Annotated in this window: 104 protein-coding genes, 4 tRNA genes, 1 other RNA gene and 2 pseudogenes (1 of these 111 running past the window's edge); 61 read left to right on the top strand and 50 right to left on the bottom strand. The window is 44.4% G+C overall.

Annotation, left to right across the window (positions count from 1 at the left end; genetic code table 11):
* From S1OALGB6SA_RS06145 to S1OALGB6SA_RS06095, 11 genes are all read left to right on the top strand, one after another.
* A protein-coding gene (locus S1OALGB6SA_RS06145) for a hypothetical protein (protein WP_124032868.1) crosses the window boundary here: on the top strand, positions 1–344 show its 3' portion. 52 nt of this gene lie to the left of the window's left edge; only the last 344 of its 396 coding nucleotides appear in the window; the start codon falls outside the window, past its left edge; its stop codon occupies positions 342–344.
* A gap of 253 nt (positions 345–597) precedes the next feature.
* Complete coding sequence (locus tag S1OALGB6SA_RS06140) at positions 598–1,503, top strand: ABC transporter substrate-binding protein (protein WP_037560681.1); 906 nt, start codon at positions 598–600, stop codon at positions 1,501–1,503.
* Positions 1,500–2,507, top strand: coding sequence for a FecCD family ABC transporter permease (locus S1OALGB6SA_RS06135; RefSeq protein WP_052079707.1), 1,008 nt, complete (start codon positions 1,500–1,502; stop codon positions 2,505–2,507). Before S1OALGB6SA_RS06140 ends, S1OALGB6SA_RS06135 begins: the two co-directional genes overlap by 4 nt.
* The gene (locus S1OALGB6SA_RS06130) at positions 2,500–3,306 is read left to right on the top strand and encodes an ABC transporter ATP-binding protein (protein ID WP_052079709.1); all 807 of its coding nucleotides are present in this window, start codon (positions 2,500–2,502) and stop codon (positions 3,304–3,306) included. Before S1OALGB6SA_RS06135 ends, S1OALGB6SA_RS06130 begins: the two co-directional genes overlap by 8 nt.
* 189 nt (positions 3,307–3,495) lie before the next feature.
* Positions 3,496–3,969 (top strand): GyrI-like domain-containing protein, encoded by a 474-nt coding sequence (locus tag S1OALGB6SA_RS06125; protein WP_037560682.1) that lies wholly within the window; start codon positions 3,496–3,498, stop codon positions 3,967–3,969.
* Between the two features lie 251 nt (positions 3,970–4,220).
* Complete coding sequence (locus S1OALGB6SA_RS06120) at positions 4,221–5,465, top strand: ABC transporter substrate-binding protein (protein WP_124032867.1); 1,245 nt, start codon at positions 4,221–4,223, stop codon at positions 5,463–5,465.
* A 90-nt stretch (positions 5,466–5,555) separates the two neighbouring features.
* Entirely contained in the window at positions 5,556–6,467 is a 912-nt protein-coding gene (locus tag S1OALGB6SA_RS06115) for a carbohydrate ABC transporter permease (RefSeq protein WP_306766988.1), read from the top strand.
* Positions 6,464–7,321: a carbohydrate ABC transporter permease gene (locus S1OALGB6SA_RS06110; RefSeq protein ID WP_037561852.1), complete on the top strand. Its 858-nt coding sequence runs from the start codon at positions 6,464–6,466 to the stop codon at positions 7,319–7,321. The genes S1OALGB6SA_RS06115 and S1OALGB6SA_RS06110 overlap by 4 nt, the downstream gene beginning before the upstream one ends.
* Before the next feature lie 317 nt (positions 7,322–7,638).
* Positions 7,639–8,892, top strand: coding sequence for a mannose-6-phosphate isomerase, class I (manA, locus tag S1OALGB6SA_RS06105; protein WP_037561853.1), 1,254 nt, complete (start codon positions 7,639–7,641; stop codon positions 8,890–8,892).
* Positions 8,876–9,319 carry a DUF188 domain-containing protein gene (locus S1OALGB6SA_RS06100; RefSeq protein WP_037561854.1) on the top strand — a complete coding sequence of 148 codons (444 nt, stop codon included), beginning with the start codon at positions 8,876–8,878 and terminating at the stop codon, positions 9,317–9,319. The genes manA and S1OALGB6SA_RS06100 overlap by 17 nt, the downstream gene beginning before the upstream one ends.
* A gap of 288 nt (positions 9,320–9,607) precedes the next feature.
* Positions 9,608–11,563, top strand: coding sequence for a hypothetical protein (locus tag S1OALGB6SA_RS06095; protein ID WP_037561855.1), 1,956 nt, complete (start codon positions 9,608–9,610; stop codon positions 11,561–11,563).
* 366 nt (positions 11,564–11,929) lie between these two features.
* Here the strand turns inward: S1OALGB6SA_RS06095 and S1OALGB6SA_RS06090 are convergent, their stop codons facing one another.
* From S1OALGB6SA_RS06090 to ilvB, 3 genes are all read right to left on the bottom strand, one after another.
* Positions 11,930–12,940 carry a hypothetical protein gene (locus S1OALGB6SA_RS06090; RefSeq protein ID WP_037561856.1) on the bottom strand — a complete coding sequence of 337 codons (1,011 nt, stop codon included), beginning with the start codon at positions 12,938–12,940 and terminating at the stop codon, positions 11,930–11,932.
* A gap of 132 nt (positions 12,941–13,072) precedes the next feature.
* On the bottom strand, positions 13,073–13,573 hold the full coding sequence (ilvN, locus tag S1OALGB6SA_RS06085; RefSeq protein WP_037561857.1) for an acetolactate synthase small subunit: 501 nt from the start codon (positions 13,571–13,573) through the stop codon (positions 13,073–13,075).
* Complete coding sequence (ilvB, locus tag S1OALGB6SA_RS06080; protein ID WP_037561858.1) at positions 13,573–15,276, bottom strand: biosynthetic-type acetolactate synthase large subunit; 1,704 nt, start codon at positions 15,274–15,276, stop codon at positions 13,573–13,575. Before ilvB ends, ilvN begins: the two co-directional genes overlap by 1 nt.
* A gap of 218 nt (positions 15,277–15,494) precedes the next feature.
* Between ilvB and S1OALGB6SA_RS06075 the strand changes: the two genes are divergently transcribed.
* A complete protein-coding gene (locus tag S1OALGB6SA_RS06075) occupies positions 15,495–16,565 on the top strand; it encodes a 3-deoxy-7-phosphoheptulonate synthase (protein ID WP_037563532.1) in 1,071 nt (356 codons plus the stop codon).
* Positions 16,566–17,302: 737 nt separating this feature from the next.
* On the opposite strand, the gene hisI is transcribed toward S1OALGB6SA_RS06075, so the two are convergent.
* Positions 17,303–17,701, bottom strand: coding sequence for a phosphoribosyl-AMP cyclohydrolase (gene hisI, locus S1OALGB6SA_RS06070; RefSeq protein WP_052080199.1), 399 nt, complete (start codon positions 17,699–17,701; stop codon positions 17,303–17,305).
* A complete protein-coding gene (locus S1OALGB6SA_RS06065) occupies positions 17,688–18,191 on the bottom strand; it encodes a hypothetical protein (RefSeq protein ID WP_037563530.1) in 504 nt (167 codons plus the stop codon). Before S1OALGB6SA_RS06065 ends, hisI begins: the two co-directional genes overlap by 14 nt.
* A gap of 129 nt (positions 18,192–18,320) precedes the next feature.
* Here S1OALGB6SA_RS06065 and rpsF point away from each other — a divergent pair, with 129 nt between their 5' ends.
* From rpsF to dnaB, 5 genes are all read left to right on the top strand, one after another.
* Positions 18,321–18,614, top strand: coding sequence for a 30S ribosomal protein S6 (gene rpsF / locus S1OALGB6SA_RS06060; RefSeq protein ID WP_037563528.1), 294 nt, complete (start codon positions 18,321–18,323; stop codon positions 18,612–18,614).
* 6 nt (positions 18,615–18,620) lie between these two features.
* Entirely contained in the window at positions 18,621–19,070 is a 450-nt protein-coding gene (locus S1OALGB6SA_RS06055; protein ID WP_037563526.1) for a single-stranded DNA-binding protein, read from the top strand.
* 72 nt (positions 19,071–19,142) lie between these two features.
* Complete coding sequence (gene rpsR, locus S1OALGB6SA_RS06050; RefSeq protein WP_037563524.1) at positions 19,143–19,448, top strand: 30S ribosomal protein S18; 306 nt, start codon at positions 19,143–19,145, stop codon at positions 19,446–19,448.
* Between the two features lie 11 nt (positions 19,449–19,459).
* Positions 19,460–20,041 (top strand): 50S ribosomal protein L9, encoded by a 582-nt coding sequence (gene rplI, locus S1OALGB6SA_RS06045; RefSeq protein WP_037563522.1) that lies wholly within the window; start codon positions 19,460–19,462, stop codon positions 20,039–20,041.
* A 9-nt stretch (positions 20,042–20,050) separates the two neighbouring features.
* Entirely contained in the window at positions 20,051–21,397 is a 1,347-nt protein-coding gene (gene dnaB, locus S1OALGB6SA_RS06040) for a replicative DNA helicase (RefSeq protein ID WP_306766987.1), read from the top strand.
* Positions 21,398–21,416: 19 nt separating this feature from the next.
* Here dnaB and S1OALGB6SA_RS06035 read toward each other — a convergent pair whose 3' ends face one another.
* The 7 genes and pseudogenes from S1OALGB6SA_RS06035 to rpsB form a co-directional block, all read right to left on the bottom strand.
* Positions 21,417–23,483: a WD40 repeat domain-containing protein gene (locus S1OALGB6SA_RS06035; RefSeq protein ID WP_124032866.1), complete on the bottom strand. Its 2,067-nt coding sequence runs from the start codon at positions 23,481–23,483 to the stop codon at positions 21,417–21,419.
* Between the two features lie 6 nt (positions 23,484–23,489).
* Complete coding sequence (gene rseP / locus S1OALGB6SA_RS06030; RefSeq protein ID WP_037563518.1) at positions 23,490–24,836, bottom strand: RIP metalloprotease RseP; 1,347 nt, start codon at positions 24,834–24,836, stop codon at positions 23,490–23,492.
* The gene (locus S1OALGB6SA_RS06025; protein WP_124032865.1) at positions 24,837–25,670 is read right to left on the bottom strand and encodes a phosphatidate cytidylyltransferase; all 834 of its coding nucleotides are present in this window, start codon (positions 25,668–25,670) and stop codon (positions 24,837–24,839) included. It lies immediately after the preceding gene.
* The gene (uppS, locus tag S1OALGB6SA_RS06020; protein ID WP_037563514.1) at positions 25,667–26,374 is read right to left on the bottom strand and encodes a polyprenyl diphosphate synthase; all 708 of its coding nucleotides are present in this window, start codon (positions 26,372–26,374) and stop codon (positions 25,667–25,669) included. Before uppS ends, S1OALGB6SA_RS06025 begins: the two co-directional genes overlap by 4 nt.
* Positions 26,374–26,916 carry a ribosome recycling factor gene (frr, locus tag S1OALGB6SA_RS06015; protein ID WP_037563512.1) on the bottom strand — a complete coding sequence of 181 codons (543 nt, stop codon included), beginning with the start codon at positions 26,914–26,916 and terminating at the stop codon, positions 26,374–26,376. The genes uppS and frr overlap by 1 nt, the downstream gene beginning before the upstream one ends.
* Positions 26,917–26,943: 27 nt before the next feature.
* A pseudogene (gene tsf / locus S1OALGB6SA_RS11060) lies at positions 26,944–27,762 on the bottom strand (translation elongation factor Ts); the annotation flags it as partial.
* Positions 27,763–28,293: 531 nt separating this feature from the next.
* Positions 28,294–29,052: pseudogene (gene rpsB, locus S1OALGB6SA_RS10635) on the bottom strand (30S ribosomal protein S2); the annotation flags it as partial.
* Positions 29,053–29,534: 482 nt separating this feature from the next.
* Here rpsB and S1OALGB6SA_RS06005 point away from each other — a divergent pair.
* From S1OALGB6SA_RS06005 to S1OALGB6SA_RS05995, 3 genes are read left to right on the top strand one after another with little or no spacing between them, the layout of a single operon-like run.
* The gene (locus tag S1OALGB6SA_RS06005; RefSeq protein ID WP_124032863.1) at positions 29,535–29,993 is read left to right on the top strand and encodes a DUF2062 domain-containing protein; all 459 of its coding nucleotides are present in this window, start codon (positions 29,535–29,537) and stop codon (positions 29,991–29,993) included.
* Positions 29,990–30,199: a hypothetical protein gene (locus S1OALGB6SA_RS06000; RefSeq protein ID WP_124032862.1), complete on the top strand. Its 210-nt coding sequence runs from the start codon at positions 29,990–29,992 to the stop codon at positions 30,197–30,199. Before S1OALGB6SA_RS06005 ends, S1OALGB6SA_RS06000 begins: the two co-directional genes overlap by 4 nt.
* The gene (locus tag S1OALGB6SA_RS05995; RefSeq protein ID WP_124032861.1) at positions 30,196–31,935 is read left to right on the top strand and encodes a hypothetical protein; all 1,740 of its coding nucleotides are present in this window, start codon (positions 30,196–30,198) and stop codon (positions 31,933–31,935) included. Before S1OALGB6SA_RS06000 ends, S1OALGB6SA_RS05995 begins: the two co-directional genes overlap by 4 nt.
* Here S1OALGB6SA_RS05995 and dinB read toward each other — a convergent pair.
* On the bottom strand, positions 31,932–33,041 hold the full coding sequence (gene dinB / locus S1OALGB6SA_RS05990; RefSeq protein WP_230204451.1) for a DNA polymerase IV: 1,110 nt from the start codon (positions 33,039–33,041) through the stop codon (positions 31,932–31,934). The two genes, S1OALGB6SA_RS05995 and dinB, sit on opposite strands and share 4 nt — an antisense overlap.
* A gap of 199 nt (positions 33,042–33,240) precedes the next feature.
* Here dinB and sppA point away from each other — a divergent pair, with 199 nt between their 5' ends.
* A complete protein-coding gene (gene sppA / locus S1OALGB6SA_RS05985) occupies positions 33,241–34,968 on the top strand; it encodes a signal peptide peptidase SppA (protein ID WP_124032860.1) in 1,728 nt (575 codons plus the stop codon).
* A 29-nt stretch (positions 34,969–34,997) separates the two neighbouring features.
* On the opposite strand, the gene S1OALGB6SA_RS05980 is transcribed toward sppA, so the two are convergent.
* Positions 34,998–35,071, bottom strand: a tRNA-Arg gene (locus tag S1OALGB6SA_RS05980).
* A gap of 31 nt (positions 35,072–35,102) precedes the next feature.
* Positions 35,103–35,561: an RpiB/LacA/LacB family sugar-phosphate isomerase gene (locus tag S1OALGB6SA_RS05975; RefSeq protein WP_124032859.1), complete on the bottom strand. Its 459-nt coding sequence runs from the start codon at positions 35,559–35,561 to the stop codon at positions 35,103–35,105.
* A gap of 115 nt (positions 35,562–35,676) precedes the next feature.
* Between S1OALGB6SA_RS05975 and S1OALGB6SA_RS05970 the strand changes: the two genes are divergently transcribed.
* Positions 35,677–36,381: a Bax inhibitor-1/YccA family protein gene (locus S1OALGB6SA_RS05970; RefSeq protein WP_124032858.1), complete on the top strand. Its 705-nt coding sequence runs from the start codon at positions 35,677–35,679 to the stop codon at positions 36,379–36,381.
* A gap of 9 nt (positions 36,382–36,390) precedes the next feature.
* On the opposite strand, the gene S1OALGB6SA_RS05965 is transcribed toward S1OALGB6SA_RS05970, so the two are convergent.
* Positions 36,391–38,874 (bottom strand): ankyrin repeat domain-containing protein, encoded by a 2,484-nt coding sequence (locus tag S1OALGB6SA_RS05965; RefSeq protein WP_124032857.1) that lies wholly within the window; start codon positions 38,872–38,874, stop codon positions 36,391–36,393.
* Between the two features lie 332 nt (positions 38,875–39,206).
* On the opposite strand from S1OALGB6SA_RS05965, the gene S1OALGB6SA_RS05960 reads away from it, so the two are divergent.
* The 10 genes from S1OALGB6SA_RS05960 (at position 39,207) to leuD (ending at position 49,712) form a co-directional block, all read left to right on the top strand.
* A complete protein-coding gene (locus tag S1OALGB6SA_RS05960; RefSeq protein ID WP_124032856.1) occupies positions 39,207–40,418 on the top strand; it encodes a phosphopentomutase in 1,212 nt (403 codons plus the stop codon).
* 85 nt (positions 40,419–40,503) lie between these two features.
* Positions 40,504–41,595: a BMP family lipoprotein gene (locus tag S1OALGB6SA_RS05955; RefSeq protein ID WP_124032855.1), complete on the top strand. Its 1,092-nt coding sequence runs from the start codon at positions 40,504–40,506 to the stop codon at positions 41,593–41,595.
* 100 nt (positions 41,596–41,695) lie between these two features.
* Positions 41,696–43,219, top strand: coding sequence for an ABC transporter ATP-binding protein (locus tag S1OALGB6SA_RS05950; protein WP_503465875.1), 1,524 nt, complete (start codon positions 41,696–41,698; stop codon positions 43,217–43,219).
* Positions 43,216–44,325, top strand: a complete 1,110-nt coding sequence (locus S1OALGB6SA_RS05945; protein WP_124032854.1) for an ABC transporter permease — start codon at positions 43,216–43,218, stop codon at positions 44,323–44,325. The genes S1OALGB6SA_RS05950 and S1OALGB6SA_RS05945 overlap by 4 nt, the downstream gene beginning before the upstream one ends.
* Positions 44,326–45,273 (top strand): ABC transporter permease, encoded by a 948-nt coding sequence (locus S1OALGB6SA_RS05940; protein WP_124032853.1) that lies wholly within the window; start codon positions 44,326–44,328, stop codon positions 45,271–45,273. It begins immediately after the preceding gene.
* Positions 45,274–45,331: 58 nt separating this feature from the next.
* On the top strand, positions 45,332–45,733 hold the full coding sequence (locus S1OALGB6SA_RS05935) for a hypothetical protein (RefSeq protein ID WP_124032852.1): 402 nt from the start codon (positions 45,332–45,334) through the stop codon (positions 45,731–45,733).
* A complete protein-coding gene (locus S1OALGB6SA_RS05930; protein ID WP_230204450.1) occupies positions 45,733–46,470 on the top strand; it encodes a queuosine precursor transporter in 738 nt (245 codons plus the stop codon). Before S1OALGB6SA_RS05935 ends, S1OALGB6SA_RS05930 begins: the two co-directional genes overlap by 1 nt.
* A gap of 18 nt (positions 46,471–46,488) precedes the next feature.
* On the top strand, positions 46,489–47,247 hold the full coding sequence (locus tag S1OALGB6SA_RS05925; RefSeq protein WP_124032851.1) for a YesL family protein: 759 nt from the start codon (positions 46,489–46,491) through the stop codon (positions 47,245–47,247).
* 465 nt (positions 47,248–47,712) lie between these two features.
* Positions 47,713–49,113, top strand: coding sequence for a 3-isopropylmalate dehydratase large subunit (gene leuC / locus S1OALGB6SA_RS05920; protein ID WP_037560658.1), 1,401 nt, complete (start codon positions 47,713–47,715; stop codon positions 49,111–49,113).
* Between the two features lie 2 nt (positions 49,114–49,115).
* Complete coding sequence (gene leuD / locus S1OALGB6SA_RS05915; RefSeq protein WP_052079703.1) at positions 49,116–49,712, top strand: 3-isopropylmalate dehydratase small subunit; 597 nt, start codon at positions 49,116–49,118, stop codon at positions 49,710–49,712.
* An 11-nt stretch (positions 49,713–49,723) separates the two neighbouring features.
* Here the strand turns inward: leuD and amrS are convergent, their stop codons facing one another.
* The 4 genes from amrS to S1OALGB6SA_RS05895 are packed head-to-tail and all read right to left on the bottom strand — an operon-like array spanning position 49,724 to position 53,973.
* Complete coding sequence (amrS, locus tag S1OALGB6SA_RS05910) at positions 49,724–50,704, bottom strand: AmmeMemoRadiSam system radical SAM enzyme (protein WP_052079700.1); 981 nt, start codon at positions 50,702–50,704, stop codon at positions 49,724–49,726.
* Between the two features lies 1 nt (position 50,705).
* Positions 50,706–51,866 (bottom strand): methionine adenosyltransferase, encoded by a 1,161-nt coding sequence (gene metK, locus S1OALGB6SA_RS05905; protein ID WP_037560656.1) that lies wholly within the window; start codon positions 51,864–51,866, stop codon positions 50,706–50,708.
* 51 nt (positions 51,867–51,917) lie between these two features.
* Positions 51,918–52,631 carry a response regulator gene (locus S1OALGB6SA_RS05900; RefSeq protein ID WP_037560655.1) on the bottom strand — a complete coding sequence of 238 codons (714 nt, stop codon included), beginning with the start codon at positions 52,629–52,631 and terminating at the stop codon, positions 51,918–51,920.
* A gap of 7 nt (positions 52,632–52,638) precedes the next feature.
* Complete coding sequence (locus S1OALGB6SA_RS05895; RefSeq protein ID WP_124032850.1) at positions 52,639–53,973, bottom strand: hypothetical protein; 1,335 nt, start codon at positions 53,971–53,973, stop codon at positions 52,639–52,641.
* Positions 53,974–54,227: 254 nt separating this feature from the next.
* On the opposite strand from S1OALGB6SA_RS05895, the gene mfd reads away from it, so the two are divergent.
* The 3 genes from mfd to S1OALGB6SA_RS05880 are packed head-to-tail and all read left to right on the top strand — an operon-like array spanning position 54,228 to position 59,493.
* Positions 54,228–57,437: a transcription-repair coupling factor gene (gene mfd / locus S1OALGB6SA_RS05890; RefSeq protein ID WP_230204449.1), complete on the top strand. Its 3,210-nt coding sequence runs from the start codon at positions 54,228–54,230 to the stop codon at positions 57,435–57,437.
* A 26-nt stretch (positions 57,438–57,463) separates the two neighbouring features.
* Complete coding sequence (trmB, locus tag S1OALGB6SA_RS05885; RefSeq protein ID WP_052079698.1) at positions 57,464–58,144, top strand: tRNA (guanosine(46)-N7)-methyltransferase TrmB; 681 nt, start codon at positions 57,464–57,466, stop codon at positions 58,142–58,144.
* Positions 58,141–59,493, top strand: a complete 1,353-nt coding sequence (locus S1OALGB6SA_RS05880; RefSeq protein WP_124032849.1) for a citrate/2-methylcitrate synthase — start codon at positions 58,141–58,143, stop codon at positions 59,491–59,493. The genes trmB and S1OALGB6SA_RS05880 overlap by 4 nt, the downstream gene beginning before the upstream one ends.
* Before the next feature lie 29 nt (positions 59,494–59,522).
* Here the strand turns inward: S1OALGB6SA_RS05880 and fusA (S1OALGB6SA_RS05875) are convergent, their stop codons facing one another.
* Positions 59,523–61,547, bottom strand: coding sequence for an elongation factor G (gene fusA, locus S1OALGB6SA_RS05875; RefSeq protein ID WP_230204447.1), 2,025 nt, complete (start codon positions 61,545–61,547; stop codon positions 59,523–59,525).
* 94 nt (positions 61,548–61,641) lie between these two features.
* Entirely contained in the window at positions 61,642–63,681 is a 2,040-nt protein-coding gene (gene fusA / locus S1OALGB6SA_RS05870; protein ID WP_037560650.1) for an elongation factor G, read from the bottom strand.
* A gap of 113 nt (positions 63,682–63,794) precedes the next feature.
* On the opposite strand from fusA (S1OALGB6SA_RS05870), the gene S1OALGB6SA_RS05865 reads away from it, so the two are divergent.
* The 19 genes from S1OALGB6SA_RS05865 (at position 63,795) to rodA (ending at position 81,432) form a co-directional block, all read left to right on the top strand.
* Complete coding sequence (locus tag S1OALGB6SA_RS05865; RefSeq protein WP_230204446.1) at positions 63,795–64,316, top strand: 8-oxo-dGTP diphosphatase; 522 nt, start codon at positions 63,795–63,797, stop codon at positions 64,314–64,316.
* A gap of 52 nt (positions 64,317–64,368) precedes the next feature.
* Positions 64,369–64,713, top strand: coding sequence for a histidine triad nucleotide-binding protein (locus S1OALGB6SA_RS05860; protein ID WP_124032848.1), 345 nt, complete (start codon positions 64,369–64,371; stop codon positions 64,711–64,713).
* A gap of 30 nt (positions 64,714–64,743) precedes the next feature.
* The gene (locus S1OALGB6SA_RS05855) at positions 64,744–65,484 is read left to right on the top strand and encodes a CAP domain-containing protein (RefSeq protein WP_124032847.1); all 741 of its coding nucleotides are present in this window, start codon (positions 64,744–64,746) and stop codon (positions 65,482–65,484) included.
* A 33-nt stretch (positions 65,485–65,517) separates the two neighbouring features.
* Positions 65,518–65,898, top strand: a complete 381-nt coding sequence (locus S1OALGB6SA_RS05850) for a chorismate mutase (RefSeq protein ID WP_124032846.1) — start codon at positions 65,518–65,520, stop codon at positions 65,896–65,898.
* Positions 65,895–67,391 carry a glycogen/starch synthase gene (locus S1OALGB6SA_RS05845; protein WP_037561595.1) on the top strand — a complete coding sequence of 499 codons (1,497 nt, stop codon included), beginning with the start codon at positions 65,895–65,897 and terminating at the stop codon, positions 67,389–67,391. Before S1OALGB6SA_RS05850 ends, S1OALGB6SA_RS05845 begins: the two co-directional genes overlap by 4 nt.
* A 77-nt stretch (positions 67,392–67,468) precedes the next feature.
* Positions 67,469–67,542 (top strand) — tRNA-Thr (locus S1OALGB6SA_RS05840).
* A gap of 11 nt (positions 67,543–67,553) precedes the next feature.
* Positions 67,554–67,634, top strand: a tRNA-Tyr gene (locus S1OALGB6SA_RS05835).
* 120 nt (positions 67,635–67,754) lie between these two features.
* A complete protein-coding gene (locus tag S1OALGB6SA_RS05830; RefSeq protein ID WP_037561593.1) occupies positions 67,755–68,708 on the top strand; it encodes an MBL fold metallo-hydrolase in 954 nt (317 codons plus the stop codon).
* Positions 68,709–68,758: 50 nt separating this feature from the next.
* On the top strand, positions 68,759–69,877 hold the full coding sequence (mltG, locus tag S1OALGB6SA_RS05825; RefSeq protein ID WP_052079954.1) for an endolytic transglycosylase MltG: 1,119 nt from the start codon (positions 68,759–68,761) through the stop codon (positions 69,875–69,877).
* Position 69,878: 1 nt separating this feature from the next.
* Positions 69,879–71,648, top strand: a complete 1,770-nt coding sequence (gene dnaG / locus S1OALGB6SA_RS05820) for a DNA primase (RefSeq protein ID WP_124032845.1) — start codon at positions 69,879–69,881, stop codon at positions 71,646–71,648.
* Positions 71,641–73,500 (top strand): RNA polymerase sigma factor RpoD, encoded by a 1,860-nt coding sequence (rpoD, locus tag S1OALGB6SA_RS05815; protein ID WP_124032844.1) that lies wholly within the window; start codon positions 71,641–71,643, stop codon positions 73,498–73,500. Before dnaG ends, rpoD begins: the two co-directional genes overlap by 8 nt.
* 11 nt (positions 73,501–73,511) lie before the next feature.
* Positions 73,512–74,309 carry a zinc ribbon domain-containing protein gene (locus tag S1OALGB6SA_RS05810; protein ID WP_037561590.1) on the top strand — a complete coding sequence of 266 codons (798 nt, stop codon included), beginning with the start codon at positions 73,512–73,514 and terminating at the stop codon, positions 74,307–74,309.
* Between the two features lie 166 nt (positions 74,310–74,475).
* Positions 74,476–74,824, top strand: an RNA gene (gene rnpB / locus S1OALGB6SA_RS05805) — RNase P RNA component class A.
* Positions 74,825–74,827: 3 nt separating this feature from the next.
* The gene (locus S1OALGB6SA_RS05800; RefSeq protein ID WP_124032843.1) at positions 74,828–75,754 is read left to right on the top strand and encodes a tetratricopeptide repeat protein; all 927 of its coding nucleotides are present in this window, start codon (positions 74,828–74,830) and stop codon (positions 75,752–75,754) included.
* A gap of 20 nt (positions 75,755–75,774) precedes the next feature.
* Complete coding sequence (locus tag S1OALGB6SA_RS05795) at positions 75,775–76,824, top strand: rod shape-determining protein (protein WP_037561586.1); 1,050 nt, start codon at positions 75,775–75,777, stop codon at positions 76,822–76,824.
* Positions 76,825–76,830: 6 nt separating this feature from the next.
* Positions 76,831–77,673, top strand: coding sequence for a rod shape-determining protein MreC (gene mreC / locus S1OALGB6SA_RS05790; protein ID WP_052079952.1), 843 nt, complete (start codon positions 76,831–76,833; stop codon positions 77,671–77,673).
* Positions 77,670–78,182, top strand: coding sequence for a rod shape-determining protein MreD (gene mreD / locus S1OALGB6SA_RS05785; RefSeq protein WP_037561584.1), 513 nt, complete (start codon positions 77,670–77,672; stop codon positions 78,180–78,182). The genes mreC and mreD overlap by 4 nt, the downstream gene beginning before the upstream one ends.
* Positions 78,179–80,104 carry a penicillin-binding protein 2 gene (gene mrdA, locus S1OALGB6SA_RS05780; RefSeq protein ID WP_077067543.1) on the top strand — a complete coding sequence of 642 codons (1,926 nt, stop codon included), beginning with the start codon at positions 78,179–78,181 and terminating at the stop codon, positions 80,102–80,104. Before mreD ends, mrdA begins: the two co-directional genes overlap by 4 nt.
* Before the next feature lie 17 nt (positions 80,105–80,121).
* Positions 80,122–81,432: a rod shape-determining protein RodA gene (gene rodA, locus S1OALGB6SA_RS05775; RefSeq protein ID WP_037561598.1), complete on the top strand. Its 1,311-nt coding sequence runs from the start codon at positions 80,122–80,124 to the stop codon at positions 81,430–81,432.
* Positions 81,433–81,500: 68 nt separating this feature from the next.
* Here rodA and S1OALGB6SA_RS05770 read toward each other — a convergent pair whose 3' ends face one another.
* The 14 genes from S1OALGB6SA_RS05770 to rpe all read right to left on the bottom strand — a co-directional run bounded on the left by S1OALGB6SA_RS05770 (position 81,501) and on the right by rpe (position 95,086).
* On the bottom strand, positions 81,501–81,782 hold the full coding sequence (locus tag S1OALGB6SA_RS05770) for a hypothetical protein (protein ID WP_037561582.1): 282 nt from the start codon (positions 81,780–81,782) through the stop codon (positions 81,501–81,503).
* A 30-nt stretch (positions 81,783–81,812) separates the two neighbouring features.
* The gene (locus S1OALGB6SA_RS05765; protein ID WP_124032842.1) at positions 81,813–82,661 is read right to left on the bottom strand and encodes a hypothetical protein; all 849 of its coding nucleotides are present in this window, start codon (positions 82,659–82,661) and stop codon (positions 81,813–81,815) included.
* Positions 82,662–82,792: 131 nt separating this feature from the next.
* Complete coding sequence (locus tag S1OALGB6SA_RS05760; protein WP_124032841.1) at positions 82,793–85,159, bottom strand: adenylate/guanylate cyclase domain-containing protein; 2,367 nt, start codon at positions 85,157–85,159, stop codon at positions 82,793–82,795.
* 52 nt (positions 85,160–85,211) lie between these two features.
* Entirely contained in the window at positions 85,212–85,886 is a 675-nt protein-coding gene (locus S1OALGB6SA_RS05755; RefSeq protein ID WP_124032840.1) for a tetratricopeptide repeat protein, read from the bottom strand.
* Between the two features lie 16 nt (positions 85,887–85,902).
* Positions 85,903–86,931, bottom strand: coding sequence for a sigma-54 interaction domain-containing protein (locus tag S1OALGB6SA_RS05750; RefSeq protein ID WP_124032839.1), 1,029 nt, complete (start codon positions 86,929–86,931; stop codon positions 85,903–85,905).
* A gap of 76 nt (positions 86,932–87,007) precedes the next feature.
* A complete protein-coding gene (locus tag S1OALGB6SA_RS05745; RefSeq protein WP_230204445.1) occupies positions 87,008–88,708 on the bottom strand; it encodes a S1 RNA-binding domain-containing protein in 1,701 nt (566 codons plus the stop codon).
* Between the two features lie 2 nt (positions 88,709–88,710).
* Positions 88,711–89,373, bottom strand: coding sequence for a (d)CMP kinase (gene cmk, locus S1OALGB6SA_RS10630; protein ID WP_230204444.1), 663 nt, complete (start codon positions 89,371–89,373; stop codon positions 88,711–88,713).
* Complete coding sequence (locus tag S1OALGB6SA_RS05740; RefSeq protein WP_037562887.1) at positions 89,370–90,125, bottom strand: pseudouridine synthase; 756 nt, start codon at positions 90,123–90,125, stop codon at positions 89,370–89,372. The genes cmk and S1OALGB6SA_RS05740 overlap by 4 nt, the downstream gene beginning before the upstream one ends.
* Positions 90,112–90,651 carry an SMC-Scp complex subunit ScpB gene (gene scpB, locus S1OALGB6SA_RS05735; RefSeq protein WP_037562885.1) on the bottom strand — a complete coding sequence of 180 codons (540 nt, stop codon included), beginning with the start codon at positions 90,649–90,651 and terminating at the stop codon, positions 90,112–90,114. The genes S1OALGB6SA_RS05740 and scpB overlap by 14 nt, the downstream gene beginning before the upstream one ends.
* 32 nt (positions 90,652–90,683) lie before the next feature.
* Positions 90,684–91,427, bottom strand: coding sequence for a segregation and condensation protein A (locus S1OALGB6SA_RS05730; RefSeq protein WP_052080121.1), 744 nt, complete (start codon positions 91,425–91,427; stop codon positions 90,684–90,686).
* A complete protein-coding gene (gene folK / locus S1OALGB6SA_RS05725; RefSeq protein ID WP_230204443.1) occupies positions 91,424–91,897 on the bottom strand; it encodes a 2-amino-4-hydroxy-6-hydroxymethyldihydropteridine diphosphokinase in 474 nt (157 codons plus the stop codon). The genes S1OALGB6SA_RS05730 and folK overlap by 4 nt, the downstream gene beginning before the upstream one ends.
* A gap of 17 nt (positions 91,898–91,914) precedes the next feature.
* Positions 91,915–93,027 carry a recombinase RecA gene (gene recA, locus S1OALGB6SA_RS05720; protein ID WP_052080120.1) on the bottom strand — a complete coding sequence of 371 codons (1,113 nt, stop codon included), beginning with the start codon at positions 93,025–93,027 and terminating at the stop codon, positions 91,915–91,917.
* Between the two features lie 139 nt (positions 93,028–93,166).
* On the bottom strand, positions 93,167–94,240 hold the full coding sequence (locus tag S1OALGB6SA_RS05715) for a tetratricopeptide repeat protein (RefSeq protein ID WP_037562883.1): 1,074 nt from the start codon (positions 94,238–94,240) through the stop codon (positions 93,167–93,169).
* 186 nt (positions 94,241–94,426) lie between these two features.
* Positions 94,427–95,086, bottom strand: coding sequence for a ribulose-phosphate 3-epimerase (gene rpe / locus S1OALGB6SA_RS05710; protein ID WP_371686041.1), 660 nt, complete (start codon positions 95,084–95,086; stop codon positions 94,427–94,429).
* 103 nt (positions 95,087–95,189) lie between these two features.
* Here rpe and S1OALGB6SA_RS05705 point away from each other — a divergent pair, with 103 nt between their 5' ends.
* The 4 genes from S1OALGB6SA_RS05705 to S1OALGB6SA_RS05690 all read left to right on the top strand — a co-directional run bounded on the left by S1OALGB6SA_RS05705 (position 95,190) and on the right by S1OALGB6SA_RS05690 (position 100,560).
* Positions 95,190–96,146, top strand: coding sequence for a tetratricopeptide repeat protein (locus S1OALGB6SA_RS05705; protein ID WP_052080119.1), 957 nt, complete (start codon positions 95,190–95,192; stop codon positions 96,144–96,146).
* Positions 96,147–96,176: 30 nt separating this feature from the next.
* Positions 96,177–98,894: a transcription elongation factor GreA gene (greA, locus tag S1OALGB6SA_RS05700; RefSeq protein WP_124032838.1), complete on the top strand. Its 2,718-nt coding sequence runs from the start codon at positions 96,177–96,179 to the stop codon at positions 98,892–98,894.
* A 222-nt stretch (positions 98,895–99,116) separates the two neighbouring features.
* Positions 99,117–100,046, top strand: coding sequence for a M28 family peptidase (locus S1OALGB6SA_RS05695; protein ID WP_124032837.1), 930 nt, complete (start codon positions 99,117–99,119; stop codon positions 100,044–100,046).
* Between the two features lie 34 nt (positions 100,047–100,080).
* Positions 100,081–100,560 (top strand): COG2426 family protein, encoded by a 480-nt coding sequence (locus tag S1OALGB6SA_RS05690; RefSeq protein ID WP_124032836.1) that lies wholly within the window; start codon positions 100,081–100,083, stop codon positions 100,558–100,560.
* A gap of 32 nt (positions 100,561–100,592) precedes the next feature.
* Here the strand turns inward: S1OALGB6SA_RS05690 and S1OALGB6SA_RS05685 are convergent, their stop codons facing one another.
* The 5 genes from S1OALGB6SA_RS05685 to hflX form a co-directional block, all read right to left on the bottom strand.
* Positions 100,593–101,066, bottom strand: coding sequence for a bis(5'-nucleosyl)-tetraphosphatase (locus tag S1OALGB6SA_RS05685; RefSeq protein ID WP_124032835.1), 474 nt, complete (start codon positions 101,064–101,066; stop codon positions 100,593–100,595).
* Positions 101,066–101,983: a homoserine O-acetyltransferase MetA gene (metA, locus tag S1OALGB6SA_RS05680; protein WP_124032834.1), complete on the bottom strand. Its 918-nt coding sequence runs from the start codon at positions 101,981–101,983 to the stop codon at positions 101,066–101,068. The genes S1OALGB6SA_RS05685 and metA overlap by 1 nt, the downstream gene beginning before the upstream one ends.
* 74 nt (positions 101,984–102,057) lie before the next feature.
* Positions 102,058–102,693 (bottom strand): MBL fold metallo-hydrolase, encoded by a 636-nt coding sequence (locus S1OALGB6SA_RS05675; protein WP_124032833.1) that lies wholly within the window; start codon positions 102,691–102,693, stop codon positions 102,058–102,060.
* 44 nt (positions 102,694–102,737) lie between these two features.
* Positions 102,738–103,982 (bottom strand): M23 family metallopeptidase, encoded by a 1,245-nt coding sequence (locus tag S1OALGB6SA_RS05670; protein WP_124032832.1) that lies wholly within the window; start codon positions 103,980–103,982, stop codon positions 102,738–102,740.
* Positions 103,979–105,283: a GTPase HflX gene (hflX, locus tag S1OALGB6SA_RS05665; protein WP_124032831.1), complete on the bottom strand. Its 1,305-nt coding sequence runs from the start codon at positions 105,281–105,283 to the stop codon at positions 103,979–103,981. The genes S1OALGB6SA_RS05670 and hflX overlap by 4 nt, the downstream gene beginning before the upstream one ends.
* Positions 105,284–105,577: 294 nt before the next feature.
* Here hflX and S1OALGB6SA_RS05660 point away from each other — a divergent pair, with 294 nt between their 5' ends.
* A complete protein-coding gene (locus S1OALGB6SA_RS05660; RefSeq protein WP_124032830.1) occupies positions 105,578–105,934 on the top strand; it encodes a hypothetical protein in 357 nt (118 codons plus the stop codon).
* Positions 105,935–106,117: 183 nt separating this feature from the next.
* Here S1OALGB6SA_RS05660 and msrB read toward each other — a convergent pair whose 3' ends face one another.
* Together msrB and S1OALGB6SA_RS05650 are read right to left on the bottom strand one after the other, a co-directional pair.
* Positions 106,118–107,158 (bottom strand): peptide-methionine (R)-S-oxide reductase MsrB, encoded by a 1,041-nt coding sequence (gene msrB / locus S1OALGB6SA_RS05655; protein WP_230204442.1) that lies wholly within the window; start codon positions 107,156–107,158, stop codon positions 106,118–106,120.
* A 79-nt stretch (positions 107,159–107,237) separates the two neighbouring features.
* A tRNA-Leu gene (locus tag S1OALGB6SA_RS05650) sits at positions 107,238–107,321 on the bottom strand.
* Positions 107,322–107,425: 104 nt separating this feature from the next.
* Here S1OALGB6SA_RS05650 and fbaA point away from each other — a divergent pair.
* Both fbaA and S1OALGB6SA_RS05640 read left to right on the top strand, forming a co-directional pair.
* Positions 107,426–108,502 carry a class II fructose-bisphosphate aldolase gene (fbaA, locus tag S1OALGB6SA_RS05645; protein WP_124032829.1) on the top strand — a complete coding sequence of 359 codons (1,077 nt, stop codon included), beginning with the start codon at positions 107,426–107,428 and terminating at the stop codon, positions 108,500–108,502.
* 169 nt (positions 108,503–108,671) lie between these two features.
* A complete protein-coding gene (locus tag S1OALGB6SA_RS05640; RefSeq protein ID WP_124032828.1) occupies positions 108,672–109,550 on the top strand; it encodes a TatD family hydrolase in 879 nt (292 codons plus the stop codon).
* Here the strand turns inward: S1OALGB6SA_RS05640 and S1OALGB6SA_RS05635 are convergent, their stop codons facing one another.
* From S1OALGB6SA_RS05635 to S1OALGB6SA_RS10900, 7 genes are all read right to left on the bottom strand, one after another.
* The gene (locus S1OALGB6SA_RS05635; RefSeq protein WP_124032827.1) at positions 109,551–110,717 is read right to left on the bottom strand and encodes an ATP-binding protein; all 1,167 of its coding nucleotides are present in this window, start codon (positions 110,715–110,717) and stop codon (positions 109,551–109,553) included. It abuts the gene before it with no gap.
* Between the two features lie 90 nt (positions 110,718–110,807).
* A complete protein-coding gene (locus S1OALGB6SA_RS05630; protein WP_124032826.1) occupies positions 110,808–111,500 on the bottom strand; it encodes a flagellar filament outer layer protein FlaA in 693 nt (230 codons plus the stop codon).
* A gap of 2 nt (positions 111,501–111,502) precedes the next feature.
* Positions 111,503–112,282 (bottom strand): flagellar filament outer layer protein FlaA, encoded by a 780-nt coding sequence (locus tag S1OALGB6SA_RS05625; RefSeq protein WP_124032825.1) that lies wholly within the window; start codon positions 112,280–112,282, stop codon positions 111,503–111,505.
* Positions 112,283–112,391: 109 nt separating this feature from the next.
* Entirely contained in the window at positions 112,392–113,216 is an 825-nt protein-coding gene (locus tag S1OALGB6SA_RS05620) for a hypothetical protein (RefSeq protein ID WP_124032824.1), read from the bottom strand.
* A gap of 53 nt (positions 113,217–113,269) precedes the next feature.
* On the bottom strand, positions 113,270–113,845 hold the full coding sequence (locus S1OALGB6SA_RS05615) for a hypothetical protein (RefSeq protein WP_124032823.1): 576 nt from the start codon (positions 113,843–113,845) through the stop codon (positions 113,270–113,272).
* 122 nt (positions 113,846–113,967) lie between these two features.
* Entirely contained in the window at positions 113,968–114,792 is an 825-nt protein-coding gene (gene rsmA, locus S1OALGB6SA_RS05610) for a 16S rRNA (adenine(1518)-N(6)/adenine(1519)-N(6))-dimethyltransferase RsmA (RefSeq protein WP_306766989.1), read from the bottom strand.
* Entirely contained in the window at positions 114,725–115,306 is a 582-nt protein-coding gene (locus tag S1OALGB6SA_RS10900; protein ID WP_371686043.1) for a ComEC/Rec2 family competence protein, read from the bottom strand. Before S1OALGB6SA_RS10900 ends, rsmA begins: the two co-directional genes overlap by 68 nt.
* Between the last annotated feature and the right edge of the window lie 37 nt (positions 115,307–115,343).

Raw genomic sequence — 115,343 nt, 5'->3', positions numbered from 1 at the left:
TATCTGGCTCTGTTGTTGCGGTTTTTAACGATTCAACTCTCCTGGTTTGTTTTGTCTCCGGCTCTTTAATCGGCGAAGCTGAATTCCTCGCGCAGACTCCATCCTTATTTACCTACCGTACTCGCAGACCTGTCCAGGCACTGAAGATTCTCGCAAATCTGTGTTCTCAAACTTTGAGCCAGACGAAGAATTTGGAAACTCGTATGCAGTTGCATCTTAGAATAGGGCGATTCTCTATTCGGGAGGATTTCCTGACTATGTGTTTCCATGCCCCAGGTTTGATGATCTTGCTGCGAGTATTTAAGGTGAGGGAAGATGGAATAAGGGTGAATTGCATTGTGTAAAATCTGGTACAGTTGTTGAATCAGGAAACGCGACTGAGCGGATAATCACCGACGTGGGTCAATTGAATTCTCCTTTGATTTTGCCCTTTATTATGAGAGGATTCAGGAAGTTTTGCGAATCTGCGAAAGCGATGTCTGCAACTTCATTTTGCCGGATAAGCTGGTTATGAGATATTCTGATTCCAGTGTGGTTCTTGACTAAATTGATTTTTTGAACGAGTTTTGCCATGCGATTACGGACAGGAGACGATTGGTGAACGGTTTTTTTGATGCACGCAACGTACGGGGTGTCACGATTTCTGTTTTTTTACTTGTACAGTTCCTATTTGTCAATTTTGTGGGGAGGGGAACTGAGATTTCCATCGTTGATTATTATGGCGTATCGGTTGTTTTGGACGGCCCTGCTGAATCTGTAGTCTCACTTTCGCCAGGTATCACTGAAACAGTGTTTGCGATTGGCTATGGGGGGCGGCTGGTTGGAAGGAGCGCGTACTGCGATTATCCGCCCGAGGTTGCCAATATAACGGTTGTGGGGAATATGATTGAACCTAACATCGAGCTCATAGTCGCCCTGTCTCCTGATATTGTGATTGCCTCTACTCATTTTACTCGCGAGGCTTTCGAAAAACTGATGGAAGTGGGGCTTAAGGTGGCCGTGCTTAAGGGACAGGAAACTTTCGAGGGTGTCTATAATGGGGTAATTCGTCCGGTTGCGATTTTGCTTGGCGATATGGAGGCAGGGGAGAAGTTGATTTTCTCTATGCAAGCCACCGTCGCCGATGCCATGAAGAAGGTTGTGCGATTCGCTGTGAAGCCGACCGTGTATTATGTGGCAGGATTTGGAGAGGGTGGAGACTGGACTGCCGGTGGCGATACGTTTATTGGCGAGATGATTGAAATGGCTGGTGGAGAAAACATCGCTGCCGATGTTAGCGGCTGGTCTTTCAATCTCGAATCCTTGGTTGAGCGAGATCCGGACATAGTGCTTATTCCACCTTGGGCTGAGGAGGTTTTTCCCATCACACCGTTGTATTCGGATTTGCGTGCGGTACGCAATGGCAATGCCATTGTGATGGATGATAGTTCCATATCCCGACAAGGTCCTAGAATTGCAGAGGCCTTTGCCCGCCTTGTCGATACGATTGGCGCATTTCATTGAAGAACAATAGGTTCATATTATTTGGCATACCGGCTTTGGTGTTAGCCCTTTTCGGCGCGGTTAGCTATGGTTCGATTCGAATTCCACTCGCGGATGTAATGGAAATACTGCTGCGGGGCGACGGAGGTAGCAGCTGGGATTTGATAATATGGAAGATAAGGCTTCCACGGGTTCTCTGTGCGGCTTTGGTTGGCGGCATTCTTGCCATTGGAGGCGTTACCTGTCAAGGATTGTTCCGCAATCCTCTTTCGGAACCATATCTCTTGGGCATTAGTTCCGGAGCGGCGCTTGGTGCGGCTATCGCGATTTTGTTATCGCCCCTTTCAGGAAGATTTGGCCTTGGCATCCTGGGTATTTTTGCATTTAGCGGAGCGATGCTTGTAACCATGATGGTTTTCCTTGCGGCGGGGCGGGGGGCCTTTCGGTTTCCATCAACCTTGTTGCTCTCGGGGATAGCCATTGCCCTGGTTTGCCAAGCGATAATCTGGCTGCTGATGGCCCTCAATCACAATCAAATAGAGAAAATTGTTTTTTGGACCCTGGGAAGCTTGTCCTCAGCCAGATGGGAAAAGGTTCTCTGGCTCTCAGTGACAACGATTCCATCAGCTATTGTGCTTGTCGGGATGGGCAGAATGATTGACGTGCTGTCTACCGGTTATGAGAGCGCACACGGAATGGGAGTAAAACCTCAAAGATCGGCCTCCATTGTTCTGGCTATCACATCTTTTGGAACCTCTGCGGCTGTTGCCGTTTCCGGGAATATCGGATTTGTGGGCTTGATGATTCCGCATATTGCCAGATTTCTAGGGGGGCCATCTCACCGGAATCTCATTATCAATTCCTGGATAGGGGGCGCGATACTATTGGTTTTAGCTGATTTTGCGGCGAGGATGCTGAATCCGCCGAGTGAAATACCCCTCGGAATTGTAACTGCACTGCTAGGGGCTCCATTCCTTTTGTTTTTAGTAAGAGGTAAGCGAGGTGAAGGGCGTCTGGATGGTTAAATCACCTCTCACCTTAAAAAATCTAACCTGGAAACCGAGATTCGGACAATTTCGGCTTGGGCCGATTTCATTAGAAATCCCAGATGGGAAATTCATAGCGCTGTTAGGACCCAACGGGGTAGGTAAAAGCTCTTTGTTAAGGTTGTTATCGGGAATCTTGAGACCCAGCAGTGGCAAAATTGATCTCTTCGGTAAGGATTATGGCATGTGGAAATCCAGAGAGAGGGGGAAGCTGGTGGCATTTCTTTCACAAGAATCGGAAAATCCCTTCGGATTTCAACTGGTTAAATATATCGGTTTGGGTAGATTTCCGCATCTTGGTTCTTTCAGGAGAATGGCTGTGGAAGATAGAAAAATCGTGGATTCTGAGATAGACGCCTGGGGGCTCGGCGAATTTCGAATGAGGTCCATAAGCAATCTCAGCGGCGGTGAATTCCAACGTGCTCGTTTGGCCAGGGCCCTCGCACAGCAGCCGAAAATCCTGCTATTCGATGAACCAGCCAATCATCTCGATCTTCAAAGCAGAGTGAGGATTCTCAGCCGACTTAAAGAAGAAGCGAAGAAAGGGAAATGCATCCTCGCGGCTATTCACGATGTCAACGATGCCATGCTTTATGCCGATGAAGTCTGGCTGCTGGACAATGGCAGAATACTGGATAGCGGTTCACCTTCGAGGGTTCTGCAATCCTCGCGACTTGCGGATATCTACGACATCGAGTTAACGCGATTTTTCAGCGCGGATGGCAGAATGATGCTCGGCATGCCCCCCGCGTCTGATTTGGCTCAGCACTATATGTGATATCGATGCTTATCGTACGTTTTGGAACATTGATATGCTGTGCGTGCTGCTCTTTTGTCGATTACTGCTTTGCTCAATAGTGATTAGCGATCAATCTGGACACTCGGCCCTTGCCACTTTGACAAGGTTGACATAGTGCCGCTTATCTGACAATACTGTCCAAAATACAAGTGAAAGGTGGTAAAAATCATGAATTATGAAATCAGTAAAACGACATTTGCACAGAAGAACTACCTCATTGTGCGAAATGAAGTTAAAATGGAAAACATCGCGGACAAAAACCTCTGGGAGAAAGCATATGAGAAAACTTATGGATATGCTAAGGAACATAATATCAAGATAGCAGGACCAGCCACGGGCGTTTATTACTCTTGGGACGCGGAAACGAATACCGCTGGCTTAGGCATCGGCTTTCCGATTGAAGGAAATCCAAAACCGAAAGACCCAGAACTCAGCGTCTACCAAGTAGAAAAGTCAAAGGCTGTGACAACAATACTTCGAGGCCCTTATGAGCATCTTAAGGAAGCGCACGAACAATTGATGAATTACATGATAGCGCACAAGCTTAACTCCACTCTCAACATTGAGGAATATACCGTTAGTTACTTTGAAAAGCCGGATCCCAAGGATTGGGAAACAAATATTTTCTATTTATACGATTAAACTCACAAATGCCAATCCGTTAGGTTTATTGAGAAAAGAAACTCCGCGCTGATAGCTTACATTTGGAACTGGCAACTGTGGACGAGGCTGTGATGCAACCCGGGGCTTAAATTTTTGGATAGCTGGACTTGACATTATTGAGGTGAATCTGCCAAGCTAAAAGAGGAAAGGTGTACTATTCTGGATATCTATCCGCCGATTTGCGCGTATCCCCTAAGGGATATTGATTTTGGATGTTTTTGGAGTGTTTTATGAGAAGAATCTCGTTAATCATGGTCGGTTTGCTTGCGATGGCGGCGTTATTCGCCAATGGTTGCAAGTTATGGGAAAAAGATGTAATAGTCCTTGCTCAAGGGAAGCCTGAAATTGATGGTCAGCTCAAAGCCTATGCTGCCGCCTGGGCCGAAGAGAACGGTGTAGAAGTAGTTATCAAATCCTGCGGTGGTGGAAATTGCGATCTTGGGCAGCAACTCAAGGCCGATTACGCCGCGGGGGAAATGCCGGATATATTTGCTATTAACGGTTTGGAAGATTATCTGGAGTGGCAAGCCATAGCTGCGGATCTCAGTGATGAAGCCTGGGTGGATAAAACCGATGTGGCCTTTGTCCACAACGGTAAAACCTTCGGCTTTCCCGTGTCGATCGAAGGCTGGGGGCTGGCTTATAATGCCGATATACTCGCCGAAGCGGGAGTGGATCCGAAAAGCCTGGTGAATCTTTCCGGCTACCGCGAAGCGTTCGCTAAGATTGATTCCATGAAGGAACAGCTTGGTCTGGATTCGGTTGTATCGATGGCTGCCGGCACCGAAATGTTTTGGGTTACAACTCACCACAATTTAAATTCCCTGCTCTCAAACGGGCTGCAGTACGGAGATACTTCGGTTGTTGATCAGCTGCTGGCAGGGCAGGTGGATTCCAAACGCTTATCTGAATATGTGGACTGGGTTGAGCTTCTATTTCAATATGCCGATAAAGCCATTCTCACCACGGGTAACTATGATGCCCAGGTTGGGGCTTTCGCCACTGGTAAGGCCGCCTTCCTTCATCAAGGAAACTGGACCGATCCCAACATGGCTGACGCAAATGCAACCTTTGAAATGGCCTTCGCTCCTCATGGCTCCATGGAAGCCGTTACCGACGGTATATTCGTATCCGCCCCGTCGTTTTACCTCGTAAATGTTGAATCTGCAAACGCCGAGCTTGCGAAAAAATTCCTTGTCGATTTAGCTACAACCTCCGCTGGCGCTAATTATATAGTTAAAGAAGCGAAAATGATACCAGCCTTTACTAACATAACCCTCAACCCCGATGGACAGCTTTCAAGTTCGGTTCAGGATTGGATGTCCCAGGGCAAGGTATATTCCTGGAATCAGTATCTTTTCAGCGCAGAATTTCGGGATAAGACTCTGGCCCCGATTTATAATCAATTTGCCAACGATCAAATTGACAAAGCCAGATTTATCCAATTGTTGACTGAAGCCTTCCAGAACCGATAGTTTGCGTATTGCAATTGCAATTGCAATGAGGACAAGGAGGGTAGATCCACCCTCCTTGTCTACTCTGAAAAAGATGAGGAACAGATTTTGTTGAAAAAAAGGAGTCAATTCGTTTTCTGGCTCTTTCTTATTCCGATTTTATTCGCCTTTTTGATGGTGGTTATCATTCCTTTTTTCTTGGGGATTTTTTATTCACTGACTAATTGGAGTTCGTCCGCTCGCTTGGGGGCAACGTTGGATTTTGTCGGGCTTACGAATTTCATCGAAAGCTTAAAGGATCCTTCTTTCATCTATTCTTTTTTGCTTACCTGCGTCTATACCACCTTAAATATTCTCGCGATAAATGCTGTATCATTCGGCCTCGCACTGCTTGTTACTTCAGCAATCAAGGGGCGCAATATATATCGTGTCGGGTTCTTTCTTCCAAACCTGATTGGTGGATTGATATTAGGTTATATTTGGCAGTTCATATTTAATAACGCAATACCAACCTTGGGCGAGGTGCTGAAACTACCGTTTTTATCCAATCCCAAAAACTTAATCCTCGCCAGTCGAAATGCCTCGGTGGTAGCCTTGGTTATAGTTGGTACGTGGCAGTATGCTGGCTACATAATGATGATTTACGTAGCGGCTTTGGAAAGTGTGCCGGTGGAATTGCTGGAAGCAGCTCGGATTGATGGCGCCAGCGGCCTTCAGCGCCTGCGCAATATCACTATTCCGATGGTTGCCCAAGCCTTCACCATTACCGTATTTCTTACCCTGGTGAATTCTTTTAAGCAGTTCGATGTCAATGTTTCGCTAACCGCCGGTGGGCCATCGACGATTTTCATGGGCAAACCTATGAATGGGACTGAACTTCTGGCCTTAGACATATATAATACGGCTTTCGTATCCAATAATCTCGCCCAAGGTCAGGCAAGGGCCTTCTTGTTCTTCGTGGTACTCGTATTGATTTCAGTGGTTCAGGTGCGGGCGGGCAAGAAACGTGAAGTGGAATTATGAAACAAAGCAAAAAACGCGTAATTTTTCTGGAAGCTCTCGGAGTTCTGTTTTTCATCTTATTCATGTTGCCCCTGCTGCTTGTTCTTATCAATTCTGCCAAAGATGCTTTCGATGTTACACAGTATCCACTGCGACTACCCGAGGACTGGGGACAACTCGGTAGGAATGTTGCAAATATTTGGGCCAATCCAAATGTCCAATATTCGCGGTCGTTTTTCTCTTCGGTATTAATCACGGTTCTGTCTCTCTTATTCATTATGTTTTTATCCTCTCAGGCTGCATGGGTTCTTGTGCGCACCAAGTCGCGGCTCTCTATCTTTATCTTCACCCTTTTTGTTGCGACAATGGTTATTCCATTTCAAATAGTTATGTTTCCGTTACTCTCCTGGTTCCGCACGGTAACGGATTTCACTGGGATTAGACTGCTGCGAACTTACGGCGGTATGATTCTAGCCTATCTTGGTTTTGGTAGCTCTCTTTCAATCTTCATGTATCATGGTTTTATCAAGAGCATTCCTTACGAACTCGAAGAAGCGGCTAGCATTGATGGATGCGGACGTATTCGGACATTTTATACCATTATTCACCCGATTCTCAAGCCCATCCACGCCACTGTATTGGTTCTTAACAGCATATGGATTTGGAACGATTATCTCTTACCTCTGCTTATTCTGGGCAAAAGTGGTCGTGTAATGACGATTCCGCTTGCTGTATCCAATTTCGCGGGAGCCTATGTTAAGCAGTGGGATCTCATACTAACCGCCATATTGATGTCTATGGTTCCTGTTATTATTTTCTTTTTGCTTGCTCAACGGAGCATCATCAAGGGCATGGTTCAAGGCTCAATTAAATAGCCAGCGAGTGTTGTGAGAGTTCGGGCAGGTTCTGGAAAACTTCAGAAGCCTGTAAATTAAGGATTGCACGGCAGAATACCGCATCTGCATCAATTGCAATAACATTCGAATCATCGTTGTAAGCTCTTCTCATGCGACGAAAGTCGTTTTCTATCTGAGCTTCGCTTTTCGGGAATCGAGAGATTTATCTAATCCATGTGTATGATGCATAGCAGGCACAAACGCAACTTTGCTTTGTATAAACTTACTTCCTGCATCTTGCAGAATAATCACAGTGTTGTGGAATCTCCATTAATTACCGGATATGATGGTTTGTAATGCAATCCTTCTTCTTGATGGTGAATCCAATTCGTGATTATTCTTGGGGTGATAATTACTACATACCGGATTTTTTGGGAATAGCGAATCCGGATGCCAGGCCCTTTGCCGAAATGTGGATGGGTGCGCATCCACTTGCTTCTTCCAAGTTGAAGATGAATGATGGTGGTGAATTGGAGTTAATCGAAACCATTGTACGCAATCCGGTGTTGATGCTGGGACCCGATAAAGCAAAGCAATATGGTTCACTTCCCTTTCTGTTTAAACTTCTTGCGGCACGAAAATCGCTTTCAATTCAAGCGCATCCATCAAAGGAAGCAGCGGAGACTGGGTTTCTAAGGGAAAATGAGAAGAAGATTCCCATCGGAGCGATTAATCGCAATTACCGTGATGATAATCATAAGCCGGAAATAATCATGGCTATTACACCCTTTAGCGCAATGATTGGTTTTCGGAGGTTTGCTGAGGTACGAGAGTCTTTTTCGATTCTGAAAACTGACAGTTTGAATTTAGGAAAAGGAATAGATGAGACTGAGATGCTCAAATCATTCTTTGTGAGTCTGCTTACTGCTGATAACGATACCAAAACTCTCCTGCTTGCTTCGGTCGTTGACGCGCTAAATAGATCTGAATGCGGTTGGGATTCTTTGCAGAAATATTGGATTTCCAGGTTGAGCGAGGAATTCCCTGGTGATATCGGTGTGTTGGCGCCGCTCTTTCTGAATGTTGTTGAAATTCAACCAGGGGAGGCATTGTTTCAACCGGTTCAGACGCTACATGCATATCTTGAGGGCTTTGGCTTGGAGCTTATGGCGAATTCGGACAATGTCCTGCGTGGAGGTTTGACTGGCAAACATGTTGATGTTGTGGAACTGGTAAGAGTGCTTGATTTTTCTAGTTCGACACCGCGGGTGCTTAAGGTGGGAAAGTCGGATTTGCGTGGCTTTTGCCGTTATCCAGTGCAGGTGGCGGAATTTTCATTGAGCTTGGCAAATCTGGGTTTGATGAATGCTGAGAAGCCAGATGATCTGCAGAGTATGGGAAACATCGTGAACGAGATTCGAATTGCGTCCGGCGAGGGACCACTGATTGTTCTTGCTATGGAAGGAAGAATTGTACTTGGAGATGGTACTGATGATTTGGTTCTGAATAGAGGTTCTAGTGCCTTTGTGCCCTGGACGGCCGAGGATGTTTTGATTAGGGGAAAGGGAAAATGCGCTATTGCCGAGGTTGGTCATGATGATTTGGGTTGATGGAGATTCGTGCGCTCGTGGAGCAATGGATGTCCTACTAAACTGTGCGCAGCAAAGAGGGCTTGATGTTCATGTTGTGGCCGATAGGCCAATACCAGCCGCTCAGGTTAGCTGGGTTTCCATGAGTGTTGTCAGTGGAGGGAAAGATGCGGCTGACGATTTCATTTCTTCTCGAGCTTGTTCAGGTGATATTGCGATTACAAGAGATTTCACTCTGGGCATCAGGTTGATTGGCAGTGGCGTAACTGTGATGAACGACTCGGGCAATATCTGGAAACTTCGGGACTTGAAGGCTCGGGAAGAGGAAGCTGAATTGATGCTGGCGATTAGACGGGGAGGAATCGCCCGAAAATCGCCGATGCATTATAGCTCGGAGGCAAGTTCGAAATTTGAGTCTTCGTTGCTGAGACTAATCGACGGCATGTAATTCTTTTTAATCCATCTATTGACTGCTCTGCGACTGCTCTGATTGCTATGTGTTCTGCGCAAAAATGCTTTTTACCCATCCAAATCTGCTCTTTGCGAAAGAGGCCGGCGAGGAGGAGTTAAGGATTTGTATTCTCGCTCTCATAGGTGGAACTGGTGCTTTGGCATTTTGCTTGACCAGGGAATGTCTTAGCCAACATACTTACTGATATATTGACCACATGAGAAAACCTTACCAAGCTATTTGAGGTGAGTCGCAACTGGAAATATATTTTGGAGGCTTGATTTTTTGAGCGCTAAGGCAAGGAGTTTTTACCGCAAACTGGCCTTTCTATGGGAGGATGAAACGATAGCTGGAGATGGACCCTCGAATGCCGCTCTGGATTTCCTTTCTACTTTGGCAAGCGGAGGAAACGATGATGATTTGGTTCCTCCGTTTCGAGGAGCATTGGAGCGTATTTACGCGGAATATGATGCTGCCGCAGATTTGGGTAGATTCCAGGCATTTGAGGAACTTGAAAGGCTTATAGATGCGAGGGGGACAGAATCCGATCTTGCGGATGCGATTTGGAAGGCATTTTTCCCTGAAGCCCTGTATTTGGATAAGGACCCTCATCAGCAGATTTCTCTTCTTAGACAAAATCGCCGGGTAAAGATTGTAAGACTTGCCGAGAGACCAATCGGGAATCCTGCGCGTGAGATTGTTTTCACTTCCAATGTTCTTCTTTCGCCACCTTTGGGCGATGCGGAGGAGGAATCGGGGAATATTGCGGAGGTGATTGAAGGGGCTAGGAAGGCGTCGAATGAGCCGCAGCTTTATTGGTATGATCATCCGATTCCCATTGGAATTCCGATAGCCAGCGATGAATTCGTTTATGGTCTTTGTGGACTTGCGGATGCGCTGAAATATGAGAAACTGCGGGGCAGTGTGTCTCCCGAGGATAGACTTACGGTGTTTCTTTCGGTTTCGGTGACTCATGAGGGTTTGCATGAGTGGGCACATCGATGGCTTCGAGCACGCTTAGCCGAGCTTAAGCCGGGAAGGCTAAACGGTTTAGATGTGTATGCTTTTACCGAGTCGGATACTAGGAGGATTGTCGATACTCTTGCGCCATGGCTGGGGAATACCGATGTTTTGGAATCGTTGCAGAAGTGTTTTGGGGTTGATGGTGAATATGGGCGGCACTATTCATTTTTGAAAGCCTTTCCCGCTCTTTGGTCCGTTTTGATGAATAAGGATTTTAAGGCGACTTTCAAATTGGATCTGGATCAGGTGGCTCCTCAGAATGAGCTGTGTGCAGAGACAGGTAAAAGTTTTTTTGAGCATTTTCGTACGCGACTTTGGGGAGCACACGGCGTGGACGGGAATGAACGCGAGGTTGATTTTGGCCTGATTGCTGGAGCCGTGGTGAATGAAAAGGATATCGTGAATGGGATTTTTACACCGGACATAATGTGGCCGGACAATATTCCCAGGGGGGAAGATCTGATTTTTTTCAAGCAGAGACCAATGGCCGTGTCTACCAGGGCGGAGTTGATGACTTGTTATGGTACTAAGGATGCCCCGGATGGCGTAACTGAGGCGATTCAGCGTATACATGCCACTGGCGGCACCGTGGGGATTCGCTTTGACGCTCTGCGACGTTATCGTCCCTTTACACCCACTTTTGTGGGACGCGCGGAGGATCAGGCTTATATCTTATCGGTTCTGGATTCCGATGGCAAAAAAAGGGCGTTGCGTTATGTTCATGCTTCGGGTTTGATTATGAGGCATGATAAGGAAGCGTTTGCAAACGAGGCCATAAAAGCGGCGAAGGCTGGCACCTATGTTGGTGATTTGTTACGTCTTTTCGTATTTAGTAGTTATGCTTCATTCTTGCCCGGAGGCCAAAAGGGGATAAAAAAAATTATCGACCCGTTTACTGGTTGTTTTATCACTCCTATGCCAACCACGCTGGCCCTGCTTAAGCTGGCACTTAATTTGTTGACTGTGGATGGTGGTAGTACGGAATTTCGCGAGAAGGTGTTGAAACTTGCGGGAAGCCGGCTTTCCAGATGGATTTCGAACTTTGATGGCGAGGCAGAGGGATTGGAAAGACTGTGGCATAGGGAACGGCGAGCCTGGGATGGCTTTTACGAGGCCCTAAACAAAATTGAGAAAGCTCTGCCTGCCGATCAGATTCGATTTGAGCGAAGCAGAAGAGCTTTCAGGAAACTGTGTTCGGATTGCAGAATTTCCACTTGAGTATTTTGAGTAAGCGACGGTGAGAATTCAGTGACTCATGGAACTGAAATTCATGACAGCCCGAACTTTTTGGCACAGATTGGAAGACACGATTCTTATACTGACTTCTCCTGGAGCCACTATGAGAAACGGTATTGCCCGGTGAGGCAGTAGCCGGTGTCTCCCGGATTTATTCGACATCCCAGTGCGAAATCTCAAATACACCAGGTAGCACTTTTCACGAATTCTTTATGGCAGATTCTCGGCTGCATTGGCACCGGAGCCAAAACAGGCACCCAGCGCACGGTTCAAATGGTATTCAAAAGCCCGATAGATGGCAAAATTGGAAGGATGAACCCGGCTTAGATATCGAGATTGGCGTTCGGACTAATCGCCTGGCCTTCCCACAACCAACCAATTGCCGTCCTTATCTGCCTCGATTAGAAATACCAGATAATCTATTTCAGGGCGCAATTCTTCATCCTTCTTGTTTAAGTGACCCATGAACAAATACGATTTTTCACCCGGAATCCATGGTCTTTCCTCATCGAACCACTCGGGGAAAAGCTGGTTAATTGTATTGATATCGTACAATTTGTAGTCGTACATTCTTTTGTAGTCTTCCAGGGTACCAACTTCCTCGATTTTCTTAGGAGGGTTCTGTTTATATTTTGCCACAGCCTTTCCATTATCCAATATTCGAATCGGGTTTGCTTGAGCGTTGAAATATCTTGCGAAATCTCCAGTGATACAGGCCTCAACGAAACTGAGGGCAAATTTTTCCGCAGCAAAGGGACTGAATCTAGGATTTTTCGCGTTTGAGTCGGCCGGAGCGGCCGGGCTTTCTCTAGGTAGCGGCGTCGCATAGGAAAGTAGAACTTCCGGCATCATTTTTTCACTTGGCGTCGTTTCCCAGGCTTCCAGAATAACCGAATAAATTTTTGCAGACATAGGTATGCGGGGGGGGGCAATCAACCTGGCCTCGATGTAGCCGCGTCCGTCCATTCCGATATTCTGACTGGAAAACTCGAACCAGTTGCTATAGGCATTTACTTCCCTATCTGCTCCCTCCGACCATGGATGAGTAAAGGTTGGACCAATTCTCGTTCCCCTTAGCCGAATCTGCATTGTTGATGGTCCGTTGGCGTGCCTGTGTTCATAATTAGTACGAAGGCGCCATCTAGTTTCCTGCAGGCCCGAATACTGTTCTATCCCACTCGAATCCCAATCTATTGCGGCGAGGGGTATCCATCCCTTTTCACTGCTTATTTCGATAGGAGTGTTAGACTTCGTTCCGAAAAGGTCAATCTTTTTAATCAAGCGGTCGTCATCGTTTGAAAAAAGTGTCAGATTCAAACCCAGAAAAATAGACAAAAATACCAGAGTCAAACGATACATTCTTATACCTCAAATATACTTATCGGCTATCACAAGACATATATGAGTGGCAGACAGTACAACAACGAAGCTTGTTTTCACACATGTTTTTCGAACTAACGATTATGGATTGTGGCGCAACACTCCACGAAACTATGCAGTCGATTCTCGCCCTCTACTCATCAGAACCTTCCCTGTTCTAACAAGCTCCATGATTTCGAACGGCTTCATCATAGTGTGAAAAGCTTCAATCTTGGTCGATTTTCCAGTTATTTGCAGAGTAACAGTGTCATCGCCCATGTCCACCGTTTGCCCACGAAAAGTATCTGCCATTTGCAATATCTCGGTTCTGGTTCTGGGAGTGCACTTTATCTTGAAGAGCGCAAGTTCCCGTTGCACGACATCTTCGCCAGCGTGATCGACGGCACGAATAACGTCAACTAAGCGATTGAGCTGCGCCATCATCAGGCTGAGAGTTCGCTCGTCACCGGTTGCCTCAATATTCATTCTTGAGAAAGCTGGTGTTTGAGCTTTGGAAACCACCAGACTATCAATATTGAAACCTCGTCGAGCGAACACCAGCGCCACCCTAGTCAGTACACCTGGCTTATTGCTAACCAATAGACTTATTGTATGTTTAATCGCTTTTTTCATCACGATACCACTCGAGGTCTTTTCGGAGGTTCAATTATCATTTCTTCCAGCGTTGCTCCGGCGGGGACCATGGGGAAAACATTGTCGTGCTGCTCAACCACGGCTTCAATGAGACAGGGTCCATCGTTCCAATCTATTGCAGCCTTCAAAGTTTTGCGAACGTCCGAACTGCGTTTTACTCTGAATCCCTTGATATTGTATGCTGAAGCCAGCTTGATAAAATCGGGATTGCCCACCAAGTCCACGCCTGTAAATCTGTTATCATAGAATAAGTGCTGCCACTGGCGAACCATCCCCAAATATCTATTATTCATCAAAATGATTTTGATAGGAAGCTTGTTGATTGTTGCTGTCGCCAATTCGCAGAATGTCATCTGAAATGAACCATCTCCCACTATGGCGTATATCGTCGCATCTGGCCTAGCCAGCTGAGCCCCAATTGCGGAGGGGAGTCCAAAACCCATTGTCCCGGCTCCTCCGGAGCTTATCCAGTTCTTGCCTTTATCCGTTTTTACAAACTGTGCCGCCCACATCTGATGCTGTCCCACGTCCGTGCATACAACCGCCTCCGGTCCTGCCAGCTTTGACAGTTCCTCAATGATGTGCTGTGCCCGTAATTTGCCCTCCTTTCGATATTTGAGAGGGAAACTGCGTTTCCAGCTCCTTATTCTATTGTTCCAGGACTTCAACTCACCAGGTTTGAGGTAGGCAATCAGTTCCTCCAAAGCCATCCTGGCATCTCCGATAACTGCGCAATCAACCGGAATAATCTTTCCGATTTCAACTGGATCGATATCAAAATGAATTTTCCTTGCATTCGTGCAGAATTTCTCAGGTATTCCGGTTATCCTGTCGTCCCACCGAGCTCCGATGCTTACAATCAAATCACTCTCGCATAAAGCCTTATTTGCATACGCGGTTCCATGCATCCCCGGCAATCCCAAACACAGCTCATGAGTATCCGGGAAACCACCCTTACCCAATAGGGTGGTAGTAACCGGAATACGCATTTTCTCCACAACTTCCATAAGCGCCTTAGACGCATCCGAGAGAATAACTCCGTGTCCAGACAAAATTACTGGCCTATGCGCCGCATTGATAAGATTCGCGGCTAATTCTAATTCACCAATATTGATTTCCGGGGCTGCCTGATAACCCGGCAAATCTTGCTCACACTCGATATCCACATTGACCATCGCGGCAGAAACATCTTTCGGGATATCTACTAGAACCGGCCCCGGACGCCCCGTTGTGGCTATGTGAAGCGCTTCTCTAATTATGCGAGAAATATCTTGAGGGTCTGAAACCCGATAAGAATGCTTGACAACCGGAAATGACATACCCATAACATCCGCTTCCTGAAACGCATCAAGTCCAATATTTGGTGTAATAGATTGGCCGGTGATAATTAGCATGGGAATTGAGTCCATCATGGCGGTCAAAATACCCGTTAGAGTATTAGTTGCTCCCGGCCCGGAAGTTACACATACTACACTAGGTTTACCACTAGTTCGAGCAAATCCATCGGCCATATGAGTGGCACCTTGCTCATGCCGTGTTAAAATCAGTTGAAGGGGATGATGCGTTAATGCATCATAAATAGGGATGGAATTCCCCCCAGGTATACCGAAAACATGGCTTACGCCACTTTGATGGAGTACATCTAGCATTAATTCGGCGGCTGTTTTCATTTTTCTAATCATGAATGCCACAATACTCAGGTATTGCAGTTTGATTCAAGTCATCAGGCGACAAATAAATCTGAAATCATCTGAATTTTAGTTAGTATAACCGATGCTTTCAGTGGAAATTTTCAAGAAGTGATAAAAACAGGTGAAATGATTAACTCACATTCTAAATCTATACTTAATCTTAACAAATATAACCATCAGTAGTATATTACTTCTCATAGAGTTTCTCCATGACCCGCGAAATATACAATGTAAACATCGAGTCACAGACAGCTTTGCTTAGTCCTCACTGTCTCAAATCGGCATTTCCCCTCGAAGACGGTGTTGCAAAGTCGATTGTAAATTTTCGAGATGAAATCTCAAGAATTATAAACCACCAAGATGAACGTTTGCTAATAATCGTAGGTCCCTGCTCGATACATGATGTGGAAGCTGCAATTGATTACTCAAAACGATTGAAGGAACTTGCTGATGAACACAGCGATACGCTGTTAATTGTAATGAGGGTATACTTTGAGAAACCTCGCACCAGTCTTGGATGGCGTGGACTTGTCGTCGATCCGAACCTGGACGGATTATATAACATCTCAAAGGGCCTGCGGACCGCTCGGCAACTTCTTATCAAATTGGGTGAAATTGGTTTGCCAGCTGGGACAGAAGTTTTAGATCCGATTATTCCTCAATATATTGCAGATCTTGTTTCCTGGGCGGCTATTGGAGCTAGAACCACAGAATCTCAAATACACAGGGAGATATCCAGTGGTTTATCCATGCCTGTTGGCTTCAAAAACGGTACAGACGGAAATCTCTCAATCGCAGTTAACGCGATTAAATCGGCGAGGCACAGTCACAGCTTTATAGGGATAAATCAGGAAGGGCAGACTTGCATATTTAAAACACGAGGAAACCGTAACGTTCATATCATATTGCGCGGAGGTTCAAGTGGTCCGAACTATTATGAAGAAGACATAGAAGAAGCTGAAAACCTGCTGGCTGATATTGGGGTGAGACCCTCAATACTGATAGACTGCTCTCATGCGAATTCAAGTAAAAAGTATGTCAGGCAGGCCCGTGTCTTCCATGCCGCCCTGGATTTGCTTTCTCGCGGTCGCAGGTCGGTGCGTGGAATTATGCTGGAAAGCAATATAAACCCGGGTAGGCAGGAAATATCGAAAGATATCGCAAGACTGAAATACGGCTTCTCTATAACTGATTCGTGCATTGGATGGAAAGAGACAGTTGAATTGATTGTTGAAGCTTCCAATGAATTTTCGAGAATCAAGGATACGGTTGAGAAATAATCCATCGTGAATGTGTATTAGCCTCGCAGCATGACAAGTTGACATATGTGCGGTCTCTTGCCGATAGATTTATGCTTTTCATAGCCAAGGTGGACAGTCGCCTTGTCGCTGGCCTCACCTACATCAACACCCAGCCGGCCTGTCAAGCAGGCAAAGGCAACTAATTTGCCTTGTCAGTTTATTCGAACCATATTTGAACGACGTGTCCTGCCATCCCTTCTTACCCTGTTTCTCATTATTGACGCTGCTTGAGTGCCACTCCGAATGTGTCTTCTGCTCAGGCATGGCGATATAACCTGCCTCGCGGATGATGTCGTTTTGAAAAGCTTGAACAAACCTTCGCGCCCATCCAGCCAGTCGTTTTCGAAAAACCCGGTGGGAGTTCAGTACACCCAAACCACAGGAAGTTCGGAAAACCAGTCGTTGATCAGAAACTCAAGCTCAGTTATTGGATAAGCTTATTTTGACCGATAGTGGACTCTTTGTCCCCTGTTCAAATGAATTTGTCTTATAAAACAGAGGTGGCATCATTCAAAATCAATGGCCATCGCATAGTCGCCGATAGCTTTAATAGTCGCAAACGCACATCGAGTCGAAAAATCAGGCTACACCTCACATACACTGGGGCATCATGAGAAGGTCTTGAGGTTTTAGAGACTCGCAATTCTAACCGCGTTAGCACAGCTGGCGAACTAGAGTTCTCCACTTCGTAAGCTTTCGGGATTTGTTTCCAGAGCCTAATCGTAGACATCTTCCGGATCGAATAAGGGTTCTGACACAATTTCCACTGAATGTCGTGTAATTCTTTGATAAAAACAGCTACGGCGACCTGTATGACAGGCTGCATCTCCAAGTTGTTCAACTTTGAGCAACACCGTATCCAAATCGCAGTCAAGAAGAATTTCCTTTACCAACTGCGTTCTGTCGGAAAGTTCACCTTTTTCCCAAAGTTTTTGATGCGTTCGCGACCAATAAACTGCCTTTCTCCTTTCAAGAGTTGCATTCCAGGCTGCCAGATTCATCCAGCCAAGCATCAACACATCCCCAGAGCTGTAATCCTGGGTGATAACCGGTATTAATCCACCAAGTTTTTTAAAATTGGGTATGAGAGCTGGTTGAGAATCAGAGCTTGACATCTGATATAGTATACTTGCCGGTTTCATCCAACGAATCTGAGGGATTTTCTATAGGACTCATCAGATAATGCAATTCGCTTCGCGATATGGCATCGCCCTCGACTTTCCCTGCTTCAGTCCCACCAATGAAGTCTTTTATATCCTGAAGGTCCTTCAAATTGTTTTCCAGAATTAGACTGAAATTAGCGCGCGTATGCTCAAAAGTTTTTCTAAACCTCCCATTGGTAGAATGCAGTTCATTTAAGAAATGTACATATGCTTCCTTGAGTTTCATTATAGAGTGATAATACACATTTCTACGGATGAGAAGAGAATTCTTCTTCAATGAATCGTATATTTTTTCAATCGAGGAATTGATGAAAAGGATATCTTCCAAAATTTTATTTGCGAAGTATTCGATATCCACATTAAGTCTAATCGCATCATGCAAAGTCCGAATTAAGGATCGTAGGAAAAGAATATTGTCATCGTAATGGGTTTTTTCAGGCAATTTAGACTAACTCCCAATTATGCTTATCGGTACTTCACAGCACTTGCTTGACGCTTGTTACTTTACGAAGTAGGGTACTTTGTCTCCTTTTCTGATTATAAGGTTGAGACTGAGATTGGAGGACATTTAATGAAAATTTACGAGTTGGTCTGCGCCTTCACTGTGAAGGAGGGACAAAATGCATCGAGTATTGAGGGCGTTCAGAGTATCCTCAAAAATTTTCAAGCCGAAATACAGTCGGAAGAAGATTTAGGTGTCCGGGAACTTGCTTACGAGATAGGTAAGGAAACCAGAGGGTGCTATCGATTGTTCAATATTGAACTCGAGCGGAATAAATTGCCCAAATTGGAAGATGCTCTGAAACTTCAAAAAGGTCTACTGCGTCATCTTTTTGTGTTGAAGGCGAAAGAATCGATTAGATGAGGTACAATGGCTTCAGATATTAACAAAGTTATACTTCTTGGGCGCTTAACCAGAGATGCCGAACTATCCTACACTCAAAGCGGTTATTCCTTATTGAAGTTTTCGATAGCAGTAAATAGAAATCGCAAGCAAGACGATCGATGGATAGAGGAAGCCAGCTTTTTTGATGTCACTGTTTTCGGACGCCAGGGTGAAGCGATAGCAAACTATATGACTAAAGGAAAACAGGTGGGCGTCGAAGGACAGCTTCGTCAAGATCGTTGGGAATCTCAGGATGGCACTCGACGATCAAAAATTGTCATAGACGCAAACTATGTGCAGTTGCTTGGCAGTCGCGGAGGAGATACGGGTGGAAGCTGGACGAGCGGCTTAGATAGCGCACCACAATCAGACTCTCAACCTGGCATTCAAAAGGGGCCTCCTCCAACCAGCTTTGAAGATGACATTCCATTCTAACGACAGGGAGAGAGAACGATTACGCAATTGCGGGTCGACCGTTTATCGTTCATAATAACAGGAGACAAGAAGATGGCTGATTACTCAGAAAACAACATAGACTTGGGTGACGATCAAACATATTCGGAATTGCGGGATAGGGCTCCTGCTACGGGACGCTCTCAACGAGATTTTGCTCGCCGAAAAGTTTGTAAGATATGTACGGGCAAGACTAGCGCGAGCTACAAAGATTCCGAAGCTCTTCGGCGTTTTACAACCGAGCGTGGAAAAATTCTTGCTAGAAGAATAACCGGAACCTGCGCCAAGCATCAGAGGTTTGTAGCGCGTGAAATAAAACGTGCGCGCATCTTAGCCTTGTTGCCATTCGCAAGCAAGTAAGGGAGATCTGGATGAAGATAATTCTTTATAGGGATGTCCCTAATTTAGGTGAAGAAGGTGATGTAAAAGACGTGGCACCCGGATATGCTCGCAACTTTCTAATTCCGAAAAAGATTGCAGTGCCGTATGGCAAGGCAACGAAAATGGAATTACTGCAAAAACGACGGGCGATTAATCGCCGCAAAGCCGAGAGAGCAACCGATGCTGCCAGTTTGAAAACCAGAATTGAGGCGATGGAGATGGAAATCATGGCTGCTGCTGGCGAGCAGGGCAGACTCTTTGGATCGGTTACCTCTACTGCAGTTGTGGATTATCTTCTCTCCCACGGCATAAATATAGAGCGGAAGAAGATTGAACTCCCGGATGGGGGAATAAGAAATATTGGAATTCACAACGTGAAAATCAAGATTTATGGTGAACAGCTGGCCGAATTGAGAGTTAACGTGGCGCCAGCCGGTGCAAAACAACCAAAAAAGGGTTCATCGGGAAGTGAAGCAGAGGCTTCGCTGGATGCCAAGACTGTTGAGCATTCTGAGGTTAAGGTGGAGGATGCAGAAGAGAGCAAACCGAACGAGGCTAACGAAGAGAATTAGGCGGTATTGGTGGAAGGCGCCTTAAAGGATTCTGTTCCTCCCTATAACGAAGAGGCGGAAATGGCAACCTTGGGTGCCTTGCTTTTGAACTTCTCAGTAGATTTATTGGAGGAGGTTCAGCAATTTGTCCGCGCGGAAGATTTTTTCAAAGGGGCACACCGTTTAATATTCAAAGCCATCACAGTTCTCAAGGACAAGGGGGAGGGTGTAGATCTTCTGACACTGACTGCCGAGTTGCGCGCCTCTGGAAATATAGATAAAACAGGGGGCCTGGGTTATGTGGCCTCCCTAACCGAGAGAGTCCCCTCGACAGCAAATGTCGCCTATTATGCGAAACTTGTTCAAAATGCCAGCGTACGACGATCTCTTCTCAACATCGCTTATCAACTAATCTCCGATGCACATAACGAATCCCTGGAATCCCGCCTAATCATCGAAGAAGCAGAGAAATCCATTTTCAATTTAAATGACAATCAGAGTAGGGGGGAGTTGAAATCCGCTCAAGAAGTAATTGGAAAAACTGTCTCAACTATTGAGGATAGATTTCGAACCAAGGGAAACTATATTGGCATACCCTCCGGATTTGATATGCTTGACAGACTTACCTGCGGATTTCAGAAATCTGAAATGATAATAATTGGCTCACGGCCTTCAATAGGCAAAACCGCTTTTGCATTATCGATGGCCACAAATATCTCCATTAGAAACAAAATTCCCTGTGGTTTCTTTACTCTTGAGATGTCTGCCATCTCATTGATGTTGAGAATTGTATCGGCTGAAAGCAGGATCAATTCCAATAGCTTGCGTACAGGCCTTCTCAAATCTACAGACTTCAATAAGATTGTTACCGATACTGCCGGGCGTATTTACGATGCACCGCTCATCTTCCAAGATACACCCAACATCCCACTTCTGGATTTACGCTCTCTAGCTCGCAAGATGGTGAGCAAGTACAGTGTTCAAATAATCTTCATAGATTATATCGGCCTAGTCTCCCCGGAAAACACCAAACAGGAAAGGCACGAACAGATATCACAAATTAGCAGATCTTTGAAGGCGCTGGCAAGAGAGCTTGATGTCCCAATCGTGGTTCTCTCTCAAGTAGGAAGACAATCCGAAGGGAAAACTCCATCATTGGCCGATCTTAGAGAATCGGGAGCTCTTGAACAAGATGCGGATGTGGTGCTTTTCCTTCACAGAGAACGAAGCTTCGATGAGGATGAAGTTGATCGAGAAAGCAAATCTATCATTAAAACCGATTTAATAGTTGCGAAGCAGCGAAACGGCCCCACAGACATGGTGCGATTGGCATTCATTCCGCACTATGCCCGCTTCGAGAATCTGCAAGATTATTAAGCAAGCTCTTGAAGTGGAATCAACTCCCCAGTATTTCACAGACCAATCGAGGGTCTACTACGTTCCCATCTTCGAGGATTACAAACTTATCTATAGCTCTGGCAGAGGCCCAAATCGTATTTGCAGAGATGCCCACCCAAGATCCATCATCGAAGAAATGGACACTTAGAATCGGCATGCCTCCGATACTATCCCAAATCAACAAAGCACCATCTGAATCCAAACCATAGAGGTTTCCACCATGGGCTTGTAGAAATGCAATTGATTTCGCATGCTCGTATGCAATAGTTTTATTTCCTAGAATCTGCAAGACCTTGCCACCCAGATTTGTATAAACACTTTTACCGCCTGGGTGTGGCAAAACGATGGCATTCAAAACCTCACCAGAGACTTGCAATAGAACTTTAGAACGCTCAATTCGTTTTGGATCGTGACGAAGCAAGCTGGTTTCGACCTCACCCGAAGGGGTTTTCCTCATCCCGACTGTGTAAATACTTGCGGGCCCCGCTTCAATGCGATAGACCATGAATCGTTTATCTGGCACGGGAATCGCTTCTTTCGAATACATATCAATCATCTCGAGTGGAGTGTTGACACTACCTTTGGACGAACGTCCGAGAAGAATAAACTCGCCTTGCACTGAATATGCCGCATCTAGGTTATCAAAAGAAGAATACTCAAATAACAGTGTACCATTTTTTGGATTCAAGATATTTACAACACCTTTTCTGTCGACAGTTAGAATTCTGTTTTCATCAACAGGTGAGCATTTTAGAATCTTATTGGTGGTTGGGAAAAAGAACTCGGTGTCTGATATCAAAGGATAGAGGAGTCTTATACCATTGCCATTGTCGGAAAAATCCTTGTCCCAAAGCAAGAAAGCACCGTTCGAAAGAATGTGGATTCCCGTGTGTTCCGCGCTGGATTTCGAAAAATACACTTTCTGGGTGACATTGGTCAAAGCATTGATGTCCTCCCCGGAATCGCTGGAAAAAAACGACGAGGTAAAACTCAGTATTTTCCCACCGCCGGCGACATTGATGGAGTCATCATAAAAGGCAAACGAATCAGGCTGCCATAATCGATCGTCTATTAGCGTTGAAAACCCTTCGGCGCTTTCTACAACTATGTATCCGTCCCTGGATATCATGTAAGTAGTCCCGCTAACCCGAAGAACCTTCGCAGGTTGAAGTGAATCATCCAACTCCAAGAGATTCGGATGAATTCCTTCGGTACTTCGGGGAATAAACTCATTGTCCCGAACTTCATACCTATGCAGCATTGATCCCTTGGTGGTTGAAGCAATGGCATCGATTTCGCCTGTCGATTCATCAATTGCAACATCACTCAACCCGGATATAACTAAGCGAGCTAGCACATAACCGGTTTGGCGATTAAGAAGAATCAAAGCATTGTTTTGATAAGCGAAAAGAATTGATTTGGATTCGTTTTGCAACACGGACAAGCCACGAAGTTTGGAAACAGTTTTCACGGAGTGTTTCAATTCCGAGGTGTCGATGTCCCAGTAACGAATGAAGCCGGAATTTGTATATGTCATCAAAACAGTTTCAGTCGAACCAATATATCCGCTGTTATACAATGAGGGGAGGTTTTGCAGTTTTAGCAGCCGACGACCCGTAATGCCATCAATCATTATTATGCTGGGCGATCCAAGAGTTCCAAGTACCAGGTAAGTTCCAAGTGTCGACCAGGTGGCAAAAAGCAGCTCCCTGTCAAATTTGTGCTCGTAAACCATCTTCTCGCTTCCCCAATCCCATACTGAAAGAGTGGAAAAGCCATCTTCAGAATATATGATTGCAGCTTGCTCATTTGATTGATTGATATCGAGATCGGAAATTCGTCCCCGCGTTACATGGAAACGATGAAGCACGATTCTATCTTTGGGTTTGGTTACAATTAAGAATCCGTCTTCACCCACGGAAACCAATACTTCTGATTTCTTGTGCCATTTAATTGCCACTGGGATGTCGCTGTGTCCTCGTTGCAACACAAGAGTGTACTTGGCTGAAACAATATGCTGCGGGACAACAACAAGGAGGAAAAGAATTGCCAGCCTACAGTTCATACTCTGTCAACGGTTGTTTAGCTGAATGATATCATTGACAATGGCTGCCATAGCGATAAAAAGCACAATTATTGTACCTATGACTTGGTATCTATATATCGTTTTGGGACCGATAGGTTTATGCTGCAGTAGTTCGAATATGAATAGAATAATCTGACCGCCATCTAGAACAGGAATCGGAAGCAAATTGAGAAATGCCAAAGATATTGAAATTATCGCAAGAAGTTCGAAAGTCCAGAGCATGCCTGGACCAAACCCGCCTCGAAATCCTTCGGCGACAATCGCGCCAGTATCTGAAATAAGCCTTATTGGACCAGAAACCACATTTTGTGGTTTAGTTCCGAGAAAAAGCATTCTTATGGCTCGGAGAGTGGAGCTCAGATTCAGGAAGGTTTCTCTAAATCCACTCACCGTCGCCTGGAAAAAATTCACTGATTCGCTCCGGCTGGAACTGAGCTGAAACGACAATTCAGCGCTAAGATCCTTTGCCGATAGGGAATTAAACGTAACTTCTCTCCCCTTCCTCAAGACAGTGAGATGGACAGCTTCGGTATCTTCCAGCACCTTATATAAGGCGACGCTGTGGGGAATTTCAATATCGTTTGCACGGATGATTCTGTCACCTTCTTGAAGTCCAATAGAGCTGTTACTTGCCGATGTCGAAGCAATAATAGGATCCACCCAGGCTAAAACGCCAATCATGGCAAACCCGGTTTCTTCGTCCAACGTGGGAACAATGTCGATGGGTATAGTCCGCCCTTTTCGTTCCACGGTAAGTTCTATTTGTTCATCTGGTTTGAAGGCAAGTAGCGGTCTTAACTCATGAAAGGCCTTGATCGGCTTCTGGTTTATGAGAACTATCAAATCCTCACTTTGCAAACCAGAATGATCGGCCGGCCAAATTGAGCCATCGTCCGACCACTCCGAAAGCAGTATAATCCGCGGTTCTACATACTCTTCATTGTATCCAGCCCACGAAATAGTTGTAAAAATGAGAATGGCGAAAATTAAATTCGCCAGCGGTCCAGATACGCTGACAAGTATTCGACTCAGGGGCGAACTACTATAGAATTCTCCTTCAGCCTTTGGTATTTCCTTGAGTTTCTCATCCAGCGCCTTACGAAAAGATTTTTCCCCGTAAAATCGACAATACCCACCAAGAGGTATCATTGATAATCTATAATCCGTGTTTCCTCTCTTAAATCCAAATAGGCGACGTCCAAATCCTATCGAGAACACCTCGACTCTGATTGCACTTAGTCTGGCTGTCAGATAATGTCCTCCCTCGTGAACAAGCACAACTGCGGAAAGCCCTATTATGCCGAGAAAGACTTCGAAAATGCTGTCAAACATCTAAGTAGTAACCTGAAAAAAGATAACGAATAACGGCGCTGTAAACAAAACCGAATCAATGGAATCCAGCATACCGCCTCGGCCCATAATGATTTTTCCCGAGTCCTTCACACCCGTAGCCCGTTTAATAGTGGATTCCACTAAATCGCCCGCCGTAACACAAAAACCGGCAGCGAGTCCAAACAAGATAAGCTGCCATTTTGGTTGGGGAAAAACCTCGGGTAAAACATAGGCAGCAGTCAGAATAACTAAAACCGAGGAAAGAATCCCACCAGAAAATCCTTCAACAGTCTTATTCGGGCTCACTCGGAAAACATTTCGATGCTTTCCAATCGTTACTCCAAAAAACCAGGCTAAAGAATCATTTAAAAATATGACTAAAATGAATACCAGGAGGATGAGATTGGAATTTTCAAGCCATGTAAGCCGGCCAACCCACCAGAGAAACCAGCCAGGATACAAAACCATTAGCAGTCTGGTGCCCATTCTCGTAATGCCGACGCTGAACTCCGTCTTGCTAATTGATACAGAATCAGAGAGAGCCCATACTATTCCTACTAAGAGTGCAAGCGTTGACGATATCGGAGGTATCCATTCCATATTTATGAGCCAGGCCAGAATGGGCCATAGTCCGGGAATCAAAACAGCCCACAAAGGGAGCTTTTTGGCAATTCTAGATAGCATCGTGCGCATTTCAAAACCACATACAATTCCCGTGATCACGGTTAGAATTATCGTTCCAATCTGTCCATAGTGAGGAATAAAAAACACAATGGCGGATAATAGTGGAATTCCGATAAAAAACAATAAAAGGCGTTTCGTCAGATTGTTCATTGCACTGTTCCACCGAATCTCCGTTGTCTTTCCTGATAGCTTAGTATCGCTTCATCCAAATCCTCGGCGGTCCAATCAGGCCAGTAAGTATCTGAAAAATATAATTCCGCATATGCGGCCTGCCAAATCAGGAAGTTGCTTAAACGAATTTCCCCTCCAGTTCTAATCAATAAGTCTAATTCAGGAAGCTCAGGATGATCCAGATTGGAATTGATACTCTCCTCACTCAAAGTGCCGGCGTCACCACCGTTTGATATAAATTCTTTGACTGATCTGACAATTTCATCTCGCCCACCGTAGTTTATCAGCAGATTCACTATCATGCCGTCAAATAATTCTGTATCTGATTCAACAAGCAAAATTTCTTCGCGTACAATTAAAGGAAGTTTTTCTAAATCCCCAGAATGAATAACTCGAATATTTCGTTCCCGGTAGAAATCGTATTGTTTCCTCAAGTGTTTCTTGATCAATTCCAACAAAAAATTAACTTCTTCCTCGGCTCTCCGCCAGTTTTCGGTGGAAAATGTGAAAAGCGATAGATAAGATATTCCCAAATCTGAAGTATGAGCCACAATTTTCTTAGCAGTTTCAAGTCCTTCTTTATGCCCGTTCGTCCTAGGGAGACCTTGTTTTTGCGCCCATCTTCCGTTTCCATCCATGATGATTCCAACATGTTTTGGAAGTAGTTGCTTATCGGAAGGCATTAGATTTCCATAATCTCCTCTTTCTTTGCCTCCACAATTGCCGCTATTTTCTCTACAAATGAATCGGTCAGTTTCTGAACTGTATTCGTGCCCTTCTTCTGTTCGTCGTCGGTGAAATTACCGGATTTAATCTGCTCGTTTATATCTCGGCGAATATTTCTAATTGAAACTCGGGCATTTTCCGCCAGTGCGTTCACTTTCTTCACTAATTCCTTGCGCCGCTCCTCATTGAGAGGAGGGATACTGATTCGGATTAACTTCCCATCGTTTCCAGGATTAAGTCCGAGTTCAGAAGCGAGAATGGCCTTTTCAATATCTCCAATCGAATTCCTATCAAAGGGTTGAATAACTATAAGCCGTGCCTCCGGTATCGAGATATTCGCCAGCTGTTTGAGAGGAGTTGGCGTGCCGTAGTAGTCAACGCGCAATCTATCAAAGAGGGCGGCTGAAGCCCTCCCCGAACGAAGGAAGTTCAATTCTTCCTCTAGCGAAGTTATGCTCTTTTTCATTTTCTCTTCGGCTTTTGTTCTTAAATCGTCCATAACTATCTCCTTCGTGTTATCGAAAGTCTACTCCTGGCCAACTCCGATGTAAGCATAGTCGCTTATCACAATTGTACCACCGCAGGATTCAGCAGTTTCATCTACAACTTTTTTGACGGTTTTCTTCTCTTCTTTGACAAAACCCTGATCCTCGAAGCAGATCTGCGCAAGGTGTTTTTTTAGCTTTCCCGCGACGATTCCCTTTATGATTTTTTCCGGTTTATCAGCCATATTCCTTGCCTGAGCGGCAAACACTTCTTCCTGCTCTTTGAGATAAGAAGGGGGCACGGTGGCGTGATTGAGATAGAGCGGATTGAATGCAGTGACATGCATGGCAAGGTTGAAGGACAACTCTCTTACCTCATCTCTCGATGCGGTTGCCTGAGAATCACAGCTGAGTTTCACCAAAGTTCCTATCTGCCCTTCGTTATGGGAATAATTCGCAACTAGTTCGTTTTCGGTGAAATCCCACAGCACTATTCTGCCAAGAAGCATGTTTTCTTTCAGAATCGCGATAGCCTCTTTTACCATTATTTCCAATTCTTGTTTTTTTTCTATCGATTTTGATTGCAGGATGGCTTTCGAAATCTTCTCTCCGGTGTCACGAAACACACTGTTTTTTGCCACAAAATCCGTTTCACAGGTTAGCTCAACCATGACGGCCTTCCCATCCGCAATGAGGGTGAACACTCTTCCATTGTTTGTTGAACGACCTGCTCGCTTATCGGCATTAGCAAGTCCCTGCTCCTTCAGTATTCTCTCCGCTTTCACAATATTGCCATTCGCCTTGAGTAGCGCATTTTTGCAATCAAGCATTCCGGCGCCGGTTTTGGCGCGAAGCTTTTTGACTTCCTGGTATATGCTGCTCATATCTCCTTCATTCTTATCGCCAGTCTTATCTTTTGTCGATTGTTCCACAATTCCTTCTGCCTCAAGTGTTCCCACCGGCGTTGTTTCAGCGGATTCATCGGCTGCAGAATTTTTTTTGTTCAGCAATTCATCAGTCTGTTCCACGGAGGAAACTTCACTTTCCGCATTTATTGATTCTTTAACTGTGACTTCGGTAACGATTGTTTTTGCCTTTTCGGCATCGGTTTCTTCCCCGGAAACCTCAGGCATATTGGTGGATTTGGTGTCAGTGATTTCGTTTCCCGGGGCTTGCGATTTTTCACTAATTTTCTCTATAGGAACTTTGTTTTCGAAGTCCTCTTCAGAGATGAAGTCTCTGAGGGCTGTTTTGGTGTTGGAATCGTCTATTGGAACAGAGTCAGCTAACTCTGTTCCATCTTTATTTGAGACTTCCAGCGGCGGAGAAGGCCTGCTGAGTCTGTAGTCATCGTGTTCGTCGATATCTTCATCGTATTGATCGATAAGCTCAAGGGTTGATTGCTCGTCAATGAGTGCACTTCCAGCAAGCTCATCGTCCTGTAAATTCTCGATTACTTTGAGGCCCTGTTCGTTATCGGCTTCAATTACCGCATTTGCGATAACCTGCGTAAACAAATTGATAGCGCGAATGGCATCATCGTTTCCAGGTATGGGATAATCAATTCCCTCGGGGTTGGAATTGGTATCCACAACGGCAATAATTGGGATTCCCATTCTACGAGCCTCTGCAACCGCTATCGCTTCCTTTTGTGTATCAATCACAAACATCACCCCCGGGAGACTGGACATGTTCTCAATACCCCCTAGGTTTTTTTCGAGTCTACCTTGTTCTTTGAGCAATAACGCCACTTCTTTTTTTGTGAGTTGCTCGAAGGTACCGTCCACCTCCATTTTTTCCATTTTCTTCAAGCGCAGCAGGGATTTTCTTATTGTGGAAAAATTAGTGAGCATCCCGCCAAGCCAACGGTTGTTGACAAAGAACATCTCACAGCGCTCGGCTTCGCGCTTAATCGAGGCCTGGGCCTGTTTCTTCGTTCCAACAAACAGCACGGATTTACCCTCCAATACCTTATGGCGAACGGTGTCATACGCTTCCTTGATGGCGATAATCGTTTTCTGAAGATCGATGATATGAATTCCGTTTCGTTCTGTGAAGATGTATTTCTTCATCCGGGGGTCCCAACGTCGTGTCTGGTGACCAAAATGCACACCTGCTTCCAGCAGATTTTTCATGGTTACAACTGCCATGAAGCCTCCTCATTAAATGTCTGCTACACCCGGAAGTGACTCTGCTGAAGCAATACAGTCCGCCTTCCAGGCCTTGAATCGACACTGCAAGGAAAGATTATGATAGCGAAGACACCTTCCCGTTCATCATGATGTCGTTTCGATATCGAAGTATTGCTGTCATTACACGTCACACCGGAACCTGCCCAATATGGACGGTCGAACTAGGGTGTCACAAAGGAGGCTTAATGGCAAGCCCATGGGCGCAGAACCCATCTCCACTAAAGGAAATGAACTTTGGGTTTACTTCCCGCCTTGAATATAATTCTCCGGTCCGGTTCCCGTTCGTCGGTGCAGACCGGGTTCTTCGACTTTGGTTCCCTAAAAAAACGCTGGAAAAAATGGAACTGATATGCATATAATGCACCTGTATGTTTTTGACTATCGCCCGATTTTTCAAAACTATTTCGGCATACAGAAAGTCTTGGATTATCGCTTTCTCAATGGCTTCCGGCTTAACTTTGGTATTGATTCCCGGTGCGACTTTGCTTTGGTTTTTGTTCTTCATACCGCTTATGCTTGTTAGGATAAATCAAGCAGCCTTGATTGGTACCATGATTTTAGGCCGAACGTTTGTTGGTTTGGTAGATCCTTATACAGAGCGCCTGGGCTATCACCTTCTGACAAGGGATTTTTTGTACGAACCGATGGGACGCTTCCTGAGTATTCCCGTTGTTGGCTGGTTTCGTTTGGACGATTCCTTTGTGTTCGGTGGTCTTTTCATGGGAATTGCTGGATGGCCACTGTTTTTCTTGATCTGCTTGCTCCTTGTAATTTTTTATAGAAAGTTTGTTGCCGCGAAGGTGAAGGCGGTTTTTCGATTTTTAGGTTCAAAGATACCTCTATTTGGCAAACTTGATACAACGCTTGCTGAAACCAAGACTGTTGATGAGTATCTGTGAGCAAGAGGATGCAAATTCCATTGTGCTTTCGCAGACTGCTAAATAGGCGCAGATATAGAACAGCGTTTAAGATACTTCTCGACAGGGTTGAACTTAGCTTGCTGAAATCCGTTTTTTCTCCCGGCGAGGAATACCATTATCAAAACTCTTTTGTGGATCGAAAAACCGCCGAGTTTGCCGCGACGTTCATGAAGAAATCCTTATGACTAAGAGTGAACCCAATGTGTTTCGGATTGCTTTTGTCGCCGTTATAATTGGTCTGCTTATTCTCTTCAATACATTGTTTCTAGATAAACTCGCGGCGCGGCAACTTGAGAAACTTCTGGAAACGCTTAGCAAAACTGATGTTACGGTTGAGGGGCTCGATATTGCGCCCCTTGCGGCGCGAATTAGCCTGGATCGTTTGGGATTTGCTTCCAAATCGGATCCGATGCTGGACCGCTGGCAAGTACAAAATATTGTGAGTGATGTGAGTTGGCACGCATTGTCCTTCAGGCGCTTCGTACTCAAGGAATTGCGGGGCACGGGCGCGATTGATGTTGCAAGGAAAACTCCCGCTGTTTATCCAACTGCTGAAACCAGGATTGAACTAAGTGATACTGGCAAATTTTCGGGAACGAACTGGATGCCGAGCGATGCAATCCCCAATGAAGCTGTAAATTTAGTTAAGTCGCTTAGAGAATCCTATGAGACTGAGTATGATGGTTGGGTTTTGAGGATAGATAAGGATATTGCCTCGGCAAAGAGCCTGAGTGAGCGCGTGTATGCACTTGTCACCGAACCCTTACCTGAGTCTGTAGATGGGTGGATCGCGAGAGTTGAGGAGGGGAACGACATAGCCGTGGAAATAAACTCAACTATAACATTGCTCGAAACTTATAAACGCGATTTGGATGCCGCGATAAGGGATGTCACGGGCGCATTCGAGCGCGCCAAGGCAGCCATAGAGCGTGATTTAAACTTGATTGAGAAGACTTTTAGATTGGATGCAGAGATACTCAATCTTTGGCTGCATTCGGCCATCGACGAGTTGTTTGGTCCCAGGCTTGGTGGTGCCTATCGCCAAGTTGCTTCCTCTCTTACTGATTTCCTTGAAGTACGCCGAGGACAGGATAAAACCAGGAAGAAGGGGCGAATGAAACGAGGCCGCATTGTTCAATTCCCTGTGCGTCTGCCACCTAGATTTAGTATGGAAACCTTGGAAATCGCCGGAGAGGGTATTCATATTGTGGGCGCAAACATTGGGATCGACCACGACCTGGCGGGAATGCCTTCGCAGCTTCTGATGGAAATAGACGAACTTGAGAGATTGGATGCGCTTACGGTGGATATCACTGTCGACGATAGAATTGGGGCGGACAATCTGATGTCGGGTAGAGTTGATTTTGATGGTTGGGACTGGTTTATAAACTATGAGAATAGAAACGGCAGGAAGAATGGCATTGGGGGGTTGATTGGAGCAAGTATGGATGTATCTGCTTCACGGACTCCGGAGGTTAATCTGAAAATAGCGGGACTTGCCCGCTTAACTGATTGGAAGGAATTTGAAGGCGAGGGATTTTTTTCTTTTGTTCAAGAATCTTCGCCGCCCTTAGGTTTTCAATTCGAGGCACAGTTTGGCGAAAGTAACTTCGAATTCGCGGTTTCCGTGGTTGAAGAGTATCTTCAGGATTGGGTTGTTCTGCTTTCCGATACGCTTCTTTTAGAGAGTAAGGAGAATGCTCGGCGGCTGTTGTTGGATGAAGTGAACATTGATTTAGAAAGTTTGGATGCCTTGTTAATCGATTGGAATGATCAGGAAGAACTTCTGGATGTGACGCTTGAGCAACTGGCTGCACAGAACGTAATTTTAAATGAGAGTATTTCCGAGTGGACGGAACGGGCAACTGGGGGAATTCTTTCACCTCTTGAGTTGTTCGAAGGGTTAAGGCCCCTGTTCTAAAAGTTCAGATTCAATTGCTTGGTTTTTTCGCTCCTGCCTGTGAGAAGGGATATGCTTATTCCGATTAGACGCAGAGGGCGTCTCTTTATCTGAAAATCACTTAGGAGCTTTGTGCTTATGTGTATGAAATCCCTGAGGTTCTCTATCGGGCTCGGGAAGCTGTGGCTCTTGCTTGCGGATTTAAAATCGTAGTATTTCACTTTTACAATTACTCGTCGTCCAATAAGTTCGAGTTTTTCCAGCCTTTCCCAAACTTTGGCGCATAATTCTTTGAGAATGCTTGAGAGTTGTTTTTGATCGCCTATATCTTCTTCGAAAGTCCGTTCCCTTCCAAGAGACTTGCGTATATGCGTTACTTCGACGTCTCGCTCATCGATTCCACGACAACAATTATAGTACCAATAACCTGCGTTCCCAAAAAATTCTATCAACTTCCATAGGGAGAAGGCGCGTAGTTGCGCTCCGGTGTGAATACCCAGTCGCGCCATCTTGGCGTTGGTTACCTTGCCAATCCCCCATAACTTGGAGATTGGAAGCTGAGCTAGAAAAGAATCTTTCGTTTGTGGTGTGATTACAGTTAGACCATCGGGTTTATTCCAATCGGAGGCTATTTTTGCCAGAGATTTGTTAAAAGAGACCCCGGCGGAGGCTGTCAGTTGGGTTCTTTTGAGTATTTCTTGTCGAATCCACTGTGCAATACAGGTTGCCGAGGGTTCATGGAATTTGTTTTGACTGACATCGAGGTATGCTTCATCAAGTGAGAGGGGTTCGATTATATCGGTAACTTCTCGAAATATGGAGTGCACTTGCTTTGATATTTTCCAATATTCACTGTAGTTTGGATTGGTAATGAATATTGCGTGGGGGGCGCGCCTCAGGGCTTCCGATGAACTCATTGCCGAATGAATGCCATATGCTCGTGCTTCATAAGAACATGTTGCGACGATACCTCGACGACCAGGTCCTCCTCCCACAATAACCGGTTTCCCTTTGAGTCTGGGATTATTGCGTTGTTCTATCGCGGCATAGAAGGCGTCCATATCAATGTGGATTATTTTTCTTACCGAATTCTGTGCCATTACATATATATATAATGTATATTTCATGATTTGTGGGAAGCAGACTGATGAGGGCCTTGCTTCTCCCCTTTTTAACTTTCATGTATCATACGAGGGTGCATTTTCAAAGTTCTGCATAAGCTTGTTTCTTAAATGGACGTCAAAGCCTTGGAATCCCCAAGTTGGGATTGAGTTTCAAAGAAGTTTGAAAAGGTATTACGAGCAACCATGGTAGTTGGATTTGTGAGTGTTCGAAACTGGGGGTAAAATAATGAGTTTCAATAATGCTGTGAGAAAATTTGGCCGCGCGATGGACGTGTTTAGAAGGGTGGTTATATCTTTGCTCTTCTGGCTAATCGTTGTTCTGCTGATCGTGGGCTTTGTGGGTGAAAGGCCGCCGCGGATTGATAAGGGCAGTCTACTGGTTGTTAGACCTGTCGGAAGGCTTGTTTATGCCTACACTTCTCCAATTAGTTATAGGGGAATACCTATCGATGCCGCTGCTGATGAGATTCTGCTCGATGATTTGGTTTCCGCGATTGAGATGGGAGTGGTGGATTCACGCATTGTCGGACTTTGGGTGGATTTAAATGAGTTGTCGACTGCTGGGTATGCAGCTGTAGCTGAGCTTTCCAATGCTATTGCGGAATTTCGTGAGAGTGGGAAACCCGTGTTAGCCAGTGCTGATTATTTTGATAATGGCAGATATCGTATCGCTTCGGCAGCGGATTATATTATTGTGGACCGCCTTGGTGAGGTTCGCCCGGTGGGTTATGGTTATTGGCAAGCCTATTGGGGTGAAGCATTGAAAAATTTTGGGGTAGATGTTCGACTTTTTCGGTCTGAAGAGACAAAGTCGGCGGCGGAAAGGCTGATTTTGGATGAAATGTCGGAGGCCGTGCGCAGGAATGAAGGACTTCTATTTGGCGACTTATGGGACCTGTGGCTCAATGATGTAGCAAAGAACCGAGAAATGGAACTGAGTAAACTCGCAGAATGGATAGAAAATTACGATGAATACCTTGCAGAGTCAAACGGAGATGGAGCTGATGCCGCTTTGCGTGCGGGTTTGGTAGATGCGATTGAGAGGGGAGGGATGTTGGCCGCCCGCTTGGAGGCAGTTCTGGGGAACCCTAAGCAGATTGATGCGGTTGATTATGTATTGCGAAATTACAGACGACGACGGCATTTGCCAGTTATCGCGATTATCCCTGTTGTTGGTCCTCTGGTATATGGGGAAGGGGGAGCTGGTATTGCTGGAAGCAACGATGTGATTGATGCTATCGATAGAGCTCGGAATACTCCTAAGGTGAAGGCGCTTGTATTGCGGATTGACAGCACCGGCGGTGATGTATGGGCCGGGGAATCGATTAGGCGGGCTGTGGAGGAAACCCGCGAAAAGTGGAATTTACCTGTTGTTGCGTCTTTGGGCGACAGTGCCGCATCTGGAGCCTACTGGATAGCAATTGAATCTGACTTGATTGTCACCAGACCTGAAACTATTACTGGCTCCATAGGTGTGTTCAGTATTGCTTTAAGCTTTGAAGAAGCTTTGTCTAAGTGGCTGGGTGTGAAAATGGACGGACTCGGCACGACTCGTTGGTCGGGGAGCAATCATCCCGGCAGAAGTTTGGATGAGAGATACGCTTCGCTTATTTCGCTATCGGTTTCGGATATTGATGAGTTCTTTCGCCAAATCGTTGCAGAGAAACGTGGGCTTTCTGAGAAACAGGTGGATGAACTTGCGGGGGGGGTTTGGTCTGGCAAGCGGGCATTGGATTATCGTCTTGTGGATGAGAGCGGGGGAAGTAGTGATGCAAGAGTGGCGGCGGCGGAGTTGGCTGGACTTACCAGTTGGAATGTGATGTACTTCGAAAGGGAACTGGATTATCGGGAAGAACTGTTTGGAAGATTCCTGTGGGGTTCCAGGGCTAGACGGGCTGCTACAACAAAACGAGGGGTTTCACTTTTTTAGACACTAGCTGCGTTTTTTGGAGTCTTTCTTGATCGCTAGGGGATTCGAACCTCTGACCTTTGCCTCCGGAGGGCAACGCTCTATCCAGCTGAGCTAAGCGACCTTTAGGATAGAAAGGTATCCGCGCAGGTTTTTTAAGTCAATGAGAAAGGGATGGATTCTGCGGTCGTTATTTTGTCAATTCGACGCTGGTGTCGCTCTGTTCCCAGATATCTGGCGCTCAGAAAGGCATCTAGTATATCTTCAGGGGGTTCTTGATAGTCGATTCGCCCACCGAATGCGATGAACTGGCAGTTGTTGTGTTCGATGGCCATAGCCGCGGCGTAGGAGTTTTGCGGGAGGGCGCAGCGTATCCCCCTAACTTTGTTGGCGGTGATTGATACACCTATGCCTGTGCCGCAACAAAGTATTCCGTAATCATATCCGCCTTTAAGGAAGAGATTGGTGGCCTCGATCGCCTTGTCGGGATAATCGGCTTTGGTGTCGGTGCCGACTCCAAGGTCAACAACGGTATCACCCCGTTTATCGAGCCAGATTTGCAATTTTTTTTTGATGGATACTGCCGCATGGTCGTTTGCAATTATTATTTTCATAGGGGATTGATTCCTTCTTCCGCTATCATATTTTTTTTTATGAGTAAGCGCTAGATTGAATTGCATATGTACTTGTATTGTTGCTCTGTATGTTGTCTAGATAAGGAGAATCAAAATGATTGATTCAAGTTTGCCTGCCGCCGGAGTGCGTTTACGGCACCGGACGATTTTGCGGAATGTCTACATGTGGATGACTCTCGGACTTTCCTTTACGGCGATTGTAGCTTGGTGGATTTCTAGTTCTCCCGGTTTTATGGAGTTGCTCTATGGCAGGGGAATAGCACCTGTTTTATTGCTGTCTTTGGGAATCGTGATATTGGTATTTTCGCTCAGCAGAAATATTATGAAGATGAGTGTGAGGGGGGCAATCGGTGCCTTTCTCCTTTATTCGGTATTGAATGGTTTGTTCTGCTCGTTTGTCTTCATAGTATATACACGGTATGCAGTTTTTCAGGCCTTTGCGGTTTCCGCGAGCATGTTTGCGATTATGAGTCTTTGGGCACTTACTACCAAGCGAGATCTTTCGGGTTGGGGTCATTATCTTTTCATGGGTTTGATTGGTTTGATTATCGCTGGTGCTGTTGGGATGTTTATTGGTGGAGAAGCTTATCAATTTCTGTATTCTGCAGTAGGGGTTGTTCTGTTCACGGCTCTGACTGCTTATGATACTCAGATGATTAAGCGAATGAGTGATGATGCAAGCATGGGCGTGGATGAATCGAATTTTACACGACTTTCGATACTTGGCGCCTTGAAGCTATATCTTGATTTCATCAATATGTTTCTCTTTCTGCTTCGTCTGCTTGGACGACGAAAGTAGGGAAGACACTCACATTGACAAGAGAGGGATTATTGTTTTTCTGCCCATTTCCCGAGCGAGATCCAAGGGGCTTGCACCTGCCGCATTCCTCGCTTCCTTGTCGGCACCGCTACTTATGAGCAGATGGATTATGCTATCGCTTGCGTCAGATAGAATGGCTCGATGTAGGAGGGTATTTCCCATATTGTCCTGATTATCGAGAAGTTCCCGATCCATCAATCCTGATAAGAGTTCCATCCCACCTATCATGAGTAAATCGAATGGGGTTTGGCCTGCTGAATCCAAGGCGAACATATCTCCTCCCGCTTCAATGAGCACTCTGGAAGATTCGATGCTCTGGGCCGCGAGTGCTGCATGAAGCGCAGTGCGACCGAATCTGTCCCGAGTTAATAGATTTGCACCATTTTCCAACAATATTGAGCAGGCTCGCCGCTTGTTGAATTTGGCGGCAAGAAACAAAGCAGTTTGCCCTTTGCTATCCCGTGAGTCAATCGCTATTTGGGAGCCTACTTGGGAACTAAGCAGCCAACTTAGAATTTCGTTATTCCCGGCAGAGGCTGCCATATGCAGAACTGTCTGTCCTTCAGCGTCTTTTAGGTCGATATCGCCTCCTTTTTCCACGCATAACTTAAGTATATTGAGAGTTCCCCAGATTACAGCGTGGTGAATCGGCGATCTATCAATATTGTCGGTCGCATTTGGGTTTGCACCGGCGTTGAGCAGGATTACGGCAATTTGTGAGGATCCTGCATGTGCAGCCTCATGAAGCATCGTATTTCCCTGCAAATTTTGATGGGTTGTATCCTCGTCGGTGTCTAAGATAGCTTGAACGACATCGGGATATTGCCATCGTATTGCGTGGAAAATGGGTGTGTTTCCTTCCCTGTCTATGGGTTTCTGTATTCTGATAAGAAACTGACTCGCGAACTCCGGACCGTGGTTGAAAGCATGAATCAAGGGTGATTCTCCGTCGTTGTTTTCAATGAATACGTTTGAACCGTAGTTCACCAAGGTAACGGCAAGCGGGATGTTTTTGTCCACCAGGGCATAGTGTAGAGCCGTATTGCCATTGTAATCCCGTAGATTGGGGTTTACCTTGGTGTTCAACACTACTGCCAGTATTTCACTGGGTACCCGCATTGCTGCCGCCATATGCAGTACACCCCGTCCTACGTTGTCCACTTCTTCAACCACTGTATCAGCGAAGAACCATGAAGAGAATTCGACTCCATAGCTTAAGGCACGTTGTGCCGGAGTTAGAGCTTTGCTATTGCGGGCAAAAATATCTGCTCCGTTTTCAATAAATAGTTCTGAGAGTTCTCTGTCACGAGCTTCCACGGCTAGGAGCAGGGGTGTACTGCCCTCTTTATTCCTAAGGCCAATGAGCGCTCCTCGATTCAGCAAAAGACGGGCGATTGCTATTTCGGAATGAAGCATAGAGACTAAATGCAATGGGGTGTTGCCATCGGCATCTCTAATATCAGGATTCGCTCCGGCATTTAACAGCATGTAGCTTAGGGCATACCTGTCGTCGGTTAATTGTGCATCGTGCAGAGGCGCGTTACCGCTGTAGTTTATTTCATCAACGTCAACGCCTGCATCTATTAGCAGTTTTGCAACGGTTCCATAGCCATTGCGTATTGCTATATGCAGAGCGGTATCGCCCGGCAAATTTTTGGTTTCGATTTCTGCGCCGTTCCTGATTAAATACTGAATCATTGCGATGTGATTGTGTTCCGCGGCGTGATGCATAGCCGCAGCACCTTCTTCGCTTCTAATATTCAGGTTGTTTGTGCTGACGGGTTCAAGAATATATAGCCAGTCTTCATTCTGAGGCGGGAGAGAACCTGCTTTGATAATTGCTGTTGCGGATAAAATCTGTTCGTAGGACACCTTCGGAGTCAGCGCGGAATCCAAGGCCGAAAATCCCTGATTATCTCTTAATGTCGTATCGGCGCCTTTATCGAGAAGAATCTCAAGATAATCATACAATCCTAATCTTGCGGTAGTATGAAGCAATGGCTGTCCGTCGATGGCTGGATTATTGACATTTTTTTCGTTGACCAGGTGTCGCAGTAAATCTATTGGTTTGAGAAGACTGACTGAGGCGGGTGAATTACCCTCTTTGTCGACAATCGAGAAATCGGCTCCCGCATCGCTTAGCAACTGAATCGTATCTAAATTGTCATTATTCACTGCAATTAATAGAGGTGTGCGTCCCTGGTTGTCCTGTATATTTTTTTCTGCACCCTGGGAAATGAGCAGTGAAACGATATCGAGAGCCTCGGTCTCCACGGCGATATGAAGCGCGGTACGGCCCTTGTCATCAGTTGTATCCAGATTCATACCAGTCTTCAGCATTTTGTTAATTTTCTCTGACTTTCCCGAAGCAACCATCTTGAGTAGATGTTCGCCATCTTCTTTTTTCCCACCTGCGATTAATGCAGTGGTGATAAAAGCTACCAGAAATACAGACAAACTGATTTTCTTCATTAATAACCAGCTCCTTTCTTCCAAATCGTCTAAAGTGCCCTTTGTTCTTAAGGCGGGTTAGTTGGCGTTATCAAAATGAGCACGAAGCACGCCAATTTCGATAGCTCCTACTTTAACTATTTTATCACAATCAGCACAGTATCACAGGGCTATGTGGAATATGGTTGATAGTTTTAACGAACTACAGGCAGAAGCGAAATGAAAATTGTTTTTACTTGCTTTAAGTGTGTTGGGAAATAAGTAATAATGGACTTTTATCTTGTTCAAAATTCTTGTTGGCAATAGTCTTAAATGAAGTTGAATACCTAATACGATGTGCTGGAGGTGTGGTGATGAGGGGTTTTCTGATCGTGATTGACAGTTTTGGTATTGGTTCTTTGCCGGACGCGGATTTGTATGGGGATGTGGGAGCAAACACTGCTGTTGGTATTGGTCGTGCTGTGGGCGGGGTGCAATGGCCCAATCTACAGGCAATGGGTTTGGGCAATATCGCCAGCCTGACTGAGACAGATATCCCTGGATGCTTACCTGAGAGCGAAACGACCGCTGTTTTTACTTCTCTGCGCGAGAAATCACCCGGGAAAGACACTACCACTGGACACTGGGAAATTGCCGGCATGGTTTTGGAGAAGGCGTTTCCCGTATTTCCGGCGGATTACCCTTCGTTCCCGGATGAACTGATTGACGCCTTTATTGCCGAGACAGAGGTAGCAGGGATATTGGGAAATATCGCGGCCTCGGGGACGGAGATTATCAACAAATTGGGGGGTAGACATATTGAGACACGGAAACCGATTTGTTATACGTCTGCGGATTCAGTCTTTCAAATTGCCACTCATGTTGATGTGTTTTCGGTTAAGGAGCTCTATGTTTTGTGCGAGTGCGCGAGGAAACTATGCGATAGCTACAATGTTGGCAGGGTTATCGCGCGGCCGTTTGAGGGAAGTGTAGGAAATTTTAGAAGAACAAGTGATCGGCATGACTGGTCGATTGATCTTCCCGGGAAGTCTCTGCTGGATTACCTGAGAGATCGGGGTGTACAGACAGTTGCCATAGGCAAGATTGATTCGATTTTTAACGGGCAGGGCATTGATGTTTCCTATCATGACAAGGGCAATGATGCCTGTATAGCGAGAATGCTCGAAGTTGCCACAAGCTCAAGTGAGCAGGATATGTTCGTATTTGTGAATCTTGTTGATACTGATATGATTTATGGACATCGGAGAGATCCACAGGGTTATCATGATGCTGTTGCGCGAATTGATTCTGTTATACCAGAGCTTGAGGCGCACCTCGAGAAGGGTGATTTCTTGTTAGTTACGGCCGATCACGGGTGTGATCCGACTTTTAAGGGAACTGACCATACCAGGGAGTATGTCCCGGCGCTGCTTAGAAGAGTTGGATGGGAATCTAGAATGGCGACTCTCAATGGGTTGAGTGTTCGCGATAGCTTTGCCGATCTATCTGCTACCACGCAAACTCTTTTTGGTTTAAACCCCCTGGGAAATGGTGTGTCTTTTCCTCAAAACTTCTTGAATCAATAGCTTTTGAATATGTTGCACAATCGGTTTCTCTTCCATTATAGTGTACAAATCTATTATTTAATATAAAAGGATAAAGGAGAATCTTATGAAAAGGGTTGTGTTGTTTGTAATAGGGGTAATCTTGATTGCCGGCGTTTTAACGTCTTGTACAAAAAAAAGTGTGACAAAAACTGAAGGAACTACGGATCTAATGCTTGTGGGTATGGTTACTGATGCCGGTACCATTGATGACAAGTCGTTTAATCAGGGAACCTGGGAAGGGATAAAAAAGGCAGCTTCCGAGGGACTGGTGTCCGAGAAATACTTGAAACCTGTCGGTACTACCGAGGCAGATTACATCAAGGAAATCAGTAATCTCTACGATGCCGGGTATAGATTCATTGTAACTCCTGGGTTTAAATTTGAGACGTCAATTTATAAGTCGCAGGAGAGATATCCCGATGCCAAATTTGTTTTGATTGATGGTTCTCCTCATTCTGGAGGCGAAGGCAGAAATGTGGTTGTTGGGCCGAACACGGTTTCAATCTTTTTTGCCGAAGATGAGTCTGGCTTCCTAGCTGGAGTTGCCACAGCACTTCAGTTAGGCGAAGGATTGGCCGGATTTATTGGTGGAATGGCAATTCCGCCTGTTCAAATGTTCAACTGGGGATTTCAGCGGGGACTTGTCTATGCCAACGATAACTTCGGTACTAATGTAACTATCGAACGGGATAATGTGGTTTATCAGGGTTCGTTCGACGACGTTGCCGCTGGACAGCAGCTGGCCGCGGGCATGTTTGACAAGGGCGTCGATGTTATTTTTTGTGCGGCAGGTGGGGTTGGCGTTGGTGCCATCAACGAAGCCAAAGCCAGAGCTGCGAGCGGAGAAGAAGTATGGATAGTAGGTGTTGATGTCGATCAGTATTCCGCTGGGAAATACGAGGGAGATAAATCTGTTATTCTGACATCGGCTATGAAGAATATAGATGTTGCTTCCTACGATATGATTGAAGCAGAACTAAATGGCGAATTCCCAGGTGGTCAGACACTCAAATTGAATGCGACAAATGGGGGAATTGGCATCCCGGTTGACAACCCGAACTTAGACGCGGATGTTGAGGCCAGGGTCGCGGAGGTGTTTGGGCAACTTGCCGATGGAACAATAATTGTTTCAGCTGAACAGGCCGAAATCAAATAGCTAAAATAACAGGGGGCGGGGAATCGTCTCCCTGTTAACTTGCGGGGCGGAGGGTGATGAGGATTGCCCTTCTTCCGCTGCCGCAGTGGAGTGGTTATAAGTGGAAAGTACACCCGTTATTGAAATGAAGGAAATTCGAAAAGAATTTCCTGGCATTGTGGCCAACGACAATATTTCAATCAGTCTCCAAAAGGGTGAGGTTCTGGCATTGCTTGGCGAGAACGGCGCTGGCAAATCCACTTTGATGAGTATTCTTTTTGGATTGTATAAGCCGGATAGAGGGAGAATAATCGTTGACGGGAGAGAGGTTAGTATAAACAGCCCCACTCAAGCTAACTCGCTGGGTATCGGAATGGTTCACCAACATTTCAAACTCGTGCATAACTTCACAATTACGGAAAATATAGTTCTGGGAATTGAGCCTCGCCGCGGACTCGGCATGAATTTAACCTTTTCGTCCAAGAAGATAAAGCAACTAAGTGAGCACTATGGTTTGAATGTGGACCCTGACGCGAAGATTGAAGATGTCTCGGTGGGTATGCAGCAAAGGGTGGAAATTCTCAAGATGCTTTATCGTAATACGAATGTTCTCATTTTCGATGAGCCCTCGGCTGTTCTCACTCCTCAGGAAATTCAGGATTTGATGCGGATAATGGAGAGTCTTATTGATGAGGGAAAATCCATCATCCTTATTACGCATAAACTCAAAGAGATTAAGGCTGTTGCCGATCGTTGCACTGTAATCCGAAGAGGAAGGTTAATTGGAACTGTCAATGTAGATGAGACTTCCACCGGAGAGATGGCAAAAATGATGGTGGGCCGGAAGGTTTTATTTACTGTAGACAAGAAAAAAAATGACCCCGGAGAAATGGTTTTAGAAATTCAGAATCTGAATGTCATGAATAAACGGGGTGTTATGGGAGTAAAGAATTTTTCACTTAGGGTTTGTAGAGGTGAAATTCTCGGTCTTGCGGGTGTGGATGGCAACGGCCAAACAGAGCTTGTTGAAGCCCTTACCGGACTTGCCCGTGTAGAGTCGGGGAAAATACTTATCAATGGAAAAGATGTCACCAATACCAGTGTTCGTGAACGTATAGATAGAGGGGGGGCTCATATTCCGGAAGACAGACAGAAACGAGGTCTGGTTTTAGACTATTCTCTGGAAAACAATTTCATTCTGGAAAATCATGGAGAATTGCGCTTTAACCGATATGGCTTCTTAAGACGTTCGGCCATCAGGGCGAATTCTGAGAGAATTATCAAGGATTTTGATGTCAGGGCAGGGCAGGGAAGTCTGACTCCCGCACGCTCACTCTCGGGTGGAAATCAACAGAAGGCGATAGTGGGCAGAGAAATCAGCCACAATCCGGATTTGTTGATTTCTGTTCAACCAACAAGAGGACTGGATGTTGGTTCAATTGAGTACATACACAGGAGATTGGTTGAACAACGAGACTCTGGCAAGGCTGTTTTACTTGTTTCGCTTGAATTAGATGAAATCTTTGGACTTTCTGATAGAATAGCTGTCATTAGCCACGGCGAACTGGTTGGATTAGTACAGGTGGATGATGTGGATGAGAATGAGGTGGGATTGATGATGGCCGGTATAAAGAGGACTGAATGAAACGCTTACCCCCCCGCGCTATTCTGCCCAACATCCCGCGTGGTCTTGTAATATCTCTAATTGCCATATTTCTGGGTTTAATTGCCGGCGCGTTTTTCATGCTAATTACCGGCAGTAATCCATTAGCAGGTTATTCGTACTTGTTCCGCGGCGGTTGGATGAATATAGAGCGCATAGGAAACACTTTGGCTACAGCTACTCCCTTGATTTTTACGGGATTGTCAGTCGCTTTTGCATTTAGCACCGGGTTATTCAATATTGGAGCATCGGGACAACTGCTTGCTGGGGGACTGTGTGCAACTGCTGTTGGCTTAACCGTTGTACTCCCTAAACCACTCCTTTTGCTTCTTATGCTTGTTGCGGCTATTCTGGGGGGAGCCATTTGGGGGTTTATTCCCGGGTTGTTGAAAGCTTTATTCAATGTTCACGAGGTTGTTGCAACTATTATGATGAACTGGCTGGCTTATTGGGTTGTCTACTACACTGTCCCGGCTTATTTCAAGGGTGATTTTATGGAAACGGAGTCTCGGAGAATCCCGGAGATTGCTTCGCTTCGAGTTCCGTGGTTATCGGAGTTTTTTGACAGGTCTTTCATAAATCTCGGGATTTTTATTGCGATAGTTGTGGCTATTATTATTTGGGTTGTTTTGAAAAAAACAGTTCTTGGTTATGAACTCAAGGCTGCTGGATACAACCGACACGCCGCGGAATATGGGGGGATGAAGGTAAACCGCAACATAGTTTTGTCCATGACGATAGCGGGCGTTCTGGCGGGCATCGGAGGTATGACTGTTTATACGGGGTATTCCGTGAACATGCAAATTGGGATATTGCCGACGCAGGGTTTTGATGGGATTGCGGTGGCTTTGTTAGGCAGCAACTCGCCAATTGGCGTGTTATTTTCGGCACTGTTTTTAGGACTGCTTCATTCCGGCAAAGGTTATATGAATGCAATGACTAAGATACCGCCTCAAATCGGCGACACAATAATAGCCATCATTCTTTATTTTGCTGCAACGAGTGTTTTGTTTAACCGTCTCATTGACCGGATTAAAAGAAAGATTTCTGTCAACGGTGTTGCAAAATCGCAGATGGAGGGAAGCTGAATGTGGGATTTTTTGACTTTTATATCTCCATATGCCATTTCCTTTACTATTCCACTGCTCATCACTTCTTTGGGTGGCCTTATTTGTGAACGTTCTGGCGTTGTAAATATCGGACTTGAGGGACTTATGGTGATTGGGTCTTTTGCCAGTGCCCTTACGATCGTGAAGTTGTTCCCAATAATTGGCACATCAGCGATTTATATCGGTTTGGTTGTGGCCATAGTTGCTGGAATGATATTTTCACTTCTACACGCTTTTGCAAGCATCAACTTAAATGCGAATCAGGTGATAAGCGGCACTGCAATAAACATGATAGCAGGATCTTTGACTTTGTATTTTGCTAGATATATTACAGGAAGCGGAAATATTCAGATAATTAGCGGCCTACGACGATTCGACGTTCCATTTCTGCACAAAATACCGATTATTGGCAAACTCTTTTTTACACAAACCTACTCTACTACGTGGCTGGTGGTGCTGCTCTTACTCTGCAGTGCGTATCTAATCTATAAAACTCCTTTTGGACTGCGTATCCGGGCCTGCGGTGAACATCCACATGCGGCTGATGCGGCTGGTATCAATGTGAAACTGATTAGGTATATAGGAGTTCTGTTTTCGGGCGCGTTTGCCGGCCTTGGCGGCGCTATAATTCTGGTAACGTACTCAGGTGAATTCACTGGTTCTGTAGCGGGACTAGGATTCCTGGCCTTGGCGGCATTGATATTTGGCCAGTGGAAGCCATTAGGGATTCTCGGTGCAACGTTCTTTTTTGGTTTTGCGAGCACTCTGGCAAACGTATCTCAAATAGTTCCTGCTCTTGCAAGAATTCCCGGATTGCTGTTAAAAGCATTCCCTTACGTGTTAACTCTTATTGCTCTTGTATTCTTTTCCAAAACCACACAGGCACCCAGGGCCGCTGGAGAGCCCTTCGATCCGGGGAAAAGTTAACTAATTTGCGATGTCCAAGCTCTTCTTGATCCATCGATATCATTATCGACAGTGTTGCTTGACTAATCGAGCTATAGCCAAAGCCAAGAGAATCTTGCTTGCAGCATTGTTAAGTACTTATCCCATAGGTTGCGAGACAGAAAAACCACGCCATTCATCCAATACCGACAATGAGAACCTGGAGAATTTCCTACCTCGACCCAAATTTGCGGATCCCATACCTGGACTGCTAAATAGAGTTCTACTTCAGTGGTTAGAAATTGAAGATGCCGACGGTTATGAAATTCAAATGTCAGCGACAAAGTCTTTCAACACAATTACAAAAATGTGGACGGTGAAGGGTACTAATCTTGAGATTTCGATTCCTCAAAACGGAACAATGTGGTTGCGAATTCGCGCATTCAATACAGATGTGACTAGTGCTTGGAGTACTGTGTTGAAAATCAAAGAAACTTCATAATGCATAGTTCTCTGGTTGGTGAGTGGTTTTCCAATGCAAGCATGGGGAATGAGGCCTTATGGGCTATCATGTTAGTGTTGAATTTCGCCTTGATACTTTTGATTTATCGATTATTTGGCAGGGTTGGATTGCTTTGCTGGTTACCCATAGCCATTATAATCGCTAATTTACAAGTGATGAAAATTGTGGTCCTTTTCGGACTCACTACTTCCCTTGGCAATATCACCTATTCGACAAGCTTTCTGGCAACCGACATACTTTCCGAAAACCATGGATCGAAGTATGCGAAGCAAGCAGTGATTTTTGGTTTTTTTGCGCTCCTATCACTCACTTTGTTCATGGGGCTCGCACTGCTTTTTAAGCCTTCGCCAGTTGATTATGCACAGAACAGCATGAAAACGCTGTATGCAATTTTTCCGCGCATTGCGCTCGCAAGTTTTGTAGCCTATGGAGTTAGCCAAGTTAACGATATTTGGATCTATACCAAATTTAAGAGAATACAACCTGCTAGAAGTTGGATTTGGTTGAGAAACAATGTGTCCACGATGTTTAGTCAGGCCATCGACTCATTTCTTTTTGTTACAATTGCGTTTGCCGGGCGTATACCCTCCAGGGAATTCTGGGAAATCGCAATAAGCACCTATTTTATCAAATGGATGATTGCTGCAGCTGATACACCTCTGGTTTATCTCAGCGCTCTGTGGCACAAAAGAAACTGTCTCAGGGGGGGGACATAGGGTATGTTTTTTTTCCTGATGAAAAAGGCATTTTTTGATGGATGGGACAATTTAGAAACCATCTTCATTACGAATTTCATTTTTTTCATTGTGAGCATTGCCTTGGTATGGTCTACGTTCATTTTTTTGGAGTCCTCACCACCCATGTTTTTTGTTCTGTTACCTATGGCATCAATATTCGTGATTATGCTGCTGGGTGTTGTTTCGGCTTTGATGTCCGCTCTGGCCAGTTATCGCAGGGTTTTTTGGACTGATGTCCCAAGATTGTTTAAGGAAACATGGAAACAATGCCTAGTTTTCGGAATTGCAATGGTAAGCTTCATTATAATCTCGCTTTTGGGAATAATATACTACGCAAAGCTAAAGAGTTTATTAGGACTTATCGCTTCGATGATAACTTTCTGGATTGTAATTGGGGCATATTTGACAAGCATTTGGTATTTTCCTGCTCGAAATTATCTCCAGGGCAATTTTAGAAAATTGCTAAAGAAGTGCGTACTCCTTGTGATTGACAATTTCTTACTTAGTTTGTATCTCGGGTTTGTGATGATTCCTCTGTCCTTGATCGCTTGGCCCATTACAGCCTTCGTCGTGTTTGGGCCATCAGGCATACATCTCTACCTCAACTGCACTTTGCGTTTGCTCCTGTATAAGTACGATTGGCTGAAAAAGAACCCGGATGCGAAAAAAGTGCCATGGCATGAAATCCTTGTTGATGAGAAAAAACGAATCGGTAAGCGCACCATAGAGGGTATGATTTTCCCTTGGAAAGAATAGATCTTTCCACAGTATGCCCAACGCCACAATTTCGGCTCAAAATTTGGAACTTCGGGGATATATCTTCCACACCTGATTGACTGAAATAGCGTAAGTATCTTGTGTTTCGATTTTATTTGATAGTAGGCGTTCAACAAATTTTTCGAGCATCAGGTGAACAGATTCCGATAGGGAACCGATGTGCGTTGTCTCTCGATTAATTAGAACTTGCCGCTATGTTGGAATGAGAGCATCTGCATGTTTTCAGGAATTCGAAAGCAACATGGCCCAATCGAAGTAAAAAAAATCAAACCATATATGTCAAAATCAAAGATTCCGCCCGGACCGAACTTTCCTATAATTCTATAGGCTGAAATCGGGTGAACTCGTTTTTCAACCTACACAGTAAGCATTCTTATTTTTATCAGCACAGGATAGATCATACTCTTTGGAGATTGTTATAATGGTGATAAACTTGAGGTTTCGATGTCTGGGAAGAGCTTATTTGAAAAGGTTTGGTTGAGGCATAAGGTTAGAACCCTTCCTTCTGGTCAGGACCAATTATTCATTGGATTGCACCTTATTCATGAGGTTACCTCGCCACAAGCTTTTGCGATGCTCCAGGCAAGTGGGCAAACCGTTCCATTTTCGAAAAACACCTTTGCGACTATCGATCATATAATTCCTACCGATACAATCAGTCGGCCGTATTCTGATCCGCTTGCGGAAAAAATGCTTAAGACCCTGGAGGATAATACTAAGAGATATGGCATTACTTATTTCGGACCTGAATCCGGAAAGCAGGGTGTGGTTCATGTTGTAGGTCCTGAGAAAGGTCTTACCCAGCCTGGTATGACTATCGCGTGTGGAGATTCTCATACCGCTACCCATGGAGCTTTTGGAGCAATCGCGTTTGGAGTGGGAACAAGCCAGGTTAGGGATATTCTGGCCACCCAGACAATGGCCATCGAGAAACTGAAAGTGCGAAGAATAGTTGTAAATGGTCGAAAAGCCATTGGTGTAAGCGCCAAGGATATAATCCTTACAATCATCAGGCTTCTTGGTATTACAAGTGGTTTAGGCTATGCCTATGAATATGCTGGCGAAGCGATTACTGAATTGAGTATGGAAGAACGCATGACTCTTTGCAATATGAGCATCGAGGGAGGTGCGCGTGTTGGTTATGTTAACCCAGATGACACTACATACAAGTGGTTAGAAGACCGCCCCTTTGTCAAAGATTACGATTCGATGAAAGCCTTTGGTGAGGAAATGAAGTCTGATGTTGATGCTGTGTTTGATGATGAGGTGGTTTTCTCAGCATCTGAGTTTAAACCAATGATTACTTGGGGAATAAATCCGGGTCAGGCTGTTGCTATTGATGAATCATTACCTCAAATTTCCTTACTTCCAGCCAGTGAAAAGGAAAATGCCAGGCGCGCTTATGAACATATGGGATTTTCTCCAGGTGAAAAAATGGTTGGAAAGAAGATTGATGTGGTTTTTATTGGTTCCTGTACTAATGGACGGCTCAGCGACCTCAGGGAGGCTGCATCAGTTGTCAGGGGAAGAAGAATTGCCGCGGGTGTGAGAGCTTTGGTAGTGCCGGGAAGTCAAGAAGTAGCGGCTGCTGCGGAATCAGAGGACTTGGATGTTATTTTTACTGAGGCAGGTTTTGAGTGGCGCCAGGCGGGTTGTTCGATGTGTTTAGCGATGAACCCGGATAGGCTGGAAGGCCGTCAACTATCCGCAAGCACTTCCAACCGAAATTTTATTGGCAGGCAGGGTTCTCCCACGGGTAGAACGCTCTTAATGAGTCCAGCTATGGCGGCGGCAGCGGCAATTGCCGGGGAAGTTGTTGATATTCGGGAAACGGAGCCAGTTTGACAATGCAGGCGATAGGCGAAGTTAGTGGCAAGGGAATAACGGTGAGGGGAAATAACATAGATACTGATAGAATCATTCCCGCTAGATTCATGAAGTGTGTTACCTTCGATGGACTTGGTGCTTTCGCTTTTAACGATGAGAGGTTTGATGAAAGCGGCAAGAAAAAGAATCATCCCTTTGATGATAGTCGTTGGGCAGGCAATCCCGTGCTTATTACGAATTCCAACTTCGGATGTGGATCCTCCCGTGAACACGCACCTCAGGCTCTCAAGGATTATGGGATTCGAGCCATCATCGGAGAGTCCTTCGCCGAGATTTTTGCTGGGAATTGTTTTTCCTTGGGAATACCCGCATTGAAACTGGAAGTTGCCCCAATTGCAACACTCCAAGCACTCATCGAGTCTAATCCGAATACTGTTGTGTTAATCAACCTAAGGGGAAAAACCGTTAGCGCGGGGGGATGGAATTGGGTGTTTTCGATGCCTGAATCACACCGAAGGGCCTTGCTGGATGGCACTTGGGATTCGATGGCCGTCCTGGGGTCAGCATCGGATGAAATAGCCATGGTTGCCTCAAGATTGCCTTATGTACGCAATTAGTTTGCATTTGCTTATTTGAACACCCCAGGCACTTTTAGTCCACATCTAGGACAATTTTTATCCCGCATTGCCATTTGCACGCTATAAGCGCTGCGCGAGATGAGAGTGCGCTTACAGTCAGGACAGTGAGTGTTATTCGCAATTCCGAGATTGCCGATGTAAACGAAGTGCAATTTCTTTGATGCAACATCATAGACTTGTTTCATTTTGTTAGTGCTTGTTGCCGGCCTGCTGTATTTGTAGGCAGGGTGATAGGCGGAAAGGTGGAACGGAATATCATTCGATAGAGATGCAATCCATTCACTTATCGATTCAATTTCATCCTCACCATCGTTATCACCTGGTACTACTAGAGTGGTTATCTCCACCCAGCAATGTTCCAATGCCGTCTCAATGAAGTGCTTCACGGCCTTTAGATTTCCACCAAGCGTCTTCTTGTAGTAATCGGAATCCCATGATTTCAGATCGATATTCACTCCATCCATTTTGCTCAATAATTCCAAGCCTGGCTTTGAATTAAGATTTCCATTAGTAACAAGAACATTCTTCAATCCAACGCTGGAAGCTCTATAGGCGCAATCCATGAGATATTCAAAATGTATGGTTGGCTCTGAATATGTGTACGCAATAATTTCTGCACCCGAGGAGATTGCATCATCGATTACTTTTGAAGGAGATGTAAAACGTCCTGAATCGGGTTTGGCGCGTGCTATGTTATGGTTCTGACAAAATGGACAATGTAAATTGCAGCCGGCGAAGCCAACAGACCAAGCTATTGCCCCCGGATAGAAGTGATACAAGGGTTTTTTTTCTATCGGGTCTGGTGATTCTGCTGTAACCATGCCATATCCCGAGGCGGATAACTCACCTGATTCATGCTTCCTGATGCCGCAGAATCCCGTTTCACCCAGTGAGAGTACACATAGCCTGGGGCAGAGTAGGCATTCAATCTTATCGCCCTTGTTTATCCACCATTTTGCTGTTTGAGGCATCCTAGCTCATCATCTTCTGAATAATTTCGACTTTGTCCACCTTTTCCCAAGGAAATTCAGAGCGTCCAAAATGTCCATACGCGGCAGTTTTCTTGTAGATTGGGCGTTGTAAATCGAGCGTTTGTATAATACCCGCTGGAGTGAGATCGAATATATCATATAGTTTCTTCGCAATTATATCATCTAGCTGCCTGGTTTGAAACGTGTTTACAAATAAGGATATTGGATCTGCCATGCCTATTGCGTATGCAATTTGAATTTCAACTTCATCGACAATATTGGCGGCAACAAGATTTTTTGCCATATATCGAGCCATATATGCGGCCGATCGATCAACTTTTGTCGGATCTTTGCCGGAGAAAGACCCCCCTCCATGCCTGGAATACCCACCGTAAGTATCCACAATTATTTTTCTTCCGGTTAAACCTGTATCTGCATTTGGTCCACCTACAACGAATCTGCCGGTTGGGTTAATATGGATGGCTGTTTGCTTGTTGAATAACTCGGCGGGAAGCGCAGGGCGGATAACGCTCTCGATTAAACTCTCGCTGACAGTTGCATGGCTGACGGTTTCAGTATGCTGATGCGATAGTACAACAGTGTCGATATGAACCGGTTCGTCGTCGCGATATTTTACGGTTACCTGGCACTTGGCATCCGGTCTGAGGAAGCTCAGGGTTCCTGATTTCCTTACCTCGGCAGCCTTCTTCATTATTTGATGAGCATATTGAATCGGAGCCGGCATCATTTCATCTGTTTGCCGACACGCATACCCGAACATGAACCCTTGATCTCCAGCTCCCAGTTCCTTATGAAGTCCTTCGCCCACATTTACCCCTTGGGATATATCGCTGGATTGGGGTCTGATGACTGACAAAATTGAGCAAGATAAATTGTCTATCCCATCCGCAGGATTCGTATAACCAATTTCACCCAAAACATCACGGGCGGTTTGAATTATGTCTATGTAACCCTCGGTACTTATTTCACCACCCACCAGGACAAGTCCTGTTGATGTATAACACTCACAGGCAACTCTGGATTTCGAATCAAGGGTCAATGCTCGGTCTAGAACTGCGTCGGATATGATGTCGCACACCTTATCGGGATGCCCCTCACTTACACTTTCGGAGGTAAACAGTTTGCTGCCATATGTATGCATAATGCAGGTATTATAATTAGCTTCGGTGTACCTTGAAAGAGTTTGCGAATGCTACTTTGCGGCAATGTTTCTGCGCAGCTCGTTCAAGAAATTCTCAAATCCATTGCTTTCGAAGCTGATAAACGCAATTGACAGGGTTCCAAGGTTATCGGTAACTCTAACTCTCAATGAAATCAACAACGAACCTGCTTTCATTGAACAAGCCTCTATAACGGTTCCAACTTCGAGATCGGCAATTTCACCAGGTTCACTTGGTCGAAAAACTCCACCTGTCGTCGATAATTCAACTAGATGCCCTGCAATCATTCTGAAATCCTCCGGGTGGCAGAAAACGAATGATACCGTATTTTCCTTCTCGGGCAACCATGATGATTTCTTGAATAGTCCGGGAGGAGATTTATACCTGCATATCTTGTTATTTAGTTTTTCGAGATCTTCAATGGTTTCTATTGTAACTGGGAAAAGGATATTTACCCCCAAGGTTGCCGCCTTGTTCGCCTCGCTCGAATCAAAATCATCTGCAATCAGTAAAACCGTGGCAACTTCACTTCGATTTCGATTTTCTCTAATCTCTTTGACAACTATTTTCCAATGCCTGGGATAGTCTGAAGCATTGCATATCAATACGTCAGGGGAAATTTCCTCAAGATTGTCTATCGCTTTTAAGGGATTCACATATTGTATTACGCTATACCCAATTTGACCGAAGTATTTCTGGAATTTTGTTTTTAGAGTCTTGTCACCGGCAATGATTAGGATGGTCATTAAAATTTCATCTCCTAACAATCCTCGTATTATATCGAATGATTTGCCATCGTCCATCAGGCGTAGATGTTTTCTCGAGGTGGAAGGTATAGAGAGTTGCTTGTTTCATCGGCCCCTCGCTTGTGTTATGAGTTGTCGTGTTTTCTATTACGACCGAACCAACCACCTCAGTGTAGTTTACGTGAATTGTCTTCCATCTATCGATGTCTTTTAATGGGCTGCTACTCTCTTCAAGCTGTCCGGCTATCAGTTTTTTCCGATATTCTTCCAGCGCCCTCCGGTGTTCGGCAGCGCTCATATCCTTCCATCGCTTCTTATACTCAGGCAAATTCATCACCATATCGCTTATATCCAGATGACGCAGTGCAATTTCCCAGTCACCCCGTTGAACGGCCCTCAGTAGTTCCGAAACCACCTCTTGCGGATCTAAATTGGAGTAAAATAGCGAATCGGAATCGATATCAGTTAGGAGTTCCACCCTGCGAATTTGCCAGAACCCTTCCAGTCTGTGAAGGTAAAACCTAAGATTTTTGGAAAAGGCTTCACCGTAAGGTTTATATAGCGTCCTTATGATAACCTCTGCCTCATTTTGAGATACAAGATACGATTTTAACTCATAGTCTATTGTTGGATGTTCGAATCCGGGAATATCATTCCACGACCCGCGAAGCAGATTTTTTTCAAGAACTTCCGAATTTTCGATCATACTGCTTATTCTGGCAAGAGAATCGAGATCCAGATAAAGAATGGCCCAATTGAACTTCAGTTCCCGACGATTTGACAGGGTTTCAGATACAACGCCCCAAGGATCGAGATTCTTATCGATTAGTGCCATGCGAATTTCTAAATCCAGTTTGTTCTCCCATCGCAGTTCTGTTTCAGGCATTATTGTTAAATCCAAAGTGGATTCCGATATTGCAACCACCGAATCTGTTCTTCTCATTTGAGGATAAAAGAAACCGCTTAGTCGATATTGCCCAGGATTCAAAGGAGCTATCCAATCATTTAAAAAAACATTGATCGATAAATCCTGCCCCGGCCCTAGGTGGACTACCCGATATACTCCGCCTGCCTGAAAGGCCGTGGCAAAATCGGATGCAAACGACATAGGTTCGCCAGTCAAAGATCGCAAATCGAAACCGAAGCTACGTCTTGGATCGTCGGAAAGATAAAAAGTCAAAGCTGAACTTCCGGGATTGGAAACAGTAAGCTTTAACTCAACCAATTCATCCGGATAATAGATTTTTTTATTGTGGTATCGTATGCTAAATTGTGCTTCTGCTTGGGCAGTAAACCCTACTATGGATATGAAAAAAAATGAAAAGACCAGTTGACGTAGCATAATTCCTCAGCTTGCGGTTCGTTAGAACCGCTCAAGATAGTGAGTTGAATAAACACCCCCATTCTAATAATCGGTAAGCCTTTATGTTGAATCAATTCAAAACATCACTCGAAGAAGTGTTAAGCTCAATGCAAGCTTGGAAAAAACTCAGACGCAGTTGGTGTGAGAATGCTTTCCCCCTCCAGGCAAAAGGAGTTCAGGGGCCATGGGGAGCTATGATACTTTCAAAGCTCGCAGGCATAACAAGAGGAGTCATGCTGATTATAACGGCTGATGAAACCGAGGCTGACTCATTGGTATCCGATCTATCCCTGTACACCTCCGAAGTTGTGCAATTTCCATGGTGGGGCTCAATGCTATATAGAGGTGTTTCGCCTCAAGCCGAAATCTTCGGGAGACGTGTATCTGCGCTGACGCAACTTGTCTCCGCCAACTGCAAAATACTGGTAACTACACTGAGAGCTGCACTGGGGCTTTTACCGCCGCCTCAGTCGATTCGAAATTCTCTAATAGAGCTCAGTGTCGGCGGACAGATAGACACAGACGAGATGGCGACAACTCTGCAAAGATTTGGGTATACAAGAGTATCCAGAGTCAGTGTGCCTGGCGAATTTGCTCTGCGTGGAGAGGTGGTTGACATTGCCATCCTGGGCGAGGAGCAAGCAGTTAGAGTTGTATTCAACTGGAACAAAATCGACGAACTAAGGCGTTTTGATCTCTCAAGCCAGGTTTCCACTGCCTCGTTGAATCAGATCACTTTACATCCTTTACGAGAGGTGGTTTGGGATAAGGAAACAATTTCCACGCTTAGATCAAACCTCCCTGATGGAGAATTCAACGAGGTTATTGAAACCTTGGGAACGGAAAGAGATTGGCGTGGTGAGGAGATATTCTATCCGCTGGCCTTCGACAAGGCCAGCACATTGTTAGACTATCTCCCCGATCATTCAGTAAGTGTATTCCTGGATTGCCAACGACTTGAAATAACCGAAGCCGGCATGCGTAAAGAGTATAAGGAACTCTACGAGAGGGGCATCGAGCAGGCTCTATCCCTGCCGACACCTGATACTCAGATAACTGATTTCAAAATATTTCAAAGGAACTCTGAGAGGAATTTCTACATACATTCGCTTCGCAAGGAAAGCTATTCAGAAATTTATGATTTTACATGCGAACCTGGTTATTCATTCCTTGGCAATATCCACCTTGTGATAGAGGAATTCGATCGACTTGGAAACGCAGGTTTCGAAATCTATGTATTTGCTGAAAGCGAATCTCAAGCCAGGAAAATTGAATATCTGTTGCGAGGGATACAGGCTGTTCACGTTATCCCCGCCTCTCTGTCCACCGGCTTTATGCTTCCGAAATCGAAATTGCTGGCAATTCAGGAAAATGAAATATTTGGTCGCAAGAATGGACATGCAGAGTCTGTCAGTAAGGTGGACAGCAGTATAATCGATTCTTTTGTAGACCTTGAACCAGACGATCTGGTTGTACACATCAATTATGGGATTGGGCAATTTTTAGGTATAAAGAGGATTAAGACAATCGGTTCGGAACGGGATTATATTGCCGTACTCTATGGAAACGAGGAAACGATATTCATCCCCATTGAACAGGTTAATCTCATACAGCGCTATATAGGGAGCGGGAAGCCAAAATTGGATAAACTTGGCGGTTCGTCTTGGGAGAAAAGAAAGACCCGAGTCAAGCAGTCTGTCGTTGATCTGGCTGACAAGCTGGTTAAGCTCTATGCTCGAAGACAGATGATTAGTGGGTTTGCATTTCCAAAGGACGACAATTTTCAGGTGAGCTTTGAAGCAGCTTTTCCGTGGCAGGAAACCAGCGATCAACTAACAGTCATCAGGGAAGTAAAAGACGATATGGAATCCCCAAGACCCATGGATAGACTAGTATGCGGAGATGTTGGGTATGGTAAAACGGAAATTGCAATGCGAGCTGCATTCAAATCCGTTATGGGTGGGAAGCAGGTGGCCTATCTTTGTCCAACCACTATTCTGGCTGAACAACACTATGAGAATTTTAGTGAACGGTTTAGGAGATTTCCGGTGAAGATTGCCATGCTCAGTCGCCTAGTGGAACTGACCGAACGGAAGAGAGTCTCGAAAGAGCTTACATGCGGAGAGATTGACATTGTAATTGGGACACACAGGATATTCTCGAATGATGTGAGTTTTAAAAATCTTGGTTTATTAATAATTGATGAAGAACAAAGATTTGGTGTCAAGGATAAGGAAAGACTTAAGGAGTTGAAGACCTCAGTGGACTGCCTTGTACTATCTGCAACTCCGATTCCTCGAACCCTGCATATGTCACTTGTCAAGATAAGAGATATATCGCTGCTCAAAACTCCACCAAGTAATCGGCGTCCAATCGAGACATTTATTCAGCACTTTGAACCGGAGCTCGTTAGTAAATCGATCCGAAACGAGGTTGAGCGGGGAGGGCAGGTATACTATCTACACAATCGAATTGAAAGCCTTGAGGAAATGAAAAAATTTCTGGAGGACTTGGTGCCGGAGGTAATAATAGGAATTGCCCATGGACAAATGCAGGCCAGTAAGCTTGAAGACGTAATGTATCGCTTCGTTCATGGAGCTGTTCAGGTGCTTATTTCCACCACAATTATTGAGAATGGAATCGATATTCCCAATGTCAATACAATGATAATCGATCGAGCGGATATGTACGGTATCAGTCAGCTATATCAGCTGCGTGGAAGGGTAGGTCGCTCAAATCGTATCGCGTATGCATACTTGTTCTATCCTGAGGGCAGGCAAATCAGCGAATTGTCGATGAAGCGACTTCAAATTATTAGTAATCATACGGAACTCGGATCTGGTTTTAAGATAGCCATGAAGGATATGGAGGTTCGTGGCGCCGGCAATTTGTTAGGTGCCGAGCAGTCGGGTGATATCTACTCCGTGGGATTCGATTTATATCTAAAGCTCCTGGAGAATGCCATTCGAAAATTGACTGAGGGTTTGCAGAGAGATGAAAATAGCGAAACTTACTTAGAACTTGAATATTCGGGATTTATTCCAGATGAATATATCACTGATGAGTCTGCAAAGATGGATATCTACAAAAAAATTGCGGCCGTCGAGAAGGAGAGCGAACTTGAACGGCTAAATTGTGAGCTTAACGACCGTTTTGGACCATTGCCAGATGAGGTTCGTAGCTTGATATCGATTGCGGAAATCAGGATAATCTGCAAGAAATTAAGAGTTATCAGCCTTAAGGAGAGAAAGGGAGTAGTTCAGGTTAAGTTTGGGAGACTATCAATTGTTTCGGTTGACAAAGTTATGAATATGATTGGGAATTCCGGTGGCAGGGTGAAGCTGAACCCCTCCAAACCAGATAGTCTATTACTTGAAACCGGGAATGTGGGATTGAAGGGGAAGTCGATATTCATCAGGGAAAGATTAGAATCTCTTCTGTAAATCTATGAGTTTCCTCACTGTGTACTGTGTCCAATAAGTCGCATTTTGTAAAAAGTTATGTTCTCCGGGGCTCCAGAATATCAAAAGCCCAAAAAAAGGCCTATTGCGACTATGCACTTGATTGGATACTCCCTTTCAAGAAGGCAAAAATCAATTGGGGTGGAAACTGCCCCTATACCAGTCGATTCATAGTTGAGATTGGTTTTGGGATGGGTGAAGCCACCAGAAGATTAGCTATGGAGCACCCAGCTTGGAACATATTGGCAATAGAAGTATATAAGCCTGGTATCGGGAAGCTGCTCTGGTGGATAAATCAGGAAAATCTTAAAAACATCCGCATAATTGAACACGACGCTGTCGAGGTGGTAAGAGAAATGCTTGCGGAAAGGAGTGTGGACGGTTTTCATATCTGGTTTCCGGATCCCTGGCCCAAAAGAAAACATCAGAAAAGGAGACTGATAAAACCTGGCTTCATTGAATTGCTTGTTCGTGCATTGAAACCCGGGGCATATATCCATATCGTGACAGACTGGGAGTTTTATGCCGAGGAAATATATAATTTGCTCGAAAACACTGAAGGTTTGAGAAACCGTCACAAAAAGTGGTCGCCAAAACCAAGTTATCGTCCTTCAACCAGATTTGAAGAACGGGGGCTTGTCACAAATCGGAAAATTCGTGATATTATCTTTGAATTAGATAAGCTATGAGTGAAACTGATACCTTCCTTGCCAAGTTTGCGGATATCGCTGACAAACAAAATCGAATACCTCCTGAATTGTATGGGGAGTACTCGGTAAAAAGGGGACTGCGCAACAACGATGGTACCGGGGTTCTGGTCGGACTTACAGAAATAGGCCAGGTACACGGGTATATCATTGATGAAGGTGAGAGAACACCCGTTTCTGGTGTACTTAGCTACAGGGGCATGGATATCAGGGATATTGTCAGTGCATTTCAAGACGAGAAGCGCTTTGGTTTTGAAGAGACTGCATTTCTTCTGTTATTCGGAAATCTTCCTTCAAAACAAGAATTGGACGATTTTACCAGGCAACTTGGGTTTCTGCGTACACTGCCGGAGCATTTCACGGAAGATGTGATACTTAAGGTTCCCAGTGAGAACCTTATGAACAAGATGGCACGGGCAGTATTATCGTTGTATTCGTTTGATCCGTCTCCGGATAGTATTGAAACCGCAAACCTTTTGAGACAAAGCGTACAATTGATTAGCAGGTTCCCATTGATTGCGGCATACACGTTTCAGGCTAAGAATCACTATCTCAATGGTGCGAGCCTCTTTATTCATGCCCCGGATAAGAACAAGGGAACAGCCGAAAACCTATTAATGCTGATACGGGAAGACCAGTCGTATTCAGAATTGGAAGCAGAAATTCTCGACCTTGCTCTAGTTCTTCATGCGGAACATGGTGGTGGGAACAACTCCGCATTCACAACACATGTCGTTTCATCAACTGGCACTGATACATATTCAGCCATAAGCGCCGCAATAGGTTCTCTGAAAGGACCGCTTCATGGTGGAGCGGCGGAAAAGGCACGTATCATGATGCAGGACATAATGGATAAGGTGAGGGATTGGACCGATGAGGAAGAGGTAAGTGATTACATTGTTAAGATATTGAGAAAGGAAGCCTTCGATCGTCGCGGCCTAGTGTATGGAATGGGACATGCGGTTTACACCAAATCGGACCCCCGGGCTGAACTGCTTAAAAAAAAGATCTTCGAACTCTCTAATTCAATCGGCTTAGGAGATGAGTTCAGACTTTATGAAATTGTCGAGAAAGTCACTCCAAGGGTTTTTTCCGAGGTGACGGGAAAAAACAAAGATATAAGTGCCAATGTCGATTTTTACTCAGGATTTGCGTACAGTTGTTTAAACATACCACGAGATTTGTTTACCGTCTTGTTTGCGGTATCCAGAATTGTCGGGTGGTGCGCACACCGGATTGAAGAGACTCTCTCAGGAGGCAGAATAATCCGGCCAGCTTACCGGAGTATAACCAAGAGCAGACCCTACACGCCATTAGCGGAGCGAAGCTAGTATCGTGAGAATTTAAGAGATCGTGACGGCTACTTGTTCGAACTTGCACTGACGATATCCTGCGCGATTTTTCCACGCACCATGTCGTAGTGACTGAATTCGAGTTCGTAGGCACCCGTACCGGATGTCAACGCTTTCATATCAATTGCATATGTCAATAGTTCACCCTGAGGTACAATTGCCCTCACGCATTGAATTCCACCTCCAATCGGAGTTTGATCTTGAACCCGCGCACGCCTGGCTGAGAGATCTGAAAGTATTTCTCCGAGGTATTGGTCTTCGACAAACACGGTAAGGTTTATCAACGGCTCCAGAAGAACAGGACCGGCGCTTTCATATGCTTTCTTCAACGCCATCTTGGCCGCAAGTTTAAACGCCATTTCCGAGGAGTCCACTGAATGCTCTTTGCCGTCGTATACACTCACTCCTATGTCCACCATCGGATACCCTGCAAGAAACCCCTCTGTCATTGCCTCTCGGAGACCCTTTTCGATCCCCGGGAGATAGCCCTTACTTATAACACCGCCTTTGATATCATTAGTTAGCTCAAATTCTTCCCCTCTTTGCAGAGGTTTTATCCTTATGAACACCTTTCCATACTGGCCGTGCCCGCCGGATTGTTTCTTGTGCGTGTATTCGGTTTCAGTGCTTCTCGTAATTGTCTCTCGATATGGTACCCTTGGCTTGCGCGTCTGAACTCGAATTTTGGACTCATTCAGCAGTTTCTCAAAGATGTTGTTTATGTGCATCTCTCCCATTCCCGAAATGATGGTTTCCTTTGTTTCTTCATCAAATTTAATCGTGAATGTAAGATCTTGCTCAGCTACCTTATGCAAAAAATCGTTCATCTTGTCTTCGTCTCTCTTCGCTTCTGCATTGATAGCCAACGTGTAAACAGGGACGGGTAAGGCAAGGTTTTTGTAATGAATGCTATTGGCAGTAACAGCGATTGTATCATTTGTGTGCACGGAATCAAGTTTTACAACCGCGCCCAAATCACCCGCGATCAGCTCCGGAGTTTCATAAAGGTTTTTGCCATTTACTTTGAAAATTTTTGTTATGCGTTCTTTTTTCCCAACTCGAATGTTTATCACCTCACTTGGTCTGAGCACACCGCTTATCACCTTGAGATAACTTATCTTGCCCGAGAATTTGTCTATTACGGTTTTATATACGAAACCCGAAAAAGTCCCGGAGTCGTCGTACGGGATCGATACGCCAGATTCCTGAGGTTCATTTTCATGCCCTGGCATCGGACATAGCTCGGCTAGGACATTCAGTAAATCCACAATACCAGTGCCTGTGGTTGCAGAGCCGCATAATACCGGAACAAAGGTATTGTCTGCCATCCCTTCCTTTAGTCCCTTTAAAATATCCGGACCTTCGAGGATGCCATTGTCGAAAAATTTTTCGGTAAGCTCATCGTTCCCTTCAGCAGCCATTTCGATCAGTTTTTCCCTCCAAATCGCAATCTCTTTGTCCGAGGGTGTTTCAATCTCTTCTCCTCCAGCTCCGCTTGATTTCATGTGCAGGATGTCTACTATCCCGCTATGAGATGAACCTTCGCCAAGTGGTAAGTTGAGGGGTATAGCTATTATCTTGAACGTCTCCTTTATGCTCTCCAAAGATTTCTGAAAATCGGCGTGATCCTGGTCCATCTTGTTCACGAAAATCACTCTTGGCTTTTTTCGATTATCCAGCCTGCGCCAAAGTTTGATGGTTTCAATTTGTATTCCCGCTGGGGCGCTTATCACCATCACTGCTGTTTCCGCTGCTCTAAATGAAGACACTACTTCTCCTACAAAATCAGAGGATCCTGGAGTGTCAAGAACGTTAATCCTGGAGTTCTGCCATGGCAACTTCATCAGGCTCGCATGGATTGAGAATTTATGTTTAACTTCGTCTTCGTGAAAATCGCTTACAGTGCGTCCGCTTTCGACACTTTCGGCCTTGGGAATCACACCTGCCTGAAACATCATCTGCTCAACTAAGGATGTTTTCCCAGAGTTTCCATGACCGCAAATTGCAACATTACGGATGTTCTTCAGTGCCACGATCGCCTCCTGTTCATTGTGCATAGATATCCTACGATAGCTTCAATCAGCCGTCAATTGAAACCAAGATATTGCCGTCAATTATTCTCGATGACTAGCGTTCAAGTCTCTTGGCAAAATGGCTGAATTCCATTGAGAAGTTCCCACGTCCCTGTGTTAGACTTCTTAGTACTGTTGAATACCCAAACATATTCACTAACGGAACCTTGGCTCGCACTAATTCATAAGTGGGTCTGGATTCCATGCTTTCCACATGTCCACCTTTCTGACTCAGATTGCTGATGACATCACCTACTTGTTCCCGAGGACACATGACATCGATTTCCATTATGGGTTCCAGGAGTATTGGTGAAGCATTCTTGCACGCTGTCTCAAATCCTAGAGAAGCAGCGGTTTCAAAGGCAATTTCACTAGCCGTGGTTTCTTGAAAGGCAGCACTTACGAGCGTAACCTTGATATCGACGCAGGGATACCCCATAACTATTCCCGATGGAAAGGATGCTTCTATTCCTTTTTGTACTGCATTTTGAAATTGTTTCGGCAACTCACTTTTAGACAGAGCAGATTCAAAAAAATTTCCTTCACCTCGACCACGTGGTTCAACTTTGATGCATAACGAGGCCTCGTGTTCCCTGCCTGCAAGGGTTCTTTGATATTTTTCGCTTTGCTCTCGGGGCCTGGTAATTGACTCCCTATAGGTAACCTGAGGCTTCCCTACGTTTGCATTCACCTTGTATTCGTCGGATATCCTGGTTACCAGTATATCCAAGTGGAGTTCTCCCATCCCGGAAATTATCAGTTGTCCGGTTTCTTTATCTTCTTTAACCTCAAAAGTTGGATCTTCCTTGCGAAGATTCTCTAGGGAACTACGGAGCTTATCCTGATCGCTCATGGACTTCGGTTCAATGGCTACGGAGATAACCGGTTCCGGGAATTGCATGTTTTCAAGCAATAGGGGATGCACCTCACTAGCCAGGGTTTCACCCGTGCGAGCAAGCTTCAATCCCACAGCGACGCCAATATCACCGGCCCTCAGTTCTGTGATTTGCTCATGATTATTTGCGTGCATACGCAATAGACGATTAATCCGTTCGCGGCTTCTTCTATTCACATTGAATACACTGGTTCCGGATTTCAGAACTCCCGAATATATTCTGAGGTAGCTTAGCATTCCCATTTCTCTATCGTACTGGATTTTAAAAACCAGGGCGCTGAGAGAACCCGATACGGTTCTGGGAATAGTCACTTCTTCGTTCTTCTTAGCATGCATCACAGCAACAGGCCCAAGTTCTCCGGGGCAGGGGAGGTAGTTTATTATTGAATCTAGTAATGGCTGGACGCCCTTGTTTTTCAAGGATGAACCGGCTAACACGGGAACAAGTTTGTTGGCAATTGTGGCAGACCTCAGTGTTCTATTTATTGTCTCTGAATCAACGGGTTTCCCTTCAAGATACATATCTGTGATTTCTTCGCTGTAGGACGAGAGAGTATTCAATAATTCTTCACGCCATTGTTTCGCCATGGATTTATGCTCATCGCGAATATCGCGGTACTCGGTTTTTTCACCGTTGTCCTCTTGATTCCAATGCAGTTCACGCATTTCTATGAGATCGATATTGCCTTCATAGTCAGATTCCGCTCCAATGGGGATAGCTATTGGCACCGGGTTTGAATTCAGTTTTTCTCGAATTTCCTCTATGACAGCAGCAAAATCCGCTCCTACCCGGTCCATTTTATTTATGTAAACAATGCGCGCCACTCCATAGTTATCAGCCTGTCGCCATACTGTCTCGGATTGAGGTTCGACACCACCGACAGCACAAAACACGCCGATAGCTCCATCGAGCACTCTAAGCGAACGTTCCACTTCAGCTGTAAAATCAACGTGCCCGGGCGTGTCGATTATGTTGATTTTTGCACCGTTCCAATAGCAAGTTGTTGCGGCCGAAACAATGGTTATTCCTCGATTTTGTTCCTGGGTCATCCAGTCCATAGTAGCTGTGCCGTCATCAACTTCGCCTATTCGGTGGTTTTTATGTGTATAAAAAAGCATTCGCTCTGTTGTTGTTGTCTTGCCGGCATCGATGTGAGCTATAATCCCAATATTGCGAATGGCTCCACTGTTCTCCACCATATCTCGCTCCGCTAAAAACGACTCGAAGTCGAGGTTATCACATACCCAGTCAAGGAAGCAACGCGGAATTAACAAAGCCAGACTTGATGAGCAGTGGAAACTCAAGTAACCTAATGGAAGTGAAAAGCGCCAGAGAAATAGTCCCAGGCATGTGGATACCTATTGAGGAATCAGTCCTATGTTTTGTACGAAAACGTATGGATAAACAAGTCTTGTTGATTCACAAAAAAACGGGACTGGGCGCTGGTTTGATAAATGCTCCTGGAGGGAGAATAAAAAGAGGTGAAACACCAGAGCAGGCCGCTGTACGCGAGGCACGTGAAGAGGTGAACATCCATGTGGAAGAATTGTCATATTCGGGTGATTTGTGCTTCCAGTTCACGAATGGACACTCCATAAAGGGCTATGTATTCCAAACAGAAACCTGGTTTGGCAGGCCTCTTGAAACAACTGAGGCAATTCCTTTTTGGTGTGGTGAGGATTCAATTCCATACGATAAAATGTGGGTGGATGACGTTCTATGGCTCCCTCAGTTGTTGGCCGATAGGTATTTCAGTGGCCGCTTTGTCTTCAATGACCAAACAGCTATCAGTATGAGTCTGGATGTCGAGGCTTCAATTGAAAACCTCATATAGCGAAGCGACTCAGTATAGGCCCGAATATCAGGCCTCAAAGGGGGAAACTTAGATGCACGAGACTGTTTTTGACAAAATTCTGAGCGGCGACTTGCCGGCAGATTCAGTGTACGAGGATGACGAGGTACTCGCATTTCGAGATATCAATCCCCAGGCCCCTGTACATATTTTAGTCATCCCCAAGGCAAAATTCGCGAGATTTACAGAAATAGCAAGTAGACCCATCGAGGAAACAGGACGCTTTTTTTCCGCGATTTCCAAAGTGGCTACATCACTGAATCTTGATGATTCCGGTTATCGAGTAGTGATTAACAATGGTCGTGATAGCGGCCAGGCGGTGGAATATTTTCACGCACACATTTTGGCGGGCCGCAGATTTGCTTGGCCGCCAGGTTGACGCGCCAAATCCACAGCTCAGTGACTTCTTATGATGCTACAAAAAAATATTGTTCTGCTGATGGTTTCCTTTATCAGCCAAACCGTAATAAACGCAACCGATTTTTCTGTTTCGGATACTGACGCAATTGATATTGTACTTAGTGCGATAAATAGAATTAGAATTAGCGAGGGCTTGCATGCCTTGGTTTATGAAGAACCCTCATCACATGCGGCGACTCTTCACGCCGAGGAACTTGTTCGAAGAAAACTACTAAGTCATCGCAATTTGAATGGAGAAAGGGTGGCCGAAAGATATCGATTTGCCGGAGGGACTGGTACTAAGGCTGGAGAGAACCTCGGAGCAGGAGATTCCATTGAATCCATTTTGGTTGGCTGGATGAAAAGCCCATCCCATCGCAGCAATCTTCTTAATCCTGAATGGTATAGAATTGGCTGCGGCCAGGCTCAAACGGATAAGGGGCGAATAGTACTGGTTGCAATCTTCAGTAATTCCAGGTGGAAGAATTCATCCCTCGAGATTAATGGAGAAATTGCTGTTTTGAAGGGCCAGTTAGTGTCCCCCGAGGGCATCCCACCTCCAACAGTATCCATAATGATAGGAGGAAATGAAACTGGCCCTATATTGGCTGGACTGGGCGTGAAGCAAACGACATTTATTTTTCCAACTCCCCGGCCATGGCGAGAGGGCAGTGTGATTCCAATATTCTTGTTAGTTACAGAATTTGGATTCACGGAGCAGGCGGATCTTTTGTTGGTTAAAATTCCATAAGGACCCTGACATTAATTGGATAGTGTTGATTAGATGAACATAACTGCCGTTAGAGGCGCCATAGATATACCGGAAAGTGCCGAAGAACAGAATCAAATGGTGAAATCGGTTGGTAATCTAGTCAATTCACTATGCAACCTCAACCGAATTTCAGCAAAAAGGATAATTTGCGTTCAACTAACCCAAACTTCCGATTTAGTCAGGAAAAATGCCGCTGCCGCTTTAAGGGAAGCGATTCCAGAATTCAATCACGTTCCCCTTTTTTGTTCTCAAGAGCCCGTGATAGAAGATAGTCTACCGCGTACAGTGCGAATCCTGATAACTTGGCGGACTTGGCGAGGCAGCAAAATGACAAAACCACTTTATCTCGGTGCCGCACAGAAACTCAGACCAAAAACTATCGACAAAATATGATACGCAATGTTTGCCTCATAGCACGAGAGTTCGAGGGCATCGCCGGTGCCGGTGGAATAAAGGATGCAGTTCGCGGACTTGCCAACGCACTCTCCAAAAGACAAATCAAGGTTACAGTCTTCATCCCCCGCTATGCATTCGTTGAAAAAGGGAAGCATCTTTACGATGTTTCCCTGACAGTAAATGGTAGAAGTCATATTGTCAGTGTATCTGGTTTCAGAATCGAAGCAATTGAAATACGTTTACTTGATTCAGAATACTTTAGCAGTAAACAAGGGATTTACACTTATACCGAAAGTGACGCTCCAACCCCCGGTATGATTGGCAAAGGTCACCTCGATGTACATGAAATGAACACTGTGCTCCAGGCCGCCTCAATCCAAGGCATAATTCGAGAGGGCGAAGCTCCCGATATCATTCACGGGCACGATGGTCACACGGGACTTCTTACACTTTTCATGAGGAAATATCGAGTTCAAGGTTTACTTGGCAAAACCGGCGTGCTTGTTACAATCCACAATGCGGGGATAGCTTATCAACAAATAATCGCAACTCCAAGAATCGCCAGCAGGCTTACAGGCATTCAGGAGGATGATTTTGTGGATGGAATTATAGACGGAAAGGTAAATCCCCTGCTGATAGCCGGCACACACGGGCACATTAACACTGTCTCACCGGAGTATTCCCGCGAATTAATCAGTGGAACAGACAGACATTCCGGCAAGCTGGGATCCACCTACAGAAGTCGGAAAATACCACTAAAGGGAGTATATAATGGAATTGACGTCTCTTACTGGCTAAAAGAATTGTACAACCTTGATTTGGATCCATTATACGCTAAGCACTCACTACGCCGGGCTGTATGCCGCTTGCTTGAAGCCCAGGAGCTGACAAATATACGTGTATACGGTGCCCATCCCGAAACCGATGCACCTTGGGTGCTCTTCCACGGTCGTTTAACCGAGCAGAAGGGAATCGCTTCTCTGCTCGAGCTTCCAGCTAAACTGAAAGCAATGAATTATCCATATAGGCTTATAATCCACGGTCAGGGCAATCAGGATATTGAAAATGCTATTAAAACTACGGCAGAATCAAACTTCGAGTGGACATTCCTAAACGGTTACAGCGCCAAATTGGCTTCAGCATTAATTGCCGCCTCATCATTCATAGTAGTGCCCTCGGAGTGGGAGCCCTGTGGGCAAATCGATATGGTAGGACAACTTCTCGGTGCCCTGCCAATAGTACGATCTGTAGGTGGACTTAAAAAAGTCAGACACAATATTGACGGCTTCAGGTATTCCCCAAAAAAGAAGGATGGTCTGGCACAAGTTTTCAAAGTGGCTATCGCGGGTGAATGTGAAAACAAACGACGGTTGTCACTGATGCGGGAAATCGCAAAAAAGGCGATATATGGACGACGTACCTGGGATAAGGTTCTTGAGCGAGGATATCTTCCACTCTATGAAAAAATACGAAATAAGCATTGGACATAATTGACGCTCATCACCTGTTGACACTTTGATACACGGGTGGTAATTTCCTTTCTGATTACCTGCTATGCTTTCAGATTGCCATCTTAGCTCAGTTGGCCAGAGCACGTGATTTGTAATCTCGGGGTCGTCGGTTCGAATCCGACAGATGGCTGCCGTTGAAATGGGGAGATTCCCGAGTGGTTAAAGGGGGCAGACTGTAAATCTGTTGCTTCGGCTTCGAAGGTTCGAATCCTTCTCTCCCCAAAGTGGAGAATCCCCATCGGGACCCTCTATTTACGGGTGCAAAATGCGGAAGAAGCGTCCATTCGTGAAGTTTTGATATTCTCAAAACCCCATAGGATACCATAATCCATCGGAGGTGCTATGACAGTTCGATTTTGGGGAGTGCGAGGGTCTAGTCCAACACCTTTATGCCCTGAAGAGCTTCGGAATAGATTTGCCGCTATTTTTCAACGTGTCAGGCCGGGACATCTGCACAGTCCAGAAACTAGACAACGATTCCTAAGCAAGCTCCCTGCCGAGCTTTTTGGAACCGTCGGTGGAAATACTGCCTGCATTGAGCTTAGAACCAATGAGAATATAACCATAATTTTCGATACTGGCACAGGGCTTAGAGACTTGGAACAGAGGATCAAAAAAACCCGCGAGAGCATTGATGAGTATCACATCTTCCTGTCACATTTCCATTACGATCATCTTTTGGGGTTACCTTATTTTGGCCCGATGTATGATCCTCAAGGAAGAGTGACATTCTACAGTCCATTCCCGGCCATGGAGCAAAATCTCAAGAAATTCATGGTAGCGCCCTTCCATCCGGTTGGCTGGGATAGCTTTGCCGCAGAAATCCGATTTATAACCCTGCAAAAAGACGAGGTACTCACACTTGGAGGCGCTGAAATTGAATGGATACACAGAAATCACCCAAATGGCTGCAGTTCATATAAGGTGTCAGAGTCGGGAAAATCTTTTATTTACTCCACTGACACCGAGTTGACCGAGAAAGACTTCCAGCGGACGCAGAAAAATGTTGATTATTTCCAGGATGTCGATGCAATCGTGTTGGATACTCAATACACGCTTGGTGAAGCGATAGAGAAATATAACTGGGGCCACTCCTCATACAGTCTCGCGGTTGAATTCGTTAGGGAATTCGGCATACGGAGACTGTATCTGTTTCATCACGATCCCTTGAATTCTGATGCAACCATGGAAGATATACTTAAATCGGCGCAGTTATTTGACAAGCGCCTTGAACACAAGAATGCCAAATCACTTATAATTGATTTGGCAAGGGAGGGTTATACTCTGGAGCTGTAACAAGCAGGCCATCTTGGATGGTAGCCATATAATTTGACTTAGGGGTATAAATGGGAAGTGGTTCTAATATCCGAAATATTCTGTTTGCATTGCTGATTTCAATCCCGATTCTAATATCTCTCGCGGCAACTATGTACTTCGTGATACTGAATTCTCCAACCAGCGCCTCTGGCACACAAACCGCGGTTGAGATAGCTATTCGAAACGGAGATACAATTGCAACTGTGGCCGAGAACCTCAAGAACAAAGGTTTAATCAATAATCAGCAATACCTGGTTTTGCGTTATCGCATTCAACATCGTCTCGGAATCACAAAACAGTTTTTTGCAGGGCGATATCTGATAAACTTAGGAACTAGACCATCCGAGATTATTCGCATAATTACAACTCGGGGGTCCAATCTTGTCTATACTACACTAACAATCCCTCCTGGACTTACTTCTAGTAGGATTGCCAAAAGGATTCAAGATAGTGGACTCGCAGAATACAGTGATGTGGAACAAGCTATTATCGATATGGCAGCAGAATATCCAATAAGGGTGAATCCCGGAGGTTTACAGGGTTACCTGTTCCCCGATACCTATAAAATTGAGACTCCAATTGAGGAAAGCCAAGAAAATTCGAAGGAAACCGCCGAACTTGTGGTTAAGATGATGGCAGATAGATTTTTCAAAATCCTGGATGAGATAGATTCGTCATGGGTTCAACTTACGCCAACGCAGTTGCATGAAAAGGTTATCTTAGCGTCTATTGTCGAACGTGAATATCGAGTCGAAGAGGAAGCTTCTTTGATAGCTGCAGTGTTTAATAATCGAATTTTTGCAGGAATGTCTCTGCAATCATGTGCAACTGTAGTGTACACAATCGAAGAAACAGATGCAGGTGCTCCATTCCGAAACGATTATTTGAAATTTAATAGGCGTATTTTTGAACAGTATCTTGAAATTCCGTCCCCATATAACACTTATTATGACCAGGGATTGCCACCAGGGCCCATATCAGCACCAAGTCGTATCGCCCTGAACGCAGCTTTCTTCCCTGCAAATTCCGATGTTCTATATTTTGTTGTGAAGAATGCCAGAGCCGGCACGCATACATTTACCCGAAATTATGATGAGCACCTGGATGCGAGAAGCGTCTATTTGACTCAATACGTAGTCAAAGACTGATATGCCTGGCATAATCCCACAAACCTTGATAGACGAAATAAGTCGAAGAGTAGATATCTTGGATCTTATTGGGTCGTATGTTGACTTATCGCATAAAAGCAATCGATGGTGGGGACTTTGTCCATTTCACACAGAAAAAACGCCATCCTTTTCAGTGAACCCCGATTCCAACCTGTATTACTGCTTTGGATGTCAAAAAGGTGGTAACGTATTTCGATTTCTAATGGAAATCGAGGGTTTAAGCTTCCCTGAGTCTCTCAGTTTACTGGCGGAAAAAGTAGGAATCGAGTTACCAAACACTAATCTTGTTTCCAAAACTAACAGCAATAATCGAGCAGCTCTTGAGGAATTATATGAGAAGGTTGCAAACATATTCAGATGGCTTCTACAAAGCAGTCCGGAGGCAAAGCACGCTCGAGCTTACTTATCCAAACGCGGTGTCAGTGAAGAAATTGCGGAAATCTACAATATCGGCTGGGCCCCTTCAGATGGGGAGTGGCTGTACAACTACCTTCTCAAAGAAAATTATTCGCCAAAATTTCTCGCCAATTCAGGTTTATTCAGCCTGAAATCGACCAGATGGTCCTTCTTTGTCGATAGAATAATGTTTCCCGTAATGCCCGATACTGGACGAGTGATCGCGTTTAGTGGTCGCGTATTAAATGAGACCGCCTCAAAGTACATCAATTCGAGGGAATCCACGATATACAAAAAAGGCCAGCAACTTTATGGACTGGCTCAAGCAAAGCGGAGCATTAGACAGAATCGAAATGCCCTCGTCTGCGAAGGAAATATGGACGTTCTCGCATGCGCACAGGCTGGGATAGGGGAAGTTGTAGCCCCGCTTGGAACAGCATTCACCATGGATCAAGCTAGGATTATCAGCCGCTATGCGGATTCTATAGTAATCTTCTACGATGGAGACGAAGCTGGCAAAACTGCTGCAATGAAAACAGCTATGCTTGCTGAAAGCATTGGCTTACTCGTAAATGCTGTCAGTTTGCCAGTTGATTCAGATCCAGCCGATATTCTGGTCTCACAAGGCGTTGCTGAATTAAAGAAAATCGCTAAAAAGTCTACAAATTTTTTTAGCTATTTGTTAGACTCCTTCGCTGAAAATAATGGACCGGGTGTAAACGGAGAGTTTCAGAAGGAAATCCTTGGCAAACTGACACCTTATTTGAAGGCTGTGGACTCCGAAGTTAGACGGGAAGCGTATTTAAAGCAATTAGCGGATACTGTTAAAGCGGATCCTGTTACAGTTATAAGAGAGTATCGCTACCAACAGGGGAAAAAGCGACCGATTTCTTTTACAAAAAAATCTGAATCTGTTCCAGTCAATGACGAGTTATACCTGATGGCGGCTGTTGTCGTAAAAACGGAGCACTTCAAGACCCTAAGACAACTTTTACCCCCCGAAATGCTTAGGAATAGCAGAGCTTTGGCAGTTTATAGAGTTATGGACGAGTTATATGCCAATGATAGGAAGTTAAGAACGGAGTCAATAATTTCATTGCTGAATGATGAAGAGGTTAAAAAATACATACTCGGAAATGAAGCGGCGGGAATTTATGATAAAAATGCCGAAAAGACTATTATCGAAAAAATCCGTGTTTTGAGAACAAAATGGCTCAATGAAGAGCGATCGGAATTGATAAGGGGCCTGTCAGTAAGCGGCAATGAGAGCGAACTGAAGGATATCGCCCGTATGTCACGTATAAAGGCGATAGACAAAGAAATATTGAGTATCAGGTTAGGTAAGAATGATTGAACTCGAATCCAATCCAGTAATTTCTAAACTCCTGGAGCATGCTGAAAAGAATAAGACTATCAGTCTTGAAGAGCTTAGTGATTGGTTACCTGATGAATTAAGCAAAACTGATTCAATTAACAAGATAATAGCGCTTTTAGAAGCCTCTGGAGTTGAAATTACCGAGGATACCAGGTTAGTCACGGGCGAAGAGAAAACATCGGGAAGTAAAGAGGAAGACGGCGACTTGGATGAGAGTATCGAAACTGATTTAGATGAGGAATCCAACAGAGAACACGAAAGTGATAGTGATAACAGTGTAGAAAGAATAATAGAAAACGAGATAGTTTCGGTTCCTCAGCCCAGAAAGCTTATAAGCAACGATAGAGATACCTCGGTAGATGATCCTATACGTCTTTATTTGAGAGAAATAGGCAGGGAGAATCTTCTTACCGCCGAACAAGAAGTAAGCCTTTCCAAACAAATGGAGGAGGGAGAAAACATCATTACAAGAGCGCTGAAAACCTCCGGAATGTTAATCCCTGAATTCCATGAGCTTGCCCAGAAGACATCTAACAAAACGGAAACAACTAGTGTGAACTATGCCAATAAGAAGGAGATTAGCGATTTCCTGGCGGAAAGACGAAGGATTAATCAGTTCTACAAAGACTCGATTGTAAATTTAATTACGCCGTTGAAACAGTATATGGACTTAAAAATTCGAATAGCATCAACTAACGGTACGGTTTTAACGGATAGAAAACTGCTTAATAAACGTGAAGCATTACTTGCAGATATATCTAAAATCGCTATCCATCAGGAGGAAATCGTTAGATTTGCCGACCTTTTTGCCGCGGCTGTTAAGAAGATAAAGCAATATCAACAGAAACAATATCGAATCGGACGGACTCTTGGAGTTCGATCCATGAAGGAAATACGGGCAATTGGAAGAGGATTGACAAAATCCGACGAACGAGAAGAAATTGAATCAAGACTTGATTTAAGTGTGGACGAAATAAAAGAATTTATTCGGCAGGTTAGAGTCACTGAGAAGAATTTGAGAGCTTTGGAAATCGATTTTGAGGCCCCCGTTAAAGAAATACTTGAGATGGCAAAAGAGATTGTTCACGGTCGTATTATGATGAAAACGGCTAAAGACCGCCTAATCAAGGCAAATTTGCGTTTGGTGGTTAGCATTGCCAAAAAGTATACTAACCGTGGTTTGCATTTCTTCGATCTTGTTCAAGAAGGAAATATTGGTTTGATCAAGGCTGTAGAAAAATTTGAGTATAGGAAGGGTTATAAGTTTTCCACATATGCCACATGGTGGATTCGTCAGGCCATAACTAGATCCATATCAGACCAGGCTCGGACAATCCGCGTGCCAGTCCACATGATTGAACAGATCAACAAAGTTGTCCGTGAATCGAGACAGCTAACGCAGATGAAGGGGAGAGAGCCAACCGATGAGGAAGTGGCGGATCAACTTGGTTGGACGATAAACAGAGTGAAGTCTGTAAAAAATGTAGCCAGAGAACCTATTAGCCTTGAGACGCCTATTGGAGAAGAAGAAGATTCTCTTCTGGGCGATTTCATAGAAGATAAGGAAGTTGAAAACCCAGCTATTCGAACTGCTTTCCGCATTCTTCAGGAACAGATGCAGGAAGTGCTGGTAACTCTCCCACCAAGGGAGCAGGAAGTTCTGAAAATGAGATTTGGTTTAGATGATGGATACTCTCTTACTCTTGAAGAAGTAGGCTTGTACTTCAACGTTACCAGGGAGAGAATCCGTCAAATTGAAGCTAAAGCTCTGCGTCGATTAAGACATCCAAAACGAAGCCGAAAGCTTAAGGACTATCTTGGAAATCAATAGGAGAGGAAATTATGGGAAAAACTTTTGGAAATTTGCAACAATTGCAGGAAATACTTTCAAAAAAATATGCTATAGAGCGGGAAATACTTGAAATTCCTAAGTCCCTTGAAACAAAAAAGGAAATCTTGAATCGACTAAAAAAGACATATGTCAGTAAGAATCAGGATTTTGAAGCAATCAAAGAGGAGATCGACCGCTTGCATCACGAGATGATTGAGGCCGAGCGCTTGAGGGAAAAATCCGAAACAAAAATGGATATTATAACAACTCAACGAGAGTATGAAGCCCTTGATAAGGAAATACGTGACTCATCTGAACGAGAGCAAAGATTCCGACGGGAAATTCAGAAGAGAGAGCGAGACATGAACGAGATGATGGCTTCCCTTGAAAGAGATGAACAGATGATAAAAGTGCAGGAAGAAGAGCTTAACTCTGAAAGCGATAAAATACAAGCCGAAACCAGTGATAAGGAATCGCAACTGGCTACACTTATAAAGGAAGAAAAGAAGATAACTCCTGATATGGAAGATGAGATGCTCTTTAAATTTCAGCGAATCATCCGCAATAAGTCTGGAGTTGGTATCGTACCTGTAAGAACCAACAATGTATGCAGTGGTTGTCATATGGAACTCCCAGCACAGTTCGTAAATGATATTCGAGGTAGTGAGGATATACAATTCTGCCCCTATTGCAGTCGAATACTTTTTTGGGAAGAGGACATCGGAGAAACCGCAGAATCCTATGATTTCGACAATGCGAATGTGGGAGGACTTGCGGATCTGATTAATGACAATGTAGAGCTTAAGTAGACTTCGACAGGGTATTCTTGATGCAGACTCGATTAAGGACCTTGCTTGTAGTCTTAGCAATCGGGAGATTCAAACTAATCTTGACGATTTGATATGGAATCATTATTTACTAGAGATTAGAATTGTGAGGATTTAGCCGGTGTGACCGGTGTATGGAGGACTGAAGTAGACAGGCCGGGTCGCCGCTAGAATAATCTAGAGGAAAGTCCGGGCTCCGCAGGGGAGGATGCCGGGTAATTCCCGGGCGCCAACTTTTTGGCGACAGCCAGTGCCACAGAAAATATACCGCTTGGAAGAGATTTCTTTTCGAGTAAGGGTGAAAAGGTGAAGTAAGAGCTCACCGGGCCACCTGGTAACAGAGGTCGCGAGGTAAACCTCATCCGGAGCAAGATTAAGCAGCAGGTGGATTCCCCGCCCAATACCTGCGGGTAGATCGCTCATTATTGCGTCGGCGACGGCGAAGACAGATATATGGCGACCGTAAACAGAACTCGGCTTACCGGCCTGTCTTTTTTCATATGGTAAGACGCAGACGAAAAAAATTAAGAGGAGCTTTATATGCAGGATTAGCACTCCTATCTTTCACGGTGTTAGTCTATTTAGCGCTTAGCAAGGGAGTTTCGCTGTTTAGAAAAAAATCCAATATTTCGGGAGACAATGGCCCCATTGCGATTGCTGATTTGTGGGAGCTTGAAAACTATACTGAAGTTGCCGCAATTGCGGAGAAAGATTTGGAAGAACACCCTCTGGATAGAAACGCATTATTGTATGCTGGGTTTTCACGTTTTCATCTCGCGATTGCAAGGTTATCCGCAGAAGAGCGCAATTCGGATCTTGATATGTCTATCGCTTATTTACGCTTACTCAAGGCTATAGGCGATACAGGTAACTCGAAGCAAGTGGATTACACCCTCGGAAAGGCCTATTTGCTCAAAGGAATCTATTGGGCTGATTTGGCAATCTATTACCTCCAGGCTTCACTTGATTCGGGATACAAAGCAGACGATAGTTTCGAATTTATGGGTAAGGCTTATTCTATGCTAGGTGATGTTGAAAGCGCCCAGTTCTGGTACGAATTGGCAGCCGAAACACATCCTACAGATCGGCTCCTGATAACGCTCGGTGATGAAGCCTCAAAGCTGGGCAGGTATGAAAGCGCAGTGGAATACTATAAACGATCTATCAGTACTACAAAAAACGAGGAACTAAAAAGTAGAGCACTGTTACATCTAGGACAACTCTACTATGATATTGGTAGTTTTTTAATGGCGAAAGAGGTATTTGAGATATTAGTGGATATCGAACCGAATAACCAGGATTATCAATTCACTTTGGGTGAGATTTATTACCAGTTGGGAATGAACATCAAGGCGAGAAACGCGTGGCTTCTCGTGATTAGAATAAACCCCGATCATGTTGGTGCGCTACATCGGTTATATGATTAGGTGAGTATGGTGAAGAGGAAATGAGCGGCCGAAAAAAACTTCTCGGTGGCCTTACGTCAGATATTGGAATCGACCTTGGCACCTGCAATACTCTGATTTACATACGCAATCGAGGAATTGTTAGTAGTGAGCCGTCGGTTGTGGCAGTGGAACGTGGAACGAGAAAAGTTGTTGCGGTAGGTCATAGTGCAAAACAGATGCTCTGGAAAACTCATGGAGAAATAATTGCGATAAGACCTCTACGCGATGGAGTTATTGCGGATTTTGAAACTACTGAAAAAATGATTAAGTATTTTATCGGAAAGATTCAGAGTAAACGCTGGTTAATTCGAGGACCTAGAATCGTTATGGGAATTCCATCTTGTATCACAGAAGTTGAACGGCGTGCAGTGATAGAGGCCGGATACAAGGCCGGAGCAAGAGAAGTCAGAACTATTGGCGAATCCCTTGCGGCAGCTATTGGCGCGCAAATCCCAATCTTTGAACCTGCAGGACATATGATTGTCGATATCGGCGGAGGCACAACTGAAATCTCCGTAATTTCGCTAGGTGGTATGGTAGTAACTAATGCGATTAGACAGGGAGGAAACGCATTTGATATGGCTATCATCAAGCATGCCCGAAAAGTGCATAACTTGATTATTGGCGATCAAACCTCTGAACGACTCAAAATGCAAATTGGCAACGCATCGCCTGATAAGGTTATAGAAAAGGTAGAGATTAAGGGCATGGACGCGATAACCGGTCTCCCAAGACGTCTGGAGGTGGATTCCGTCGAACTCAGGGAGGCGCTCCAGGGCCCCATCAATGCGGTAGTGGAAGAGGTAAAAAAAACGCTTGGTCAAACTCCCCCTGAACTTGCGGCAGATATAGTCGAAAGAGGAATAGTTATGACCGGGGGAGGGGCTACTCTCAAAGGACTGCCGAAACTACTGTCAAAGGAAACCGGAGTTCCAGTAATACTTGCGGAAGATCCGCTATTATGTGTTGCAATAGGTGCCGGCCGGTATTACGAGCTAATAAAAGGCCGTGGCAGTAATGGTGTTCTTTACGATGCATTAGGTAGCTAAGGATTGATGGGAGAACACAAAAACGGTGGCACACGCCCTGAAGCCTTGCTCATCATTTTTCTTATCGTTTCTATATTGACAGTTGTTTTCTCAGTCGCTCTGCGTGAACGTTCGGAAAGAGGGGAGTGGAATGGCCGTATTATATGGGGAGTACAGCGTTTCATTGGGAAACTGACTTATCAAGTGAGAGACCTGTTTGGAACGATTAAAAGATTGGGAGAGATTAGACAGCAATATGAGATTGCTTTGGATAAGCTCAGTGAGTATCAAGGTTTTGAACGAAGTGTGATTGAACTAAGGCGAGAAAACGAGGAACTCAAACGACAGCTAGGTTATTCCGGTAGTATAGAGTACAGCAATACCCCGGCCAGAATAATCGCAAGAGATCCCTCAAATCTTTTTTCCTCCATCACAATTGATAAGGGGACCTCTGATGGAATAAAAGCCGGAGCTACCGTTACAGCATTTCAAGATGGATTTTTCGGGCTGCTCGGAAAAATAGTACGCGTTGGAAAAAAATCATCTCAAGTGCGTCCGCTTATCGACCCCGACCACTATGTGGCAGGACTGTTGCAAAAAAGCAGAATTCAAGGTCTAGTCGAAGGTTTGGGTAACGAAGACGGCGAACTTAAGATGAGCTATGTCCATAAATCTGCCGTGGAATTAATAAATGTCAACGATCTTGTGGTGACTTCGGGATTCAAATCACTTTATCAACGAGGAATTGTCATTGGCCGGGTTAAGGAAATACGTTCGAGGGAGTATGCAACATCCCTTGAGCTTACAATTTCCCCAGTAATCAATGTAACCCGAGTCGAATATGTATTCGTTTCGAAAAATGTTCAATGACGATACGGGTACTTGTAACGAGTTTTCTTGCATGTGGTTTTGCCATATTTCAGTCAACGACTTTGAGTAAACTAGTCCCTTCCAACGTTTTCCCGGATATCGCAATGATGATACTTGTGACATTGGCGATGCGTTATGGGCCTATTCCCGGGGAATTTTCCGGATTCTTAGTTGGACTCAGTATTGATACTATAAGTCTCGCTCCTCTCGGATTTCACGCCTTTATCTTTGTTTTGATAGGTTATCTATCAGGTAAGCTTAGAAGTTATCTCTCCTCTAATCTGATTCTTGTGTCTATTGTGGCTATAACGCTGGCTACGCTTGTTAAATATGTCTCTGCAATATTGCTTTCATTTTTTTTCGGGCTCAATCTGGGTTTGATGCGTTATTTTTCATTGCTCACAATTTGGGAACTTCTGGCAAATATTGTACTGGCGCCATTGATCTTTTTTGCGATATTTTCGATATACGACAGTGTTGATCGACACAAGGAGCACACAATTGAATGATCGTTGAGGATAGAAAAATATCTGGTTTGAAAGTTAAACTACTTGTACTTGGAGTGGTAGTTCTTTCCATTTTTCTGATATTCACAATATACCTTTTTAATCTGCAAATAGTGGAAAACCTGTTTTGGGAGAGTAGAGCAAAAAAGGTTTCAAGCAGGTCTGAACCATTGCCGGCACAACGAGGTTCAATCTGGGATAGAAATCTGGATATGCCCTTGGCATTGAATACCGATTCATTTGCAATCAATGTTGTCCCAGCCGAAATTTCCCCTTCAAATCCAAGAGACCTTGCTCATTCCCTTTCGTCAGTTCTCAGTCTTCAAACCGAAGAAATCCTCGATAAGATTCCCTCGAACTGGACCACCTCGTGGAATCGAATTGAGCTGAAAGGCGGCGTCTCCTATGAAGTAGTCGTAAAAATTGCGGAAGCCAGTGAAAGATATCCAGGCGTTCATTGGTCTAGCAAGCCTTATCGCTGGTATAATAGCGTAGGTTCTATCTCTCATGTCCTTGGATATGTTGGGAGTATCACGGTTGAGGAACTTCAAATCCTTTATAACGAGGGTTATGCTAACACTTCCAGCCTGGGCAAAACAGGAATCGAAAAAACCTATGACACCCTCCTAAGGGGTAGCGACGGACAAATATTCCGAACTGTTGATGCTAAGGGGAGAAGCCTAAGTGCAGTTGAAGGAACTTCTTTGCCAACGAATGGATTTGATGTAGTTCTCACTATCGACAGACATATTCAGGAACTTGCGGAGAAGGCGCTCGGTCCACGAAAAGGTTCTCTTATCGTTTTGAAGCCTTCAACAGGAGAGATTTTGGCCCTGGTCTCATATCCGTCTTTTGATCCGAATAAATTTACTGACAAGGGACCTGTTGATTTCAAGAATCTAAGTCTCAATGCTGATTCTCCTTTTCTCAATCGAGCTATTCAATCGAACTATTCACCTGCATCTACTTTCAAAATCATAATGGCAGCGGCTATTCTCGGGGAAAAAGTTGTAAATCCAAATATGGAAGTTAATTGTCGCGGCAGAATGGTTTTGGGGAATCGACAGTTTTATTGCCATAAACAAAGTGGACATGGCAGTGTCAACCTTCGTAAGGCTTTGGAGCAGTCTTGCAATATATATTTTGGTACTGTGGGAGTGAAATATATAGGAATCGATACAATATCGCGATATGCAAGAGAATTTGGTTTGGGATCATTAACCAGCATAGGACTTGATGGCGAGGTTGAAGGGTTAGTACCGGATAAAGGATGGAAGGAAGAGAGATTTCATTTACCCTGGACAGGAGGAGATACTCTAAATGCAAGCGTCGGCCAAGGCTTTTTGAGTGTTACTCCGCTCCAAATGGCCAATGTAATGGCTGCCATAGCCAACAATGGCACGATATATCGTCCACATCTAGTTAAGGAGATTCGGAAACCAGGTTTGGGTTTTGCGGCTGGGGCGATTCAAGAAAAAATAGAACCAGAAGTTTTGAGAACAATTGATCTGCTTGATCTACAAGATTATTTATTCCTGCAAGATGCACTGCGAGGTGTGGTTACGAGGGGAACTGGGTACTGGGCCATCAATACTGATTCTGTTGCCATTGCTGGCAAAACAGGCACAGGAGAAATCGGCTACAATGACAGATGGCACGATTGGTTCGTCGCATATGGACCATATCGATCTGGTAATCCCGAGGAGCAAATCGTTGTAGTTGCAATGGCCGAGGCAAGTGAAATTGCATATGATTGGTGGGCCCCCAAGGCTACCGATATTGTCTTCGAAGGAATGTTTGCTAAACGTACCTACGAAGAGGTAATAGCCGAGTGGCGGAGAAGAAAAGTCTGGTGGAGTTGGGATAATAAGGAACTGCCACAACCCGGCATACCCTATGTGGTTGAAAGTGTCATTGAAGGCTGATAGTAGATTTGAACGCGGTGAAGTCTTCTGCAATTGCGAAACTGGACGTTGTATTATTTTTCTCGGTAATCAGTCTGCAGGTTCTCGGTGTTGCGTTCATATATTCGAGTGGCATAACTTCAAGCGGTAATCAGGTTTCATCGGAGTGGATTAAACAAATAATTTGGTCTTCATCGGGATTGATACTGATGGCTGTTTTTGCCCTAGTTAATTATAGGTTCTGGCGACATTGGGCGATTCCCATATATGCTGGAACCACTCTCGTTCTTATTCTTGTACTGATATTTGGAGACTATATCAAGGGTGCAAGGGCCTGGATTGGCATTGGAGGCGTAGGAATACAGCCATCGGAATTCGCTAAGCTCTCTTTGATAATAATGCTTGCCTGGTGGTTTGAAGAACGGGCAGATGTCAAAAATAAGCTGTTTTCCTGGGTGGGTGCAATAATACTGTTGCTTATTCCAGTTTCACTTATACTCATCCAACCAGATTTTGGTACGGCCATTGTATACTTCCCAATTCTTCTTGCTATGGCCTTCGCTGCCAATGTTGGATTGCGCCTAATCATGTTCCCTGTGATTATTGGAATTCTTGTTGGTATGGGAGTATTAGGCTATGCATGGAGCGAGCATATATCCGAAGTTCCCAGCGGTTTTTTCCTCCTGTTCAAGGAAATGAGATTAATCAGAATTGCACTCCCGTCTTTGCTTGGACTCACTATTTCCATTTTCTTGGGGTGGCTTTTATTCAGGCGAAAATTTTATCTCAAATTGTTATACAGTTTCAGCATCGCAACCATTTCATATTCTGTCATTGCTGGAGCTGCAAGGGTTATTCGTGAGTATCAACTGATGCGGCTCGTGGTATTCTTGAATCCTCAAATAGATCCTCAAGGGGCCGGTTGGAATACCATTCAATCTCTCACCGCCATTGGTTCGGGGGGAATATCGGGAAAGGGATTTCTTAGAGGCACACAGTCTCATTACAGATACTTGCCCGAACAAAGTACCGATTTCATATTTTCCATTATTGCCGAGGAACTAGGTTTTATTGGAAGCTTGCTGGTTTTCACTCTCTATTCGATAGTGATAATAAGAAACCTTCAAATAGCCTATGCCGCTCAGGACAGATTTGGAGCATATATCGCGATTGGGATAGCTGCAATGTTCAGCTATCATATAGTGCAGAACATTGGAATGGCTATAGGTCTTTTGCCCATTACTGGCATACCACTTTTTTTCCTTTCTTACGGCGGATCAGCATCATGGACAGCATTTATATCGGTGGGTTTACTCTTATCAATTCATTATCGGCGAAATGAAATATAGAGATGGTAAGAGAGTATTGAAGTAGACAGAATATACATTATCGGCAGTATCGCGTGATTGGAAACCATCTACCAGTTTCCCGGAATCTCTCTGAGCTTGATGAAAAGACTTGAAAACAGCCAGGCTCCCAAAAAACCCGGGAGAATACTCAGAATGAATTTCATTCCCAAACCGATGCGTGTGATGAGAATGATGCCGAACAATCCGCCTAAAGAAGCACCCACAAGTCCAATAAGCCAAGTCACCCAGAACAGCCTTTTACTAATAAAACTGTTCTTAGACCACTTGATGATTAGTACTGAGATAAATGAGCAAGCCATGTAGGAACAAAACAGAATTATTTCCAGCATAACAAAAACTTCTAAACAAAATGCCTAAGGTTAGAGTTCACGGTTTTTATCGTGAAGGTCTGGATAGCCGACTTCTCCCACGTATACGGGTTTGCTGGTGATAGGTTTGAGACTACCCGGGATTCTACCATAAGAATACACAGCAAAACCAATTCTAAGGGTTTTACCCGGCATAATACCAACTGATGTCCCGTCCGGCAAAGTCTTTGGGCGACGGAGGAAATAAGGAATCCCGCAGCGTTCAATATCCTCTATTTTCCAGCCGGGTTGGTATCCCAGTAGATTATATCCTCTTCTAAGATCGCCGTCATGATATCCATCGGGATCATCGACATCGTATTCCCAGTCATTAACGAACGATCTAAACTTATTGCCCGGGTTAGTTTCAGTATTCTCGCTTCCATCTCTTGGATCAATGAAGCCCCGCGCCAAGACTTTTACTCCGTTGTTCACTGGGTAATCATAGCCAATAACTGGTTGTTTCCTTCTGTCGGCATTCGTGGCTCCGCTGGGATTGAAAGCAATATAAACAGCTTCTTGACTTCCATCATGCCCAATATAGTACTCTTCAAATTCTGATTTACCATATTCGCCCAATTTCAAGAAACCACGCTCTCTCAGAATAGCATCCCCGGGTTGCATTTCATTATTGGTTCCGATATAGGAATTCTCATCAAAATCTCTCTCATCATTTCTAATATCTGGATCTGCGAGGCTGTAATAGATCTTATAGAATATGGCATAGCCGATTATATTTGTGTCGTTATCCGGAAAGGCAAACGCTATCACTGTTGGAGGAAGTTCCGGTTGTTCTGGATCATCAGATGCATGTACTCTGCTAAGCTTCTGGGGTTGCTCAAGCAAAGCTACTTGCGGCAATCCACAACCTACTACGATTTGCATCAAAATCAAGCAGATAATCATGCAAAAAATGTCGTACCCCGGGTATTCTTCGACTGGGATAGCATGCATAGCGAACCTATGTTTCACGCGAGCAGATTTCAGACTACCTATACTCCTTTCAGTTCGCCCTCATAGTCAACAAGCTCAAAGATTGTGACTGGCTTATTCCTACCCTTAACACGTATATCATCTAATTCCCTCACAACAAACCTGTCATCATTGCTGCTAATCAGCTTATATACATCTTCGCTGATAATTATAGTAGTTCGATATTCCTTATTTACCCCTTCCAAACGACTTGCCAGATTAACTGAATCTCCCATGGCGGTGTAGTTTTTTCTACCTTCGCTGCCCATATACGAAACCATCAGTGACTCGTTTCTCTTAGATCCCGGATTGATTCCAATACCTATATTGACGGCATTTCCGTACTTCTCTTTGAATATCGGGTTGAATTTGCTAAGAATTCTCACCTGGGCAATGGCGGATTTGCAGGCTCTAAGAGCATGATCCTCCTGAGCTTTGGGTGCGCCCCAAAAAGCCATAATGGCATCACCAATGTACTTGTCCAATGTTCCGCCATACGCATTCACTATGTTGTCAGTCATCAATGTCAAGTATTCATTCAGAAAATCAACTAGCTGCTGCGCAGCTAGTCGCTCGGACAAATTTGAAAACCCTCTGATATCTGTGAACATAACAGTTCCATTGACATAGTCGCCACCCAATTCCGGCGGTGCAACAACCAATTCATCAACCAGTTCCGCAGCTATGAATTGCCCAAAAACACTTTTTATCTGGCGTTTATCTCTTTCAGCCATCAAGCCCCTGAAGATAACAACAGCAATAAAAGTGATAAACACGGCGGTTGTAGGTGTGACCCAATCTATCAGAAGTCCAAGACTGTCGAAAAGAACAGTTACTGCAAGAAAGGATATAATCAGATACCCTATCAGAAATGCTATCGACCAGCCTATGCCCTTCATGCGCGATATAAGAAATGCAAACAGCATTGTCAAAACAAGTAATATCAAAGCGTTAACTTGCTTTGGTAATTGATAAATGAAATTGTTCATGATTATGGTATTAAGCGCATTAGCATGCATTTCAACTCCAAACATCAAACCCATCGGTGTTGGTTTTTCATCATCGGCCATGCCTATCGTAAATGCACCAACCATGACTATTTTTCCCCCCAGACCGTTTGTGTTGGGCCAGTTCTCTGTATTGAGATCGGGGGCATTACTCGCAAATCTAGCGTAGCTGCGAACCGGGAATGTTTGGTGTTCCCCGGGATTCGTTGATGATTTACCACCCATGAAATTGATCATCATGTTTCCAGATTCATCAATTGGTATCTGCAAGCCGTTTACAGATTTTTTGGAAAACTCGTACTGAACCCACTTACCGGAAGCAGTATCCCATCTCATAGGAGAAGGGATAAGTATGTGCGATCCATATACAACTTCCAAGTCGTCAAAAGTTTTATTGAAGTATTTCAACGCAAGTGTCAGAGTTATCGCTGGTATGAAGTGATCTTCATAGGATCGTATGTAATAGGTTCCTTCGTCAGCACCACCTGTTCTCCTCTTCAAGCCTTGACGCGAAATATCTCTACGGAGGTTTTCAATTTTCTCTGTGGTCAGCGGCAAGTCTACCGTCTCAATAATTCCGTCCATATTTTCCCAAGCGATATGTCCCCGCTCTTGAATTCCAAGTTCTGTGTCAATAGTTAGGGTATCTAATGGAATTTCCTTCGCTAAAACGCTATATCTGGAAACCAATTGCTGTCGCCGATAAACCTCATCATCATCCGCTCCATAGGAAGCATGCCCAAATGTGCTTATCGCTTCACCATAAGGTCTAAGTGGTGACTCAATACCATAATTTGCATTAACCTTCGACAAGTCACCCTGAATGTTTTTAATCTCACCATGCTCCTCTATCAGAACTTGGAATCGATTTATTAATTCCTCTCTGTTTGTTGTCGCTATTTCAACTTTCGCATGCAAAGTTTGAAGAGCAACTCTGTTATTGCTCTTTATTGATTCCAAGAAAATGACATCCTCAAAAGCCCTTTCAGAAATTTCGTTGAATAGAAAGTCCAAGAGAACTACCGATTCTCGCTGTTCCTGTTGCTTAATCCGTGTAAATGAATTTAAAAGATCGGCATGGATGCGTCTAGGAAAAGGCCATCTTCCGAACTGTTCCAGGGTTCTATTATCAACCCCGATTACGACGATATCGTTGGATAGCTTTGCGGATTTTATTTCATCCGTAAATCCCGCCCCACGTTCTTGAACCTGCCAAGTGTTTTTTAGTTTGAAATGCAGATCCATTAACTGTATTTCCAGGTTTTTGAATCCCTCAAGAATGATGCCTATAAACATGAAAACAAGGAAAACAAGCAAACCTATAACTAGTCCGAAAACATTGGGAGAAAAAAAAGCTCGTTTTAGATTACTATTACCCATGCTAACCCCCTGGGCATAAAACTAATTATCCAATCCCTTTCTAAAATCTGCATCAAAAACGGCTTTCAATTATTAAAATACGGGTTTTGGATAAGTCCGTCCACCGACTATTAGGAAACTTAGCTGCCAGTTCGTAGTAGTGCTTCAGCGCTTCTTCAGTGTCACCACCATAAGTTTCCGCCACTCTTCCAAGATTGAATAGAGCCTCGGGTACGTCAGGTGATACTTCGGTGTAATTCTCGACCAAACGCGTCCAGAAACGAATAGCGTCATTAATCGAGCCTAATTCTTCCTTAGCCGCGCCTGCATTATACAGGCTTACAGGCGCCAAATAGCTGTTTTTCCATTTTTCAGCCACCGATTCGAATGCCAAGGCTGCATCCTCCCATTTTTCGTACTCTAATGCCATAAGACCACGGGTAAACAGTGCCCTTTGAGCCGCAAAGTATTTCGGGTACTTATCAAGTGCCTCTGCTATTAATTCCTCAAGTTCGCCAGCTTCCCGCTCTTCGGGATTATCCTGCAGCCACTCAGTGTATGCGTCCTGGATATCTTCAGTCAGTATTTCGGACTTCTCCTCCTTGCTCTCCAACACGAAATCTAAAATCAAAATTCCTGCCATTATCACTGCCAGGATTATAAAAAACAGTGTTGTGAACTTCCAATTCCTGGATAGAAAAGCACCCACACGTCCTTCAGAGCCCTGGTTGCTGTGTTCATTATTCACTTAGGTTCATCTCCGTTTAAATATCGATATTCAATTCTTTTATTATGCGCGACAAGTACGTTCTTTGGATTCCCAGTGTGTTTGCGGCAATCGTTCTGTTTCCGTCGTGTTCTTCCAGAACTTCTCGAATGAAATTCCTCTTGAAAAGCTTCATCGCACTTTTCAGATTTCTTTCGACGTATTCAACCGCATTACTTTCTTTGTTTGGTAAAGCAAGTTCGTTTAGCGTGATTTTTTCTTTCCCCTTCCCCATTATAACAGCTCGTTCAAGAGAGTTCTGCAACTCTCTGATGTTCCCAGGCCAGCGATATAGAAGCAATGCGCTCATGGCCTCTGTGCTTAAACTAGTTGGAGCATCATCATTATTGGTACTATGCTTCTTTAGAAAATGTTCCGCCAGAACTGTTATATCATCTAGACGTCCCCGCAATGGAGGAAGTGCTATTTGCAGTACTGCAAGCCTATAGTATAAATCCTGCCTGAATTTACCAAGTCGGACGCAGTCTTCCAGCTTTCGGTTAGTAGCTGCTATCACTCGAACATCACTTTCCAGCTCGATTTCATCGCCAACGCGCTGAAATCGGCCATCTTGAAGAATTCGGAGAAGCTTGCCCTGTGCGCTAAGTGTGAGCTCAGTTACTTCATCGAGAAAAAGTGTACCCAGATTGGCTCTTTCAAAATAGCCAGTTCTGTCCCTTATTGCATCCGTGAATGATCCTTTGGCATGGCCGAATAGTTCTGATTCAATTAGATGATCTGGAATTGCGGCACAATTCACACTGACGAACTGATTGTTGCTGCGTTTCGATTTCCGATATATTCTCCTGGCCAATAACTCCTTACCAGTACCGCTTTCACCTGAGATCAGTACTGGGAAATCGGAAGACGCAATTTTTTCTGCCTGATCAAGGACTTTTTTGATTATCTCACTCTTCCAAACCATCTTGTACTCTTGCTTCTGTGTTGAGATTAGTTTCTCGCTTAGATCCATTTTCTCTGCAGCCAGGCTAGCGATTGCAAGGGATCGAAGTGAATAGAATTTCATAAAAAACCACACTCATCGCTATAAAGTCAAAACCACCGGCAAGCTTCGGTGACGAGAAAACTTCACCCACGATTTTCTATGAATCCTGTTTGTCTTCAAGCATATCAGCAAGCGTATAAGAATCCTCACCTTCTTCCTTGTTGTTCATATATTTCGATATTTCAGCCTGTTCTTCACGATATCGCAGCTCTCGTATGGATAGGGAGAGCTTCTGTTTATTCGGGTTTATTTCATTCACAATCGCCCGCAATTTGTCTCCAATTTTGTACGTGGCAAGTTTCTCATCCGGATTCTCTCCTTTTGACTCTATAAGATTGTTCTTATGAATAAGTCCTTCAATCCCCCCTGCGACTTTGACAAATATACCAAAATCTGTCTTATAGGTGATTTCGCCTTCCACTATTGAGCTCTGCGGAAACTCATCGCTAAACTTCATCCAGGGATTTTCTTCGAGTTGTTTTACACCTACTCGTATTTTCCGTTCTTCGGAATCAATATCTATAACCACAGCATCGATGGGTTCATTCTCAGTTAAAACAGTGTTGACATTGCGAATTTTTCTTGCCCACGATAAATCGTCCACATGAAGAAAAGCATCGATACCTTCTTCAAGCTCGACAAAGGCTCCCATATTGGTCGTCTTCTTGACAATCCATCTTCCCTTGGTACCTAACGCATATTTGATTGCAATATCATCCCATGCGTTGGGGAGCACTTGTTTCAATCCAAGTGATATACGTCCCTGGGGTATGTCATAACCGAGAATCATGGCTTCACATTCATCGCCAACTCGCAATAAATCCTTGGGATGTTTTACACGTTTCACCCATGATAGCTCCGAAATATGGGCAAGTCCTTCAATACCTTCTTCTATTTCGATAAATGCCCCAAAATCGGTAAGTCTAGTTATTCGACCCTTGATTATTTGATTGACGTGGTATTTCTCTTCAAATGTCGACCATGGATCGAGTTGAAAATGTTTCAAAGACAGATTAATCTTCTTTCCTTCGGGGTCGAGGCGAATCACTTTCAACTCAATTTTCTGTCCTTTCTTGACATAATCCTTTGGTCGAGTAACATGTCCCCAGCTCATATCATTCATGTGGAGCAGGCCATCAAAACCGCCCAAATCCACAAAGGTTCCAAAAGATGTGAAGTTCTTTATGCATCCCTCGACGGTATCGCCTATTGAAACCGTGTTGAAAAACTCCGTTCTGTTTTTTTCGATCAATCTTTCGAGATAGAGTCGCCTAGTCAAAACTATGTTAATCTTTTTCTCGCTGTATAGCCTATCGATTATGAACAGAGATTCGAGTCCAACATATTTCTCTGGATCGTTCACTCTCTGCACATCCATTTTGCTGATAGGGCAAAATGCTCGAGCCCCATGGCCCAAGTCGACTTCAAAACCTCCCTTGACCGTTTTGGTTACCTTGCCATTAACAGGCTCTCCCGAATTGAAGGCTTCGCGGAGAGACTTCCAAAAAACCTTCATATCGGCTTTTTTTTTAGAAATAATTACCTCGCCATGGCGTCCTTCACGTTTAATCAAGACAGTAACCACAGTATCGCCAATGGAAGGAACTTCACGGAACTCTTCTACGAGAACCTTCCCTTCAGATTTTAACCCAAGATCCAGATAGACATATTCGCTGTCTACTTGGATGACTTTTCCCTTAATCAACCCCCCTTCCTCCAGCTGATCAAGGGTTTTTAGATACGATTCCTGCAGCTGGTTCTGATTACTCTCCTGCGCGAAGGCATCCGGCTCGGGCATATTCACTCCTGGGGATTTTGACATAATAGATGGGCATCGACCAATCCTCTAACTCTCTCACAAACCTTTTCAAAAGTCAAGTCGGAGCTGTCTATCACCACAGCATCTTCTGCAATCTTGAGAGATCCTTCAATTTTGTTTTTATCACGTCTATCCCGTTCCTGCAATGATAGTTCGAGCTCTTCGATACTCTGATTACTGGTACTCTGATTAAAACGACGCCGAACACGCACATGCAGGGCTGCTTCAAGATATATTTTTAAATCGGCATTGGGAAAGACAACAGTTGCCATATCTCTACCTTCAGCAACAAGATTTGTCGATTTTGAGATGTCTCGAAGCTGTTGATTCACTATGCGACGAACTGGCACTATAGACGAGACGATTGACGACCAACTGTCTATAAGACCAGTTCTTAAGAGTCTATCTATGTTCTCACCATCAAGATTTATGCTATCACCACTGAGCTCGATTATGGCGCTTTCAGCTGTCGATATCACTTCCGGTGTGTTTCCAATATCCAAACCTGTTTTATGAATTTTTACAGCTATCGCCCGGTAAAATGCTCCCGAATTCAAATTTAGAAACCCAAAGGACTTTGCAATCCATCTTGCCAGGCTGCTTTTACCCACGCCAGCGGGGCCGTCAATCGCCACTACCATCATTTTCTCCATTTAGAATGCGCGGCTTCACCCTGCATGCGCGCATATTTCATCAGGGCCTTAATTTCGTTTACTTTCAAATAACGAAAATGTCCAGAGGGAATGCCTGCAATTTTGACTGGCCCGATTCGAATTCTATGTATTTTCTTAACGCTCACCGACTCAGACGAGAAGACTCTGTGCAATTCACGGTTTTTGCCTTCAATTAATACTATTCTTGCGCTTCTTGGTCCAACTTTTTTCGCAAGTACGGCATTATACCGTATTCCATCTATTACTACTCCCCTGCTGAAACGCTCCATTAAATTATCTGGTATAAGACTTCTTGTGATTACATGGTATTCTTTTTCGATCTGACTGGATGGATGTGTAAGAACTCTTGAAAAATCTCCATCGTTGGCGAAGAATAGGAGCCCGCTTGTCATGTAATCAAGTCTTCCGACATGAAAGATCCTCTCTTTTATCACCACATCGATTAGATCTTTCGCCAAGGGTCTGCCCTCAGGATCAAAGTCAGAGCACAGATAGCCTGAAGGTTTGTGCAGGGCAATATAAACCTTTCTTTTTTCGTCTTTTACCAGGCGTCCGTCAAATCGAACGACGTCATCAGGAGTGACTTTGAAGCCCAGCTTTGTAACAAACTGCCCATTGACGCTAACTCTGCCTTCAGCAATGATTTCTTCGCACTTGCGACGTGAAGCTATTCCTGCCCGAGCCAGCCTGAGTTGTAGTCGAATGGATTCAGGGGTTTCCATTTACGGAAAACTTCTTGTCATCAATCTCGTCAAGTTTTGGAAGCTCAGAGATGCTTCCCAGGTTGAACCGTCTTAGGAATCCTTTTGTTGTCCCATACAGTGCCGGCCTACCTGGTGTATCTTGACGCCTGATTTCCTTGATCAGATTTTTATCTCTTAAGGCACGAATCACACCATCAGCTCCAACTCCCCGTATAGTCTCAATTTCCGATCTTGCTATTGGCTGGGAATACGCAATAATTGACAGAGTTTCCAGCGCGGCCCGGGTTAAGGAATCACTTCTCTCCTTTCCATAATGGCCTTTGAGAATTTGCCACAGGAATTCTTTGGGTGCAAAGACCCATCCATTTGGAAATCTCACAAGTCGGACTCCATGAACGTCCGTATTGTAGTGGGTTTCCAGGATTTTTAGGCTTTCGATTACCTCACCGCTGCTCAAACCTGTGATACAGGATATTTTCTCCTCATCAATTGGTTCGTTCTCCAGCGACAACACCACCTCAATTAGTGCGCAGTTTTCATTCATAGCCTTAGTTCAATCCCAGACTTCTACCAGTCTTATTTGTTCGAAGCTATAATACGAACATTTTCGAATGGTCCATTCTGGAGCACATTTATCATCCCTATTTTAGTCAATTCCAGAACCGCAAGAAAAGCGCTTATTACTTCCATCAAAGAACTGGTGTTGTTGCAAATATCGTAGAAATCAAACTCATTTTTCATTTCAAGAAATTCACTAATAAGAGTAATTTTTTCGTTTATCGAAACTTCTTCCCAAATACTGATTGCAGCCTCACTTCCAAGACTCTTCGTTAGTTGACTGAAGGTTTTCAGAAGATCCAGGATATCCATTTCTTCCCACGATTCTTCCTCAACTGGGAAAAATGAAGCCACTTGAATTCGTTTACTTCTAATAATCCTGCCAAATTGAACCTCCCTGCTAGATAGTAAATACGTCAGTCTCCGGAATTTCTCGTATTCTATCAGGCTTCTAACAAGTTCTTCCCGTGGATCATCTAAATCGTCCTCAAGATCAATATCAATGGGAAGTAGCATTTTCGATTTGATATTGAGAAGTGTAGCGGCCATTAGATAGAAATCCGAAATCTCATCTAGATTGGGTTTGGAACTGTGTTTTAAATAGGCAAGATACTGCTCGGTTATCTCTGCAACAGGAATATCGTATATACTGAGCTCATTTTTTCGGATAAGAAACAGAAGCAAGTCAAGTGGACCTTCAAAGCGGTCCAACTGATATCTCGGTAATCTGTCGACGGAGTCGGTATCAATATCGACGCTCACCTTGTGTACAGTTCAACCTTTTGTTCAGAGAGTTTTTCGGCTTTAATACTCCATGGAACGCCATCTCCTGGATCGACAAGATCTGGATTGAGATCCAACAGCGGCTTTAGTGCAAATAATCGCATGTGCATGGACTCATGTGGCACCGTCAAGTAACTATTTGAGTCAATTTCGTAAGTCGCACAAATGCTTTCATAAACAAGGATATCAATATCTATTGTACGTGGTCCTTTCTCAGTAATTCGTTTTCTTCCAATTGTCTGCTCGATTGTTTGGGTTTTATTCAGGAGTTCTTTCGGTGTGAGGACAGTTTCACCTCTGACAACGGTATTTAAAAAATTAGATTGATTGAGGTAGTCTATCGGAATTGTGTCGTATATCGGAGCAATTTGCATATCGGCAAGAATTCCACTGAGTTTTTCTATTGCTGATTCAATGTATGCTAGCCTGTCGCCAATGTTGGAACCCAAACCCAGCCAGACAGTATTCACTGGGGTTTACTTGTTGTGGTCATTCGGAAACTCTCTACTGATCGATCAGAATCTATGGAAGCACCTGTAGACGGCTTTCCATCGGGTTCAGAGGAAATCTTTTTTCGCAGTTTTGCTTCGATATCCAAGGCAATTTTCGGATTATCCTCAAAATACTGCTTAGCGTTTTCCCTACCCTGCCCTATCCTTTGTTCTCCCAATGAATACCAACTGCCACTCTTGTTAATCAAGCCGTGAGTCAATGCCCCATCTAGAAGACTGCCACTTCTTGAGATTCCCTTCCCAAACATTATTTCCAATTCTGCTCTTCGAAATGGAGGAGCCACCTTGTTTTTTGCAATTTTGATTCTAACCTTGTTGCCTATCGCATTTTCCTGACCCTTTGCAATTGTCTCTATCTTCCTCACCTCTAATCTCACAGATGCATAGAATTTGAGAGCATTCCCACCGGAAGTAGTTTCGGGATTACCGAACGAGGTACCAATTTTCATTCGGATTTGGTTGATGAAAAACAGACAACTTCCAGATTTGCTAACACTTCCAGTAAGTTTGCGTAAGGCCTGACTCATTAATCTTGCCTGCAGCCCCACGTGTGTATCGCCCATATCACCTTCAATTTCAGCGCGTGGAGTCAAAGCCGCAACAGAGTCGACTACAATAATGTCTATACCTCCAGATCGCACAAGAAATTCCGCAATTTCCAACGCCTGTTCGCCAGTATCGGGCTGGCTTACCCAAAGATTCTTTATGTCAACTCCCAAATTGCTAGCATAAAGAGGATCCAATGCGTGCTCGGCATCGATAAACGCCGCCACTCCTTCCCTCTTCTGCGATTCGGCTATGGCATGCAACGCCAGGGTTGTTTTTCCCGACGATTCGGGGCCGTAGATTTCAATTATTCTACCCTTTGGATAACCACCGACACCGAGTGCTTCATCCAGCACGATCGAAGCGGATGGGATTGTTTCGACTTTGACCATGGGCCTGTCGCCCAGTTTCATCAAAGAACCTTTCCCGAATTGCTTTTCTATCTGCATTCTTGCTGCATCAATAGCTCTTTCTTTTTCCCTGTTAATCTTGGATTCTATATTTCCTCCCAACTTAACCATCACATCGCCTTCTTAAATACCCACAACCATTAAACGTTCCTTATTACTTGAACTTATGCAATAATATCTTACAGCCTGCAGTTCCACAAGTAGCACAAGCTTAGCAAAGTTTGCAACCGCGACAGTGGTGAAAAACAGCTTATCGGAGGAAGTGAATCGTTTTCCCGATAAGAATGAAATCCTCATGCTGTGGTTCCACTCTGGCGAGTAGTTCCAGAGGAAGCTGCTCCATAACAACCGGGAAGGGTATTTCAGCTCCAACCCGTCCCTCCAGTATTTGTTCCTTATCCATACCTACCAAAAAATCAAAGCGTGTTGCCTCGGAATCACTTAGAATATTTACTGCCAATCCGCTCCAGAGCACCCAGACTCCTTCGAAAAGCCATGGATTCTGCTTTACTTCCCCGTATGTGTACGAGGTTTCGAGGTTATCTATAGTTGGTTCACCGAGTAATTTCGTGAGTTCTATGCTTTGCTGGCGCATTTCCTCAGTCGCGTTTGAGTATTTTATCTTGTTCAGTTCATAACGAGCCCTGTTATCTTCGTAGGATTGATAGTATTTCAGGGCCGCTTTGACAACTTTTGATAGCTCCTGATTTGTCAGTGGATAAAATACATCATCCCTCGCTTCAGTTTGTGGGCGTTCTGATTTCAAACTCTCGAAACCCGATCGATAATTATTCTTTATCAGTGGACCTAGTAACATGTCTTCTGATTTCCAGATATAGAAACCAACAAGAATACCCAGGAGAACCATAGTGAGAATCAAAATTTTGCCGGGCCATCTTGGCCCTATATGTGGTAGGAAACTGCGCGGTTCAAATGTTTCAAGAAACCTATCTTGCTGAAAGAGATCAGGAATATTCTTGAGAGTTTTCAAACCTTTGCGAGCATATTTGTCGTCAGGATAATCCTCCAAAACTTCAAGCCAAGTTTTAACAGCACTCGCGGGATCTTTTCTCTTGAGATAATTAACCGCCAAAGACAGTCGTGCTTCAAGATGGTTTGGTTCTGCCTGGATGCCACGGGTTAGGTAGGTATCAGCGTCTTTCAGCAATCCTGATTCCAAGCAAGCTCTGCCAAGTATCGTATAGTAAATTGGGTCTTCTATAAATAACGGGACTTTGGGTTCTAAGAAGCGTATAACTTTTAGACTTCTACCTCTTGCTAGCCAGCGTTCTGCGCGTGCCAGAGCTTTATTGTAAATCTTCATTTCCTGATAATTCTTCGGTAGTAGTACTATATCCGATATCTAAGGCTGCTTTATAGTTTTTTGCCATCTCAGATTCATCCTTAAGATGCTTCCAGTATCGTAGCGCCAGTAACACAAGCGTGGATGAGTTTCTTGACGCAGCCCATGCCTTCACGATTATCAACAGGGAAGTTTTGAAATTACAACCTACTTCAAACGACATTTATCCAATATTTTTTCAGGGTTTTTCGCATCAAAAAAAGCAGAACCCATAACAGCTGCATCAACCCCTGAATCCCAGATTTCACCAGAATTCTCCAGTTTGAAACCTCCATCAATGCAAATCAGGAAGCTGCCACCTTCTTCCAGCTGTATTTTTCTAAGCCTCCTAACTTTTTCCAATGCTTTTGTTATCATCGTCTGCCCACCCCATCCGGGATTAACTGTCATGACTAGCACCTGATCAACGACATCCAACAATTCCTCAATTGCCGATACGGGCGTCGATGGTACGATTGCTATCCCCGAACTGATTCCCAAGTCATTTATTTCCTTTATCAGCCTGTGGGAATGAACTTCCGCTTCAATGTGAAATGTGAAACGGTCCGCTCCAGCTTCCACAAAGGCGTTGAGATGATTGCCAGGTTTCATCGTCATAAGATGCACATCCAAAGTCAAATTGGTAAGTCTACGGATTGATTGTAACATTTGCGCACCAAATGTTATGGGAGGCACAAAAACTCCATCCATTACATCAAGGTGAATCCAATCTCCGCCAGCTTGCTCAATTAAACTGACAGCATTCCCAATATTTCCAAAATCTGCACTTAGTATTGACGGGGCAATAATCCTTTTCTTACTAATCACTATGAGATGATTATAGACTACTAAACGATGGATTCCAAGTTACTACCTTGTTGACCCTAGATGTCTAATTCAAATATACTTCTGAAAAGGCCATCCGATTAAGATGCTAGTAGATAAAGATGACGAGCTCAATATTGATGATTTGATAACTAAGGGCTATCGACTTTTTGAAACTGGGCATTTTGTCGAAGCCCGTAAATTTTTAGATGCAGCGCATTCATTGAATTATGAAAATCCAGAGGTGAAAACAGCGCTGAGAGCCTGTGGTTATTGGAGGCAGCGACAGCAAAACCTGGAAACGATATATGACGATGTCGCGAAGGGAGATTACCTTTATCGCCAATGGAAGCATTACACTGGCAAATATCAAACTGATTTCGAACACCCGCTGGATGAGGGTTCGGCCTGTATAAAAAAATGGGTTCATACTGAGGCATTGAGCTATTATCGGAAGCAGGCTTTCGGGACATCTGATATCGAAGCATTTTTTCAAGCTGGTCGTTGCCAGAAGGCTCTTGGAAATTATGAGGAATGCATTTCGATGCTGAAGGAAGCCGTGGGGTTGTCAGGTGGCAGTGATTCACGCTCGCTGGCGGAATTAGCCGATGCTTATGCTCTTATAGGCGAATCTCAATGGGCGAAGGTTTTGTTGCGTGAAGCGTTGTTTCTCAATGCAAGTGTTATTGAGCTGGATGAGATTATTTCGCCGCTCTTTCGACGACTAATAGACAGACTGAGTAAGGAAATTGAAAGCGAGAATCTGAATTTTTCAGAGTGGCTTCCGGTTTACGGAGCCATATGGGGTGTCTTGGACGTGAAAAGAGAACTCAGTGCCGTTGAGTATGGCAAGTTAAAGCGATCAATTTATGCTTTGAAAAGTGAAATAGCCATCAGTAATGAAAGAGAAGCAGTTTTGGCTCCCAAATTGATTAATCACTTTCTCCGATTAATCGATCATTATCAAATTACTGGTACAAACCATGAAGCAATTGACGATGTCCTAGTAAATATCAAGCTTCTATCTCCGGCTATATACAGAAACTACTTTGAACATAGTTAGAATTGCGTTGAAATAAGTTTGGGAGGCATCATGTCCGAAGAAGTCATCAAAACAGTTAGTGAAATGCTCCATGAAGAGAAATGGACTCGAACTTCTATCAATGATTTCACAATTTTAGATTTTCAAACACTCAATGACACTGTTAAGGATGTTCTTGCAGAGGGTGTACAGGACGAGGTTCAAACATTCTGTGAAACTCATTTAGAAGACAATAAAAATGCCATTGTAGCTCTCTACCTCTCCGGTATTCTCTCACTGAATAAGCAGCAGGTTGATGACACTCATCTCCTAAACCTTGTCAACATCTTTACGGAAAATTACAAATGGGGTGTAGTGGAACATCTGTGCCATCGGATCCTTGAATTTGGTGAGAATAAAGTCGCACTTAAGAATTTGGCCAACACGCTTGAACACCTTAATCAACCGGACAAAATGTATGAAGTCTGGGAACGAATAATAAAGATTGACTATTCTGAAACTGACATGGTGAAACGCTTAGCGGAGAAGAGGGAAAAAAGCGGGGAAATAGATAAGGCCATAACCTATTATCGTAAGGCCATTCATCGATATGTGAACAAAAATCAATTCAACCAGGTGCATGATATATGGCAGAAGCTTGTTGAACACGGTGTAGATGACTACGAATTTTTTTTCCTGATAGAGAAGAAGGTTACAAAATCGTTTGGTCCAGGAAAGGCAATGAACTTACTGGAAATCTTGTATCCCGCCATCAAGGATCGCGAGGAGTGGGGCACTGCAATCAAAGTACTCAAAAAAATTCTGAATTATGAGAGCAGGAATAATTGGGCCCGGGGAGAGATAATTCACTGCTATAAGGCTCAATACTCTGAACACAGTCAAATAGACGAATATATACGTCTATCCAATCTCAAACAAAATTGGAGAAACGCAATAGAGGCAATTGCCGACTTTGAGAAGCATATTTCGTTTGATTCTGGAAATTTTGTTTTTCACAATACATGGGGTGTTGGAATCATCGAGAATATCAAAGGTAACACAATAAAAATTAATTTCGCCAAAAAACGATCGCACTCTATGTCGCTGAAGATGGCTATTAACGCATTGCGAAGTCTTTCAAAAGAACATATTTGGGTCTTGAAAAGCACTTATTCCAAAGAACAACTTGGAGCAAAGGTTAAACAAGATATCTCCTGGGCTCTTAAGACGATAATCCGGAGCTTTGACAATGCTGCCGATGTCAAGAAGATTAAAGCGGAACTCGTGCCAAGCATATTGAGTCCAAGCCAATGGTCGACATGGAGTCCGGAAGCGCGGAGGATCCTCAAAACCGATTCAGCTTTTGGCAATGTTCCAGACAAAATAGACCAGTTTGTTGTCAGGGACAAACCAATGAGTTTTGAAGAGAAGATGTTTAATCAATTCAAGGCGGAGAAGAATATCTTCGGCAAAATACAGGCTGTTCACGATTTTTTGAACCACAGCGATCCTGCTTCTGAATCCTTTCCTGCTTCTGAATTCTTTGCCGAAATGTTTAGCTATTTCACCTCATTTCTAAAACTGGGCAATGTCAATGCTCAAGTGGTAGCCAGCTATCTATTTGTTTCGAAAATGAGCACGAAATATCCTTTCTTGAATCCAGGACTTGAATGGGGATTCAAAGAACTGTGGCAAGACATCGAAACGCCGATGGAGCTCTTTGTCCAACTTGATAACGCTGAAATCCGAAAGGATTTTCTCGTTTCGGTGCGCGAAGAAGTGGATAATTGGGATAGGATTTATCTCATGCTCTTTCCAATTCAACTTTCCAGTTCGATATTGGATGAACTCCTTAGTGCTGGTTTTAAGGATGCAGTGCTCAAGAAGCTGGAACTGATGGTGGAGCACTACCGGGAATATCAAGATGGCTTGATTTGGATAGCGCGCCACATGGAAGCGGATGATTGGTCCGCGGAATTGAAGATGAACACTGAGAGGATTTTGATCAATATGATTCGTCTTCTTCATCTAACTTACAATGAAATAGGTAATAAACGCGATGTGATTTATAACAAAAAACTGAACCGTCAAATTCATAATTATTTATTCAAGGAGAAAAGGCTGGAGAAATTTCTGATAGGTAGAGATATGAATGCAGCTACAAAAGTATTCACATTGCTCGAGGACATTGAACAACTTGATCCTGTGATAAAAAGAAATCTCAAAGGAATTGTCCAGGAAGCATTTCCAGAAATTCGTTTTCATGATGATAAGAAAAAAACAGGTGTGCAAATCTCTTCATCAGCCAGTCGGTATTTCTTTGCACTCCAAAGCAGTTTAAACAGGAAGCAAAAAGAACTTAAACACATTGTTGAGATTGAGATACCCAGGAATTCGAAAGAGATAGGTGCGGCCATTAAACTGGGAGACCTCAGCGAAAATGCTGAGTATAAATCCAGCAAGGAGCGGCAAGAAAATTTGCAGATTCAAGTTGGTAAAATGAAGGAAGAAATGGACCGGGTTCGTCTTTTTGCAGAAAATGACTGGGATCCTGGCAAGGTTGGATTTGGCACCATTGTAACACTTGAAGATTTGCTGGGTAGCAGGGAAGAAGTATACACTATACTTGGGCCGTGGGAATCAAACCCCTCGGAAAGGATTATTTCCTATCTTTCGCCATTCGGAAGGGCCTTTATTGGACAGTCATTAGGTAGTACTTTGGAATTCACAATTAATGATAAGAACTATAAATTTATCATAAAGAACATTCAAACAGCGGATTTGAGCTAGTAAATCTGGATTCGGCTCTGAAAGCTTCCTGCCTCTTTGGTCGTTTAGCTGGCAACATTTCGAAGATGGTTTTTCGATCATCCGGGTGAAACATAGATAAGCAATGCCGATGGTTCGAATCATCATGACTTGTTCCGGGCGCGCGATGCTTTTTGAGCGTGGATTGCATTCCCTCGCTGAGCGCAAAGTAGACATCCCCTTCACGATTTTTCAGAAGGCAGGATGCGTTCTAACACCACAGTGCTATATACTGGCATCATGTCGGATTTACCATGCCTTCCGCTCCCCAGGGAAGACCTCATAGAATTACAACAATTCTGCTTAGAGAACATTAGCCGACAGCAAATATTGGAAGAATCACTAAAACGGCGTGGAATACCTCACGAAGTGATTTCAATCGACGAAACCAGGCATATAGCGCTTCTCAACCCTAACTCGGCAAAAATAGACATGCAATACTATCGCGTCACTCTGATTTCCCACTACGACCGGGTCCGTGGAACTCCTGGAGCCAACGATAATGCCGCATGCATCTTCCAACTCATGAACCATTGGGAGAAGATTTGCAAACTCGGATGGCAGCACTGTACTCAAATAATATTTACAGACAAGGAGGAACTCACAAAGAATATGAAACCCACCGATCAGGGTTCGTGGTTTCTAGCAAGGCACCTCAAAAAACTCAATGTGCAGAATATGCTTTTCCTCGTGCTCGACATGTGTGGAATTGGCAATACACCGGTATGGAGACGCAACCAGTCAGGAATCGAGCGTATTGATAATTCAATTTCCATCACCTACAAAATGATTGAAGACTTCTTGAAAAATTATTCCAATGGGCAGGATTTTGGTGTCAACCCGATGTTTTCTGATGACTTGGGCCTGTTGCTCGGAGGATATCCTGCAATTCAGCTCTCCGTCTTACCACGAAACGAAGCGCTGCACCTCGCAAAGCAGTATAGGCAGATCAAAGCCAACTCCAATAACTTGAGAGACAATCACCAAAGAATCGACCTACCCCAGACTTGGAAGACCAGGCATGGCCCAAAGGACAGCGTCGACTCGCTGGATCACAAAGCCTTTTTGCTTATAGCCAGAATTCTAAGAGATTTAGCACGGTACAGGTTTCCCCTTCCCCAATCCGGCACTTGATCAAACCCTGATCGGACTGCATTCTTGTCAAAATATGGTGCACTGGATATGGATAACTGTTTTAACACTACTTCCCATCGCCGAACTCAGAGGCGGGCTTCCCTACGCGTTAGTTAAGGGCATTCCGTGGATACTGGCCTATCCGTACTGCGTATTACTCAATGCCCTCGTGGCTCCAATCGCCTACTTTTTTTTGGATAACATCCATAAGTTATTCTACCGTTGGCGATTTTATTCCACAAACTTCGATAAACTTGTTGAACGAGCTCGAACAAAGCTGACAAAAAAAGTTGAACGCCTGGGGTTTTGGGGTGTCGCCGTATTCGTGAGCATCCCCCTCCCCATAACCGGGGCGTGGACCGGTACTCTAGGCGCCTGGGTACTCGGACTCAGTCGGCGGAAAACCCTCCTCGCTGTTCTAGTTGGAGTTGCCATATCGGGTTTAATCGTATCGGCCGTGGTATTATTGGGAATAGAGGCGCTGGATTTCCTTATCAAAGACTTTCAAAAATAGTGATACAACAGCGAGAAGTATCTGCAACCGCATTAATGCGCCATTCCCTGAAGCTTCAAGAATTCCACAGCTGCTCTTAGCACCCTCCTACCGGCCTCATAGGTAATCCTCTCCAGAGCCTCCTGATAGGATAGCCACGCCCGTCCAAGAATCTCTTCGTCCGGAGATTTTTTCTCGTCCTTCTGTATGGCAACCGGTACACCTATCTTTCTGTTCTCCATTCGATTCTCTTCAGCAGAACCAATCTTCTTCCCCAAGTAATACACAACCTCTTTTCTGCGTCCATCAGGAAGGGTCCAAGTCTCCCGCATTTGAAACCCATTTATCAATGCCACATCAACATTCCCCTCCTCTCTGATTTCCCGTATGGCGGTTTCAAAGGGTGTTTCGCCAGGATTGGGGTGTCCCTTCGGATGGCTCCAGTGCTGTCCGTTTGAATGCTGGACCAGAAGGAATTTTTGCTTGTTATCAATAACTACCGCACCCCAAGATCGATCGATTTCCATTATCCGATTTTTTCCAAATCATACGGAGTTTGTTGATAGACGTAGTAATTAAGCCAATTGGAAAATAACAAGTGCGCATGGCTACGCCATTTGATAATGGGATATCCATTTGGATTATCGTTGGGGAAGTAGTTACGCGGGACAGGAGGATTATCGCCTCGTTTCAAATCGCGTTCGTATTCCTCCTTGAGAGTCAGAGGATCGTATTCGGAGTGACCAGTAGTAAAAACACGCCTTCCGTCCCTGGAAATCACAATGTAAATGCCTGAATCCCCAGATTCTGAAAGTATCAAAAGATCTTCTATTCCTTCAATATCTTCACGCCTCACTTCGGTGTGTCTGGAATGTGGTGCATAGAACTGATCGTCAAAACCACGCACAAGTGGCACCCTGGTATCTACAACACTGTGTCGAAATACGCCCGAAATCTTCGTTTCAACCGGATGTTTAGGGATACCATAATGATAATAAAGGCCAGCTTGTGCCGCCCAGCATATGTAGAGTGTGCTATACACATGTTTCTGAGCCCAATCCATTATCTCCGAGATTTCATTCCAATAATCCACCTTTTCGAATTCCAAGGTTTCAACAGGGGCACCTGTGATAATCAAACCATCAAATTTAGAATTTTTTATATCCTTAAAAGATCTATAAAAGAAATCCAAATGCTCTCTGGGAGTATTCTTTGACACATGAGAAACAGGCAGAATCAGCTCTATCTCACACTGGAGCGGCGTGTTTGAAAGCATGCGCAGGAGCTGATTTTCGGTAACTATCTTAAGCGGCATCAAATTCAGAATCAGCAGTTTTAATGGCCGTATATCCTGATGTGACGCTCTGGAAGAAGGCATCACAAAAATGTTTTCCCTGCCTAGCACCTCAATTGCAGGAAGACCGTCTTTGATAGTTATTGGCATTGGCACCCCTCAGATATGATAGAGTAGATTATCTAAATTATAAATGATTTGACAAGTAAGCCCGCAATCCAAACCTAAACCCTTACGAACGGATTGCCACGCCTTTCGTTTCCAACACTGGTTGGAGGTCCGTGCCCCGGATATATAATCGTAGAATCATCCAGGCTGTATATCTTAGTTTTAATCGAGTCTGTCAACTGATCGAAATCGCCGCCTGGAAGATCGGTCCGCCCCACGGAATCCAGAAATATCAAGTCCCCCGCAAAACAAACCGAAGAACTTGGGATGTAATATGCCAACGAATCTGGCGTGTGTCCCGGCACCTTGAGTACCTCGATTTCAAATCCAGCCACCGACACAGTCGTTTCATCTTTCAGCGGAACTGACACTTTCCCCTTCGGATACTCATCAGCGTGATACTCAACCATGTTGAAGGTTCGAAACTTCTCGATATCATCCTGCGTACTACTGTGAGCATAAATCGGAATATTGATCTTGGCGAAGTAACCAAGATCCAGAGTATGATCAAAATGGGCATGTGTAATAAAAACAGCTTCAAGTCGGAGTTCTAATTCTTTGAGTACAGCACTTACAGCATTGAAACAACCCTGAGGAGCGTCCAACAAAATCATTTCTTTCCCAGTATCCAATCCGAAGAGGTATGCATTCGTTTCAAGAACACCGCAAGTGAAGGTTTTGATAAAAGACATAAGACTATGTTACTTAGCTATTCGGATTTCAAGAACACCTATGATTATAAACCAAATTGGGTCGATAGAGCATTTATTTTGGAATCCAAAACTACAACATCTTCACTATCCAGTCGATGTGAGGGTGGAAATTGCAGATTGACTGGATTAACTGGCGTCCCGTAGTAATGAACCTCATAGTGACAGTGAGGGCCGGTTGAAAAACCGGTGGAACCAACGTAGCCAATAACTTGGCCCTGGCGTACACGCGTTCCAGCATGAATTCCGTCTGCAATTTTGCTAAGATGTGCATACATGGTGTCATAGTGATTTATATGAGAAAGTTTCACTCTAAAACCATAGTTATTCTCCCAGCCTGCAATAGAAACTCTTCCATCTCCAGCCGCCATAACAGGAGTTCCTTTTCGAACCGCAAAATCAATACCGTGGTGAAAACCATCAAAGTTGAGCATCGGGATTTTTCGATATCCAAATCTGGATGAAATACGCGCCGCATCAACCGGGGTTTTCAAGAGTGTTCTCTGGACAGATTCTCCATTTGGCTCGTAATAATCATTTTTCCCATCCAGTCTAGTATACTGCCAAAATTTGACATCCTTCTCGTTGTTTTCTAGCTTTGCGTATATCAAACCGCCGGCAGCCAAGTATTCATCATCGTGATTGTATATCTTCTCATAGAGGATCGTCACTCTGTCGCCGGGTTTGATATCCCGCTGAAAATCAACACTGAAACTGAAAAGCTTGATTGCTTCCATCACAACCGAAACGGGCACTTCATTATTCCTAGCAGCTTCAAAAAGAGAACTCTCGATAGTAGCAATAGACAAGGTAGGAATTGAATAGGTGTCTATGATATCTTTTTCGGCCCGCCAAGCATTCCCATTATACCTAGTTCTAACGATCCGATCGAAGTTAACCTCCAGTTCCACTTCTTCTATCTGCCCATCTTCAGAGGACTTGACAAGCATCTTCTGACCCTCAAGGATTTTTCTCATATCCAATACTTGGCTAAGACTATCCACAATGTCAGAAACGATAACCGCCGAATAACCAGCACTGGATAGAAGGCCGGACAATGTTTGGCCTCTGGCGAATCTCAAGACAGTTTTGTTGTAGCTATCACTATCTGGAATTGTGAAAGTTTGTACGTTGCTGGCTAATTCCCGTGTCTCTTCAGTTTTCACGTTGGCTGCCACGTGGGATGGATAGTAGATGGCCACCAAAGCAGTCACAAGATAAGCGACAACTAAGTAGCAGCTTTGAATCGTAAACCGCAATACAAACTTCACTTTCCAGGAATCCAGTCGGTGTCAATAAGATAAGGGGAGAAACGATTTTTTTCCTGGTTGTTAAGCCTGACTGCGATTACAAGTCCCTCATCGCTGTATTTTTCTCTCAGCACTGTCGAGTCCCTGTGCAGTTTGGCTCTCAAGTCCCACCTGTTAAAAGGTAGATTCAATGTGATTACCTGATAATCATCATTTAGAATGCCAGCAAGCGTTTGCAACAAGTCTTCAATTCCCTCCCCGCTTCTTGCCGATACGAGCAAACTCTCCGGATATCTCATGCGAAGCTCCTCTCGCGTGTATCTGTTTAATTTATCGGCCTTATTGAGAACAAGTATTTGTTTTTTGTCACCCGCATTGAGTTCGCGTAACACTCTGTACGTAACGCGAATGTGCTCATCCAATTCGTCACTACTCCCATCGACCACGTGAAACAGCACATCGGCATGAAGGGCTTCTTCCAGTGTGGATTTAAATGCCTCAATAAGGCCGTGGGGCAGTTTCCTGATAAATCCAACGGTATCAGTGATAAGCAGTTCGCGTCCATCCTGCAATGCAAAACATCGTGTAGTAGGATCCAGGGTTGCAAAAAGTTTGTTTCTTACAAGTACATTCGAATCGCTTATCGAGTTCAGCAAGGCAGATTTCCCAGCGTTTGTATAACCCACCAATGATACCGACGGCATGGAGCGCTCCAGTCTTCTTTTTCTGCGGATTTTCCTTTGATCGCTCACCTTTTTCAGATCTTTCTTGAGTCTGGCGATTTTGTTCAGAACAAGGCGCTTATCCGTCTCCAACTGTGTTTCACCCTTTCCTCTATTTCCTCTGGCCCCACCACGTTGTCGGGAGAGATGAGTCCATGCTCGTGTCAGCCTGGGGAGACTATATTTCATCCGAGCAAGGGAAACCTGTAGAACAGCTTCCCGGGTACTTGCCCTAGTCGCGAAGATATCCAGGATAATTTCCTGTCGATCGATAACCGCTATTTCCCACCTGTTTTCGAGATTCCGTTGCTGGGCGGGTGAAAGATCGTTATCGAAAACTACAAGGTCAATTTCCTCATCCACGATTATTTGGGCAATCTCATCCACCTTACCATTACCAATTAGATGACGGGGATTAATCGATTTGAGCGTAAGTAATAAGGATTTCTTCACAGAAATCCCTAGGGTTTCAACAAGACTTTGCAATTCGTTCAAATGAGCATACACGTTGGTCTGCATTTCATCAGCATCAAATATGCCGACAAGGAGGGATTGTTCACAGGTACTGAGAAAAATATCGCGCTTACTCCAAGAAAGCATTGCTCACCAGAAAGCGATTATATCATACTTCGTCCAACCACAAGAGAACCATTCCACATCGTTGCAACCTGTTCAAAATTGTGAGAGTCCTCCAGGGAAGTTTGTGCTGTCGGTAAGTTGATACAGAATTGTTGAATGAGCAAAGCAGGATATAGCTATGTTCCAATGGTTTTGAAAGTCATTTTGTGCCCTCCAGATGACCTTTTCATACAAGTATTCTTACGAAATTTCTTGTTGATAAAAAATAAGATAGACTGATAGAAATGAATGAGGCATGCTGACCTCAGGTTATTTATGCAGGAAGTATTAAACAGCTCCGAGAGTGACTTACTGCCTAACATCGAATGTGCAAAGAAAGGATTTAGGAAGTGTGATTTTGTCCTCTTCGAAATAGACTACTTTCTAAGCAAGTCGAACTATCTCTCGGAGAAATTTGACCGTCTCAAAGATGATATAAACAGTATTAAGTTTGACAGTAGCAGTCTTGAAAGCAAAGTAAAATTCCTCGAGGATGATATAAAGAGCATTAAATGCGATATAAAAGATATTGAACGTTTCCTATTGTTTCGTATCAGATACAGTATGAAACACGCCGACATGTGCTGCGTAAACAGTTTGAGCGAAAGCAAACTTTGGCAAGGAGATTATTGATTAACGGGGAATTTAAAGGATGCTTTTGCGTGCGTTCGACTGGATCAGATTCGGCACTGTCTTCAAGTGAAAACCACTGCTTATCACCCAATTCCAACACTCTCCGCATGCGACTCTTATTAGGCGCATAGGAAGATGAGTTTACGTCGTAAGGTCAATTCGGCGCGCTCAGCACCAATTCATTTATTTCTCAAAGAAGCTTAGATACTCCCCATATCCCTCTTTTTCCATATCTTCCAGAGGAACAAAACGAAGCGAGGCTGAGTTTATACAGTAACGCAGGCCCCCTGTATCAATCGGTCCATCGTTGAACACATGCCCTAAGTGGGAATCGGCATATTTACTGCGAACCTCGGTTCGCTGCATAAACAAAGATCTATCGGGTTTGTTGATCACGAAATGGCTGTCGACGGGCTTCGTAAAGGAGGGCCATCCGGTCCTGGAATCGTATTTGTCTATTGATAAGAACAAGGGTTCGCCTGATACAACGTCTACGTACAGGCCATCTTCATGATTATTCCAGTATTCATTGTCAAAAGCACTTTCAGTTCCATCTTCCTGGGTGATTTCAAATTGACGCTCTGTCAGCTTCGATTTAAGTTCACGTTCATGCGGTTTTTCATACATGACCCATTTCTCGTTCTTCCACACTTTCTCTAAAAAACCTTTTCGCCCCGATCCAGCGGCATAAGCATAATATCGATCTGGATATTTCTTATAGTAATCCTGGTGATAATCCTCTGCCTTATAGAAATGTCCAGCGGGTAGAATTTTTGTTGCTATTTTCTCTTTGAATTTTCCCGACGTTTCGAGTGTTTTCTTCGAAAGTTCGGCGAGGCGTTTTTCGGCATTGTTGTTGTAAAAGATAGCAGTCCTATACTGATCACCCCGATCGTAGAACTGACCATAACGATCGGTAGGATCAATGTTTCGCCAAAAGACTTCAAGCAGTTCTTCATAGCTTACAATATCTGCATCGTATACTACTTTAATCGCTTCGTAATGCCCGGTATTGCCTTCTGTTACTTGCTGATAGCTTGGATTTTCCACCGTACCTCCGGAGTAGCCGCTGTAAACAGCCAGAACACCCCTGAGCGCTTCAAAAGGAGGTTCCATACACCAGAAGCAGCCGCCTGCAAAGAGAGCCTCTTTTTCGAAACCTGACGCCCCGAATATTGTCCCCAGCATTAAAGACAGTAATGAAAAAAATTCTTTGAATCTCACAGCATCCTCACACTAATTAGTATTTACTAGTCAATATAAGCGCTTACGGGATACAAAACCATTACATTTTGGATATTATTACCGGCGGCCGGATTTGAACCGGCACGATTACAAAATCAGCAGATTTTAAGTCTGCTGTGTCTACCTATTCCACCACGCCGGCATCGTCAAAATCTTAAATCAACCAACAGGGATAGGTCAACAAGATTGAATTTAGTACAATGGCAGTCTATAATTTGATTAATAAAATGGTATGGAGAGGCAATTATGGGTCAGAAAGTGCTTGATGTGATGAAACCAGGTGTTGTTTTTGGAGATGATTTGAGAAAACTTTTCGAAATTTGTAAAAGCGAGAATTTTGCACTTCCCGCCGTAAATTGTGTGAATACCGAATCGGTAAATGGTGTTCTCGAGGCTGCGGCTAGGGCAAAATCCCCCGTGATTATTCAGTTCTCCAATGGAGGGGCGAGTTTTTTCGCAGGCAAGGGAATTAAATCGCCCAAGAGTGATGTCATTGGGGGAATCTCGGGTGCGCGGCATGTGCAGCAGGTAGCGGAGGCTTACGGAGTGACAGTGGTTCTTCATACCGATCACTGCTCGAAGAAGCTTTTGCCCTGGCTGGATGGATTGCTGGAAGCCGGGGAAGCGAATTTTAAATCGACTGGAAAACCGCTTTACAGCTCACATATGATAGATCTTTCCGAAGAGTCGTTGGAGGAAAACGCTTCTATTGCTAGAGAGTACCTGAAGAAAACTAGCGCTCTGGGAATGTTTCTGGAAGTTGAGTTAGGCATTACCGGTGGCGAGGAAGATGGTGTTGATAATTTGAGTCGTGATACGGCAGATTTGTATTCGAAGCCTGAAGAAATCGAGTATATGTATAGCAAACTGAGTAAGATTAGTCCAAATTTCACTGTAGCGGCTGCCTTTGGCAATGTTCATGGCGTCTATAAACCCGGAAACGTTCAACTCACCCCGAAAATTCTGGAAAGAGGCCAGGCATATATCGCCAAAAAGCATGGACTTACGGACCCGAAACCCGTGACCTATGTTTTTCATGGTGGTTCTGGTTCAAGCAAAGAGGAAATTCGAGAGGCTATAAGCTATGGTGTGGTAAAAATGAACATTGACACAGATACGCAGTGGGCTACTTGGAGCGGTGTCTTGAATTTCTATAGGAAAAACGAGGCGTATCTTCAGAGTCAGCTTGGAAATCCAATTGGTCTCAATGCACCTAACAAGAAGTATTACGACCCACGAGTTTGGCTCAGGGCGGGCCAAGAATCGTTAGTCGAACGAGTTGTCGAAGCCTTTGAAAGCTTGAACGCGCTTAATCGAAATTAGGAATTTTGGTTTATCAGTCTCCAGTAAGGAGTAGTCGACTCTTCGAATACTGTTGTTTTAGCTCTCAGATGAAATTCCGGTTTCTCGCTTCCGGATAGACTTCGCAGGAATCACCCAAGCTTACTCGATTACCGATGAGAAGACTTGGAACACGTTAAAAGAGAGAGAAGTGGAATTCTATCTACCATATCCTGTTTTTGATACCCATTTTCACGCGTTGCATATGAAGCACGAGGGTGTCGATTTAGACAAGATACTCTTGAGGTCATTCAACGATAATCTCGTGGTTGCGTTAGATGTTGCCACAAACGAGAAGCACTTTTCATGGCGTTGTAAACTGGCAAAACGCTTTGTCAACCTATATCTCTCCGCAGGTATACATCCCTCTTCGCTGGGACAAAATTGGCCCACACCTGCCGCAGAGTTTCAGCACCGAAACGCCATGCCTTATGCCATAGTGGATGATAAAAAAACTGATTGGGATAGCCGGTTCGAAAAAATAAGAGCCCAGTGTATTCACCCTGCCGTAGTCGCCATTGGCGAAACGGGACTTGATTTTTATCGAAATTATAGTCCGAGAGAACATCAGGAACTGGCGTTCAGGTATCATCTGGAGCTCGCTGCCGAAACCGGCCTGCCGGTAATCGTGCATAATCGCAATGCAGACGAAAGGTTGTTAGACATTGTCGGCAAGGTTGCTTGCAACCATGGAGTTTTGCACTGTTTTTCCTCCAATTGGGAGACAGCTAAGGCCGCATTGGATTTGGGCTATTACATATCCTTTGCCGGCAATCTCAGCTATGGAAATGCGGATGAAATTCGCAGAGCAGCCCTGCTAATTCCCCGTGACAGGCTTCTGATAGAGACTGATTCTCCCTACCTATCGCCGGTGCCTATGCGAGGAAAAGCTAATCATCCGGGACATATTGGATATACACTTAAAACCCTGGCGGAACTGCGCAAGGAAGATATGGAAAAACTGGCAGAGAGCTTGGTAGAAAACGCCTTTATGCTCTTTGGACTTCCGGGGGGGGGAGGTGGGAAATGATTAAATCGATCCGCTCTGGAGTTGCAAGGGCAATTTGATGCTAATTTGCGTGCCCACTTCAACTTCGCTTCTAACATCAATGATTCCTTTATGTGCTTCTACTACAGTCTTGACGATATGCATTCCCAATCCTGTACCACCCCTGTCCGAAGTGGAATAGAACGGTTCAAATATATGTTGCATCGTCTTCTCATCCATTCCGACACCATTATCCTTAACACACAAAATCAGTTCTTTTTCTGATCCTTTGGCGGAAACTTCTATTTCTCCTTTCTTGCCGCAGGCCTTTTGCGCATTGTCCAGCAGATTGAGCAAGACTCTAGTAATACGATTGAAATCGAGCAAGACAATACTCGTAAACTGATTATCCCAAGTGAGATTAAGCTCTTTGGCGGCTAGTTTCGTTTCAATATTCTTTTTGAGCTGTGCGAATAGCTCGGCAACTGTCACCGGTGAATACATCAACCTGATTTCACCCCTTGAATAATCAAGCAACTCGCCTGTTAAGTTAGTTAATCTGCTGGTTTCCTGCCGTATCTGGGAGGCATATTTGTGCAGGGTATAAGACTTCCCTTCCAGTTTTAGTGCCAATAAATCAGCATAGCCCCTAATCGCTGAAAGAGGATTTCTTAAATCGTGAATTATCATGGATGAGAATTTGCCTAAGTTTGAAAGACGTTCTTGGCGGACAAGTTGCTGGTGTGCTTTTCGCAATTTCTTATTCGTCTCTATGAGTTCTTTATTTCGTTTTCTAAGCTCGCTGATGAATGTATCATTGCTCGATCTAACTATTCTTGAAATTCCTTTCATCAGAGAGAATGCAATGCTGCCCCGCTTTGCAAGGAGTTTCCTAAAATAATTGGCTTCAATGGAATAGCCGTCAACGGGTGATGCGGCAACTATTGTGGCGCTCCTTGGCAAATCATCGGCTACGCTCATTTCCCCAACCAAACATGGGGCCTCTCTAATTGCGAGCAAATCGGCCTTCTCGGTATCGTAATCAACCCATATGCCAACTGTGCCGCTAATTAACGCAAAAAGGTTTTGAGCATCAAAGCCTTCCCTGGCTATCACTGATCGGGCTGGATATTGAGCTGGGATACAAATACTCGCGAGAGCGATTAGATCTGGTTCAGATAACGCTGAGAATGTGTCAATTCTCCTCAAGCTTTTTATCAGATAACTCACTTCTCTGTCCGAAAGAAAAAATGAAATTCCCCATGAGGCTCATCAGTGTTAAGGGTCTCGAAACATATCCTACCAGGCATCTAGCATGTCATCAGGATCTTGCAATTCCTCGTCAAACAGATCGGTAACAGCCCTGATGTCATCAAAATATATATAGTAGCGACCGTAAGTTTCATCGATGTCACAATTAACGACAAACCCTTCTATCGAAATTCCGGGTTGATATCCATAGTTGTGATAATCACGTTGTTTAATGTGCGGTGGTATGGTGACAGTCATTTTCTTCCAACCGGAATGATTGAGTTTTCCCATCGGAATGACAGATGTCTGTCCCTTCCAGTCGAGAATGAGTAAGCTTAATTCATGCTCGATGTTCCTTCCCGCAACCCAAACCGAAACTGTCTTGACGATACCCTCGATTGGAAGCGGTCGTATGGGTTTTACCACAAACTCAGTGACACCGCGACGCAAGAAAGAAACCTTCGCACCAATAACTTTGTCGTCTGCTTCGGCAGTTTGTTCTTCGGCCACAATTGGCTGCTTGTCGCTTGAACCTCCGTCAAAATCACGGAGTTGCAATAAGCCGAAATCCGAGGACATGCCACCCTTCCAAAATCCCGCGTCTTCCATCTTATTAACCGAAATTTCCTTCAGTGATTCTCTTGCGGTGAGAGGTGGAAGATTTTCTGCATTGGATTCGTCTTGAGCATACAAACCAAAGCAAGCTATCAAAACAAGTGTCAGAACAAATATACTTCTCATTTCTATTCTCCCGTTTCCCAGATTTCATCTATGCGTTGCGGGCTTGATAGATCAAAGCCGTCATAAAACTCTTCCCTTTTATCAGTTAGAATTCTCAAATGGTCCAGATAAACGTGGAAATCAGCCACTATCTCTTCAGGATGGGTGATGAATACAATTTTGACTAAGCTCAGATTTGGTATGCCCGCTCTGTTGTTTTCGGTCAGCCTGACATTTCTCGGTATATTGATGTACATATTTTTCCAGCCAAGAAATCTTATGCTGCCTGCTTCCTGTCTTTGATCAAATCGAACCGGCGAAAACACATGTGTCAGGCCCTTACTATCTCTGAAATAAAATTCAACGTAGTAATTATAATTCGCTCCCCATACCCAAAAATCCACCATCTGTACTCGTCCCTTCAGTGGTATCGCTTTGGGAACGAAGTTATTTCCCGATCCGGTTCCCGGCACCAATTCAAGCTGATTGTACCCTTGACGATCGTAAGCACCTCTAATGCCCAGAATCCCAAGGCTTTCAGGTTCTTCAGGTTTGTGGCCGAAAAGGTCTACGGGCCATTCGCCCGAGATATTTACCACTTGGGGACGATTCTCGGCAGTGTATTTGCTACCCCGGACATCCCACTTTATAGGTTCACCTGTATCACTAAAAAACGCCGAATCCTCACCATCCCATGTCTCCACAACAAGGGATTCAAGGAGTAACCCCATATCCTGAGCCCCAAGAATACTTGAGACAAAGGTTAAAAGTACAATAACTGACAATAGGTTGCTCCGTTTCATTCCTCATCTCCTTAAGTTCTAAACATGCAAATAACAAACTTCTTCCCTTAACTGAATTGTAGTTCTGTCAGTAATAAGCGTCAAACCCTTTTGCTATTTCCTCACAATCTTATCGGCTAAATTGCTCATAAAGATCTCCCTTTTGCAAACGTGCAGCGTAATACACAACACCATTTGAGTTATCTGTTTTCAACACTTTCAGTATTGCTTTGTTCAAAGCTTTCGAATCGTCTTCAACACTGGCAATAATCCTGTATTCCCAAACCTTCGAGGCTCCTAAGGACTCGGTAAGAACGGGCAGCAATTGATCTTCTGACGCCTCGACTGCCTGATAATTTGCTAACCCCGCAAATAGGAGCAAAACTGCTGCCTCTTCGAATACTTCGCGAAATTCAGATGGCAAATCCCGATACTCTTTTCCGTTTATGTTTTTGACTATCAATTCTCCATCACTGCCAAAAGCATTTACAAGTACATCTATCTCTTCAAGTTGAGATTCAGTGCCAGCATCGAAGATTGCGATGGCGGGTTTTTCCTTGTCGGATGATATCTTTGATGCGATACTGCCAAACTTCCTCATAATCGAAGTTCTATCCGGAATCAGGGAAACTACATCATGATTCGAAATTGAATCGTATAAACCGCCAGCGACAATGAATTTTGTGCTAGATGAGGGCAGTTTTGCAATCGAGTCTGCATTCCACGGGCTCAAGACTACAATGTCGACTGGATTATCCAGATTTTCCAATATATCAACTAGTGTGTTTTCTCTATCGGCCAACCTATACTCTACCCGATATCCACTCAGTCTGGTTCCCAATAGAAAAAGGGGCTGTCTAGCATTCCATTTCTCCCCGTAGACAATTTCAATATAAGGATCTCCGATCATAAGCACTGTTTCAGATTTACCGCAGGATGTCTGGAATGCAGACAATAGAATAATCAGAAAAAATCTAAAATATCGATTCTTCGAGTGCATTAGTCAGCTTAACCACGGGAGTCAAGAAAGACAAGAAAGCTAGTAGTTATGGCGAGCGCAGCACTGACAATCCAGGTAAGATAGTGTCCGTTATTGATATAGACAAGCGCCAATAAACTGATTCCGAAGGGAAGCAAGATAGAAATCGCCAAAACCAGATAGCGACTTGCCCCACCCCAATCCAATCCCCTGTCCAACAACCACGCAATCAGGCCTATGGTCCCAATCCAAATAATTGGGGATATGAAGATACGATATACAAGGATTCTGGGGGTCTGTGTTATCCCGTACCACGCATTATAGAGCACGGCAACACCGCTTAAATACGCCGCAATCTCCAAAATTCTGGAATATGGACTTGGGTTTCTGACGCAGGCGATGAAGATGATGGGTATGGCAAGGAGCATCGGCAATCCAATGCCACGAACCCATATCCACCAGAATAATCCGGAAAAATTCATTCTAAACGGTGTGCGGGTAAGCAGGCTAAGTGTGATGAGCAGGGCAAGCATTCCAATGCACAGCCCCCCAAGGAAGGGCTTGAAAACTTCTATCCAATCTCGCGAATTGTAAAAAGAAGCCACTAATAGAAGCCAAATTGGAACGGAGAGCAGCAAAAACAACCCCATGATTGTACTAAGCTAACATGCGGTTACAGGTTCGAACAAGGCTGTTGACCCGATGGCTGCCATGCTTCGTTCGATCTTCATGATTTTGCGATTCTGTTCGAAAGCGTTACCCATTGACCCGGACTGATTGCTTCCGGGCGCTGCCTTAAATTGATTTTTTCAGCATGGAAAGCTTCTTTCACGCTCTCCTTAGTGGGGAATTTCGTCAAGCTATCTAATCTGTCCAGACAGTTGGAAAGAATTTTTCTTCGTGATGAGAATGAAGTACGGACAAGGAGTCTAAACTGCGCCGGATCCTCTATGCGGCCATAAGGCTCGGCAGGACGCATGAGTATCATTCGGGAATTAACCCGGGGCCTTGGATAGAAAGAGCCGGGGGAAAGACGTCCGATGTCGTTAATTATCGCGCCTGTTTGACATAGGACTGAAAACGATGAATATGTTTTTAATCCGGGCTTGGAGATTATGCGTTCGCACATTTCCTCCTGTACGACAAAGATGTTAATCGGAGTAAGACATCTATTCTCAATTAATGCGGATATTGTTGCAGAGGCGACATTGTAGGGTAGATTTCCCAAAATCCTGTCAATTTTGTGTTTATCCCGTTGTGCCCGCCAATTCTTCATCACATCGCCTTCGAGAACGCATATTTCGCGCCCCCTTAGGTATTCGTTTAGCCAGTCGCAGTACGCTGAATCAATTTCAAATACGGTGAGTTGCGCTCCCCTGTCAAGAATCATTTCGCTCATGGCTCCAAGCCCGGCACCTATTTCCCATATTTTTTGCCCGGGAACAATTTCCAGGTGGGAGATGAGTTTCTCTCTGGCTCCTCGATTAATGAGGAAATTCTGACCCCAGCGTCTTCGGGGCGCAAGTTTTCGTTTGGCTAGAAAGGATCGGATTGAGACTGGGGAGTTGTGGTTCAGCTGTTTGTGGGCTTCCGTGATTTATTCTCCAGACTAGAAGTATTGGAATTATAGCGCCCGCGATCGCGATGAGCCAAGCTGGGCCGGTGTTTAATACAATAGCTGGGACCTCCGCGAACGGTGAGGAAAACTTAGTGATGAGCGTAACAAGGTGAGTCAGAATGGTATCTATGACAATGGCAGGAAAACGGTTGTTTGCAAAAATAAGTCTCAAACTCCCCAATACCATTGTGATTGCTGTTAGTAACGTAAGCAGAGGCGCCGCAAGAATACCGATAGGGCGCCATATCCCGAAGGTTGCAACCACCGTGGGGAGGGTGAAAAACTGAGCTCCTAGGCCTGCGCCGATCGCCGCCGAAAATTTCGATGGAAGATAGCGACTCATCAAAGAAGTGTAGGCTTTGCCGCCGATCGCCAACCCGCAGAGTGCAAGATAACTGAGTTGAAAGGAAAGTGTAGCGGCACTTTGAGGTAATACTACTGTTTGTATAACAAAAGCAGCAGAAAGGTAGGATAGGATGCTTAAC

This window comes from Olavius algarvensis spirochete endosymbiont, assembly GCA_900608495.1.
GTDB lineage: Bacteria > Spirochaetota > Spirochaetia > DSM-2461 > DSM-2461 > UBA2779.
Note: the sequence above shows the minus strand (reverse complement) of the source record. Positions and strands in the feature narration are given on the sequence as shown.

Excerpts from the sequence above, each read along its gene's own strand:
- hflX (WP_124032831.1), bottom strand. The coding sequence starts at position 105,283 with ATGCTTTCTTGGAGTAAGCGCGATATTTTTCTCAGTACCTGTGAACAA.
- S1OALGB6SA_RS06130 (WP_052079709.1), top strand. The coding sequence starts at position 2,500 with ATGGTTAAATCACCTCTCACCTTAAAAAATCTAACCTGGAAACCGAGA.
- S1OALGB6SA_RS05745 (WP_230204445.1), bottom strand. The coding sequence starts at position 88,708 with ATGCCCGAGCCGGATGCCTTCGCGCAGGAGAGTAATCAGAACCAGCTG.
- S1OALGB6SA_RS05760 (WP_124032841.1), bottom strand. The coding sequence starts at position 85,159 with ATGGGTAATAGTAATCTAAAACGAGCTTTTTTTTCTCCCAATGTTTTC.
- S1OALGB6SA_RS05810 (WP_037561590.1), top strand. The coding sequence starts at position 73,512 with ATGGGAAAAACTTTTGGAAATTTGCAACAATTGCAGGAAATACTTTCA.
- S1OALGB6SA_RS05850 (WP_124032846.1), top strand. The coding sequence starts at position 65,518 with ATGAACATAACTGCCGTTAGAGGCGCCATAGATATACCGGAAAGTGCC.
- recA (WP_052080120.1), bottom strand. The coding sequence starts at position 93,027 with ATGGTTAAGTTGGGAGGAAATATAGAATCCAAGATTAACAGGGAAAAA.
- mltG (WP_052079954.1), top strand. The coding sequence starts at position 68,759 with ATGGGAAGTGGTTCTAATATCCGAAATATTCTGTTTGCATTGCTGATT.
- dnaG (WP_124032845.1), top strand. The coding sequence starts at position 69,879 with ATGCCTGGCATAATCCCACAAACCTTGATAGACGAAATAAGTCGAAGA.
- S1OALGB6SA_RS05845 (WP_037561595.1), top strand. The coding sequence starts at position 65,895 with ATGATACGCAATGTTTGCCTCATAGCACGAGAGTTCGAGGGCATCGCC.
- frr (WP_037563512.1), bottom strand. The coding sequence starts at position 26,916 with ATGGACGATTTAAGAACAAAAGCCGAAGAGAAAATGAAAAAGAGCATA.
- amrS (WP_052079700.1), bottom strand. The coding sequence starts at position 50,704 with ATGCCTCAAACAGCAAAATGGTGGATAAACAAGGGCGATAAGATTGAA.
- S1OALGB6SA_RS05715 (WP_037562883.1), bottom strand. The coding sequence starts at position 94,240 with ATGAAGATTTACAATAAAGCTCTGGCACGCGCAGAACGCTGGCTAGCA.
- leuD (WP_052079703.1), top strand. The coding sequence starts at position 49,116 with ATGCAGGCGATAGGCGAAGTTAGTGGCAAGGGAATAACGGTGAGGGGA.
- S1OALGB6SA_RS05705 (WP_052080119.1), top strand. The coding sequence starts at position 95,190 with ATGCTAGTAGATAAAGATGACGAGCTCAATATTGATGATTTGATAACT.
- metA (WP_124032834.1), bottom strand. The coding sequence starts at position 101,983 with ATGCCAATAACTATCAAAGACGGTCTTCCTGCAATTGAGGTGCTAGGC.
- S1OALGB6SA_RS05955 (WP_124032855.1), top strand. The coding sequence starts at position 40,504 with ATGAAAAGGGTTGTGTTGTTTGTAATAGGGGTAATCTTGATTGCCGGC.
- leuC (WP_037560658.1), top strand. The coding sequence starts at position 47,713 with ATGTCTGGGAAGAGCTTATTTGAAAAGGTTTGGTTGAGGCATAAGGTT.
- S1OALGB6SA_RS06075 (WP_037563532.1), top strand. The coding sequence starts at position 15,495 with ATGACCCGCGAAATATACAATGTAAACATCGAGTCACAGACAGCTTTG.
- mreD (WP_037561584.1), top strand. The coding sequence starts at position 77,670 with ATGACGATACGGGTACTTGTAACGAGTTTTCTTGCATGTGGTTTTGCC.
- S1OALGB6SA_RS05975 (WP_124032859.1), bottom strand. The coding sequence starts at position 35,561 with ATGAAAATAATAATTGCAAACGACCATGCGGCAGTATCCATCAAAAAA.
- S1OALGB6SA_RS05900 (WP_037560655.1), bottom strand. The coding sequence starts at position 52,631 with ATGACCATCCTAATCATTGCCGGTGACAAGACTCTAAAAACAAAATTC.
- cmk (WP_230204444.1), bottom strand. The coding sequence starts at position 89,373 with ATGATGGTAGTGGCGATTGACGGCCCCGCTGGCGTGGGTAAAAGCAGC.
- mrdA (WP_077067543.1), top strand. The coding sequence starts at position 78,179 with ATGATCGTTGAGGATAGAAAAATATCTGGTTTGAAAGTTAAACTACTT.
- fbaA (WP_124032829.1), top strand. The coding sequence starts at position 107,426 with ATGGGTCAGAAAGTGCTTGATGTGATGAAACCAGGTGTTGTTTTTGGA.
- S1OALGB6SA_RS05860 (WP_124032848.1), top strand. The coding sequence starts at position 64,369 with ATGCACGAGACTGTTTTTGACAAAATTCTGAGCGGCGACTTGCCGGCA.
- S1OALGB6SA_RS05880 (WP_124032849.1), top strand. The coding sequence starts at position 58,141 with ATGAGTGAAACTGATACCTTCCTTGCCAAGTTTGCGGATATCGCTGAC.
- rplI (WP_037563522.1), top strand. The coding sequence starts at position 19,460 with ATGAAGATAATTCTTTATAGGGATGTCCCTAATTTAGGTGAAGAAGGT.
- S1OALGB6SA_RS05660 (WP_124032830.1), top strand. The coding sequence starts at position 105,578 with ATGCAGGAAGTATTAAACAGCTCCGAGAGTGACTTACTGCCTAACATC.
- dinB (WP_230204451.1), bottom strand. The coding sequence starts at position 33,041 with ATGAAATATACATTATATATATATGTAATGGCACAGAATTCGGTAAGA.
- rseP (WP_037563518.1), bottom strand. The coding sequence starts at position 24,836 with ATGTTTGACAGCATTTTCGAAGTCTTTCTCGGCATAATAGGGCTTTCC.
- S1OALGB6SA_RS06090 (WP_037561856.1), bottom strand. The coding sequence starts at position 12,940 with ATGTATCGTTTGACTCTGGTATTTTTGTCTATTTTTCTGGGTTTGAAT.
- S1OALGB6SA_RS05965 (WP_124032857.1), bottom strand. The coding sequence starts at position 38,874 with ATGAAGAAAATCAGTTTGTCTGTATTTCTGGTAGCTTTTATCACCACT.
- uppS (WP_037563514.1), bottom strand. The coding sequence starts at position 26,374 with ATGCCTTCCGATAAGCAACTACTTCCAAAACATGTTGGAATCATCATG.
- ilvN (WP_037561857.1), bottom strand. The coding sequence starts at position 13,573 with ATGAAAAAAGCGATTAAACATACAATAAGTCTATTGGTTAGCAATAAG.
- manA (WP_037561853.1), top strand. The coding sequence starts at position 7,639 with ATGCAATCCTTCTTCTTGATGGTGAATCCAATTCGTGATTATTCTTGG.
- S1OALGB6SA_RS05895 (WP_124032850.1), bottom strand. The coding sequence starts at position 53,973 with ATGCTACGTCAACTGGTCTTTTCATTTTTTTTCATATCCATAGTAGGG.
- scpB (WP_037562885.1), bottom strand. The coding sequence starts at position 90,651 with ATGAATGAAAACTGCGCACTAATTGAGGTGGTGTTGTCGCTGGAGAAC.
- S1OALGB6SA_RS05940 (WP_124032853.1), top strand. The coding sequence starts at position 44,326 with ATGTGGGATTTTTTGACTTTTATATCTCCATATGCCATTTCCTTTACT.
- mreC (WP_052079952.1), top strand. The coding sequence starts at position 76,831 with ATGGGAGAACACAAAAACGGTGGCACACGCCCTGAAGCCTTGCTCATC.
- S1OALGB6SA_RS05970 (WP_124032858.1), top strand. The coding sequence starts at position 35,677 with ATGATTGATTCAAGTTTGCCTGCCGCCGGAGTGCGTTTACGGCACCGG.
- S1OALGB6SA_RS06035 (WP_124032866.1), bottom strand. The coding sequence starts at position 23,483 with ATGAACTGTAGGCTGGCAATTCTTTTCCTCCTTGTTGTTGTCCCGCAG.
- greA (WP_124032838.1), top strand. The coding sequence starts at position 96,177 with ATGTCCGAAGAAGTCATCAAAACAGTTAGTGAAATGCTCCATGAAGAG.
- S1OALGB6SA_RS05770 (WP_037561582.1), bottom strand. The coding sequence starts at position 81,782 with ATGCTGGAAATAATTCTGTTTTGTTCCTACATGGCTTGCTCATTTATC.
- S1OALGB6SA_RS05925 (WP_124032851.1), top strand. The coding sequence starts at position 46,489 with ATGAAAAAGGCATTTTTTGATGGATGGGACAATTTAGAAACCATCTTC.
- S1OALGB6SA_RS05695 (WP_124032837.1), top strand. The coding sequence starts at position 99,117 with ATGCGTTCTAACACCACAGTGCTATATACTGGCATCATGTCGGATTTA.
- S1OALGB6SA_RS06025 (WP_124032865.1), bottom strand. The coding sequence starts at position 25,670 with ATGAACAATCTGACGAAACGCCTTTTATTGTTTTTTATCGGAATTCCA.
- S1OALGB6SA_RS06100 (WP_037561854.1), top strand. The coding sequence starts at position 8,876 with ATGATGATTTGGGTTGATGGAGATTCGTGCGCTCGTGGAGCAATGGAT.
- S1OALGB6SA_RS05945 (WP_124032854.1), top strand. The coding sequence starts at position 43,216 with ATGAAACGCTTACCCCCCCGCGCTATTCTGCCCAACATCCCGCGTGGT.
- ilvB (WP_037561858.1), bottom strand. The coding sequence starts at position 15,276 with ATGATTAGAAAAATGAAAACAGCCGCCGAATTAATGCTAGATGTACTC.
- S1OALGB6SA_RS05630 (WP_124032826.1), bottom strand. The coding sequence starts at position 111,500 with ATGAGAAGTATATTTGTTCTGACACTTGTTTTGATAGCTTGCTTTGGT.
- S1OALGB6SA_RS06005 (WP_124032863.1), top strand. The coding sequence starts at position 29,535 with ATGGCTTCCGGCTTAACTTTGGTATTGATTCCCGGTGCGACTTTGCTT.
- S1OALGB6SA_RS06120 (WP_124032867.1), top strand. The coding sequence starts at position 4,221 with ATGAGAAGAATCTCGTTAATCATGGTCGGTTTGCTTGCGATGGCGGCG.
- metK (WP_037560656.1), bottom strand. The coding sequence starts at position 51,866 with ATGCATACATATGGCAGCAAACTGTTTACCTCCGAAAGTGTAAGTGAG.
- S1OALGB6SA_RS06055 (WP_037563526.1), top strand. The coding sequence starts at position 18,621 with ATGGCTTCAGATATTAACAAAGTTATACTTCTTGGGCGCTTAACCAGA.
- S1OALGB6SA_RS06110 (WP_037561852.1), top strand. The coding sequence starts at position 6,464 with ATGAAACAAAGCAAAAAACGCGTAATTTTTCTGGAAGCTCTCGGAGTT.
- S1OALGB6SA_RS05830 (WP_037561593.1), top strand. The coding sequence starts at position 67,755 with ATGACAGTTCGATTTTGGGGAGTGCGAGGGTCTAGTCCAACACCTTTA.
- mfd (WP_230204449.1), top strand. The coding sequence starts at position 54,228 with ATGCTGATTATAACGGCTGATGAAACCGAGGCTGACTCATTGGTATCC.
- rpoD (WP_124032844.1), top strand. The coding sequence starts at position 71,641 with ATGATTGAACTCGAATCCAATCCAGTAATTTCTAAACTCCTGGAGCAT.
- S1OALGB6SA_RS05795 (WP_037561586.1), top strand. The coding sequence starts at position 75,775 with ATGAGCGGCCGAAAAAAACTTCTCGGTGGCCTTACGTCAGATATTGGA.
- S1OALGB6SA_RS06125 (WP_037560682.1), top strand. The coding sequence starts at position 3,496 with ATGAATTATGAAATCAGTAAAACGACATTTGCACAGAAGAACTACCTC.
- S1OALGB6SA_RS05995 (WP_124032861.1), top strand. The coding sequence starts at position 30,196 with ATGACTAAGAGTGAACCCAATGTGTTTCGGATTGCTTTTGTCGCCGTT.
- rpsF (WP_037563528.1), top strand. The coding sequence starts at position 18,321 with ATGAAAATTTACGAGTTGGTCTGCGCCTTCACTGTGAAGGAGGGACAA.
- S1OALGB6SA_RS05800 (WP_124032843.1), top strand. The coding sequence starts at position 74,828 with ATGGTAAGACGCAGACGAAAAAAATTAAGAGGAGCTTTATATGCAGGA.
- S1OALGB6SA_RS05750 (WP_124032839.1), bottom strand. The coding sequence starts at position 86,931 with ATGAAATTCTATTCACTTCGATCCCTTGCAATCGCTAGCCTGGCTGCA.
- S1OALGB6SA_RS05960 (WP_124032856.1), top strand. The coding sequence starts at position 39,207 with ATGAGGGGTTTTCTGATCGTGATTGACAGTTTTGGTATTGGTTCTTTG.
- S1OALGB6SA_RS05855 (WP_124032847.1), top strand. The coding sequence starts at position 64,744 with ATGATGCTACAAAAAAATATTGTTCTGCTGATGGTTTCCTTTATCAGC.
- hisI (WP_052080199.1), bottom strand. The coding sequence starts at position 17,701 with ATGTCAAGCTCTGATTCTCAACCAGCTCTCATACCCAATTTTAAAAAA.
- S1OALGB6SA_RS05685 (WP_124032835.1), bottom strand. The coding sequence starts at position 101,066 with ATGGAAATCGATCGATCTTGGGGTGCGGTAGTTATTGATAACAAGCAA.
- rpsR (WP_037563524.1), top strand. The coding sequence starts at position 19,143 with ATGGCTGATTACTCAGAAAACAACATAGACTTGGGTGACGATCAAACA.
- S1OALGB6SA_RS05675 (WP_124032833.1), bottom strand. The coding sequence starts at position 102,693 with ATGTCTTTTATCAAAACCTTCACTTGCGGTGTTCTTGAAACGAATGCA.
- S1OALGB6SA_RS05740 (WP_037562887.1), bottom strand. The coding sequence starts at position 90,125 with ATGGAAACCCCTGAATCCATTCGACTACAACTCAGGCTGGCTCGGGCA.
- S1OALGB6SA_RS05930 (WP_230204450.1), top strand. The coding sequence starts at position 45,733 with ATGCATAGTTCTCTGGTTGGTGAGTGGTTTTCCAATGCAAGCATGGGG.
- S1OALGB6SA_RS05690 (WP_124032836.1), top strand. The coding sequence starts at position 100,081 with ATGGTGCACTGGATATGGATAACTGTTTTAACACTACTTCCCATCGCC.
- fusA (WP_037560650.1), bottom strand. The coding sequence starts at position 63,681 with ATGGTGGAGAACAGTGGAGCCATTCGCAATATTGGGATTATAGCTCAC.
- S1OALGB6SA_RS05625 (WP_124032825.1), bottom strand. The coding sequence starts at position 112,282 with ATGAAACGGAGCAACCTATTGTCAGTTATTGTACTTTTAACCTTTGTC.
- S1OALGB6SA_RS05865 (WP_230204446.1), top strand. The coding sequence starts at position 63,795 with ATGGAAGTGAAAAGCGCCAGAGAAATAGTCCCAGGCATGTGGATACCT.